This window comes from Sorangium sp. So ce296 (assembly GCF_051529605.1).
GTDB classification, from domain to species: domain Bacteria; phylum Myxococcota_A; class Polyangia; order Polyangiales; family Polyangiaceae; genus Sorangium; species Sorangium cellulosum_D.
The window spans coordinates 172,347-287,689 of the sequence record NZ_CP150325.1; the positions used below are offsets into that span (position 1 = coordinate 172,347).

The 115,343-nt window shown below is 72.3% G+C and carries 87 protein-coding genes, 2 pseudogenes and 1 CRISPR repeat array (2 of these 90 cut by a window edge); of the genes and pseudogenes, 41 read left to right on the forward strand and 48 right to left on the reverse strand.

Features of this window, described 5'->3' with window-relative positions:
- On the reverse strand, positions 1-341 hold the start of the coding sequence (locus WME98_RS00700; protein WP_437949435.1) for a hypothetical protein. The gene continues 955 nt to the left of window position 1, outside the view; only the first 341 of its 1,296 coding nucleotides appear in the window; its start codon is at positions 339-341; the stop codon falls past the left edge of the window.
- Between the two features lie 728 nt (positions 342-1,069).
- Positions 1,070-1,546, reverse strand: a complete 477-nt coding sequence (locus tag WME98_RS00705) for a DUF333 domain-containing protein (RefSeq protein WP_437949436.1) — start codon at positions 1,544-1,546, stop codon at positions 1,070-1,072.
- Between the two features lie 338 nt (positions 1,547-1,884).
- Between WME98_RS00705 and WME98_RS00710 the strand changes: the two genes are divergently transcribed.
- From WME98_RS00710 to WME98_RS00735, 6 genes are all read left to right on the forward strand, one after another.
- The gene (locus WME98_RS00710; RefSeq protein ID WP_437949437.1) at positions 1,885-2,307 is read left to right on the forward strand and encodes a hypothetical protein; all 423 of its coding nucleotides are present in this window, start codon (positions 1,885-1,887) and stop codon (positions 2,305-2,307) included.
- A 220-nt stretch (positions 2,308-2,527) separates the two neighbouring features.
- Complete coding sequence (locus tag WME98_RS00715) at positions 2,528-3,943, forward strand: hypothetical protein (RefSeq protein ID WP_437949438.1); 1,416 nt, start codon at positions 2,528-2,530, stop codon at positions 3,941-3,943.
- A gap of 61 nt (positions 3,944-4,004) precedes the next feature.
- Positions 4,005-6,185 (forward strand): TonB-dependent receptor plug domain-containing protein, encoded by a 2,181-nt coding sequence (locus WME98_RS00720; RefSeq protein WP_437949439.1) that lies wholly within the window; start codon positions 4,005-4,007, stop codon positions 6,183-6,185.
- A 157-nt stretch (positions 6,186-6,342) separates the two neighbouring features.
- Entirely contained in the window at positions 6,343-7,317 is a 975-nt protein-coding gene (locus tag WME98_RS00725; RefSeq protein WP_437949440.1) for a YncE family protein, read from the forward strand.
- Positions 7,318-7,620: 303 nt separating this feature from the next.
- The gene (locus WME98_RS00730) at positions 7,621-8,667 is read left to right on the forward strand and encodes an AAA family ATPase (RefSeq protein WP_437949441.1); all 1,047 of its coding nucleotides are present in this window, start codon (positions 7,621-7,623) and stop codon (positions 8,665-8,667) included.
- A gap of 3 nt (positions 8,668-8,670) precedes the next feature.
- Entirely contained in the window at positions 8,671-9,177 is a 507-nt protein-coding gene (locus WME98_RS00735) for a hypothetical protein (protein ID WP_437949442.1), read from the forward strand.
- Positions 9,178-9,222: 45 nt separating this feature from the next.
- On the opposite strand, the pseudogene WME98_RS00740 reads toward WME98_RS00735, so the two are convergent.
- The 7 genes and pseudogenes from WME98_RS00740 to WME98_RS00770 all read right to left on the reverse strand — a co-directional run.
- A pseudogene (locus WME98_RS00740) lies at positions 9,223-9,336 on the reverse strand (ATP-binding protein); the annotation flags it as partial.
- 38 nt (positions 9,337-9,374) lie between these two features.
- A complete protein-coding gene (locus WME98_RS00745) occupies positions 9,375-10,964 on the reverse strand; it encodes an IS1182 family transposase (protein WP_437949443.1) in 1,590 nt (529 codons plus the stop codon).
- An 84-nt stretch (positions 10,965-11,048) separates the two neighbouring features.
- A complete protein-coding gene (locus WME98_RS00750; protein ID WP_437949444.1) occupies positions 11,049-12,491 on the reverse strand; it encodes a histidine kinase dimerization/phospho-acceptor domain-containing protein in 1,443 nt (480 codons plus the stop codon).
- Positions 12,492-12,525: 34 nt separating this feature from the next.
- Positions 12,526-13,218 carry a response regulator gene (locus WME98_RS00755; protein ID WP_061625230.1) on the reverse strand — a complete coding sequence of 231 codons (693 nt, stop codon included), beginning with the start codon at positions 13,216-13,218 and terminating at the stop codon, positions 12,526-12,528.
- Positions 13,215-13,913 carry a hypothetical protein gene (locus WME98_RS00760; protein WP_437949445.1) on the reverse strand — a complete coding sequence of 233 codons (699 nt, stop codon included), beginning with the start codon at positions 13,911-13,913 and terminating at the stop codon, positions 13,215-13,217. The genes WME98_RS00755 and WME98_RS00760 overlap by 4 nt, the downstream gene beginning before the upstream one ends.
- Positions 13,910-14,680: a hypothetical protein gene (locus WME98_RS00765; RefSeq protein ID WP_437949446.1), complete on the reverse strand. Its 771-nt coding sequence runs from the start codon at positions 14,678-14,680 to the stop codon at positions 13,910-13,912. Before WME98_RS00765 ends, WME98_RS00760 begins: the two co-directional genes overlap by 4 nt.
- Positions 14,677-15,462 carry a hypothetical protein gene (locus tag WME98_RS00770; RefSeq protein WP_437949447.1) on the reverse strand — a complete coding sequence of 262 codons (786 nt, stop codon included), beginning with the start codon at positions 15,460-15,462 and terminating at the stop codon, positions 14,677-14,679. Before WME98_RS00770 ends, WME98_RS00765 begins: the two co-directional genes overlap by 4 nt.
- Positions 15,463-15,769: 307 nt before the next feature.
- On the opposite strand from WME98_RS00770, the gene WME98_RS00775 reads away from it, so the two are divergent.
- Positions 15,770-16,357: a Uma2 family endonuclease gene (locus WME98_RS00775; protein ID WP_437949448.1), complete on the forward strand. Its 588-nt coding sequence runs from the start codon at positions 15,770-15,772 to the stop codon at positions 16,355-16,357.
- Between the two features lie 206 nt (positions 16,358-16,563).
- Here WME98_RS00775 and WME98_RS00780 read toward each other — a convergent pair.
- Positions 16,564-16,653, reverse strand: a pseudogene (locus tag WME98_RS00780) (hypothetical protein); the annotation flags it as partial.
- Between the two features lie 34 nt (positions 16,654-16,687).
- Entirely contained in the window at positions 16,688-17,173 is a 486-nt protein-coding gene (locus WME98_RS00785; RefSeq protein WP_437949449.1) for a DoxX family protein, read from the reverse strand.
- Positions 17,174-17,408: 235 nt separating this feature from the next.
- Between WME98_RS00785 and WME98_RS00790 the strand changes: the two genes are divergently transcribed.
- Positions 17,409-18,323 (forward strand): AraC family transcriptional regulator, encoded by a 915-nt coding sequence (locus WME98_RS00790; RefSeq protein ID WP_437949450.1) that lies wholly within the window; start codon positions 17,409-17,411, stop codon positions 18,321-18,323.
- Positions 18,324-18,376: 53 nt separating this feature from the next.
- On the opposite strand, the gene WME98_RS00795 is transcribed toward WME98_RS00790, so the two are convergent.
- The 3 genes from WME98_RS00795 to WME98_RS00805 all read right to left on the reverse strand — a co-directional run bounded on the left by WME98_RS00795 (position 18,377) and on the right by WME98_RS00805 (position 21,676).
- Positions 18,377-19,258 carry a VOC family protein gene (locus WME98_RS00795; RefSeq protein ID WP_437949451.1) on the reverse strand — a complete coding sequence of 294 codons (882 nt, stop codon included), beginning with the start codon at positions 19,256-19,258 and terminating at the stop codon, positions 18,377-18,379.
- A 158-nt stretch (positions 19,259-19,416) separates the two neighbouring features.
- A complete protein-coding gene (locus WME98_RS00800) occupies positions 19,417-20,631 on the reverse strand; it encodes a PcfJ domain-containing protein (protein WP_437949452.1) in 1,215 nt (404 codons plus the stop codon).
- A 436-nt stretch (positions 20,632-21,067) separates the two neighbouring features.
- Positions 21,068-21,676: a CGNR zinc finger domain-containing protein gene (locus WME98_RS00805; protein ID WP_437949453.1), complete on the reverse strand. Its 609-nt coding sequence runs from the start codon at positions 21,674-21,676 to the stop codon at positions 21,068-21,070.
- A 67-nt stretch (positions 21,677-21,743) separates the two neighbouring features.
- Here WME98_RS00805 and WME98_RS00810 point away from each other — a divergent pair, with 67 nt between their 5' ends.
- Positions 21,744-22,916 carry an alpha/beta fold hydrolase gene (locus tag WME98_RS00810; RefSeq protein ID WP_437949454.1) on the forward strand — a complete coding sequence of 391 codons (1,173 nt, stop codon included), beginning with the start codon at positions 21,744-21,746 and terminating at the stop codon, positions 22,914-22,916.
- Between the two features lie 53 nt (positions 22,917-22,969).
- Here WME98_RS00810 and WME98_RS00815 read toward each other — a convergent pair whose 3' ends face one another.
- Both WME98_RS00815 and WME98_RS00820 read right to left on the reverse strand, forming a co-directional pair.
- Positions 22,970-24,607, reverse strand: coding sequence for an IgGFc-binding protein (locus WME98_RS00815; protein WP_437949456.1), 1,638 nt, complete (start codon positions 24,605-24,607; stop codon positions 22,970-22,972).
- A gap of 210 nt (positions 24,608-24,817) precedes the next feature.
- The gene (locus tag WME98_RS00820) at positions 24,818-25,519 is read right to left on the reverse strand and encodes a hypothetical protein (protein WP_437949457.1); all 702 of its coding nucleotides are present in this window, start codon (positions 25,517-25,519) and stop codon (positions 24,818-24,820) included.
- Positions 25,520-25,719: 200 nt separating this feature from the next.
- Between WME98_RS00820 and WME98_RS00825 the strand changes: the two genes are divergently transcribed.
- Positions 25,720-27,330 carry an alpha/beta hydrolase family protein gene (locus WME98_RS00825; protein ID WP_437949458.1) on the forward strand — a complete coding sequence of 537 codons (1,611 nt, stop codon included), beginning with the start codon at positions 25,720-25,722 and terminating at the stop codon, positions 27,328-27,330.
- 12 nt (positions 27,331-27,342) lie between these two features.
- On the opposite strand, the gene WME98_RS00830 is transcribed toward WME98_RS00825, so the two are convergent.
- Entirely contained in the window at positions 27,343-28,182 is an 840-nt protein-coding gene (locus WME98_RS00830) for an SGNH/GDSL hydrolase family protein (RefSeq protein ID WP_437949460.1), read from the reverse strand.
- A 105-nt stretch (positions 28,183-28,287) separates the two neighbouring features.
- On the reverse strand, positions 28,288-28,854 hold the full coding sequence (locus WME98_RS00835; protein WP_437949462.1) for a hypothetical protein: 567 nt from the start codon (positions 28,852-28,854) through the stop codon (positions 28,288-28,290).
- Between the two features lie 461 nt (positions 28,855-29,315).
- Between WME98_RS00835 and leuA the strand changes: the two genes are divergently transcribed.
- A complete protein-coding gene (gene leuA, locus WME98_RS00840) occupies positions 29,316-31,007 on the forward strand; it encodes a 2-isopropylmalate synthase (RefSeq protein WP_437949464.1) in 1,692 nt (563 codons plus the stop codon).
- A gap of 112 nt (positions 31,008-31,119) precedes the next feature.
- Here the strand turns inward: leuA and WME98_RS00845 are convergent, their stop codons facing one another.
- The gene (locus WME98_RS00845) at positions 31,120-32,136 is read right to left on the reverse strand and encodes a LamG-like jellyroll fold domain-containing protein (protein WP_437949465.1); all 1,017 of its coding nucleotides are present in this window, start codon (positions 32,134-32,136) and stop codon (positions 31,120-31,122) included.
- Between the two features lie 112 nt (positions 32,137-32,248).
- On the opposite strand from WME98_RS00845, the gene WME98_RS00850 reads away from it, so the two are divergent.
- Positions 32,249-33,796 carry an ATP-binding protein gene (locus tag WME98_RS00850; RefSeq protein ID WP_437949466.1) on the forward strand — a complete coding sequence of 516 codons (1,548 nt, stop codon included), beginning with the start codon at positions 32,249-32,251 and terminating at the stop codon, positions 33,794-33,796.
- A gap of 61 nt (positions 33,797-33,857) precedes the next feature.
- On the opposite strand, the gene WME98_RS00855 is transcribed toward WME98_RS00850, so the two are convergent.
- The 4 genes from WME98_RS00855 to WME98_RS00870 form a co-directional block, all read right to left on the reverse strand.
- The gene (locus WME98_RS00855) at positions 33,858-35,693 is read right to left on the reverse strand and encodes an ATP-binding protein (protein ID WP_437949468.1); all 1,836 of its coding nucleotides are present in this window, start codon (positions 35,691-35,693) and stop codon (positions 33,858-33,860) included.
- A 236-nt stretch (positions 35,694-35,929) separates the two neighbouring features.
- Positions 35,930-36,061: a hypothetical protein gene (locus tag WME98_RS00860; protein ID WP_437949469.1), complete on the reverse strand. Its 132-nt coding sequence runs from the start codon at positions 36,059-36,061 to the stop codon at positions 35,930-35,932.
- A complete protein-coding gene (locus tag WME98_RS00865; RefSeq protein WP_437949471.1) occupies positions 36,058-37,143 on the reverse strand; it encodes a hypothetical protein in 1,086 nt (361 codons plus the stop codon). Before WME98_RS00865 ends, WME98_RS00860 begins: the two co-directional genes overlap by 4 nt.
- Positions 37,144-37,299: 156 nt before the next feature.
- On the reverse strand, positions 37,300-38,073 hold the full coding sequence (locus WME98_RS00870; protein WP_437949472.1) for an SDR family oxidoreductase: 774 nt from the start codon (positions 38,071-38,073) through the stop codon (positions 37,300-37,302).
- A 172-nt stretch (positions 38,074-38,245) separates the two neighbouring features.
- On the opposite strand from WME98_RS00870, the gene WME98_RS00875 reads away from it, so the two are divergent.
- From WME98_RS00875 to WME98_RS00885, 3 genes are all read left to right on the forward strand, one after another.
- Positions 38,246-39,187, forward strand: a complete 942-nt coding sequence (locus tag WME98_RS00875; RefSeq protein ID WP_437949473.1) for an AraC family transcriptional regulator N-terminal domain-containing protein — start codon at positions 38,246-38,248, stop codon at positions 39,185-39,187.
- Between the two features lie 168 nt (positions 39,188-39,355).
- Positions 39,356-39,796: a hypothetical protein gene (locus WME98_RS00880; RefSeq protein ID WP_437949474.1), complete on the forward strand. Its 441-nt coding sequence runs from the start codon at positions 39,356-39,358 to the stop codon at positions 39,794-39,796.
- A gap of 157 nt (positions 39,797-39,953) precedes the next feature.
- A complete protein-coding gene (locus WME98_RS00885; RefSeq protein WP_437949476.1) occupies positions 39,954-40,793 on the forward strand; it encodes a GNAT family N-acetyltransferase in 840 nt (279 codons plus the stop codon).
- 170 nt (positions 40,794-40,963) lie between these two features.
- Here the strand turns inward: WME98_RS00885 and WME98_RS00890 are convergent, their stop codons facing one another.
- The 4 genes from WME98_RS00890 to WME98_RS00905 form a co-directional block, all read right to left on the reverse strand.
- On the reverse strand, positions 40,964-42,439 hold the full coding sequence (locus WME98_RS00890; protein WP_437949478.1) for a cytochrome P450: 1,476 nt from the start codon (positions 42,437-42,439) through the stop codon (positions 40,964-40,966).
- An 85-nt stretch (positions 42,440-42,524) separates the two neighbouring features.
- Positions 42,525-44,123, reverse strand: coding sequence for an SDR family oxidoreductase (locus tag WME98_RS00895; RefSeq protein WP_437949479.1), 1,599 nt, complete (start codon positions 44,121-44,123; stop codon positions 42,525-42,527).
- A gap of 30 nt (positions 44,124-44,153) precedes the next feature.
- Positions 44,154-44,888, reverse strand: a complete 735-nt coding sequence (locus tag WME98_RS00900) for a 4'-phosphopantetheinyl transferase family protein (RefSeq protein WP_437949480.1) — start codon at positions 44,886-44,888, stop codon at positions 44,154-44,156.
- Positions 44,885-51,730 (reverse strand): SDR family NAD(P)-dependent oxidoreductase, encoded by a 6,846-nt coding sequence (locus WME98_RS00905; protein WP_437949481.1) that lies wholly within the window; start codon positions 51,728-51,730, stop codon positions 44,885-44,887. Before WME98_RS00905 ends, WME98_RS00900 begins: the two co-directional genes overlap by 4 nt.
- 401 nt (positions 51,731-52,131) lie before the next feature.
- Here WME98_RS00905 and WME98_RS00910 point away from each other — a divergent pair, with 401 nt between their 5' ends.
- Positions 52,132-52,692 (forward strand): MarR family winged helix-turn-helix transcriptional regulator, encoded by a 561-nt coding sequence (locus WME98_RS00910; protein ID WP_437949482.1) that lies wholly within the window; start codon positions 52,132-52,134, stop codon positions 52,690-52,692.
- Between the two features lie 39 nt (positions 52,693-52,731).
- On the opposite strand, the gene WME98_RS00915 is transcribed toward WME98_RS00910, so the two are convergent.
- Positions 52,732-54,567 (reverse strand): sialidase family protein, encoded by a 1,836-nt coding sequence (locus tag WME98_RS00915; RefSeq protein WP_437949483.1) that lies wholly within the window; start codon positions 54,565-54,567, stop codon positions 52,732-52,734.
- A gap of 453 nt (positions 54,568-55,020) precedes the next feature.
- On the opposite strand from WME98_RS00915, the gene WME98_RS00920 reads away from it, so the two are divergent.
- Entirely contained in the window at positions 55,021-55,608 is a 588-nt protein-coding gene (locus WME98_RS00920; protein ID WP_061621828.1) for a superoxide dismutase, read from the forward strand.
- Between the two features lie 51 nt (positions 55,609-55,659).
- Here WME98_RS00920 and WME98_RS00925 read toward each other — a convergent pair whose 3' ends face one another.
- Together WME98_RS00925 and WME98_RS00930 are read right to left on the reverse strand one after the other, a co-directional pair.
- Positions 55,660-57,615 carry an ATP-binding protein gene (locus WME98_RS00925; RefSeq protein ID WP_437949485.1) on the reverse strand — a complete coding sequence of 652 codons (1,956 nt, stop codon included), beginning with the start codon at positions 57,613-57,615 and terminating at the stop codon, positions 55,660-55,662.
- 9 nt (positions 57,616-57,624) lie between these two features.
- Positions 57,625-58,152, reverse strand: coding sequence for a methanogen output domain 1-containing protein (locus WME98_RS00930; protein WP_437949487.1), 528 nt, complete (start codon positions 58,150-58,152; stop codon positions 57,625-57,627).
- A gap of 569 nt (positions 58,153-58,721) precedes the next feature.
- On the opposite strand from WME98_RS00930, the gene WME98_RS00935 reads away from it, so the two are divergent.
- The 4 genes from WME98_RS00935 to WME98_RS00950 all read left to right on the forward strand — a co-directional run bounded on the left by WME98_RS00935 (position 58,722) and on the right by WME98_RS00950 (position 63,670).
- On the forward strand, positions 58,722-60,293 hold the full coding sequence (locus WME98_RS00935; protein ID WP_437949489.1) for a PAS domain-containing protein: 1,572 nt from the start codon (positions 58,722-58,724) through the stop codon (positions 60,291-60,293).
- A gap of 212 nt (positions 60,294-60,505) precedes the next feature.
- The gene (locus WME98_RS00940; protein WP_437949491.1) at positions 60,506-61,480 is read left to right on the forward strand and encodes a GAF domain-containing protein; all 975 of its coding nucleotides are present in this window, start codon (positions 60,506-60,508) and stop codon (positions 61,478-61,480) included.
- Positions 61,477-61,674, forward strand: coding sequence for a hypothetical protein (locus WME98_RS00945; RefSeq protein WP_437331716.1), 198 nt, complete (start codon positions 61,477-61,479; stop codon positions 61,672-61,674). The genes WME98_RS00940 and WME98_RS00945 overlap by 4 nt, the downstream gene beginning before the upstream one ends.
- 394 nt (positions 61,675-62,068) lie before the next feature.
- Positions 62,069-63,670, forward strand: coding sequence for a glycoside hydrolase family 5 protein (locus WME98_RS00950; RefSeq protein WP_437949492.1), 1,602 nt, complete (start codon positions 62,069-62,071; stop codon positions 63,668-63,670).
- Between the two features lie 154 nt (positions 63,671-63,824).
- Here WME98_RS00950 and WME98_RS00955 read toward each other — a convergent pair whose 3' ends face one another.
- The 4 genes from WME98_RS00955 to WME98_RS00970 form a co-directional block, all read right to left on the reverse strand.
- On the reverse strand, positions 63,825-64,259 hold the full coding sequence (locus WME98_RS00955) for a YciI family protein (protein ID WP_437949493.1): 435 nt from the start codon (positions 64,257-64,259) through the stop codon (positions 63,825-63,827).
- A gap of 362 nt (positions 64,260-64,621) precedes the next feature.
- Positions 64,622-65,374: an SDR family oxidoreductase gene (locus tag WME98_RS00960; protein WP_437949494.1), complete on the reverse strand. Its 753-nt coding sequence runs from the start codon at positions 65,372-65,374 to the stop codon at positions 64,622-64,624.
- An 8-nt stretch (positions 65,375-65,382) separates the two neighbouring features.
- Complete coding sequence (locus tag WME98_RS00965; RefSeq protein ID WP_437949495.1) at positions 65,383-66,099, reverse strand: SDR family oxidoreductase; 717 nt, start codon at positions 66,097-66,099, stop codon at positions 65,383-65,385.
- Positions 66,096-67,022: a zinc-binding dehydrogenase gene (locus WME98_RS00970; protein WP_437949497.1), complete on the reverse strand. Its 927-nt coding sequence runs from the start codon at positions 67,020-67,022 to the stop codon at positions 66,096-66,098. The genes WME98_RS00965 and WME98_RS00970 overlap by 4 nt, the downstream gene beginning before the upstream one ends.
- Before the next feature lie 69 nt (positions 67,023-67,091).
- Here WME98_RS00970 and WME98_RS00975 point away from each other — a divergent pair, with 69 nt between their 5' ends.
- Together WME98_RS00975 and WME98_RS00980 are read left to right on the forward strand one after the other, a co-directional pair.
- The gene (locus WME98_RS00975; RefSeq protein WP_437949498.1) at positions 67,092-68,081 is read left to right on the forward strand and encodes an AraC family transcriptional regulator; all 990 of its coding nucleotides are present in this window, start codon (positions 67,092-67,094) and stop codon (positions 68,079-68,081) included.
- A 59-nt stretch (positions 68,082-68,140) separates the two neighbouring features.
- Positions 68,141-69,004, forward strand: coding sequence for an N-acyl homoserine lactonase family protein (locus WME98_RS00980; protein WP_437949499.1), 864 nt, complete (start codon positions 68,141-68,143; stop codon positions 69,002-69,004).
- Positions 69,005-69,089: 85 nt separating this feature from the next.
- Here the strand turns inward: WME98_RS00980 and WME98_RS00985 are convergent, their stop codons facing one another.
- Positions 69,090-70,289 (reverse strand): acyl-CoA dehydrogenase family protein, encoded by a 1,200-nt coding sequence (locus WME98_RS00985; protein ID WP_437949500.1) that lies wholly within the window; start codon positions 70,287-70,289, stop codon positions 69,090-69,092.
- A 49-nt stretch (positions 70,290-70,338) separates the two neighbouring features.
- On the opposite strand from WME98_RS00985, the gene WME98_RS00990 reads away from it, so the two are divergent.
- From WME98_RS00990 to WME98_RS01010, 5 genes are all read left to right on the forward strand, one after another.
- Positions 70,339-71,421, forward strand: coding sequence for a phosphotransferase (locus tag WME98_RS00990; protein ID WP_437949501.1), 1,083 nt, complete (start codon positions 70,339-70,341; stop codon positions 71,419-71,421).
- 257 nt (positions 71,422-71,678) lie between these two features.
- On the forward strand, positions 71,679-72,863 hold the full coding sequence (locus WME98_RS00995; protein ID WP_437949502.1) for a serine hydrolase domain-containing protein: 1,185 nt from the start codon (positions 71,679-71,681) through the stop codon (positions 72,861-72,863).
- A gap of 260 nt (positions 72,864-73,123) precedes the next feature.
- Positions 73,124-73,468, forward strand: a complete 345-nt coding sequence (locus tag WME98_RS01000; protein ID WP_437949503.1) for a hypothetical protein — start codon at positions 73,124-73,126, stop codon at positions 73,466-73,468.
- Positions 73,469-73,592: 124 nt separating this feature from the next.
- Positions 73,593-74,147 carry a hypothetical protein gene (locus WME98_RS01005; protein WP_437949505.1) on the forward strand — a complete coding sequence of 185 codons (555 nt, stop codon included), beginning with the start codon at positions 73,593-73,595 and terminating at the stop codon, positions 74,145-74,147.
- Entirely contained in the window at positions 74,144-75,133 is a 990-nt protein-coding gene (locus WME98_RS01010) for a hypothetical protein (protein ID WP_437949506.1), read from the forward strand. Before WME98_RS01005 ends, WME98_RS01010 begins: the two co-directional genes overlap by 4 nt.
- Before the next feature lie 9 nt (positions 75,134-75,142).
- Here WME98_RS01010 and WME98_RS01015 read toward each other — a convergent pair whose 3' ends face one another.
- Positions 75,143-77,437 carry a 5'-nucleotidase C-terminal domain-containing protein gene (locus tag WME98_RS01015; protein ID WP_437949508.1) on the reverse strand — a complete coding sequence of 765 codons (2,295 nt, stop codon included), beginning with the start codon at positions 77,435-77,437 and terminating at the stop codon, positions 75,143-75,145.
- A 263-nt stretch (positions 77,438-77,700) separates the two neighbouring features.
- On the opposite strand from WME98_RS01015, the gene WME98_RS01020 reads away from it, so the two are divergent.
- Both WME98_RS01020 and WME98_RS01025 read left to right on the forward strand, forming a co-directional pair.
- The gene (locus WME98_RS01020) at positions 77,701-78,519 is read left to right on the forward strand and encodes an aminoglycoside N(3)-acetyltransferase (protein ID WP_437949510.1); all 819 of its coding nucleotides are present in this window, start codon (positions 77,701-77,703) and stop codon (positions 78,517-78,519) included.
- Positions 78,520-78,606: 87 nt separating this feature from the next.
- Complete coding sequence (locus WME98_RS01025; protein ID WP_437949511.1) at positions 78,607-79,446, forward strand: inositol oxygenase family protein; 840 nt, start codon at positions 78,607-78,609, stop codon at positions 79,444-79,446.
- An 87-nt stretch (positions 79,447-79,533) separates the two neighbouring features.
- Here the strand turns inward: WME98_RS01025 and WME98_RS01030 are convergent, their stop codons facing one another.
- The gene (locus WME98_RS01030) at positions 79,534-80,214 is read right to left on the reverse strand and encodes a TetR/AcrR family transcriptional regulator (protein WP_061629290.1); all 681 of its coding nucleotides are present in this window, start codon (positions 80,212-80,214) and stop codon (positions 79,534-79,536) included.
- Between the two features lie 88 nt (positions 80,215-80,302).
- Here WME98_RS01030 and WME98_RS01035 point away from each other — a divergent pair, with 88 nt between their 5' ends.
- Positions 80,303-80,767, forward strand: a complete 465-nt coding sequence (locus WME98_RS01035; RefSeq protein ID WP_437949512.1) for a cupin domain-containing protein — start codon at positions 80,303-80,305, stop codon at positions 80,765-80,767.
- A gap of 150 nt (positions 80,768-80,917) precedes the next feature.
- Here WME98_RS01035 and WME98_RS01040 read toward each other — a convergent pair whose 3' ends face one another.
- Together WME98_RS01040 and WME98_RS01045 are read right to left on the reverse strand one after the other, a co-directional pair.
- On the reverse strand, positions 80,918-81,481 hold the full coding sequence (locus tag WME98_RS01040) for an antibiotic biosynthesis monooxygenase family protein (protein ID WP_437949513.1): 564 nt from the start codon (positions 81,479-81,481) through the stop codon (positions 80,918-80,920).
- Between the two features lie 97 nt (positions 81,482-81,578).
- Positions 81,579-82,277 carry a TetR/AcrR family transcriptional regulator gene (locus tag WME98_RS01045; protein WP_437949514.1) on the reverse strand — a complete coding sequence of 233 codons (699 nt, stop codon included), beginning with the start codon at positions 82,275-82,277 and terminating at the stop codon, positions 81,579-81,581.
- Positions 82,278-82,741: 464 nt separating this feature from the next.
- Here WME98_RS01045 and WME98_RS01050 point away from each other — a divergent pair, with 464 nt between their 5' ends.
- From WME98_RS01050 to WME98_RS01065, 4 genes are read left to right on the forward strand one after another with little or no spacing between them, the layout of a single operon-like run.
- Positions 82,742-83,590 carry an urea amidolyase associated protein UAAP1 gene (locus tag WME98_RS01050; RefSeq protein ID WP_437949516.1) on the forward strand — a complete coding sequence of 283 codons (849 nt, stop codon included), beginning with the start codon at positions 82,742-82,744 and terminating at the stop codon, positions 83,588-83,590.
- A 32-nt stretch (positions 83,591-83,622) separates the two neighbouring features.
- Positions 83,623-84,258 carry an urea amidolyase associated protein UAAP2 gene (locus WME98_RS01055; RefSeq protein ID WP_437954155.1) on the forward strand — a complete coding sequence of 212 codons (636 nt, stop codon included), beginning with the start codon at positions 83,623-83,625 and terminating at the stop codon, positions 84,256-84,258.
- Positions 84,255-88,001 (forward strand): urea carboxylase, encoded by a 3,747-nt coding sequence (gene uca / locus WME98_RS01060; protein WP_437949517.1) that lies wholly within the window; start codon positions 84,255-84,257, stop codon positions 87,999-88,001. Before WME98_RS01055 ends, uca begins: the two co-directional genes overlap by 4 nt.
- On the forward strand, positions 87,994-89,634 hold the full coding sequence (locus WME98_RS01065) for an amino acid permease (RefSeq protein WP_437949518.1): 1,641 nt from the start codon (positions 87,994-87,996) through the stop codon (positions 89,632-89,634). Before uca ends, WME98_RS01065 begins: the two co-directional genes overlap by 8 nt.
- Positions 89,635-89,657: 23 nt before the next feature.
- On the opposite strand, the gene WME98_RS01070 is transcribed toward WME98_RS01065, so the two are convergent.
- The gene (locus WME98_RS01070; RefSeq protein WP_437949519.1) at positions 89,658-91,379 is read right to left on the reverse strand and encodes an ATP-binding protein; all 1,722 of its coding nucleotides are present in this window, start codon (positions 91,377-91,379) and stop codon (positions 89,658-89,660) included.
- Between the two features lie 110 nt (positions 91,380-91,489).
- Positions 91,490-97,276 (reverse strand): AAA family ATPase, encoded by a 5,787-nt coding sequence (locus WME98_RS01075; RefSeq protein ID WP_437949521.1) that lies wholly within the window; start codon positions 97,274-97,276, stop codon positions 91,490-91,492.
- Between the two features lie 1,262 nt (positions 97,277-98,538).
- On the opposite strand from WME98_RS01075, the gene WME98_RS01080 reads away from it, so the two are divergent.
- Positions 98,539-99,189: a response regulator transcription factor gene (locus WME98_RS01080; RefSeq protein ID WP_020737829.1), complete on the forward strand. Its 651-nt coding sequence runs from the start codon at positions 98,539-98,541 to the stop codon at positions 99,187-99,189.
- A gap of 27 nt (positions 99,190-99,216) precedes the next feature.
- On the opposite strand, the gene WME98_RS01085 is transcribed toward WME98_RS01080, so the two are convergent.
- The gene (locus WME98_RS01085; protein WP_437949523.1) at positions 99,217-100,158 is read right to left on the reverse strand and encodes a hypothetical protein; all 942 of its coding nucleotides are present in this window, start codon (positions 100,156-100,158) and stop codon (positions 99,217-99,219) included.
- A gap of 94 nt (positions 100,159-100,252) precedes the next feature.
- On the opposite strand from WME98_RS01085, the gene WME98_RS01090 reads away from it, so the two are divergent.
- Entirely contained in the window at positions 100,253-101,521 is a 1,269-nt protein-coding gene (locus WME98_RS01090) for a hypothetical protein (RefSeq protein WP_437949524.1), read from the forward strand.
- Positions 101,522-102,232: 711 nt separating this feature from the next.
- A CRISPR array of direct repeats spans positions 102,233-102,708; the repeat unit is 36 nt; unit sequence CTCTCCGCCGCTGAAAAGCGGCGGCCCCATTGAAGC.
- A 295-nt stretch (positions 102,709-103,003) separates the two neighbouring features.
- Here the strand turns inward: WME98_RS01090 and WME98_RS01095 are convergent.
- From WME98_RS01095 to WME98_RS01105, 3 genes are read right to left on the reverse strand one after another with little or no spacing between them, the layout of a single operon-like run.
- Positions 103,004-104,545, reverse strand: a complete 1,542-nt coding sequence (locus WME98_RS01095; protein ID WP_437949526.1) for a hypothetical protein — start codon at positions 104,543-104,545, stop codon at positions 103,004-103,006.
- Between the two features lie 38 nt (positions 104,546-104,583).
- Positions 104,584-106,212: a hypothetical protein gene (locus WME98_RS01100; protein WP_437949527.1), complete on the reverse strand. Its 1,629-nt coding sequence runs from the start codon at positions 106,210-106,212 to the stop codon at positions 104,584-104,586.
- A gap of 15 nt (positions 106,213-106,227) precedes the next feature.
- Positions 106,228-107,268, reverse strand: a complete 1,041-nt coding sequence (locus WME98_RS01105) for a PEGA domain-containing protein (protein ID WP_437949528.1) — start codon at positions 107,266-107,268, stop codon at positions 106,228-106,230.
- 297 nt (positions 107,269-107,565) lie between these two features.
- On the opposite strand from WME98_RS01105, the gene WME98_RS01110 reads away from it, so the two are divergent.
- Together WME98_RS01110 and WME98_RS01115 are read left to right on the forward strand one after the other, a co-directional pair.
- The gene (locus WME98_RS01110; RefSeq protein WP_437949529.1) at positions 107,566-108,843 is read left to right on the forward strand and encodes a DUF6688 family protein; all 1,278 of its coding nucleotides are present in this window, start codon (positions 107,566-107,568) and stop codon (positions 108,841-108,843) included.
- A 192-nt stretch (positions 108,844-109,035) separates the two neighbouring features.
- Positions 109,036-109,377 (forward strand): hypothetical protein, encoded by a 342-nt coding sequence (locus WME98_RS01115; protein ID WP_437949531.1) that lies wholly within the window; start codon positions 109,036-109,038, stop codon positions 109,375-109,377.
- A 95-nt stretch (positions 109,378-109,472) separates the two neighbouring features.
- Here the strand turns inward: WME98_RS01115 and WME98_RS01120 are convergent, their stop codons facing one another.
- Positions 109,473-110,621, reverse strand: a complete 1,149-nt coding sequence (locus WME98_RS01120) for a hypothetical protein (RefSeq protein ID WP_437949532.1) — start codon at positions 110,619-110,621, stop codon at positions 109,473-109,475.
- A 466-nt stretch (positions 110,622-111,087) separates the two neighbouring features.
- Between WME98_RS01120 and WME98_RS01125 the strand changes: the two genes are divergently transcribed.
- A complete protein-coding gene (locus WME98_RS01125; protein WP_437949534.1) occupies positions 111,088-111,693 on the forward strand; it encodes a DUF1842 domain-containing protein in 606 nt (201 codons plus the stop codon).
- Between the two features lie 70 nt (positions 111,694-111,763).
- Complete coding sequence (locus WME98_RS01130; protein ID WP_437949536.1) at positions 111,764-113,239, forward strand: GDL motif peptide-associated radical SAM/SPASM maturase; 1,476 nt, start codon at positions 111,764-111,766, stop codon at positions 113,237-113,239.
- A gap of 72 nt (positions 113,240-113,311) precedes the next feature.
- On the opposite strand, the gene WME98_RS01135 is transcribed toward WME98_RS01130, so the two are convergent.
- Positions 113,312-114,760: a phospholipase D-like domain-containing protein gene (locus tag WME98_RS01135; protein WP_437949537.1), complete on the reverse strand. Its 1,449-nt coding sequence runs from the start codon at positions 114,758-114,760 to the stop codon at positions 113,312-113,314.
- A 211-nt stretch (positions 114,761-114,971) separates the two neighbouring features.
- A protein-coding gene (locus WME98_RS01140) for a Gfo/Idh/MocA family protein (protein WP_437949539.1) crosses the window boundary here: on the reverse strand, positions 114,972-115,343 show its final stretch. 729 nt of this gene lie beyond the right edge of the window; only the last 372 of its 1,101 coding nucleotides appear in the window; its start codon lies beyond the right edge, outside the window; the stop codon is at positions 114,972-114,974.

Here is a 115,343-nt window from a genome sequence, read left to right on the forward strand (position 1 = left end):
CGCCGCGTCGCGAATTGGTCGTCGCCTTCCCTCGGGTGGGCGAGGCCGATCGCCAGGTTGTCCGACACGACCTCGTACATCTGCTGAACGTTGATGCTGGCCGCGTAGCCTGCGAGGCGCTCCCATTCATTGCCGCGAACGATGCCGTCGAGCAAGCCCACGGTCAGCCGGATCAACCCGTTGACACCGGCGAGCTGGAGCCACCCGTCGCGGAGCGAGTCGTCCGCGTCCAGGATCCACGAACAATACTCGCGGTACGTGCAGTGTGGCATCGTTTGCAGGCTGCGCTTCGCGCAGTCGATAGTGGCATCGAGTATCAAACGAAACGCCGTCGTTTCCATCCATACCTCCATGTTTCGCGGGGGCGCGCCGTCGGGCGCGCCTCCCGGGTAGCGTTCGACCAACTCGCGCCGGCTTGCGCGAGCGATGAACTGTCAAGCCGGGATGGTCGTCCAAGCCGCGGGCCACACAACCGCGCGTCTGGGGTGACGGACGCGGACGATAGCTTGGGCGAGCCAAGAGCTTGGCGAAGCCAAGGCAGGTGATGGCGCCGGCCGGACCGCCCAGACGCCAACCTTCCGATTGCGAAGCGCGCTCAGCGAATTGGTCGTGGCGCCACCCCGGACTATCCGGAGCCGTGGCCGAGGACGTACCCGAACTGGAAGCCGGCGAGCTTGGCTCTGATGGCAGCTCGTGCGGGTTGGTCGTCCTTGCCACGAATGCATGATTTTTGCGGCGGCCCACCCGAGAACGACGAGGACGCGCTCGCCCTGACTATCGGTCGAGTGGTCAACCGGAGCGGCCCGATCAGGTCTGTTTAGCTCGTCGCCTTTTGTGTCCTGCCCCACGAACAATCTCACGGATCGGCTCTGCGCCGCAAGGCCCAAATGCTGTCCAGCGCCATAGGGTCGATCCGTCTGACTCCGGCGGCAGTCGCCACGTTTCCGGGGGTCGGGGGCGCGTGGAGGGGGCGCGGCGGACGCGCCGCCGGAGGCGTCGCGCTCGCCGCCTCGTGAGGCGCGGCGTAGCCGCGGCGGCCAAGGCCAACGGCGGCTTCGCGGAGGCGATTTCAGCGACCGCGGGAGAGCACCGCGGCGAGCACCGGGTAACGGCCCCTTCCGCCGAACAACGTCCAGGCGCCGATGGCGGTTCTGTCGTCGAACGAGCACATCGCCACCGACACGCTGGGGGATCCGACGCTGGACCACGTCTGCGCCTGCCCGCCAGAGGCAGCACATCGCTGCTCAGCCCAGGTGGCATGAGCCCCCGGGAGCGGCGCGGCCGTGGATTTCACGAATTCGCGCAGGGCCTTGCCCCCCTCGCGCGATCGCACGGCGCGATAGAGCGTCCACTCCTCGACGATGGAACCATCGGAGAAACGACAGATGCCGACGTCTCCACCAGGCTCGCGGACGATGATCAATCGCCCGCCGACCTCCTCGCAGAAGACCGACGCCGGGTTCGGTATGGCCAGGGACGGTCCGGCTTCGGTCATGCCGGCGACCAGGACCATCAACCCCAACCCAGGAGCGATCGGAAATTTCATGAGCTCTCCTCCGGACCCGGTGTCCACGCCATGGTCTCTCATGGAGCTACACGTGCAGGATCACCAGGGTGCCCCTCACGGCGGGGAGGGCGCGCAACCCGCGCGGGAGCGAGGAAGCGTGCGCCAGCGTGCCCATCGGCGGCGGCGCGCCCGTGAGCGCGTGGAGCGGGGCGTCGGCCCGACCGACCACGCGCGGCGGCGGCGTCGCTCGTCAGGCGCTCGCGCGTCGCTGCGTCGAACGCCTCCCGTTCCCGCGGATGGAGCTCCATGACAAGCGAGTGCCCGCGCGATTCTCCCGCATCGCCGGCGAAGACGAGCGCGCGCGCGATGGAGGCAGCATGAATACGATCCGGATTCGCCTGGGGACCTCTGCGCTCCTTGCCGTGGCTTCCTTCTCGCTCGTGATCGCGGGCTTCGCCGACACGATGGAAGTCGCGGAGGACGAGCGGGAGGTGGATTGGCAGGCCTGTCAGCGGTGGCATGCCCACGCATCCAGCCAGGTGGAGCGCGTCCGGGCCGCTCACCGGGCATGCGCCACCGACAACGATTGCGTCATGGTCGATACGAGCACCGACTGCGGCGGCACCTGTGGCGAGGTGATCCACCGGGCAGGCGTCCAGCAGATGAGGCGCGTCATCTCCCACCTCAACGCGACCGTATGCCGCGAGCACCGGCGGATGGGCTGCCCCTACGGCACGCCTGCGTGCCTGGCGTCCAGGGCCGTCTGCGCCGGCGGGGCGTGCACGTTCACCCCTCTGTAGGCGGCGTCGCGCGAGCCTGCGGAGGGCTCGCCGCCCAGCGCGTGGGACGGAAACCGCTTGCCGCGCGCCCATGAACTGTGTATGTGCACAGATCGGGTCCTTAGGGGGACATTGGGGGGGGAACAGCGACCGCTGGACGGCGGTGCGCCGGGTCACCACCCCCAGGTTTGGCGGCATCCCGACGACGCTCCGTAGCAGCGTCACGCGCTGAAGAGACACCATGCGGAACCTGTTGATCCTCATGATCGCCGCCGCGCTGGTAGGATGCTCGGGCGAGGAGCCCGGGGCGAAGAACGTCCTCCAGCTCGGGGGGATCGTCGACCGGACCGGCGACATCGCCAACCCGAACTGGTACTCGGCCATCGCGATGGCGCAGGACCAGATGAACGTCGCGCTCCAGCGCGCGGGCTACGAGGACCTGGCCTTCGACTTCGCGCTGCGGGACTCCAAGAACACGAGATCGCTGGCCATCTCGCTGGCGCAGGAGCTCGTTTCGGGCGGGGCGAAGGCGCTCGTGCTCGACTCAAGCCCGAACACCGAGGGCGTGGCGAGCCTGATCTACGACCCCGATCCTGCGCGGCGGATCGGCGTCCCCACCGTGTCGATGGCGGCCTCGTCGCCCTTCCTGAACAACCCGGACGACCGGAGCGAGGACCCGCTCGTGCGGGCGGCGCGCCGCGACGAGGAGGGGTGGGTGTTCCGCACCTCCATGAGCGCCTTGCCCCAGACGCGGGTGGTCATGAACATCCTCCTGAGGAAGGGCATCGCCGACAAGGACCACCTCAAGATCTCCGTCCTCGGAACGAAGAACGCCTTCGGCGTCGGCTACGTGTCTGCCCTCGCCACCGCCGCCGAGGCCGTGCGCCCTCGCGACGCGCCCGCGCCGGTCATCGAGGGCATCTTCTACGTGCCGAGCGGCACCGGGGGCGTGCCCACGGACTACAACTTCGCGGACGAGCTCAAGCGCCTCGTCGACGACGTCACGGAGCTGACCGACGAGGAAGGCAACACGATCGGCGAGGCCGCGCGCCGGAGCCCCCCGGACGTCATCATCGACGCGTCCAACTCCGGTCACAACATCAACGTGACGAAGAACTACAGCGCCCCCATTCCGCTGCTGCACCATGACACGTTTCGGCGCGCGCAGGTGATCGAGGGGCTCGGGGGCGCCGCCGACGGGCAGGAGGGGACGTCGCCGGTCCTGTTCGAGCCGGGGCCGTCCGGCGAGGCGTTCGTCCACGCGCTGGGGGTGGCCGGCGCGGTCGAGGTCGGGGCGTTCGACGCGGTCGCTTACGACGCTGCGGCCGTGCTCATGCTGGCGTCGCTGGTCGCGTCCGCGAGGCTCGATGACCCGACCGACGTGGCCCCGGCGCAGATCCGCGACGCGCTGAGCGAGATCAACGCGCCCGCCGGGGCCGTCGTCCGCCCCGGCGAGGCTGGGTTCGCGGAGGCGATCGCGCGGGTCGCGCGGGGCGAGCCCATCAACTACGAGGGCGCCTCCGGCAGCTGTGATTTCGATCCCCAGGGCGATGTGCTCATGAAGGTCGCGCACTGGACGATCGAGCAGCGGTCGTTCCGGGATATCGCCATCTTCGATTGCGTGCAGCCCAGGTGTCCGCTCATCCGGAACCGGTGACCCGAGCTCGTGGGGTGGGATCATGAGGCGTCGCGCGGTTCCGGTTCGAGTCGCGGTGGGCGTGGCGGCGCTCGTGGGCGGCGCGGCGAGCGGCGCGGGCGCGCAGCCGGCCGGCGGTCCGCCTTCGCGGGCGGCGGCGACCTCGATCCAGGGGACGGACGCCCTGGCGCAGATGTCGCTGGAGGAGCTGCTCAACGTCCAGGTGGTCACCGCGAGCGGCGGTGAGGCGGAGGATCGCTCGATCGCCGCCGCGAACCTGGTGGTCATCGGCAAGGAAGAGATCAGGACGCGCGGGTGGCGCTCGCTCGCCGAGGTGCTCGCGAACACCCCGGGGCTCTACGTGATCGACGACCTGGTGCTCCCCTCCGTCGGCGTGCGGGGCGTGACCGGCGGGCTCCGCGCGGGCTCGCGGATCGTCAAGGTGATGATCAACGGGCACTCCGTGATCTTCCAGCCCGATCTGACGGCGCTCCTCGGGCCGGAGTACATTCCGATCGAGTGCGTCGAGCGCGTCGAGATCGCCAAGGGGCCTTTATCAGCGCTGTACGGGGCCAACGCGTTCCTCGCCACGGTGAACGTCATCACGCGAGACGCCCGCGGCGGCGCCTCGGGGGCGGAGCTGTCGGCGCGAGGCAACTGGATCTCGGAGCAACCTGGCTACGGCGGGACCCTCCTGGCGCAGCAGGCGGCGGGCGGCTTCGGCGTCCTCGCCGCGTACGGCTTCGACCGCACGGATCGCTCGGGGCTCCGGATCGAGCGTACGTTCCCCGGGCAGCGCCCGGAGCTCCCGGCGTACGCGCCGTTCTTCGCCGAGGAGAGCCGGGACGACATCGCCGCGCCTTCGAGCTTTTACGCCCAGCTGAGCGTCGAGGCCGGCGCCCTGGGCAGCCTGAAGGTCCAGGGGGGCGTCCAGCGGCTCGACTCCATGGGGGAGTTCCAGCTCAACTCCGCGCTCACCCACGCCTCCCGGCATTCGCTCCAGAACGCGTGGGCGAGCGTCCATCACGACAAGGCGTGGACGCCGCGCCTCGCGACGCAGCTCTCGGCGGGCGTCTCGCGCGGCGCGCCGACCCGGGAGGAGGAGCTGTTCCTCACGGGCGTCCGCGCGACCTCGTTCCGCCGCAATTTCGCGTCGACCACGTTCCAGATGGGGGCGCGCGTCGACGCGTCGCTGTCCGAGGCGATCACCGTGAGCGGCGGGGCGGACTCCATCGTCGATCTCGCCGACGTGCTGTATTACACGGAGATCTACCGGGCCGAGGTCGGCGGCCACGCGAGCGGCGACGAGGTCGACCTGGTCTCCGGCGCGGATCTGCGCGCCGCGATGCTCTCGACGAGCGGGGCCTTCGCGCAGATCCAGGTGAGCCGGCCTCCGGGGCTGGAGGGGCTCCACCTCTCGGCGAACGTCCGGCTCGACAAGCCCAACCACTGGGACGCGCAGGCGTCCTGGCGGGCCTCCGCGGCGTACCGCTGGCACGACAGCCTGGTGACCAAGCTGATCGTGGGGCGGTCCTACCAGGCGCCGTCGGCCGTTCTCCTCTACGGCTTGACCGGCTTCGGGCGGAGCAACAACGTGATCGGCAGCGAGACGCTGCCGTCCGCGCCGCCGCTCCGGCCGCAGGCGGTTCGATCCGCCGAGGTCGTGGTGAGCGGCGGGCTCTCGATGTTCCTGTTCGAGGCCGCCGCCTACGTGCAGGAGATCAAGGATCGTATCGAGTTCACGTCGCACGGCGCGAACTTCGTGGGGCGCAACCAGGGCGACGAGGTGCACGCCGGCGCCGAGCTGAGCCTGCGGCTGGCCCACGAGCGGATCGCGCCTTACGTGAGCGTCGCGGCGAACGGCCGCGTCGCCCGCGCCGAGCAGGGTGAGGAGCTTGTCTACGAGATGGATACGGAGCTCCCGCTGGTTCCGTTCGTCTTCGCGCTGGGCGGCCTGGACGTCCGGATCCCGGAGGCCCACGTCAACATCAATGTTCACGCGAAGCTCGTGAGCGCGCGAGGCGCAGCCCAGGGCAACGTCCTGCTCAACGACAGCGAGCCGTACGCGTTGCCGGGCTATGCCACGTTCGACGCCACGATCTCGAGCGTGCGCGCGGATCTGCTCGGCGATGGCTCGGAGACGGGTGCGAGCGTATCGGTCAAGAACCTCCTCGACCAGCGGCGCTCGGAGCCGGGATTCGGGGGCTTCGACGTTCCCGTCGTGGGGCGGAGCGTGGCCGTGAACGTGACGCACGCGTTTTAGGTGGCGGATCGCGACTCGGAACCGAGGGCTGTTCAGCGCGCGTGAACGCCGAGCAAGAAATCCGCGCCGGTTTCCGCCGGTGCGCGGCGCGATTCACGTTGGCCTCCTCCCCGTCGCATCCTAGATTTCATCGCTCGCTGCTGGAGTTGATGAATCCATGAACCATCGACGACCGCGATGGCCGCTCTTGCTGAGCGCGCTCATGACCTTCGAGCGCCGGGCGCGGCTCCTCTGGCTGAGCACCCTGGTGCTGGCCTTCTTCGCCGGAAGGGCGTCGTCGACGTGCGGCGTCGCGGAGCATGCCGACGTGGCCCCGACCCGGGCCCTGCCGGACGGCGGGGTCGCGAGCGACTCCCCGCATGCCGGGCGGCCAGGCGTCGCCGACGGCGGGTCCCGCGCCGAGGCGATCCCGCTCGACGCGGGGTGGCCGGGCCATGACGGCAGCCTCCGCGCCGTCTACCGCATCGTACCGCGCCGGAACGTCGCCCCCGCGATGGGCAACTCGGTGGGCGTCACCCACGACGGGCGCAGGCTCTGGCTGCTCTCGAGCAACGAGGTCCGGCACGTGCTCTACGAGCTCGACGAGGCGACGAGCACGCCGCTCCGCGCCCACCCGCTGCCGGCGCTGATCGGCGCGCAGGGCACGTCCGCGCACGGCATCGCCTGGGTCGACGGCGCGATCTGGATCGCGATCGCCGGCACCACGAACGAGCTCGTGCAGGTCAACCCGGACACCGGCCGCATCCTCCGCAGGCTCTCGGCGCCCACCGAGCTCGGCCCCACCGGGCTGTCCTTCGATGGCGAGCACCTGTGGCTGTCGAGCACCACCGGGCACGTCTATCGGATGTCGACGCAGAACGGCGGCATCGAGCAGCGGTTCCTCGCCGGGAGCCCCGAGGTGCGCAGCCAGGGCGTCGCGCACCGCGCCGGGGAGATCTGGGTCGCCGGGCTCTTCGAGCAGATGGTCGTCTACTCGTCGCGCGACGGCGCGCTGCTCGGCGCCGTGACGACCGCAGGAGGCGTGCACCTCCCCCGGGAAGACCTCGGGCAGCTGTGCTTCGTGGGGGACGAGCTCGTGGTCCTGAGCCAGCGCGGGCTGACGTACTACCGTCCCGAGCGCGTGGCGGAGTAGCCGCTTCGAGGGCCGGGAGCTCCGGCCGCACGGCGACCACAGCGACGTTCGAGGCTCACATGGGTGCGCGTGGCCGCCGGCCAGCCTCCAGCGTCACGCCTCGAGGTTGCTGTTCAGGGGGCGGTTCGCGCTGTCCAGCGCCGCGCCCCGGTGGTCGGCCCTTGTTGGGCGAGGCTGGTCCGGCTACGGTGCGTCGCCGCGCGGCATGGTCGCTTCGATCGGAAGGGGAAACACGTTGAAGCTCGAAGGCGTCACGAACGGCGCGGAAACGAAGGACCAGCTCGAGCTCTTCGAAGGCAAGACATGATCAAGTCGCTTCATGTCAAGAATTTCACCGTCTTCAGCGAGGCGGATCTCGACTTCGGGCAGCATCTGAACGTGTTCGTTGGGGAGAACGGCACGGGAAAGACGCACGCGCTGAAGCTCGCCTACTCCATCCTCGCCACAAGCTGGGAGGAGGGGCGCAAGCCGCACGCCGCACCCCCGACCAAGGCGGCTCTGCAGACCCGCCTCGCGGACAAGCTCGTCAGCGTGTTCCGCCCGGAGGCCCTGGGACGCCTCGCCCGGCGGAAGCAAGGTCGTGAGCGCTGTGACGTGCGGATGACCTGCACCAACGAGGCCTGGGATATCTCGTTCGGCTTCTCGACGCAGAGCAAGTCGGACGTATCGATCGACGCGCTCCCCACCGACTGGGTCGACGCGGCGCCGGCTTACCTGCCCACACGGGAGCTCCTCACCATCTATCCAGGCTTCGTGTCCGTGTACGAGAACCACTATCTCGAGTTCGAGGAGACATGGCGCGATACCTGCGTGCTCCTCGGCGCGCCGCTCAAGAGGGGCGCCAAGGAAAAGCGCGTCCGGGAGCTCCTTGACCCTCTGGAGGAGGCGATGGGGGGGGCGATCGAGCTCGACAAGAACGGTCGGTTTTACTTTCGCAGCGCGACCGGCCGCATGGAGATGCCGCTCGTCGCGGAAGGCCTCCGCAAGCTCGGCATGCTCGCCCGCCTCATCGCGACAGGGGCCTTGCTCGACAAAGGGTGCCTGTTTTGGGACGAGCCGGAGGCGAACCTCAACCCCCGCATCATCAAGAAGGTCGCCGGCAGCATCGTCGATCTGAGCCTCGGCGGCATCCAGGTGTTCATCGCGACGCACAGCCTGTTCTTGCTGCGCGAGATCGAGATGCTGCTCGCACAGAAAGAGGGAGAGGTCGACGCGCGCTTCTTCGGGCTGCACCTGTCGGACGCCGGTGTCTCGGTCCAGCAAGGGCCCTCCGTGGACGACATGGGGACCATCGCAGCGCTCGACGAGGAGCTCGAGCAGTCGGACCGCTTCCTGAGCGCGGGAGACTGAGTCATGCCGACCGTCGCCGTCGATGGCCTGAATTTCGAGTTCCCGAGCACCTGGGGGACAACCAAGTACGACGAATGGACGTTCTACCGTAAGCAGTTCTCGGTGGTGCGCGACGGGCTCAAGGCGCTCGACCTGCTCGCCGTCGATCCAGAGGGGACCGCGTGGCTCATCGAGGTCAAGGACTACCGGGTCCACGCGCGCACGAAGCCGTCCGCGCTGGACGACGAGGTTGCAGGCAAGGTCCTGGACACGCTCGCTGCCATGCTCCCGGCGAAGGTCAACGCCAACGACGCCGAGGAGGCGGAGATGGCCACGGCCGTGCTCGGCGCGAAGAAGCTGCGGGTCGTGCTCCATCTGGAGCAACCCAAGAAGCACTCGACGCTGCGGCCGCGTGCCATCAATCCCGCGGATGTCCAGCAGGCGCTGCGGCGCCGGCTCAAACCCATCGACGCCCACCCCTTCGTGGCGGAGACGAGCCGCATGGGCTCCCTCGCCTGGAGGGTGACATGACCCGCACAAAGCCCTGACGCGCTCGCTCAGCCTCCTCTCCCCGCCCTACTGCCTCACCGGCAGCTCCACCACGAACGTCGCCCCCTCCCCCGGCGCGCTCTCCACGCTCACCGCCCCGCCGTGCGCCTCGACAACGCTCTTCACGATGGCGAGCCCTAGAACGCCGAACGGGTTGAAAATCATCTAATTCCAATTAGTTACGCAGCCTCCTGGATCAGCCGCTGAGCCGCCTCGAGATTCTGGATCGCTGCGGCGCGCCGGAGGTCGAACAGGTTTCTCCTGGCGCCGATGTAGCGCGCGCTGTGTCCTTTGCGTGCCGCGATGTGGGCAAGCGCATGCTCCACAGCTGTCCGCTGCCGGAGCACGGCGCGTCCTGGCCCGGTCTGCTGCAACTTCCGGAACTTGCCCTGCAGAGCTTCGTCCTCGGCGATGGACACGGTCCGCCCTCGCCCCGAGGCAGCTTGCGTGCACTTGGCTCGAAGGGGGCACGCGCCGCACTCCTCGGGATCGAACTCGACCGTGTCGCCCGGCTCGAACACCTCGACCTGTCCCGCTGGACACGTGATTGTCTTGGCGCGCGGGTCGATCTTGAAATCGCGCTTGCTGAACAAATCGGGGCTTCGAGCCCGCTGGCCCCAAGGCTTCGAGAACACCTGGCCACCCGCGCGGATCACGTCGTCAACGACGGGACTGTTTACGTAGGCGCGATCAATGTGGAGCTCGACGAGGCGCAGCCGCTGACGCTGGACGTCCTCGGCGATCGGTGCGGCACCCTCTTCTTCGGGCCGATTTGCAGGCGTGACCGCGCAGGCGACGATGACGGGAAGGTCAAGATCGCGTGCGATGTGTTCCTTGTAGCCGTCGAACCGCTTCGAGCGACTCTTGCGGCCGTGGCGCATCTCGGCGTCCTCGATCGAGACACGGCGGTCGGGCGCAACCCCTTGCCGGATGCGAACGGTCCCGTCCTCGGCGGTTTCCAGGTCCTGGTCTCCCACCTGTGTGAGCGCATCCAGATACATGCGCAGCGGCTGCTCGACGACGTCGTCCAGATGGCGGTCGACCCATTGCTGCAGTGACGAGACCTGCCGCTCCAGGATCTGAATCGCCGCTGCCTTCTGTTTCGGGTCGCTCCAGTCGAGATCGAGCCCGGCCTTGATGCTGGGAGCCAGAAGCAGCGGGATGCCCGCCTTGCGGCAGATCTCCTCACGCGGACGCTCCGTGATCTTTGACACGACGCGGACGATGCTGCGTGCAGCATGGCCGAGCAGGTTGATCGTGTCTTCAACCCGACCGGCCCCCGCTAAAGGGCGGCTATCGATGGCTACCCGCAGCGCTTTGGATACCGCGCGCCTCTCGCCCTCCGTCATCGCGCCGGACCGAACGAGCGCCACGGTCCGCTCCAGCAGCACCCGGTCCATCTCGTGCGCGACCATCCGCTCTCGGAACGCCTGTAGCGCGCCCTGCGAGAACGGCGGCGTGGCCGCACCCAGGCAGCCGAGCACCATCTGCCAGCGCAGGTCAACTACGGCCAGCTCCACCGCCTCGGCATCCGATGCGCCGACGTAGCCTTGGAGCAGCGTAACCATGCACATCAGCGCCGGCGGATGCGGCGGCTCACCTGCCCCCGTCGTCCGGTACATGCCCTCCAGCTGCTCCTGGAAGGTCTCATCGAACAGCTCGTGCCGGTGCAGCCTGAGAAAGCCGAACAGTGCTCTCACGCGTGTCAGCCGTTTCATCAGCGCCTGCTCCTGCCGCGACAGCTCCACCGGCGGCGACCATCGTTCCATCCGTGAACCTCCGGACGCGGACGAGATCATGGCCCGGGCGAGACGGTCGAGCCTTCCATCGAAGAGCGCAGAATTATCACAAAATCAACCTGATCGGTCCTCTAGCCCCGTCCCGTTCCGGCTCTCGTCGGTCGTGAAGAACCGATCGAAGATCCGCGCCCGATGCTGCGCCGGCACTCCGGGCCCCCGGTCGCGCACCGAGATCCTCGCCGTCCTCCCGCCCTCCCCGCCCTCCACGGTCACCACCACCGCCTCCCCCGGCGGCGAGAACCTCACCGCATTGTCCAAGAGGTTCAGCAGCGCCGTCTCCAGGTCCGTCTGCCGCGCCCGCAGCAGCCGCTTCTGCATCTCGTACCGCAGCACCACCGGCTTCTCGGGGGCCCTGCACCGCTCCACCACCCGCGCCACGAGCGCCTCCAGGTCGAGCACCGTCATCGCCTCGCTCGAGGCCTCGATGCGGCTCAGCTCCAGGAGCCGCGACACGAGCCGATCGAGCCGCGCCACGTCGAGCTCGATGTTCCGCAAGAAGCGCCGCCGCGCCTCGGGATCGTCCGCCGCCCCCTCGTCGAGCAGCTCGGCCGCCCCACGGATCGACGTAAGCGGCGACTTGAACTCGTGCGCCACGTCGGCCGCGAAATCCGAGATGTACCGCAGGCGCGCCCCCAGCCGCTCGTTCATCGCCGCGAACGACGCGCCGAGCTCGCGGATCTCGCCGCTCCCCGAGACCGGCACCTCGATGTCGCGCTCGCCCGCCGCGATGCGCTTGGCCGCGCGCGAGAGCCTGCCGAGCGGCCTCGAGATCGACCACGCGAGCGCCAGCGTCACGAGGCCGGTGAACAGGCTCGCGCTCAAGAGGACCTGGATCAGGCCCGACCGGATCCGGTGCAGCTCCACGAGCACCGGCTGCGTCGATCGCACCACGTAGACGGCGCCCAGCACCTCGCCGCCCCAGCGGATCGGCTCGGCCAGGAACAGGAAGACCGCCGGCTGCCGCTCCCGGACCCGCGTCCTCGCGCCGCGGCGCCCCGAGAGCGCGTCGCGCACCTCCGGGCGGTCCGCGACCTCGGGCCAGCGCTCGCGCGCGTCCCTGCCGAAAGGCCGCACCCCGCCTTCGAGATCGCCGAGGCCGACGCCTGAACCGCCCCGGGAGCGCGCCGGGAGCAGCGCGGGCGCCGCCGGCTCCGGCCCCTCGGGCGGGCCGTTCTCGTGCGAGTCGACGACCACCGCGCCCGCCGCGTCGAGGATCCGCACGCGCGTGCGCGTGCGCCGCGCGGCCTGGGTCAGCACGTCGCCGTGCTCCGGCGCGTCGAGCTCGAGCCCCCGGTCGAGACCCGACGCGAGCATCGCCGCCACCAGGGCCGCCTGGTTCGCCATGTCGCGCTCCAGCGAGCCGAGCAGCTGCCGCTCGTAGATCCGCGCGAACTCGAGCCCCGCCGCCGGCACGAGCAACACCACCAGGTTGACGACGAGCAGCCGGACGCGGATCCGGCCGAGCTCCCGGCGGAGGCGCTCGATCATCGGGCGCATCGCGCGCATCGGTCGGCCCGGCATCGCGGCCCGGCTACGCGCCCTGCACCTTGTAGCCGACGCCGTGGACGGTCGCGATCGGATCGCCGCCAACGGCGCGGAACTTGGCGCGAATCCGGCGAACATGGGTGTCGATGGTGCGCTCGGTGATGAGGTTGTCGTAGCGGTAGGCGCGCTGCATGAGCTGACCGCGCGAGAGCACGACGCCCGGCCGCTCGAGCAGCGCGCCGAGCACGCCGAGCTCGGTCGCGGTGAGCGACACGGCCTGCCCGAGGTAGCGGGCCTCGTGGCGGTCGGTGTCGACCTCGATCGGGCCGTGGCGGAGGACCGCGGCGCGCGCCTCGGCCGGCGCGGGGGGCGGCGCCTCGGCCCGCCGGAGCAGCGCGCGCACCCGCGCCACGAGCTCGCGCGGCGAGAAGGGCTTGGCGAGGTAATCGTCGCCGCCGAGCTCGAGGCCGACGATCCGGTCGACCTCGTCGCCGCGCGCCGACAGAAAGAGGATCGGCGTCCTGCTCCCGGCGCGCAGCCGCCGGCACACCTCCAGGCCGTCGAGCTCGGGGAGCATCACGTCGAGCACCACGAGGTCCACGCTCCCCGCCCCCGCCGCCTCGATCGCCGCGCGGCCGTCGGCGACCGCCGTGACGGTGTAGCCCTCCTTCTGCAGGGCGTAGAGCAGGACCTCGCGGATGCGCGCCTCATCGTCGACGACCAGGATGTGCTTGCTCACGTCGCGATCGGTCCCTCTGATCCGGCGCCGCCGTGCGCGTCGATCGCCGCGCCGAGGCCCTCCACGCGCGCCCAGACCTCGGACACGATACCACCGACGCCCTCGACCGAGGATCCGGCGAAGCGCGCCAGGACGAGCTGCGTGCGCAGCGCCTGGACGAGATCCGCGAGCTCCTCGAGGGCGCGGGCGTCGCGATCGCGCATCGCCCGGAGGCGCCGGATGTTCTCGAGGTGGAGGTGCGCCGTCGCCAGCGCGCGCCCCCCCGCGCCGCCGCGCTCGATCTCGGCGACGCGCGCCGCGGCGGCGGCCTCGTCGAAGCCGCCCTGGCGGAGCAGCGCGTCGAGCTCGGCGTGGCGGGCGGCGGCGCGCGCCACCTCGGCCTCGATGCGCGCGGCGGCGTCGCGCGACAGGAGCGCCTCGAACGACGTGCCGGCGCAGGCGCTGACCCCCTCGCGCAGCGCGCCCTGGACGCGCGCGGCGGCGGTGCCGGCGTCGCCGTCCGGCCGCCCGCCGCCGTCCCCGCGGCCGGCGGTGAGCGCGACGGGGGCCCAGATGGGCCAGAGCGGCACGCAGAGCGCCGCGGAGAGGGCGGCGCGGCGGCGCGCGTCGCCGCGATCGCGCGAGGCGCGGTACACCGCGACGGCGCACGCGAGGCCCGCGAGCAGGTACAGGACCGAGAGGTCGCGGAGGCTCATCGCGCCGCCTCCGTCGGGCCGACGCTCGCGGCGTCGTCGTCGACCGGGATGGGGCCGTCCAGCGACGCGGGGGTGCGCTCGGGGAGCCGCTCGAGCGAGCGCGGATCCTCGTCGTAGATCCCGAGCGCGGAGCGGCAGCTCCTGACGAGCGCGTCGGAGAAGCTCCCCTCGCGGGCGCGCACGAACGGGATCTCCTTCTGGCTGGGCCGGCCGAGGTACGGCCGGAGCATCCACGCGGCCTGCCCGCCGACGGCGAAGAACACGGCCATGAAGGCGACCGCGGTGAGGCCGCGGCCCTGGCCGGCGCCGATGCCGCGCACGAGCACGCCGAGCGCGGCGAGGCCCGCGGCGGCGTAGGCGAGCCAGGCGGCGACCGAGGAGGCGTGGTAGCCGAGCCCCAGGTCGATGAGCAGCCAGAGCACCGGCGCGAACGCGAGCAGCACGAGCGAGGAGCGGCCCGCCGACGCGAGGACGAGGGCGATGATCGACCGCATCGGCCAGGGGCGGCCGAGGACCGCCGCGAGCGCGTGGAACGCCGGGGCGCAGAGCGCGAGCGTGATCAGCATCGCGAGCGGCACCTTCACGGCCGCGTAGAGGATCTGCTCCTTGCCGCGGAAGCTCCCGATCACGCCGCCGAACACGGCGGAGCCGAGGGCGATGGCGCCGAGCGACGCGAGCGCGATGGCGCGGATGTCCCTGTCTTCACGGCAGCTGGCGGCGACCTCGGCGGGCGCCCGGAGCAGGCGGCTCACGACGGCGGCGCTCACAGGACACCTCCTTTCAGGATGGGGAGCGTCCCCCACCAGACGCGCAGGGCGAGCGCGACCGCGAACCCGGCGAACCCGAGGAGCGCCGCGGTGGTGCCGGACCAGGTGAGCGGGCCCCGATCGGGCCGGAGCACGGCGCCGAGATCGTGCAGCAGGACGCGCACGCCGATGACGCCGGCGACCGCGAGGCCGATGAGCCCCATGATCGCCGCCGTCTCGTGCGCCCCGCTCGTGACGACGAAGAGCGCGGCGGCGGGCGCGAGGCCGCCGAGCACGAGCCCGGTCGCCGCGGCGGCGCGCGCCGTGGCCGACAGGGCGCGCGCGGGGTCGAGCGGCGCGTCGAAGAGGGTGAGGACGATCGTCAGCGCGGGGACGCCGAGGCAGGCGACGGCGACCATGGCCGCGGGGACGCCGGCGGCGTGCTGGACGAGCGACACGCCGCCCTGGCGCGCGCCGAGCGCGAGCCCGTACAGCGCGGCGAGGCCGACGCCGACGCCGAACCTGGCGAGGTCCCGGCGGAGATCCGCGGCCTGCCGCTCGGCGAGGAGAGAGGCCGTCCAGCCGGGGTGTGCGGCGCGCGCTGCGGGCCCGGCGGCGGCCGCGCTGGCGGCTGCGCTGGTCGCGCGCTCGGCGGCTGCGCTGGCCGCGGGCTCGGCGGCTGCGCCGGCCGTGGGCGGCGCTGGTGTGTCGACCCGGGACGCCGCGGGCTCGGAAGCGCCGGCGTCCGTGCCGGGCTCCGTCGAGGATGGGGGGATGAGGAGACAGGGAGCTTGCGCCTGCACAGGACCTCCGTGGGGGTGAGCGCTGCGCGGCACGCTCGACCGAGCCTCCTCTGGCGATCGTCGGAGCGCGATCGCTCCCGGGAAGCTCGGCTTGGTCGGTGCCGCCGCACGCCTCGCTGGGAGTACCCCCCGCGCGAGGCGCGCCCGCGCCCGCGACGAGGAACGAACGCGGAGAGGTTGTGGCGAAGTTGTGGCAGCCCGCCCGCTGCGGCCAGAGCCCCCGCGCGCAGGGGCCTCGCCGGTCCTCTGCCAGACGCCTGCCGCAGCCGGCCTGCAAGCCGGCGGCGTCGCGCGGTATGCTGGCGGGATGTCGGTCGCCGTCCAGCGCGGGCCCCGGGCCAGCCTCGCCGATCTGCTGGCCATCCCGGAGGAGCAGCGCTTTCACGAGATCGTCGACGGCGAGCTCGTGCGCAAGGCCATGCCGAGCGGCCCGCACGGGAGGGCGCAGCGCGTCCTCGGAGGCCGCATCGGCGATCCGTACGACCGTCGGCCGGGCGGGCGGCTCCCGGGCGGGTGGTGGATAACGACCGAGACCGAGGTGCAGTTCGCCGAGGATCAGGTCTATCGCCCCGATGTGGTCGGATGGCTGCGCGAGAGATTGCCCGAGCTGCCCAGGACGACGCCGATCTCCGTGCGGCCCGACTGGATATGCGAGGTGCTGTCGCCCTCCACCGCGCGCCTCGATCGGGTGAAGAAGATGCGCGTCTATCAGCGATGCGGGGTACCGCACTACTGGATGGTGGATCCGGAGGACCAGACGCTGACCGTCTACCGGTGGACGTCCGAGGGTTACTTGCTGATCCTCACCGCCGAGCGCGGAGAGCGGGTCAGGGCAGAGCCGTTCGGGGAAGTGGAGCTGGAGATGGACGCGCTCTTCGGGGACGAGGCAACCTAGAGCGGTCTTCGCGTAGCCTTCATGTAGACGTCTTCTGACTTCCGTGCTCGTCCTTCGTCTTCCGTGCTCGTCCTTCGTCTTCCGTGCTCGTCCTTCGTCTTCCGTGCTCGTCCTTCGTCTTCCGTGCTCGTCCTTCGTCTTCCGTGCTCGTCCTTCGTGCGCGTGCGCGTGCGCGCTGACTCCAGGGAATCGCGCACGCACACGCGCACGCGAGAGGGAAGACGGAAGACGGAAGACGGAAGGCGGAAGACGGAAGACGGAAGACGGAAGACGGAAGACGGAAGACGAAAGACGGAGGGGTCCTCGCTGTGTGCGTCGAGGAGCTCTTCTTCAGAGCGCGCTCCGGCGCCGTGCCAAGCGCGTGTCGAGGGACCAGCGCCCCGCGCCGACGAGGACGAGGAAGAGCGCGCCCAGCAGCATCGCCCAGTCCGTCCTCGCCTCGTGGGCCATGCTCCAGAAGCCGTATTGCGGCAGCTTGCGCACGTGGAAGCCGAGGATGTCTCGGCCGAGCAGGATCGGGAGCTTTGTCGAGACCAGCGCCACGACCATGTCGATGACGAGCAGAGCGGCGGCGAACCGGGTCAGGAGCCCCGCGAGCACGAGCGCTCCGCAGACGATCTCGACCACCCCGACGAAAGGTCCCATGACTTCCGGCCAGGGAATGCCGATCTTGGCGAACCGTCCGGCGCCGAGCTCCGCTGGAACCATGAACTTCTGGATCCCTTCGGACAAGAAGACGGCCCCGACCGAGAGGCGAATGAGGAGCGTTGCCGCGGGCGCCTCGGAATCGAGCATCTTGCGCAAGTGTTTCATCATTTCGTCCCGCCCTTCGTTGAGAACCTATCGAAGCGCGTAGACGGTCCTCGCAATCTCGTCAAGCTCGGCCCCCTGCCGTAGAGCACGACCGGCGAGCCGACAATCCTGAAGCGTGCCTTGATGGTCCCCCGGCCGCCGATGCCCCGGCCGCCGATGCCCCAGCCGCCGACGGTCGACCCGACGTGTGCGCCGAAGCCGAGCGACAGACCGACGCCGGCGACCGCCACGCAGCGATGTGGCCGGCGACGAGATCGTCGGCCACAATGTCCTCGTGTTGTATGTCCGCCACGTGCCGGGTCCGCCGCTCTCGGCGCACGTCGCCGAGCTCTGGTACCTTTCGGCTGCGCCGCCCCACGCGGCCGAGCGCATCCTGCCCTCCGGTACCCTCCAGCTGGTCGTCAACCTCGACGAGGACGAGCTTCGCATCTACGACGGCCCCACCCTTCGCCGCCACGCCGGTGCCGCCGTGTCGGGCGCGTACCAGGCCTCCTTCGGCGTCGACACACGCGAGCACGCGTCGATGGTCGGGGTCCAGTTCCGCCCCGGCGGCGCGTGGCCGTTCCTCGGCGCGCCGCCCGGCGCGCTGACCGACACGCACGCCGACCTCGCGGACCTGTGGGGGCGACGAGCGGCGGAGCTCCGCGAGCGCCTGTGCGCGGCGCCGGATCCGCGCGCTCGCTTCGCGCTGCTCGAGCGCGCGTTGCTCGACCGCCTTTCGGCTGCGCGCCCCGGTCATCCCCTGGTGCCGCACGCGATCGCGGCGCTCGAGGGAGGCGAAAGGCGCGTCGCCGACGTCGCGGCCACGCTCGGCATCAGCCACCGGCGGCTCATCGACGTGTTCACCGCAGAGACCGGCCTCGCCCCGAAGGCCTTCGCTCGGATCACGCGCTTTCGGCGGGCGCTTTCGCGGGCCGAGAGGGAGCGCGATCCGGACTGGGCCCGGCTCGCTGCCGAGTCAGGGTTCTGCGATCAGTCGCACCTGATCCGCGAGTTCGTGGCCCTCTCCGGCAATTCGCCGACCGCGCTCATCGCCCAGTCCTCCGGCGAGCACGTCAAGCTGCACCACATCGCCATCGCCGCGTTGGCCACGCCGGATGAGGCGCGCGGAAGGGACCGGCAACGCGCGCGGCCTCGAGGTAAAGTGGCTTGATCCGGTGACTGCGAAGGATGCGACCACAATAAGAATTTCTGCCCGGTGCGCTGCTAACCCGCCGATGCCTCGTGGAGCTCGACCGGGTTGCCGTCCGGATCTTCGATCTGAATCTGCGCGCCCCCCACGCCGCGCTCGATGTCGTTCCGGAAGGGTGTCTCGGCCGCACGGAGTCGATCGATGAGCGCGGCGAGGTCGTCGACGTAGAGGACGACCCGGTTCCAACCGCCGGCGGCCTGAGCGCGGCCGTCGGGCATCGGGCGCGCGCCGGAGCTGCCGGGTCCGCTCAGGAGCAAGCGCAGGTCGCCGCGCGAGACCGCCGCGAACTCCGTGCCGGACTGCATGTCGAGCGCGAAGCCGAGCCGCTCGGTGTAGAAGAGAACGGCGCGATCGACGTCCGTGACCTGATAGCGGACGACTGCCGAGGTGGCATTGGGACCTCCCGCGGTCGAGGCCGATTCCGCCGATGCCTCGTGGAGCTCGACCGGGTTGCCGTCGGGATCTTCGATCTGGATCTGCGCGCCCCCCACGCCGCGTTCGATGTCGTTTCGGAAGGGTGTCCCTGCCGCACGGAGTCGATCGATGAGCGCGGCGAAGTCGCCGACATAGAGGACGACCCGGTTCCAACCGCCGGCGATCTGAGCGCGGCCGTCGGGCATCGGACGCGCGCCGGAGCTGCCGGGTCCGCTCAGGAGCAAGCGCAGGTCGCCGCGCGAGACCGCCGCGAACTCCGTGCCGGACTGCATGTCGAGCGCGAAGCCGAGCCGCTCGGTGTAGAAGAGAACGGCGCGATCGACGTCCGTGACTTGGTAGCGGACGACGGCCAAGGTGGCATTGGGGCCCCCCGTGTCCGGGGTCGGTTCCGTGGTTTGGGACATGCAGCCTCCGAGGGAGAAAATGACCAGGATGAGGATGATCTTGCGGATGATCTTCATGCGCCGATCCTGTCGTCCGCGCGCGCCGCCGTATTGGACAAATTGGAAACCGTGAGTGGACCTTCGGCAACCCTCGCGAGAACAGCCATGGGAGCGTGAGCGGCGGCGGCACCTGGGTCCGCGACGACCGACGCGCGGCGAGCGCCCCGCCGCGCGCCTCAGGCGTGGCTGGCCACGGTGAGGCGCTCGCGCTCCGCCCACATGCCGATGATCCGCCGCGGATGCCCGTCGGCGCGGCGGTTCGCGAACCCTCGTATCTGAACGATGGCCCGCGCGCGCGGATCGACCTCGATCGTGAAGCGCCGCGCCGGCGCCCCCTCCCCGGCCTGACGGCGCAACGACCAGATGCTCGAGACGCCGCGCACGCAGCGATCCTCGTAGCTCGCGACGCAGTGCCGGAGCGCGCGCCCCTCGGCCACGAGCTCGCCGCTGCTCAGGAGCTCCGCGATCCACCACTCGGTCGGCCCCTCCTCGGCCTCCGGCCTCGGCGGCTCGGCGTAGCGGAAGCCTTGTAGCGTGGACGCCGGCCAGGTCCGGCCGGTGCCGCGGCGAACCGCGAGCTCGGCGTGCCAGGCGTCGACGATGCGCAGGAGCGACTGAGGGGTCCGCCCGGCCAGCGAGAACTCGGGATCCGGGGGCCCCTTGATCGAGAGCCCCGCGTCGGTCGCGATCTCGGTCGGGCGGACGCACCGCGCGTAGAGGAAGTCGATGATGGTCGTGACGCGGATCGGGCCGAGGGTGTCCCAGTACCGAGCAAAGAAGCGCAAGGCCTGGCGCCACAGGTCCCCGTGGCCGAGATCGGCGGCGAGGTCCGTCGTCAGGATGGTGTCGACGAGCTCCGGCGGCCCTTCGAGGGCGAGGATCTCCGCGCGCCGCATCGCCGCCTGCAGCGAGAGGTGCGGCGGCGAGGTCAGGAGGATATGCTCCATGCGGCGGGTCATCCGCACCGGCAGCCCGGCGATCTCGCGGAACGGCCGGCCGTTCGCGTGCTCGATGAACCAGCGCTGCGGCTCCGGATCGTCGGCGAGCCACACGGAGACGAAGCCGCGCGGGACGGCGTAGCGGCCGACGACGTGCTGCGCGAGCGCGTGGATCAGCTCGTTCACGCCGGCGTCGCCGCCCGCCCAGGTGGCCGCCGAGGCGACGTGCGCCGCGTGGTGGCGCGCGAGGTTCTTGAGCGCCCGGACGGCCGCGGCGCGCGACGCAGCGTCGCGGCCGGCGCTCAGCAGCGTCGAGCGCTCGCGGGCGTGGCCGAGCAAAGAGGCGAAGGCGGAGCGCGCCTCGAGGTCGCCCGCGAGCTCCGAAAAGGCGCCACGGACGGCCCGATCGAGCTCGCGCCGGGCATGGCGATGGAAGCTGATGGTGTTCGACACAAGCCGTTCTCCTCGCGTGGACCGAGACGTCGGCCACGCCGTGCGGATGGGGAGGCGCCGAACGACGAGGGCTCTTCAGTGGGCCGCTCGCCGCACACCGGCGCCCGTTCAGCACGCACACGCACGCCGCGCGAGGCCGCGCTCGCCCGGGGGCGAGGGGCAGCTCACACGGCGTGTCGCTCAGGAGAAACGGAAGAAGCGCACACGGGCACTATGCTGGACGCACGCGCGAGGGTCAAGCTGGCTCCGCCGCCAGGGCGACTCCACGCGTTCGAGCGCCGTTCACAAGAACGCTTCGAGCGCCGTTCACAAGAACGCTTCGAAACATGCTCCACGGCGGGCCGCCGTGCGGCGTGCGCGCGTCGTTTCCTCGTGCCGAGTCGCCTCGGGCTGCCGTGGTCGGCGTGCTTGCCAGCGCCCCGAGGTCGACACGCCGTTAACCGCCCCGATGCCGGTGGTAGTGAGCGGCCACCTTCATCCGGTTGCCGCACAGCTCCATGCTGCACCAGCGCCGGGCGTGGTTCCTCGACGTGTCGTGGAAATAGAGGACGCAATCCGGGTTCCCGCAGCGCTTCACGAGCTCCGGATCGACATCGCACAGGAGCCCCGCGGCCGCCTCGGCGATGGGGCCGAGGAGCTGCGCCGGCGCGTCGATCCGCGCATGGCCCCGGCGCGCGAACCCGGCGCGCGCCCGCACGACCTCCGTGTACCCCGCGTCGAGGCGCAGGGCCTGGTTGAGCACGTCGAGCGCGCCCGCTGCCGCCGCTCCGCGCTCGCGCGGCCGCTCGATCAGCGCGCGCAGCGCCGCCCGGAGCCGATGCGCCTGCCCGACGGCGCTCGCCCCCTCGCTCGACCCCTCCCAGCGATCGAGGATGCCCGCCGCGGTCGCGCCATCGAGGAAGCCCGCCTCCCTGGACCAGTCGACGAGGCCGCGCAGGTCGGGGAGCAGCTCCACCCGGCCGCCGCGCTGCACCGGCTCGGTGTTGAGGAAGTCGAGCGCCCGATGATGGCCGACCCAGAGGAAACGCGACGCGCCGCTAACCATCGATCACCCACTTGACTGGTTAGCACACCGGCCGCATAACCGTCAAAAGTTCGATACGGAGGTTAGCATGAGCCGCGAGGAGAACGTGGATGGGGAGCCTGGGCGATCGGCGGCGCGAGCTCGGGAGGTCGAGCCGGCGAGATCCGTGGACATGCCCGCCGCGAACGGCGCGGCCGGTCCCACGGAGGCCGCGGCTGGGCGGCGCTCCGGGCTCGCGCGGCTCGGCCGGGCCGTGGGCGGGCTGGCCTCCGCTGCCCTCGTCGCCGCGCTCGTGGGCTGCGCCGGGCCGTCGCTCGCGCCGAGCCGCCACGCCGCCGCCCCGGCCGAAGACCGGACCTCAGCGGCAGCGCCCGAGGCGGTCTGGCCGGAGAAGACGTTTTACCGAACGGTCGAGGTGCGAGGCCGCAAGATCTTCTACCGCGAAGCCGGGCGCCCCGACCGCCCCGCGCTGCTCCTGCTCCACGGCTTCCCGTCGTCGTCCCACGAATACCGAGAGCTGCTCTCCCTTCTCTCGGGCCGATACCGCGTCGTGGCGCCGGACTACCTGGGATCGGGCTACAGCGAACGCCCCTCCCCCTCCGAGGTCACGTACACGTTCGACCTCCTCGCGGAGCACATCACCGGCTTCACCGAGGCGCTCGGGCTCACGCGGTACGTGATCTACATGCACGACTTCGGCGGGCCGGTCGGGCTCCGTGTCGCGCTCGCCCACCCCGAGCGGCTGCGCGGGCTCATCGTGCAGAACGCCAACGCGTACGTCGAAGGCCTGTCCGAGGCGCTGCGGGTGGGCATTCGGCACGCCCACGAGGACCGGTCCCCGGCGAGCGCCGCCGCGGTCGCCCAGCTCGTCAGCGCCGAGGGGGTCGAGCAGGAGCAATACCTCCGGCATGTACCGGTGGCGCACCGCGATCGCGTGAGCCCCGACGCCTGGACCCACGACCTCGCGTTCCTGGCCACCCCGGAGGAGCGCGCGATCCAGGTCCAGCTCATCCAGGACTACCAGACGAACGTCGATCGCTATCCGTCCTGGCAGGCGTTCCTGCGCGCCCGGAAGCCGCCGACCCTCATCGTGTGGGGGCGCAACGACGCGGACTTCATCAGCGCCGGCGCGAAGGCGTATCTCCGGGATCTCCCCGACGCGGAGCTCCACTGGCTCGACGCAGGGCACTTCGCCGTGGAGGAGCGGCCGGTCGAGATCGCCCAGCACATCACGCGCTTCATGGAGCGGCTCCCCCGCTGAGCCCGAGCGGCATCGGGCCGCCCGCTCCGGGAATGAATCCAGGCAACGCGGAGCTACCGCGGGACCGGCGGGGCCACGACGTCGTTGATGCTCTCGACGTTGCCGCCGGCGGGATAGCCGTACGAGGCGTAGAAGTCCGTTCCCCAGACGGTGACGCCGAAGGCGCCCGCGCTGCGCGCCTCGTGCAAGCTCGTCTCGCACGCGGGGCTCGCGCCCACGAAGCCGCGGCTCAGATCGACGTGCGCCACCTCGAACGCGCCCGCGGCCCCGACCCGGCGCCACCCGGTCACCGGACCTAGACAGCTCAGCTCCACGTCCGCGAAGCCGTTCGGGCCCTTGACGCGGGTGATCACCAGGCTCGTCGTGGCGTAGGTCGGATCGGTGAAGAACACGTACCGCTCGAGGAACTGCTCCGGCGGCAGCTGGATGACCCACTCCTCGTCCCCGAGCATGCACGGGGAGCCGGCGATCGGGATCTCCGCCACGCAGCCGGGGCGCGTCCAGGCGGGGGCGCCGGGCATGTATTGCGTGAGCATGAAGGGGTGATCGCCGTCCTGCGACCGCACCGAGAACAGCGAGGTCGCCTCGAACTCGGCGACCTCGCCCGCCGCCAGGGCGGCCGGCGCGCCCGGAGGCGCCGCCGGATCCCACGAGAACGCCGTGCCGTCGGCCACGCCGAGCAGGCGGTAGACGACGCTCTCCGGCTCCTGCGAGGCCAGCCGCGAGACCACGCCGGCGCCGACGTACTCGCTGCCGAGGGCGCTGACCGGCGCGATCTGCTGGTGGGCGGCGTCCTGACCGCCGCCGGCCGGGGAGGTGTCGGTGGCCACCTGCAGGTAGGTGTTGCCGGTCCACACGCCGATGGGCTTGCTCGACTGGAGGACGGCGCCGCTCGGGTCGGCGCCCATCCATTGCATCACGTCGCCGGCGCCGAGCGTCACCTGCGTGGCGGCGTTCGCCGGCGCGCCCGGGGCCCCGCCGCCGCCGGGGAGCCTCGACGGGGGCACGAGATCCACCGTGGTGTCGTCCTCGGCGGCGACGATCATCAACCACGACTTGCCGAGGCCGCGAGCGTGCGGCGCCAGGGCGACGTAGTTCTTGCCCCACGTGCTGCGCGGGAACAGGAGCGAGGCGCTGGGGAGGAAGCTCTTCGCCCCGCCGTACGGCAGGATGTCGTACGCCGATACGGGCGTGTCCGACGCGACCTGGAACGCGGCGCCGGTGCCGCTGTCGTGCACCGCGACGTCGGCGAGGACGGCCGGAGCCCGCGGGCACTCGAGCGACCCGAAGGAGCTCGCCGCGCCCGGCCGGTGCGAGAGGAACAGCACCGCCACCTCGCCCGGCGGGATGCCGCTTTCGGGCAAGCGCGTGTACGTGGTGCTCGGTCCGATGCCGCTCGGGAGGTAGGTGAACGCGCTCGCGTCGAGCGCCTCGCCGCCGAAGGCGACGCGGATCCTGGCGTGGCGGGGCCAGGTGTTCGCGAGGAAGACCGCATGGCACGCGCCGCTGTAAACGGAGGCGTCGAGCTCGTTCTGGAAGAACGGCGGCGACGGCGCGAGGTAATCGCACCCGATGGATCCGCCCGCCTTCTCCGCGGCCTCGCACGCGGGGACGCACTGCCCCTGGAAACACCCCAGCTCGGGCGGGCACACCGCGACGACGTTTCCCTCGGCGTCCACGACGTCTCTCATGTCCGCGGAGCATCCGATCCCGGTCCCGCCGCCGGTGACGTCGCCGAAATTCAGGTCGCCCCCGGCCCCCGAGCCGGCGTCACCCGTCCCGACCGACCACCTCGGTGGGCCGAGGGGTGGGTCCGCCGTCGGGGTGCAAGCAGCGGCGGCGAGGGACGAGGCCAATCCTGCCCAACGAAGATAAGTGGAGAAGAACCTCACCTCCCGAAGTCACCGTGTCGCCGGAGACCTGTCAAGCGCGGTCCGGCCGAGGGCGCGTGGAGCGCCCCGCAGCGACGCGAACTCCCTCGGCAAATCGTCGTCGCGCGCCCCGGCGAAGCAACAAGCCGACGGCGCGGCGAGCGGCTCGACGAGGCGGCGACCGGGAGCGCGCCGTTTTCCCTGCAAATCGACAGCATATCTGCAACGCAGGTGCGCCGTCGGCGGCTGGACGCGCCGGTCCGTCCGCGTCCCATGGCGTTCCGGGGCGCAGGCGAGCGTGCCCGGCGCGTCGGGCAGCGGACGGGCCGCCAGCGGCAGCGCGCCGGCGGCGGGTCGGGCCGCGGTTCGGATCGACGAGGTCTTCGACGGGGAGTCTCCACCTACGCATGGCCCTGCTCCGGGTGACGGGGGCGAGAGCCGCGTTGACTTCCCTCGCGCTGCCATGAGCGCTTCGAGCGCGTCAATGGCCGGAGCATCGAAGCAGCGTCCATCCCGATAGGGAGGTTCGAGACTGGGCACGATACCCCCGCACGACCGGATCAACAGCGGATAGGCCGCGAGGGCTTCAAGCTCGAAATTGTGAAGCTCGCCCACGACGAACAGATTCGATCGGAGGCGGAGCTGGATGCCCATGACGTAGACCGTCCCGTCGTCGGCCTTGAGATGATTGAAGAGCTCGTGGGGCACGCGGTGGATGCCCAGCTTGTACAACTTTCACGCTTTGGTCACCTCTGTGTCGCCGGGAGGCGACCGATACCTACTTGCCGCGCCAAACGTCGAGCACAAAAGGCTCGATGATGGGTTCGCGAATACGGAAAGCGTTGGGCCTCGGGCTCCTCGCGGCGCTTCTCGCCCTGGGCGCCCACCTCGTCGGGCGGCGCGTAGGAGCCGGAGCCAGTTCCGTAGTCACGGTGACGTATGCCTGGGTGCAGTGGCTGGGGCCTCAGGGGCCGAACGTCAGCGTCGACCTCTACGCGCCGCCGCTGGCGGGCAAGCGCGGCCCGCTGGTCGTCTTCTTGCAGGGGAACGAGCCCTCGCAGCCCGACGAGCGACTCGCCTTCGCCGCGAACGTCGGCGACGCCCTGCAGCGAAAGGGGGTCGCCGTCGCCGCCGTCTCGTTCAACATCCACACGGGCTACACGCTGCGCGCGTGCGCGGCGGACGTCGCCCGGGTCGTGCAAGAGGTGACCGGCGCGCGCAACCCGACGCGCCTGGTCCTCGTCGGTCGCGGCCTCGGCGCGTGGATGGCGTCCATCCTCGCGCTCGATCGGCGGCTCCTCGAGGGGGCCGGCATGGATCCCGAACGCGTCGATGGTGTCATCGTCTTGCGTGGCACCTACGACCTCGGCGGGGCGGTGCTCGAGGGGGACCCCGACGCGGCGTTCTTCGCGGGCTCGGTCGAAGATCTCAGGGAGTCCTCGCCCATCACGTACGCGCGGTCCGACGCGCCACCGTTCTTGATGCTGTTCGGCGAGGAGGACGACGTCGGCTGGGCGCGTAAGGCTCGCCCCTTCGCGCACGCGCTCCTGAACGCGGGCGCGCGCGACGTCGACTACTTCATCGTGCCCATGCGCGACGCGCACAGCATCCTGGACTGGGGCGGGAGCGGAAACCCGGTTGGCGATCTGGTGCTCACCTTCATCACCTCGAGCCTCGACGAGCTCTCCATCGACGACCCCTTCGGCGTGCTCCACCGCTGGGGTGCACGGCCGCCGCTCGACGCGTCGGAGTTCCGCAAGGATCCTCGGGCCATCACCACCTACCCGGTCGACGACGCGCTGCGGGAGACGATGATGGTTCTCCTCGGCGAGGCGGGCCTCGAGCGCTCCCCCTTGCCCGGCAAGACCTATCAGGCCATCGATCTGCTCGGCTACCTGGCCCAGCGGCCGAGGTCCGAGGTCGGCGAAGGGGACTGGCTGGTGGTCTCGAACCTCCGGGGCGAGCAACTGTACTTCCCGCGCGAGGTGCTGGAGAGGACTCAGCCGGTCATCGTGGTCGGGCTCGACGACGAGGACAATCTCTACCGCCTCGTCGACTTCTACCGGATGAAGCGCGCCTACTCGTGGATCAAGAGCGACGAGCGATTGCCGATGATGATCCGGCCGCTCGGCGCGTTCCTGCACTTCCGGATGCCGCTGCCGGCCGACCTGCGGAGCGGGACGCTCGCGGCATTCGGGCTCGACGCGGCGAGCTTTCACTGGGTAAGAGACGATCCGCTCGCGCCGTTGCGCTCGCTCACCGGCGGACTGCGCGAGGCGCTGCTCGGCGAACAAGGGTGCATCACGTGCCACGAACTCCGTGGCGTCGGCGCACGGTCGCACCACGCGCTGGCGCTCAACGGCGAGCCGCACGGAGCGTTTGCGCTGCCGTTCGAGGACTATCCGAGCGACGTGCTGCGGCGCTTCTTGTTCGAGCAGGACGCGGTGGCAGAGAGCTTCGGGGTCATGCCGCTCCGGGTGGATAAGGCCGTCGCCGTGCAGCTCCTCGACCTGGTGAACCGCGAGAAGAACGGGAAGCGGTAGCGGCCCGCGACCTCAGGGCTCCACGTGTTCGTAGAGCGCCGCCGCCCACTCGGCGTGCGCGCGCGCCGAGGGGTGCAGGCCGTCGCTGGCGAGCATGTTCGCCTCCGCCTGCTTGTGCATGAGCGGATACAGGTCGACGTAACGCGCGCCGGCGGCCCGCGCCTCGTCGCGCAGGATGGTGTTGAAGGCGACGATGTCCGCGCCGATCTGCCGCGGATCTCCGAACGAAGCGGCGACCGGAGAGAGCGACCAGTCCGGCTGCGGGAGCGCCACGATCCGACTCGGAGCGACGCCAGCATCCATGATCGCTCGGAAGAGCACCCGCAGCTGCGACCGGTACACGTCCGCGCTCCAGCCATGCAGGTAGTCGTTGGCGCCCACCGCGAGCGTCACCAACGTGGGCCGAAATGGCGCCACCTCCGGGAGCTCCTGCTCTTTCACGTCTTCGGTGGTGTAGCCGTTGACCGCCACGTTCTTGAGCGTCACCCGGCGGCCGTCCGCGCGCCAAAGCGAGGCGAGACGCGAGGGGAACGCGTCGTCCGGCTGGTTCCCGGTCCCTGCCGTGAATGAGTCGCCGAGCGCCAGATAGCGGATCTCCTCGCCCCCGCGCGTCTGTGCGGCATCCTCGCTGGCACCGGCGGGAGCGCTCCGTTGACAGCCACCGAGCAGAGGCAAGACGAGCAGGAGAAGCCCGCCGAGCAGGAGCGAGACGAGCAGGAGAAATGAGCGGATCGAGCGCATCACGAAGGATAGCATTCGATCGCCGAGCTGGGTCTCCTTCGAGTCGCTCCTCGCGGGCTGACCATGGGCTCCGCCGAGAGTCATGATGACGTGGACGACTCGTCGATTCACGACGCGCCATCGATCCGAACCTGGCTGCGACGTCACCCGCGGTTTCACGCGCACGTTGCCTCGGCTTACTCGTCCTGGTCAAACCTGGTCGACGGACCGGGCGGCTCAGAAGCGACCGACGAGCCCGAGGCCGGCGCTGCTCGGACCGAACGCCATGGGCGCCGGGAGCACGATGGGCTTGCTGACGTCGTCGCGGACCAGCACCGTTTTCGGCACGAAGAGGCCAGGCAAGAGCAAGGCGGCGCCCGTGATCTGGACGAGCCCGTCGAGGACGAGGGCCATGGTCTCGAGGTCGTCCTGCTGGGTCGTGGCCAGGGTGAGGAACGGGCCCGCGCACGGCACGAACAGCGCCGCATAACCCGAGGATCCGCGGTAAACCGCGTCGCCGCCGCCGATCGCGGTGAACAGGTAGACGGTCCCGAAGACGATCGCGCCGCTGATCACGAGCCCCTTGCGGACGCGCGTCTCCGGGTGATAGCCGGGCGGCACCGGCTCACCATCCCTCCACGGGAGCACCTTCGGGCCCGCTGCCGGAGCAGCGTAACCGCCGTAGAAGCCGGGAGGCGGAGGCGCCTGCGGCGCAGGCGGGGGTTGCTCCTGGAGAGGGGGCGGAGCCGGCGGGGCCCCGTCGTCGGCCCGTGCCCGGCCGGCGCCGGAGACAGCGATGGCCATCCCGGTCGCGACAGCCAGCGACCATCGTTCAAGCGACCGTTGATTCGAACCTTTCGCCCGTCCTCGCTCGCGCTCTTTCATGCTCCACCCCTCACGCCTGGAGTGCCCGATCTGCGATCGTACACGAGGAGCGGTGGGCCGCGGCGTCGACCTTCGCGCGGGATCCGCGTCGGGCGGGGCACACCGCAGCGCAGGTGTGCGCGCCCGCGTACACGCGCTCGCCATCGCCCCGCGCCGCGACGCTGGACAAGCAGGAGAACGTTCGCTAGATTGCTCCGCGATGTCTGTCCTGCCCGCGCGCGCCCTTCGCCCCTGCCTAGGCCTACGGCCTCGGGGGCTCTGCGCGCGCTGCTGACGACGTCCATCTTCGCAGCTCGGCCCCCGTCGGTTCCTTGTCCCGGTGGGGGTCCTCGCATCGTCGTCGCGACGACTCCCATCTTCAGCTTTCAGGGAGTCCTGTCATGTCCACGATGCCCGTCCACAAGTACAAGCCGTTTCAGCCCATCCACCTGCCCGATCGGCGCTGGCCCAGCCGCGTGATCGAGGGCGCGCCGCGCTGGTGCAGCGTGGACCTGCGCGACGGCAACCAGGCCCTCGTCGAGCCCATGGGCCACGAGCGCAAGCTCCGCATGTGGCACGAGCTCCTGCGGATGGGGTTCAAGGAGATCGAGGTCGGCTTCCCCAGCGCGTCGCAGCCCGACTTCGACTTCGTGCGCCGGATCATCGACGAGCGGCTGATCCCGGACGACGTGACCATCCAGGTGCTGACGCAGGCGCGCGCCGAGCTGATCGAGCGGACCTTCGAGGCGATCCGCGGGGCCCGGCGCGCCGTCGTGCACCTCTACAACTCCACGTCGACGCTCCAGCGACGCGTGGTGTTCGGCCTGGACCGCACGGGCATCGTCGACATCGCCGTGCGCGGGGCGAGGCTCGTGAAGGAGCTCGCGGTGCGCATGCCCGAGACCGAGGTCGTGCTCGAGTACTCGCCCGAGAGCTTCACGGGCACAGAGCTCGACTTCGCCAAGGAGATCTGCGAGGCCGTGATGGACGTGTGGCAGCCCAGCCCGTCACGGAAGATCATCCTGAACCTGCCGGCCACCGTGGAGATGGCCACGCCCAACGTCTACGCGGATCAGATCGAGTGGATGCACCGGAACCTGAAGCAGCGCGACGCTATCGTGCTGAGCGTGCACCCGCACAACGACCGCGGCACCGCGGTGGCCGCGGCGGAGCTCGCCGTCATGGCGGGCGCCGACCGCGTCGAGGGCACGCTGTTCGGGAACGGCGAGCGCACCGGGAACGTGGATCTCATCACGCTGGCGCTCAACCTGTTCTCCCAGGGGGTCGATCCGGAGCTCGAGATCCACGACGTCCAGGCGATCAAGGAGACGGCAGAGCACTGCAACCGGCTGCCGGTGCACCCGCGCCACCCCTACGTCGGAGAGCTCGTGTACACCGCCTTCTCGGGCTCGCACCAGGACGCGATTAAGAAGGGGTTCAAGGCGCTGCGCGAGGGCGGGGGCGCGACGTGGGAGGTGCCGTATCTCCCCATCGATCCGCAAGACGTGGGGCGCAGCTACGAGGCGGTGATCCGCGTGAACAGCCAGTCGGGCAAGAGCGGCGTGGCCTACCTGCTCGAGCGCGAGTACGGCTATGCGGTGCCGAAGGATCTCGCGATCGAGCTGAGCCAGGCGGTGCAGCGCAGGGCGGAGCGGACCGAGGGCGAGGTGCAAAAGGCCGAGATCCTCGCGATCTTCGAGCGCGAGTACGTGAACCGCGGCGGGCCGCTCCGGGTCGTCGGGCACAGGACGAGCGGCCAGGGCGCGGGGGAACGACACGAGTTCCAGGTGCAGATACGCGGGGTCCCCCACGCGATGAGCGCCGCCGGCCAGAGCCCCGCCCACGCCTTCGCGAGCGCGCTCTCGCGTCACGCGGGGGTCGCGATCGCGGTGGAGGAGCACGCGGAGCACGCGATCGCGCGGGGCGCAGGCGCCGAGTCCGCGGCGTACGTGGCCCTCTCGATCGGGCGCAAGCGCAGCTTCGGGGCGGGGACGCACCCGGACGCCGTCATGGCGTCGCTCGCGGCGGTCGCCTCCGCGTGGAACCGGGCGCGGCCGGCGGAGCCGGCGCGGTTCGCGCTCTCGGCCGAGTGAGCGGGCGCGGTCGGCGCCTCTTCGTGAGGCGGAGCGCGCCGGGCCTGCGCGCTCCGCCGACCGAGCGGGCGAGGTCCCCTGCCGGACACGAGGCGAGCCGCCCCATCGCCGGTCATGGCGCCGGGCGGTCGTCGCTGTGGAGCAGCGCGGCGGCGTGGCGCTCGATCTCCGCCGCCGTCAGCGCCCTGGCGTAGAGCGCCGCGTAATACAGGGCGCCCGAGAAGGTGCGCCCGCCGAGCTCGCGGTTGCCGAGGACGAGGTGGCGCCCGTCGGGGAAATCGAGCGTCGCGCCCAGCGGGGGGACGCTCACGTGCATCCCGCAATAGCCGCCGACCGAATTGCGCCGCCGGGCCGGTACCCCGTTGATGTAGAGCCGGACCCGATCCGCCGCGGGCTCCTGGACGGTCGAATCGAACACGCCGTGCATCACCGCGCGCTCCGGGAGCTCTGCCTCCCAGGCGCCGCCGCAAAAGTCGCCGTTCCACCAGAGCACGATCTGGCCGGGCGTCTCCGATCGGAGCGTGAGGCGGCCGCCCTCCGCGTCCACGCCGATATGCACGATGCGCGAGCCCCCCTCGACCACCTCCGCGATGCGGAGCACGGCCTCGATCGTGCCGGCGGTGGTCCCTTGCAGCGCGCTCTGGATCTTGGTGCCGTCGATCAGCGCGGAAGCACGGCCGTCGCCGCCGGCCGCCGTCCAGGAGAGCCCGCGGTGCGCCGCGCCGTCGGCGGAGAAGCTCATCTCCGGCCCGTACGTCAGCGCGAGCGGCATCGGCGCCGCTGCGGCGTCCTCGACCTGCGCGGGCGCGCTCCCGGTCGCCGCCTCGTCGAGGAAATACCGCACGACGAGGCCGTCGTCGGCGAGGCAGGACGCGTCGAGCGCGCAATCGAGCCCTCCGGCACCTCCGCCGGCCGAGCCGCCCTCCCCGCCGCCAGCCGCCGCGCCGGCGCCGGCGGCTCCCCCGCCCGCCGCGCCGCCCCCGCCCGAGCCGGCGCGAGCGCCGCCGCCGTCTGCGCTGCTCCCGCCGCCGCCGGCGCCCGAGGCCGAGCCGGGGAGTTCGCCGAGCCGCAGCTCGGGGGCGCACGCTACGATGAACGGGAGCAAGGCAATCCGAAGGCGCGCCCTCATGTGCGCCGCATCCTAACGCCACGCGCACACCAGGAGGAAGGCGGCGCCCCGGGAACGGCCACGGCCCCGGCCTGGCTTGACCGCCGGCGCCCTCCGGCCGAAAGCTTCGCCCGTGACGCGCTCCTTCAACACGGCCGGCCCCAACGATCCCGCCGACCACTACACCCTGCCCGTGATGGCTCGCCTGCCGGACGTGCGGAGGCTGATCCAGAAGAAGCGCTATTTCGTCCTGCACGCGCCGCGGCAGGTCGGCAAGACGACGACCCTGCTCAGCCTGGGGCGTGAGCTGACGGCCGAGGGCCGGTACGTGTCGGTCCTGCTCCCGATGGAGCAGGGCGCCCCCTTCCCCGACGATCTCGGCGCCGCGGAGCTGGCCATCCTCGAGTCGTGGCGCGGGTGGACGGCCGCATGGCTCCCGCCGGAGCTCCAGCCGCCGCCATGGCCGGACGCGCCCGCCGGCAGCCGCCTCAGCGCAGCGTTGCGCGCCTGGGCCGAGACGGCGCCCCGGCCGCTCGTCGTCTTCCTCGACGAGATCGACGCCCTCCAGGACAACGCGCTCATCTCGGCCCTGCGGCAGATCCGCGCCGGGTACCCCACGCGCCCGGGGCATTTCCCCTGGTCGCTGGCGCTCATCGGCCTGCGCGACGTGCGCGACTACAAGGTCGCGTCCGGCAGCGCCGGGCGCCTGGGCACGGCGAGCCCGTTCAACATCAAGGCCGAGTCGCTCACGATGCGCGACTTCACGAGGGGCGAGGTGGCGGAGCTCTACGGCCAGCACACCCGCGAGACAGGCCAGGTGTTCCTCCCCGAGGCGGTGGACCGCGCCTTCTACCTGACGCAGGGCCAGCCCTGGCTCGTCAACGCGCTGGCCCAGCAGCTCACCGAGGTGCTGGTACAGGATCCGACGCAGCCGATCACGGCCGATCACGTCGAGCAGGCCAAGGAGATCCTGATTCGACGGCAGGATACGCATCTCGACAGCCTCATGGACCGGCTGCAGGAGCCCCGGGTACGCGCGATCGTCGAGCCGATGCTCGCCGGCGGCACGCCCGGCCACGTGCCGGAGGACGACCGCCGTTTCGTCGTGGATCTCGGCCTGTTGCGCCGCTCCGAGCTCGGGGGGCTCACCGTGGCAAACCCGATCTACCGGGAGATCATCGTGCGGGCCCTCGCCGGCGGGACGCGCGACGCCTTGCCGCAGATACCGGCCACATGGCTCACGCCCGACGGTCGCCTCGACAGAGAGGCTCTCCTGCGCGCGTTCCTCGATTTCTGGCGGCAGCACGGGGAACCCCTGCTCGCAACGGCGCCGTATCACGAGATCGCACCGCACCTCGTCCTCATGGCCTTCCTGCACCGGGTCGTGAACGGGGGCTCCATCGAGCGCGAATACGCCGTCGGGCGCGGGCGGATGGACCTCTGTGTGCGGTATCGGGGCGAGACGCTGGCGATCGAGATCAAGGTGTGGCGACCGGCGGAGCCGGACCCCCTCAAGGAGGGCCTGGTCCAGATCGACGGCTACCTGGCCGGCCTCGGTCTCACCGCCGGCTGGCTCGTGATCTTCGATCGAAGACCGGACGCGCCGCCGCTCGCGCAGCGCCTCTCGGCCGCGCCGGCGATGACGCCGGGAGGGCGGCAGATCACCATCGTCCGAGCCTGAGGCCCAGAACACGCGCGCGCCGGCGCTCCGGGCCACCGCGCCTCGCCGGCAGCGCGCCCGCTCACGCCGACTCGGGCAGAGGCGCGAGCTCGGCGAGGAGCCGCTCCAGCATGGCCTGGGCCACCGGCTTCGTCAGGTGCGCGTCGAATCCCGCCGCGCGGGCGAGCTTCCGGTCGTCGTCCTGGCCATAGCCGGTGAGCGCGACCAGGAGCGTCCTTCTCATGGCGCTCTCGGCGCGCAGGAGCCGCGCCACGCCATAGCCGTTCATCGCCCCAGGGAGGCCGATATCGCAGAGGATCACGTCCGGCGGCGCCATGCGCGCGGCGGCCACGCCGTCGTCGCCGCTGTGCGCCACGGAGACGGCGTGGCCGCGGCGCTCGAGCAGCATGCGCAGGCTGTCGGCCGCATCGACGTTGTCCTCGATGATCAGGATGCGCCGCGCGCTCGCGCTCGCCGCCGCGCGCTGCGCGTCCGCTGCGCGCCGCGCGTCCGCCGCACGCGCGGCCGCCGCGCCCAGCGGCAGCGTGATCGTGATCGCCGCGCCACGGCCGAGGCCAGCGCTCGCGGCGCGCACGCTGCCGCCGTGCAGCTCGACCACGCCCTTGACCAGCGCGAGCCCGAGCCCGAGGCCCCCGCGGCTGCGGGCGAGGCTCTGGTCGGCCTGGGCGAACGGCTCGAAGATCCGCTCCAGGACAGCCGGTTCCATGCCGATGCCGGTGTCCGCGACCTCGACGGAGACGACCCCGCGCGCGGGATGGGACGGCGCGATAGAGAGCCGGACGGAGCCGCCGTCGTCCGTGAACTTGTTCGCGTTCTGGAGCAGGTTGCCGATCGCCTGGGCGAGCCGGGTCGGGTCGGCCTGCAGCCATACCGGCGCGGGCGGCAGCGCGAGCTCGAAGCGCACGCCGCGCGCGTCGAGCAGCGATCGATAATCGAGCGCCGTGGCGCGGGCGAGCTCGACAAGATCGACGCGCTCGATGGACAGCGTGATCTTGCCCCGAGAGATGCGCGAGATGTCGAGCAGATCGTCGACCAGCCGGGACATGTGCCCGATCTGACGATCCATGATGGTGCGCGCGCGCTCGACGATCGGCGTCGGCGGGCCCGCCGCCTTGATCAGCTCGACGGCGTTCAAGAGGGGCGCGAGCGGGTTGCGCAGCTCGTGGGCGAGCATCGCCAGGAAATCGTCCTTGCGCCGATCCGCCTCCCGGAGCGCCTCCTGGGTCTGCCGGAGCTCGGCCACGAGGGCCGTGAGCTCCCGCTCGCGCGCGCGCAGCGCCTCCTCGGACGCCCGGCGGTGCGCGATCTCCTGCTCGGCGACCTCGTGCCAGCGCACCCGCTCGACCGCGAGCGCGCATTGCTGGGCAATGGAGAGGACAAATGCGTAATCGTCGTCGTCGAACGCGCGCGCGGCCGGAAAGCAGAACCCGAGCGAGCCGACCGTCCTCGACTCGAGGACGAGCGGGAACGCGGCCACGGCGCCCCCGTGCTCCACGCCATGGACGCGGGCGAGGACCGGATAGCGCGCGTTCCGCTCCTCGCGCGTGGGCACGATGATGGGCGCGCCCGTGCGCGCCGCCTCGGCGACCGGCACGGGAGAATCGACCGGATACTCGGCCCAGGCCTCCTCGGTGTCGACAGGGACGCCCTTGAAGCCGAGGTTGCGGAGCGAGGCGCCGTCGGCGGACAGGATCGCGACGACGCCCACCTCGGCGTCGAGCGCGGGCATGCCTTGATCGATGATGGTGCTCGCGATCTCGGTCAGGGTGCGGGCCCCCGCGAGCGCCGCGGTGATGCGCTGCAAGCGCAGGAGCCGCTCCACCACTCGCTCGTGGCGGCGCGAGGCGGACTCGGAGACGGACCCTGCGGAGGTGGGCTGCCCATCGAAGGATTGCATGGAGGCTCCGGGCGCCGACGAGCGTAGCGCAGGCCGGACCGCAAGCACGCCGCTCCGATCGGCGCCGCGCATGAAAAAGGATCCGCGGCGCGCCGCCCCCGGCGACGCAGGCGGCGCGGTCCGCCTGGCACGCCGGCGTCGCCCGGCAGCGCGCGATTCGACGATGCGAAATCCGCGCGCGAGGATTTCTCCGCCGCACGAACGGCAAGGCGGACGCCCGCGACGCGCCGGGCTCGCTAGAGCGAGAGCAAATAGGACGCCACCACCGCCGCCCGCTCGCTGCTTCGCTCGTCGAGGAACGCGCCGACCTCCTCGGCGAGGCCGGCGCGCTGCCCGTGCTCGCCGAGCGCCCGGAGGCGGGCCTTCACCCCCTCGCCAGCGAGAGCGTCGGCCACGCGCGCGTCGGCCACGCGCTGCTGGGCCTCCGCCGCGCGGACCGAATCCATCCACGCGCGCAAAATCGCGCGCGCCGCCTCCGGCCCGCCGCCGGGCCGCCGGACGCGTGCAGGGCGACCACGCGCTCGAAGGCGGGCTGGAGGAGGCGCCACCGCGCTGCGGCCGGCCCGCCGGGCGGGACCGGCGCGAGGGCCTGCGCCTCGAGCCATGCGCGCAGGTCCGCGTGGCGGTCGAGCCAGCCGAGGTTCCGGTCGAGCGCGCGCGCGGCCTCCGCCGCGACGGACGCCGCGTCGATGGGCGTCGCGAGCGCGGGGTGCGGCTCGTCGCCGCGCGTGTCGGGCGGGCCGATCTGCGCGGGCGTCGCGGAGAGCAGCCGGAGCAGGAGCCTCACCCGCCGCGCCTCGTCCACGCCGTCGAGGCGGAGCGCCACACGCATCCGGCAGAGGGCCTCGGTGCTCAGGCGTACGCGCTCGCCGTCGAAGACGGGGGCGACGAGCGCGTCGAAGCGCCGGGACGCCTCGTCCGGCGGGAGCCACAGCCCGAGCTCCTCGAGCACGCTCATGAGCCACGGCGCGGGGAGGCTCGCCAGGGCGAGTGACCTGACGAGCGATCGCGGCGGCGCCGGCTCCTCCGGGCCGAGCTGGTACGTGGTGATGCTCTCCTCGCGGCGCGTGACGAGCGGCAGGAGGGCGCCGGGGTCGCGCGCGGTGCGGAGGCGGGCGACGAGGAGGCGCGAGAACACGAGGGGCTCGCCGCGGAGCGCGGCCGCGCTCTCGTCGGCGAGCTCGTCGCTGCAGCGGGGCGCGCGGGCGAGGCCGCTCATGTCCGGGAAGAGCCCGGGGATGGCCTCGAGGATGCGGGCGCGGACCAGCGGAGAGGGGGCCCGCTCGGCACGGTCCCGCTCGCGCCGCATCAGCGCGAGCATCTCGTCCGCCGCCGGCCGCCCCACCCTCGGCGCGGGGCCGGTGAGGCAGCGGGGCGCGCCGGCGGTCGAGCTCGCCGCGCACGAGCACAGCGACAGGGCGAGGGCGGCGAGCGGGGCGAGGCGTCTCACGACGACGGTTGTACCAGCGGCGAGGCTGCCCTGCGCCCTGCGGCGCAACCCGGGTCGGGCCGCGCAGCGTCACGGCGACGCGACCGGCCGCGGTCCGCCGCGACCCGACCCAGGTCGTTCACCGCACCTCGAACCGACGGCCCGCGTGGACCCGACCTACGAGGGCTGGCCGGTCGGCATGATCGTGACCTGCTGGAGGTTGACGCGCTTCGGCAAGCTCACGGTGAACGCGATGGCCTCGGCCACGTCCTCGGGGGTGAGCCACTCCATCTGCGACTTCGACCCCTCGAGCCAATCGCGCGCGCCGTGGAAGTCGACGTGGCTCTGCAGCTCCGTGCCGACGATGCCTGGCTCGATGGACGTCACGCGCACCCCCTTGGAGCCCAGCTCCGCGCGGAGGTGGATCGACAGGTGGGTCACGAACGCCTTCGTCCCGCTGTACACCGCGAAGGCCGGGAAGATGTTCTTGGCGGCGATCGACGAGATGTTCACGAGATCCGCCGGCCCCGGGCCGGAGCCAGCCTGCACGAGCGCCGACGTGAACGCGCCGATGACGTTCATGAGGCCCGTGATGTTGAGATCGATCTGCTGCTGCCACTGCTCGACACGCCTGGCCTCGATCGGGTTCGGCAGCATGACGCCGGCGTTGTTCACGACGATGTCCACGCGCCCGTACCTCTCGATGACCTCGGAGGCCACGCGCTCGACCGCGCTCCGATCGGTCACGTCGACCTGCCATGCGGCGGACTCACCACCGCCCTTCCGGATGGCGTCGACGAGCGCATCGAGCCTCTCCTTCCGGCGAGCGAGCAACGCCACGCGCGCGCCGCGGGCGGCGAGCGCCTTCGCCGCCGCTTCCCCGATCCCGCTCGATGCGCCTGTGATGACGGCGACCCGTCCCGCGAGCGCGCCCTGGCCCTGCTGAACCATGTCTCACTCCTCTCGTTGGGGCCGCGCTCACCTGCGCGGCCCGTCGACGCGACACTAGATAGCCGCGACGGCCGGAAACGGAAGACACGGAACTATCAAAGGCATGCTCGATCCTATGAGCGAGGCGACGAAGCTCCTGGCGCCCTCTCGGCCAGGTGGGTAGGATGAGGGGATGTCGAGAGCCGCTCGATCGGGCAACTCGTTGGCTGCTGGAATCGCCGCGCTGGCGCGCCACGAGGGCTGCAACGGCACGCGCTATCCAGGCGTCGTCGTCTACCGCGTGACGGTCGCAGAGCCGCCCACGCCCACCCTCTACCCGTCCAGCTTGATCCTCGTGGGTGCGGGAGAGAAACAGGCAATTCTGGGCGACAAGGCGTTCGCGTACAACGCCGGCCACTACCTCGTGGTCACCTCACCGCTGCCGATGCTCTGCAGGACCGTCGCGTCGGCCGCCGAGCCCGTGCTCACCGTGGTTGTCGAGATCGAGCTCGCCCTCCTGCGCGAGCTGCTCCTCGAGGAGGACGCGCCGCCCGCGCCCCAGCCGGCGCGCCCCTCGCGCGGCGTGTTTCGCGCGCCGCTCCGGCGCGACCTCGAGGACGCCGGCGCCCGCTTGCTGGCTTGCTTGACCGATGAGCGGCGTACGCGAGCGCTCGCGCGGCAGACCATCCGCGAGATGCTCTTTCTCGTGCTCGACGGGCCGTATGGCGATTCGCTCCGGGCGCTCGCGGAGGGCCCGGTGAGCCAGCTCGCCCACGTCCTCCGCCATATGAATGCGCGATTCGCAGAGCGGATGAGGATCGGCGACCTCGCGCAGCTGGCGCACATGAGCGTCCCGACGTTCCATCAACACTTCAAGGCGATGACCGGTTGCTCGCCGCTGCAGTACATGAAGGCGCTCCGGTTGACGCGCGCACGCCAGATGCTCCATGCCGGGGGCATGGTGAAGACCGTCGCGCACGACGTGGGTTACGAGAGCGAGTCACAGTTCAGCCGGGAGTACCGCCGGTTCTTCGGCTGGCCGCCGTCTGCGGACTCGCACGCAGCGCCGCGCGCACGTCGCGCCCTGCGAGAGGCGGACGGGGCGGGAGGAAAGCTCGTCCTGGATCCGTCGTGAGCCCTGCGCTGGTCCGGCGCCAGGGCCGGCGCGGCGCGCTGGCGCCCGGGGTGGCACACCCGCGACCGCGGTGTCGCGACGCGCCGGCCGCCGCAGCGCGAGATCGCTGCTGCGCTCGCTGGAACGCGCTTTGCGTCGGTCGCCGGCCGGAGGGACGAGATGCGGAACATGATGATGGGAGCCGGCATGCTCTTGGCGGTCGGATGCGGGGCGGACCTGCCCGAGGGCTGGGAGGACGCGGAGGCGATCGAGGGGCTCACCCAGAGCGAGTGCACGGCGAGCGCGTACGACACGACGGTGAAGGAGACGCTCGCGGCGACGGCCGAGCGCGGGGCCGTTCACGTCGATTACGGCGCCGCGCATTTCCGCTGCGCGCAGGAGGTCGAAGGCTTCGTCCGGATCGCTGGAGGCAAGGTCGACGTGCTCGTACAGCCGGCCGACATGGACCCGAGCGGCGTCGCCGGGTGCGACTGCCGGTACGACATCGGCATGACGATCAAGGGCCTGGGCAAGGGAGCCGTCGCGGTCGAGCTCTACCGCCGCTGGGACAACCTCAACGAGCCGAACGATCCCGTGAAGATCGGCTCCGCAGAGGTCGAGATCCCCTGAGGGGCGCGCGGAACGCTCCGCGGCGTACGGTCAACGGGACCGGAGCTTGGGCGGGCGCTCCCGTCGTGCCCATGCGCTTCACCCAGGACCAGCGCCGCGGCGCCGCGAGAACGACAGGGAGCGTCCGCGCCGCCGTCCCTCGCGCTACGCTTCCCGCGTGACACCCCGGCCAGTCTTCGTCGATCGCGCCCTGTCCGCCCGCATCGAGGCCGCCGAGGCCGCGAAGGTCGAGGCCGCCGCGCTCGAGGTCGCCGCGCGGCTCCCGGCGCGGCGCGCCGCCGTCGCCGTCATCGCGGGCGGCCGCGCCGCGTTCATCGCCCCGCACATCCGGCTCTCGCGCGCCGCCGGCCTCGGCATGAGCGGCCCGGTCGAGGCGCGCGACGTCGAGGCCCTCGAGGACTTCTATGCCTCGCGCGGCACGGCGGCGCGCATCCTGGTCTCGCCGTTTGCCCACCCTTCGCTGCTCGCGCGGCTCGGGGAGCGCGGCTTCCGCCTGGGCTCGCTCGACGCGGTGCTCGTGCGCACCCTCGCCCCGGACGCCGAGGTCCAGGGGCCGGAGCCGGCCGCGCGCGGCGGCGTGGTCGTGCGGCGCGCGGCGCGCGACGAAGGCGCGGCGTGGGTCGCGGCCTCGCTCTCCGCGTTCGCCGCGCCGGGCGGGCCGCCGGCCGATCGAGGCGACATCTTCGACGCGTGCTTCCACGACCCCGGGTCGACGTACTTCTTCGCGTCGTCGACCGACGGCGCGGTCGCCGGCGTCGGCGCGGTCTACGTGCACGAGCGCGTCGCGCTCCTGTTCGCGGGCGGCACGCTCGAGGCCCACCGCGGCCGGGGTGTGCAGCGCGCCCTGATCGACGCCCGCCTCGCGTACGCCCGCGACGCCGGGTGCGATCTCGCCTACTCGGTGGCGCAGGCGGGGAGCACCTCGCAGCGCAACCTGGAGCGCGCGGGCCTCGTGGCCGTGTACTCGCAGGCGGAGCTCAGCAAGTCCTTCCCGTGAGCCCTGCCCCCGGGGAAGAGGGGGCTCGGGAGCGCCTCATCGATGCGCCCGTCGGTAGTGCTCAAATTCGCCCGGAGAGAGTTCACATGAAGGCGGGAAGGCAGGAAGAACATTGATCTTTTCTTCCCGCCCTCCCGCCTTCATGTTCAATTTTGAGCACTGCCCGCCCGTCAGGCCCGGGCGGCGAAGGGGCAGCCGCCGGCCCGCATCGCGGCCGCGAGGGGCTCGGCCGCCGCCGGTTCCGCTGCTTCCGCCCGCCCCGCCGGCGCCGGGCGCGCCGTCCTCACCGGCTCCCGGCGCTTCAGGATCATGCGCATCCCGTTCACCGGCTGCAGCGAGATGAAGCCGCGGCAACGCGGGTCGAAGCCCGGCACCAGCCGGAGCCGATACCGCTGGAGCGCCATCGCCACCATGATCTTGCCCTCGAGCTGCCCCATGAACTCGCCCAGGCAGATCCGCTGTCCGGCGCCGAACGGGATGTAGGCGAGCTTGTCGTCCGCGCTCCGCCGGTGGTTCGCGAAGCGCTCGGGCTTGAACTCCAGCGGATCGCTCCAGAACTCCGGGTGCCGGTGGGTGACCCACGGGACGATGGCCACCGTCGACCCCGCGGCGACGCGGTAGCCGCCGAGGACGTCGTCCTCCAGCGGGCTGCGCAGGATGAACGGCACGGAGGGCAGGAGCCGGAGGCACTCGTTGAAGACCATCGCGAGGTACGGCATCGACTCGAAGTCCTTGGCCGTCGGGGCCCTGCCGCCGAGGACGCGGTCGATCTCGTCGGTGAGCCGGGCGCACACCTCCGGGCGCCGCGCGATCTGGTAGAGCGCCCAGGAGGCGGTGACGCTCGAGGTCTCGTGCCCGACCATCAGGATGGTCTTGATCTCGTCCCGCAGCTGCGCGCGATCCATCTTGGCGCCGGTCTCGGGGTCGACCGAGTTCATGAGGCGCACGAGCACGTTGTCCGCGTCGCCCGCGCCGCGCTGGTAGCCGTCGATGATGTCGTCGATCACGGTGTGCACGCGGCGCATGGCCCGTTGAAAGCGCACGTGGCTGGGGAGAGGCCATGACAGGGGCGGGTTGACCAGCGAGTACATCCGCTTGAGCGCGATCGACAGCGCGTACTTGAACGCCTCGCGGACGGTGTCCGTGTGGGCCTGCAGCGCGGCGCCGAAGAACGCCTCGCCCGCGATACCGAACGTCACGTCCATCATGTCGTCGTTGATGTCGCGCTCGAACTCCCCCGGATGGGCGTCCCAGCGCCGCAGCACCGCTTCCATGTGGTCGACGATGATGGGCACGAACTTGAGCGTGTTCGCGTGGTTGAACTGCGGCTGCACGTGCCGGCGCTGGCGCCGCCAGAGCTCGCCCTCGCTGTTCACGAGGCCCCAGCCGAGCACGTGGGCGAGCTCGTGATACCGCTTGCCCTTGGGGTAGTTCCGGATGTTCGCGCGAAGGACATGCGCGATGTCGTTCGGGTGAAACGCCATGATGAAGTCCTCGGCTCCGGGCGCCCGCAGGCGCACGACGTCGCCGTACCTCGCGAAGAGGTCCTCGTAATGGCGCATGTCGCCGGTCCTGAAATTCGCCAGGTACCGCAGGCTGGCGAGCGGGCCGGGGCCCGGGGGCCGCCGATCGAGATTGGCACTCATGAGTCCTCCTTCTCCACGAGCTGAAAGGAAGCCGAAGCGAGCCGGCGCGCGCCGACGCGGGCCGAGCGCAGCCCGGCGCTGGCCGTCAGATGCACAGCGAGCCCCCGCCGTCGACCGTGAGCGTCGCGCCGTTGATCATCCGCGCCCCGTCCGACAGGAGCAGCAGCACGGCGTTGGCGACGTCCTCCTCGGTGCAGAGCCGTCCGCCCGGCGTGCGCGACTCCCAGTACGGGAGGATCCGCTCGTGATCCGGGTAGTTGCTCGTCACGTGGCCGTAGATCGGCCCGGCGGAGACGCAGTTGACCTGCACGTTGCGCGGGGCGAGCTCGACGGCGAGCGCGCGCGTGAGCGACTCCACCGCGGCCTTCACCGCGCCCATGGCGCCGAAGTGCTCGAGGTACCGCGACGATCCGTTCGACGACAGCGCGACGATGCGCCCGCCGCCGTGGCGCTCCATCAGGCGCGCCGCGCGCAGGGCGCACTGGTGGTAGCCGATGACGTTCGTGCGGAACGCGAGCTCCCAGTGCTCCGGGGTCGTCTGCTCGAGGGGGCCGAACCGGCCGTTCGACGCGTTGCTGACGAAGTGGTGCAGCTCGCCGACGTCGCGCGCGATCGCCTCGAAGAGCTTGTCGACGTGCGCGGGGTTGGCGACCGAGCCCCAGACGTGCACCGCGTCGCCGCCGGCGCCGCGGATCTCGTCGGCGACCGCGTCGCCGTCGTCGCGCGAGTGGAAGCTGTTGACGACGACCCGCGCGCCGGCGCGCCCGAGCTTCGTCGCGATGGCGCGCCCGAGCCCGCGGCTCGATCCGGTCACGAGGATCGTCTTGCCCGCGAGCGCGGCCCCGGGCGCCGGGGTCGCGCGCCGCGCGGCGGGCGCCGCCGGCGCGCGCGCCGAGGCGGCCTGGGCGGGCGGCGGCGCGCCGAGGAGGCGCGCGAGGTCGCCGACCGTGCGGGCCTCGTCGAGGGCCCCCGCGAGGCCGTCCGGCAGGGCGCCGCGCTGCCGGAGGAGCGTGCGGACCTCGTCGCGGCGGCGGCGGTCGATCCCGAGGTCCTCCTCGAGCCGCGCGTCGGGGACGAGCAGCTCGGCCGGGTGGCGCGTCGCGTCCGAGAGCGCCTGGACCACGGCGCGGAGCGCCTCGCCCGCAGCGACGGCGCTCGCCGCGCCGTTGCTCGCGGTGGATCCGCTGGCCGGCTCCGCGTGGCGGTTGGCCCGCCCGGCGGGCTCCGCGAGGCCCCCGACCTGTCCGGCGGGCTCCGCGTGGCCGTTGGCCCGCCCGGCGGGCTCCGCGAGGCCCCCGACCTGTCCGGCGGGCTCCGCGTGGCCGTTGGCCCGCCCGGCGGGCTCCACGTGCCCGCCGATCTGTCCGGCGGGCTCGACATGGCCGTTCGCGTGCCATCCGCCCCCCGCGACGTCAGCCCACGGCGCGACGTCGGAGCGCGCCGTGAGCGTGCGCGAGAGGAGGTCGCTCACGCGGGCGACCGTGCGCAGCTCGTCGGGCGTCGCCTTGAGCGCGTCCGAGAGGCCGAAATCCGCGCGCAGCGTCGCGAGGATCTCTCCGCGCTTCACGGAGTCGATGCCGAGGTCCTGCTCCAGGTCGGCGTCGGGAACGACGACCTCGTCCGGGTAGCGCGTCATGCGCACGAAGACGGAGCGAACGTGTTCGAGGAGATCTTGAGCCTGCATCGTCGAAACCTCGTGGTTGTTGAGAGCCATTCATCCAAGAGCGGTGGCCGGAGGGACCGGCACGGTCGCGAAGAGCGCGAACGCGCCGGTCAGCACGGCCCGGCCGAAGAACTGCCCGCCCCGCGCGGTCAGCGCGAAGGCGCGGACGGAGGGCGGCGCGAGGCGCGCGCCTCCCGGCGGGAACGCGACGTCGATGTCCCGGAAGGAGAACCGGGCGGGCAGATCGAGCGCCCCCGTCTTGTAGAGCGCCTCCTTCGCGCTCCAGAGCAGCGTCTCGAGCGCGGCGCGCGGGGCGCCCGCCGCGGCGCCGCGCGCGAGCCCCTCGCGCTCGCGCGGCGTGAAGTGCTCGTCGGCGAAGGCGGCCGCGCGCGCCTCGACCCGCTCGACGTCCACGCCGACGGCGCGCGCCGTGGTGACCGCCGCCGCCGCGAGGTCGCCCGCGTGGGAGAGCGACAGCGCGAGCGCGCCGTCCTCGAAGCGCGGGGGGCCGCCGCCGGGCCCCGTGACGGCGCAGGCGAGGTAGTCCGCCCGCGGGTGCGCCTCGAGCGCGGCCGCGTCGAGCGCGACCAGCGGGGCGCGGCGGCCGGCGGCGAGCTCCAGCCGGAGCCACTTCGCCGCGACGCGCGCGCACGCGGACTGCACCCGGCGGGCGGCGGCGCGCTGACCGGCGCACGCGCGGCGCTCGCCGGCCGTCAGGTAAGGCTCGAGGCGCGCCGCCGCGGCCTCGTCGGCCCGGACGACCGCGATCGCGAGCGGCGGCGTCACGGCGCCCCCAGCGGCAGCGACGCCGGCGCGGCCGGGCGCGCGTCGGCGGCCACGCGGCCCACCGCGAGCCCCACGAGCCCCTCGAGGTCGAGGAGCACGCCGCCCGCCGGGTCGAGCGCCTGCGCCCACGCGCCGAGGACGCGGTCGCCCGCGGCGGTCGGGGCCGCGGCGACGAGCCGGACCGGGCCGCCCGCGTCGCGGATCGCGAGGTCGTTCGCGGCCGCGCCGAAGCGGATCCGGTCGACGCCGCCCGCGGCGCACACCGGGAACGCGCCCGCCTCGTCGCGGCGCAGGACGCCGAGCGTCAGGAGGGCGTCGAGCAGGAGGAACGGCGTGGCGGCCGCGCGCAGGCGCGAGAGGGCGCGGTCCTTCGGGGGGCGGAACCGGGCCGACGTGAGCGCGGCGCCGAGCACGACGGTGCCGAGGTGGTCGAACCAGCCCGCGTGCCGGAGCGGCGCGCCGGGGCTCGCGTAGGGATCGCGGAACGCCGGCCCGTCGACGCGCCCGGCGTGGCGCGGGGCGAGGACGTCGCGGCGGGCGTCGAGCGCGCCGAGTTCGACGACGCAGGTCGCGAAGGGCACGCCGGCGCGGAGGACCAGCCCCGACCGGTGGACGAAGTCGCCGCGCACCTCGACGGCGCACGCGAAGCGCCCGCCGGCGAGCCGCTCGCTCCGGGTCGTCACCGTGCGCACCTCGCGGGCCGCGTCGTCGGGCAGGCGCAGCAGCTCGAGGAAGCGCACGTCGCGCACCTCGCGGACCACCGCGCCGGCGTCGGCCGCCGCGAGCGCGTGCCGGACGGCCAGCTCGACGAGGAAGGCGCCGGCCGCGACCGCGGAAGAGCGCGCCCGGTGGTCGGAGAGCCACGGATCGACGCGCGGATCGAGCGTCCACGCGCGCTCCTCTGGGCCCCCCGGGGCGCCCGTCGCCGCGGCGCGCGGGCCGGACGCGGCGGCGCGCGGGCCGGACGCCGCGATGCGCGGGGCGAAGCGCTCGATCTCGCTGTCCGTGAGCAGCACCTGGGCCGCGCCGACGGGGCGCTCGGCCGCGAGGTCGAGGAAGATCTGCCGCCCCTCCTCCGGCTCGATGCCCCGGAGCGAGCGCGCCGCGCCGAGCGCGCTGTACTCGGACCCGGCGGTCATGCCGACGCCGTTCCAGCCGAGCCACGCGATGCTGGACCACGGGCCGGCGTCCGCCTCGGCCGCGAAGCACGCGGCGGCGCGGTTCATCGCCTCGTTGGCCGCGCCGTAGTCGGGCTGCCCGTCGTTGCCGAGCACGCTGAACGCCGACGTGACGAGGTGGACGTGCGGCCGGGCGGCGGGCAGGTGGCGCGCGAGCGCGCGCCGGAGGTGGCCGAGGCCCGCGAGCTTCGTGTCGACGATCCGCTCGAAGAGCTCCAGCGATTTCGACGTGAGCCGGCTCGACACCTGGATGCCCGCGCCGTGCACGATCAGGTCGACGCGGCCGTAGGCCGCCGCGACCGCGGCCACGGCGCGCTCGACGTCCGCGGCGTTCGTGACGTCGGCGGCGTGGTAATCGACGCTCCCGCCGCGCGCGCGCAGGTGGGTCAGGACGCGGTGCGCCTCGCGCGCCGCCCGGATGCGGCCGTAGCGCTCGCGCAGCGCGGCCATCCGCACGCCGCGGCCCTCGCGCAGCGCCTCGGCGTAGAAGTCGCGCTCGTACGCGTCGAGCTCCGCGTCGGTCATCGCGAGCGTGCGCGGGGGGGCGTCCTCCAGCCGCGATCGGCCGAGGAGCACGGCGCGGCAGCCGAAGCGATCGAGCAAGGCCTCGACGAACTGCGCCGTGATGCCCCGCGCGCCGCCCGTCACGAGCGCGACCGCGTCGGGGCCGAGCGGCGAGGCCGCGCGCGCGGGCGGCGCCGAGGAGGGGCGGGCGAGCTGCACCACGTGCCGCACGCCGCCGAGATCGACCACCTCCTCGGGGGTGGCCGGCCGGGCGCGCCGCCACTCCTCGAACAGCGCGCCGAGCGCCGCCGCGGCGTCCTGCGCGTCCGTGTGGACGACGCGCACGTCGCCGCCCGGCAGCTCGCGCGCCAGCGACTTCACGAAGCCGCCGACGGCGCCGCTCGCCGGCGCGAGCCGCCCGGCCGGGTCCACCGCGCCGACGACGACCGCGGCGAAGGCCACGTCGCCGCGCGCCACGGCGTCGTAGTAGCGGCGCGCCGCGCCGAACAGCGCGCGCAGCGCCGGCCGGTACGAGCCCGGCGCGCCGTCGACGAACGCGCGCGCGTCCTCGGCGCGGGTGAGCACGACGACCGCGTCGACGTCATCGGGCGCGAGGGCCCGGAGGGACGCGCTCAGCTGCTGCTCGTCGCTGGCGTCGATCGACGGCCCGCCGCCGCCGGCGGCCTCGGACGCCGGCGCCGCGAGCCCGCGCGCGGCGTCGAGCGCCGCGTCGCCGGCGAGCTCGAGGACGCGCGCGCGCTCCTCGGCGGAGCGGGCGGCGCGCCGCACGTCCGCGGCCAGGGCCGCGTCGGCGCAGACGTAGAGGACGCGGGACGGGACGCGCGCCGCGGGACCTGCGGCCGGCACGCGCGCGATCTCGGGGACGTAGCAGTGGATCGGCGTGCCCGTCGCGAACCCCGATGGCGCTGGCGCCGGCGCGACGCTGGGCGCCGGCGCGACGCGAGACGGCGGCGCCGCGCGCACGCCCTCGGGGGGCGCGACCTCGACCGCGCGGGCGTCCGAGGGCCATCGCACGGCGGCGGCGGCGCCGTGCGCGCCCGCGCCGCGGATCGCCTCGAGGAGCTCGACCGCGCCCTCGGCCCCGCGCAGCCGCGCGCGCCCGCGGCCCGGCCCGCTGACCACGAGCTCGCGGCCGGCGAGGCCGCCCTCCGCCGCGGCGGCGGGCGCGACGCGGAGGCGCGCGAGCACCGGAAAGGCGTGGCGCGCCGCGGTCTCCTCGGTGCACAGCGCGACGAGCAGCGCCCCCTCGCCCACCGGCCGCGGATCGCGGGTCGCCGACGCGCCGCGCGCGACGTCGTCGCTGAACGCGTTGACGGCGCCCGCCAGCACGACCTCGCAGTCCTCGTCGAGCACGAGATCGGCGGCCGCGAGCGCGTCGAGCAGCGAGGCCTCGGAGGTGTCGACGACGAAGTTCGGCCCGCGCAGGCCGAAGACGTTGGCGACGCGCCCGGAGATGACGTTGGGCATGTTGCCCGGCTGCGTGTACGGCCCCGTCGCGGGCGAGCCCGCGCGGAGCGCGTCGACCGTCGCGGAGGCCAGCGCCGGGCTCACGCCGCGCGCGCGGAGCGCCCGCGCCACGCGATCGGCGAAGATCCGCTCGTTCGCGCGCGCGCCGCGGCGCGTCTTGCCCTCGTGGCCGACGACGACGCCGATGCGCTCGCCGAGCTCGCGCGCGGGCAGCGCCGCGAGCGCCCTCTCCGCGGCCATCGCCGCGAGCAGCTGCGTCGGGTCCATCGCCTCGAGCGCGTCCGGGAGGACCGGCGCGCGGGCCGGCAGCCGCAGCGCGCGTTCGTCGAACGCGAGCGCGTCCGAGGGCGCGTCCGCGGGCGCGCCGCCCTCGCCGGGGAACACCGCCCCCAACCCGACGACGCACAGCGCGCGGGCCTCGCCGCGCGGGCGCGGGCGCGGGGCGTGGCGGCCCGGCCGGTGCTCCTCGACGACGAGGTGGGCGTTGGTGCCGCCGAAGCCGAAGCTGTCGAGCCCGGCGCGCAGCGGCGCGCCGCCGTCGGCGGTCCACGGGGCGGCCGCCGTCGGGATGGCGAACGGCGAGCGCGCGAGGTCGATGCGCCCGCTCGGCGCCCGGAACCCGTGCTGCGCGAAGATCGTGCGCTCGCGGATCGCGAGCACGACCTTGATGAGCGACGCGACCCCCGCGGTCCAGCCCGTGTGGCCGAGCAGCGACTTGACGCTGCCGAGGGCGATGCGCGGCGCGCCGTCCTCGCCGGCGAACACCTCGGCGAGCGCCGTGTGCTCGGTCGCGTCGCCGACGGGCGTCGCGGTGGCGTGCGCCTCGACGTACTGCACGGAGCGCGGCGCCACGCCGGCGGCCGCGTAGGCGCGCCGCATGGCCAGGCTCTGCCCGCGGCTCTGCGGCACGGTGACCGACGGGCTCGGGCCGTCGCTCGACACGCCGCTGCCGAGCAGCACCGCGTCGACGCGATCGCCCCGCGCGCGGGCGTCGTCGAGCCGCTCGAGCACGACCACGGCGGCGCCCTCGCCGAACACCACCCCGTCGGCCGACGCGTCGAACGGGCGGCTGCCGGTCGCGGAGAGCCCGCCGAACTGCGAGAACTGGCAGGCGTTGGTCGGGCCGGGCTGGTAGGCGCCGCCGGCGATCACGACGTCGGCGAGGCCGCGGCGCAACATCGCGGCGCCGAGGTGCACCGCGTGCATCGACGACGCGCAGGCCGCGTCGACGACCACGGTGCGCACGCCCTCGCGCACGACGTCGCGCACGACGCGCGCGAGCGGCTCGAGGTGGCCGCGGCACGCCGCGCGCCGATCCGCGTCGAGCCCGAGCTCGCCCGCCAGGGCCTCCGCGACGGCCGCGCGGTCGGCCGGGTCCGCGGCGACGCCGGCGAGCGCGCGCTCGACGCCGAGCAGCAGCGTCGCCTCGTCGTGCTCGATCGAGCCGTCCGCCGTCGACCCGAGGAGGCACGCGATCCGGAGCGGCGCGCCGTCGCGGAGCACGGCCGCCTGCGCCTTTGCCTCGGCGAGCGCGCACGCCAGCATGCGGGCCGTCTTGGGCAGCCGCTCGAGGGTGCGCGCGTCGTACCCGGTGCGCTCGGCGTACGGCCCGAGCGCGTCGACCATGCCGACCAGCAGGCTGTACGTCTTGTCTGCGGCGCGGCCGGCGCTCAGGAAGTCGGTCGCGAGCTCCGGGTGTCGCGCGCCGGTGTCGGCGATGCCGCACGTCCCCGACCGCAGCTGCGCGAGGTAGGCGTCGACGCCGCCGGACCCCGGCAGCACCGCGCCCGTGCCGACGATGGCGATCGGCGCGGCGCCCGCCGGCGCGGCGGGGTCGTCGTGGCGGCTCGCCTCGGGCGCGGCGGGGCTCGCGGGCGCGACGGCGCTCGCCGGCACCGCGGCGCTCGCCGGCGCGACGGCGCTCGCCGGCACCGCGGCGCTCGCCGGCGCGACGGCGCTCGCCGGCACCGCGGCGCTCGCCGGCGCGACGGCGCTCGCCGGCGCGGCGCCCTCGCGCGGGCGGCGGTCGTCCCGCTCTTCCCCGGGGAGCGCCGCGACCGCCGTCAGCACGTGGCCGGCGGCGCGCAGCGCCTCGACCGCGCGCCGGTGCTCGGCCACCACGTCCTCTCCGGCGCGGAACGTCGCGATCACGCGCAGGTCGGGCCCCGGCGGCGCGCTCCGTCGTACGAGGGCGGTCAGGGCGCTGCCGCCGCCGCACTCGACGAAGGTGCGGCAGCCCGCCGCGTGCAGGTCGCGCACGGCCGCTCCGAAGTCGAGCGGCGTCACGAGGTGCATGGGGAGCAGGCGCGCGGGCGCGAGCGCTCCCTCGCCGTAGTGGACGCGATCGATCGGCGAGTACGTGGCCAGCGCCGGCCGCGCCGCGCCCGCGCGCAGGGCGGCGCTCGCGAACGGGCCGACCGCCGGCGCGAGCAGGGGCGAGTGGAAGGCGTAGCGGCTCGCGAGCATGGTCGCCCGCACGCCGGCGGCCTCGAGCCGCCGCTCGAGCGCCGCGATGCCGTCCGCCGTCCCCGAGGCGACCGCCTGGTCGGCCGCGTTGATCACCGAGACGAACACATCGTCCCGGCCGAGCGCCCGCACCTCGTCGCGCAGCCGCTCGGCGCCGGTGTGCGCCGCGAGCATGCGGCCGGGCGGCGCGCCGCGCAGGGCGAGCACCCGCCGGCCCACGAGCTCCGCGGCCATCGCGAGCGAGAAGGCCCCCGCGGCGGCCAGCGCCGCGATCTCCCCGAGGCTGTGCCCCGCCACGACGTCCGGCTCGAGCCCGGCGGACCGGAGCAGCGCGACGGCGACGTAGTCCTGGACGAGGATGCCGAGCTGATCGAGGTCGGCGCACGCGTCGAGGGCGGCCCGCGCCTCCGCCTCGCCGGCGGCCACGAGCGCCGCGAGCGACGCGCCGAGCAGCGCCCGCGCCGCGGGCTCGGCCTCGGCGACGGCCGCGCGCGCGGCGTCAAAGCGCGCGTGGAGCGCGCGCAGGAGCCGGAGGTCGAACGAGCCCTGGCCGGGCAGGAGCAGGGCGACCTTCGCGGCGCCTCCGCGGCCCGCCCGCGCGGGCGCTTCCCCTGGCGCGGCCTCGTCCGCCGCGCCCGCCGCGCTCCACTGCGTGCGGTGCGGGCGCGACGCGTGCAGCGGAGCGCGCGCGACCTCGACGGCGTGCCGGAGGAGGCGCTCGGGGAAGAGCTCGCGCAGCGCGGAGCCGCCGCGCAGGGCGAGCTCGACGAAGCGCTGGTGCGGCACCTCTTCGTCGAGCGCCCCGACGTGCATCGTCACGGATCCGGGCAGCGGCGCGAGCTCGTCGCTCGTCGCCCCGACGGCGACGATCCGCTGGTAGCCGCACGCCACGGGCTCGCCGTCGAAGCGGACCGTGCGGAAGTACCCGTACGCGCTCGAGCGCGTCACGGCGCCGAGGGTCATGAAGATCGCGACGCGCTCGCCCACGCGGACCGGCGAGAGGTTCCGGCTGTAGCCCTCGGTGGTGAGCAGCCGGATCGCGGCGCGATCGTCCTCGTGCGGGAGCGAGCCGTCCGCGGCCTCGGCGAAGTAGAGCGTCTCGCGCGCGATGCACTGGAAGCGGAAGTTGGTGAGGTAGTGATGGCTCCCGTAAGCCATGCTGTCCTCGAACTTCACGCAGTACGGAACGACGAAGAACTCGCCCATGGATCCTCTCCACGCAGCCCGCTCGCGCGCGGCGTCGACGCACGCCTGGCACCGCGTGCCAGCCGATGCTCCGTGCGTCCCTCGCCGCCCAGCGGTCCGGGCTGTCGAAATAAGTGTACCTACACCTAAAATGCGCGGCGCGGGCCCACGGCCGCCGGCCGCGCACCCGAGCCGCGGGCGCGCGCCTCGGCGCCGTCGCGGCCCGGGCAGCGAATATCGAGCGATCGACCGACGGATCGGTCAGCGCGCGCCGGGGCCTCCAGGACCCGGCGACGAGCCAGCGATGGAGCGGGGAATGCCGCCCCGCATCGTAGGGATAGGTGTACTTGCACCTGTACGGATGTCAAGCAGTTCGGGACGTCCCAGATGGCGGCTCGACCCGAAACAGTGTAGATACACTTGTGATTGATTTTGCCCGTGCCTCCGAGATCATCGCGAGCCAGTGCGCCCTCGTGCGCGTGCGCCGCGCGTCGCGCGCGCTGACGCGGCTCTACGACGAGGCGCTGCGGCCCTCGGGGCTCCAGGCGACGCAGCTCACGATGCTCGTCGCGGTCGCGACGTGCGGCGACGGGGGCGTGAAGCTCGGCGCGCTCGCCGACGGCCTCGTCATGGATCGCACGACGCTCACGAGGAACCTCGCGCCGCTGGAGAGGGCGGGCCTGCTCCGCGTCGCGCGCGCGCCCGACGACGCGCGCGTCCGCCTCATCTTCCTGACGCGCCAGGGAGAGCGCGCCATCGAGGCGGCGTTCCCGCTGTGGGAGCGGACCCAGAAGCACGTCCGCGAGCGGCTAGGCCCCAGCAAGGCCGACGCGCTCCGCGAGGAGCTCGGCCGCGTCGTGGCCCTGGCCGCGCGCCCCGAGAAGGCGCCCGCGTCGGAGCGGCCGGCGAAGGCGCCAGCGCGGGAACGGCCGGCGCGGCTGGCCAAGCGCAAGGCGAAGCGACGATCGCCGGAGGCGCGATAACGACGGCGCGGCGCCGCCAGAGCGCCGTGAGAGGAGCGCTCAGCGCTCCCGGAAGGCCTGGAAGAAGACGTCGGCCTGCGAGTGCCTCTGACCCGAGATCGGGTTTTTGGGGTGGCGTGGCTCCCTGATCAGATTGCGCAGGTCGCCCCAGGCCGAATAGAGCTTTCTTCGCTCCGACGTGACGTCGAGATACTCGCCGAGGCAGTAACACGGCCGCACGACCCGATCGAAGTTCGTCGTCGGGAAGTTGTCATCGACAGGCGGGTCCAGCGGGATGTTCGTCGGCGCGAGGCGGAAGGAGGTGTCCGTGACGTGCTGCCTGTCGCCGTCGCCGAACGACGCCCCGCGCTCGAACGAGCTCGCCATCTCCACGTCGACGGACCTGTCGCGGTTCTGCGTGTAGTAAACGATGTGCACGTGGCTCGGGTCGTTGCCGACGGTCACGGCCGGGAGCACGTGATGGATGTTCTCCCCGGCCGTGGAGGTGACGGGGATCGGCCGCGTCCACGTCCGCCCGCGGTCGTCCGAGCGGAGGAGGAAGATGTTCGAGCCCGAGTCCGCCTCGCCGACGGTCTCGCTGGTGGACGCCGACCAGGCCAGGTAGACGACCCCGCCGCGCGCCGCGAGCGTCGGCTGGACGATGAGGCGCGAGGCGTGCACATACGTGGGCAAATCGTCCCGCCCCGCGCGGCGCGGCCCGTCGGTGATGGCCAGGCGGACACCGCCGTCATCGCCGCAATCGATGCGCTCGCCGGGCTGGACCACGGGCAGGAGGGTCGGGTCCGGGGCTCCCGGGAGATTGAACTCCACGAACTCGAACGTCTCGCCGGCGTCACGGGACACCAGCATCCGTATGAAATCGGCGTCCATGCCGCTGAATTGAAGGAACGGCAGGTAGAGCGTCCCGTCGTCGGGATCCACGAAGGGGTTCGTGAACTGGATCACGTCCAGCAGGGGCGCGGGCTCCGTCTCCACTTCGGGAACGAAGACGACCTTCGATGTCCAGGTCACGCCGCCGTCGGTCGAGCGCGCGAAGCGGAGCTCGCTCCGGACGGGCGCCTCCGGGGGCTGGAAGCTGGTCCAGGTCACGTACAGGTTGTCGCGTCGCCGGCGGACCGGATCGGGGCCCACGGCCAGCCAGCTCTTGTCGGCCCCGTCGTCCTGGGCCACGAACACCGCATCGGTCCACGTGCGGCCGCCGTCGGTCGATCGGTTGGCCTGCACGCCCCCCTGGCCCTCCGCGTCCTCGGTGAGCCCGACGAAATGGAATACCCCACGGCGATCCGAGCGCACGACGGGATCGCCGAGCGTCCTCGTGCTCCCGGGCAGCGGGGGGATGAAGCCGCTCTCCCAGGTCACGCCGCCGTCGTTCGAGGTCGAGAAGCCGGAGAAGAACATCCTCTGGAACACGACCGCGCCGCCCTCCACGACCGGCTCCACGCCGGCGGACGTGTTGTAGGCGACGACGATGTTGCGATCATGCGCGGCGATCGAGGTCTCGCTCTGGGTCACGTTGACGAAGGGGCGTGTTGGTGGGTCGGTCCGAAGCACGTGAATCTGGTCGAGCGCCGGGTCGTTGACCTGAACGTTCTCTCCGATCGTCCGGATCGACGGCGCAGATTCCGGCCAGTGATACCGGACCGCTCGCTCGGCGATCGTCGCGCGCCCGCGGCCGGCGAGCGTCGTGGGCGCGTTGAGGCTCGCGTCCCGAATGGACAGCGGAACGCCGTTCTTCATCACGGTGCCGAGCGCGAGATCGTGGCTCTCCGCGAGCGGCGCCTCGTCGCGCTCCGGCTCTTGCGAGCACGCCGGGAGCGCGGGCAGCGCCGCGAGGAGCGGTGCGAGATGAACGATGTTCGATCGTAAGGAACGCATGATACCTCCTTGGACTGGACGACTCCGTCGGGCACACGCTCGCGCTCGCGCTCATCGCCCGCGTCGGAGCGGCAGCAGGAGCTGCCGCTGAAGAGAGCGCTCCGCGACGACCTGCGCCCGGCGCGGCGGCTCCCTCGCCCGGCCGAGCGATCTCGAGATCGCGGAGAGTTCTTCATACTACCTGTCCACCAAGAGTGGTGCAACTCGCAGAACCCACGAACTCCACGTTTGATTCGGACGCCCTCTGGAGCGCCGCCGCACGAGATGAACCGACTCAGGAGCTCGCTCCGCGCGCTGGCGCGGGCGCGCTGGCGCGCGAGCGCCGGAGCGGGCGGACGCCTCCATCGCCGCCCGGGGCGCATCGGCGCCAGCGCGGATTGACGGGCAGCGTCGCGGGTTCGAGAGTCGAAGGGCGCTCGCCGGAGCGCGCATGAACGAGAGAAGGAGGACACCATGGACTTCGAGGTGGCACCGCTCCCCTACCCCAAGGACGCGCTGGAGCCCGCCATGAGCCGGGAGACGCTCGAGTTTCATTACGAGAAGCACCACAAGGGCTACATGTCGAAGCTCAAGAGCCTGATCGACGGCAAGCCCGAGGCGAACGCGAGCCTCGTCGATCTCGTGCGCGCGAGCTCTGGCGCGGTGTTCAACAACGCAGCTCAGGTCTGGAATCACACCTTCTTCTGGGAGGGCATGAGGCCGGACGGCGGCGGCCCACCGCCCTCGGGGGACGTGGGCGATCTCATCGCGGGGCTCGGCGGCTGGGAGAAGTTCCGCGGCGACTTCATCGCCGCCGGCGTCGCGCGCTTCGGCTCGGGGTATGCGTGGCTCGTGCTCGACGGCGGCAAGGGCAGGATCGTCGACACGCCGAACGCAGAGACCCCGCTCACGACCGGCGCGGCGCCGCTCCTCACGTGCGATGTCTGGGAGCATGCGTATTACCTCGATCACCGCAACAACCGACAGCGCTTCCTGGAGGTGTTCCTCGACAGGCTCGTGAGCTGGGACGCCGTCGCCAGGAACCTCCGCGCCGCGTCGTAGCAGGGCCCGAGCAGGCCGAGCGGCTGCCGGCGACGATGAAGAGCGATCAGGCTACCGCGCCGGGCCGCCCGTCGGCGTCACCCCCGCGAGCAGCGCCATGAGCGCCGATGGCTCGACCGGCTTCAGCAGGTGGTGATCGAACCCGGCGTCCACGGCGCGCTTTCGGTGGGCGTCCTGGCCGTAGCCGGACACCGCGATGAGCGTGCACCGATCGAGCGCCGGCTCGCGCCGCAGCCGCCGCGCGAGCTCGTATCCATCCATCCCGGGCAGGCCGATGTCCAGCACCGCGACGTCCGGTCTGTGCGCCCGCAGGAGCTCCAGCGCCTCGAGCCCGTCGTGCGCGACCACGACGTCGTGTCCCCACCGCTTCAGGGCGACGGCGAGCAGGTTGGCCGCATCGTGGTTGTCGTCCACCACGGCGATGCGCAGCCGCGCACCGCCCGCCGCCGGCTCGCGCTCGCGGGCGCCCGCCGCCACGACCTCTCCGCGCACCGCCGGGAGGCGCACGATGAACTCGGCCCCCTGCCCCACCCCCGCGCTCACGCACGAGCACGACCCGCCGTGCAGCTCGACCAGGCGCCTGACCAGCGCGAGGCCGACGCCGAGCCCGCCCCGGGAGCGGTGCAGGGACCGATCGCCTTGCACGAAGACGTCAAAGATATACGGTAGGAGCTCAGGGGCGATGCCGACCCCGTCATCGCGCACCGAGACGACCACCTCGTCGTGATCGCCGCGCGCCGACAGCCAAACGTGACCGCCCGGCGGCGTGTACTTGGCAGCGTTATTCAGCAGGTTGCAGAAGATCTGCTCAAGGCGCGTCGCGTCCCCCTGCACGGGCGGCAGGTCCCCCGCGATGGAGAGGTGGAGCTCGTGCCGGCCAACCTCGATCAGCTTGCGGCTGGTCTCGACGGATCGCTGGAGCACGCGCGAGACGTCGACGAGCTCGGTGCGGAGCGAGATCTTTCCCTGGCTGATCCGCGCCACGTCCAAGAGGTCGTCGACGAGCCGCGCCATGTGGCGGACCTGGCGCTCCACCACCTGAGCGGCGTACCCGGCCTCCGGGTCCTCTTCCGGCGTGCGCAGGAGGGTCGTGGCCGTGAGGATCGCGGCCATCGGATTGCGCAGCTCGTGCGCGAGCATGGCGAGGAACTCGTTCTTCCGGCGATCGGCCAGCACGAGCTCCGCGAGGCGCTGCTCCGCGAGCCGCTCTAGCGCACGGCGCTCGGCGATCGCACGGAAGACCAGCACGGCGCCGATGACCTCGCCGCTCGCGTCCCGGATGGGCGCCGCGCTGTCGTCGATGGGCGTCTCGCCGCCGCCCCGCGTCACGAGCAAGGTGTGGTTGGCGAGCCCCACGATGCGCCCTTCCCGCAGCACCCGCCCGGCGGGGTTCTCGATCGGCTCTCGCGTCGCCTCGTGGATGGCGTGGAACACCTCCGTCACCGGCCGGCCGGTCGCCTCGCCCTCGGTCCAGCCGGTGAGCTGCTCCGCCACGGGGTTCATGAAGACGACGCGCCCGTCAACGTCGGTCGCGATCACCGCATCTCCGATGCTGACGAGGGTCACCCGCAGCCACTCGCGCTGCCGGTCGAGCTCCCGGCTGGCGCGCCGCTGGGCCGTGATCTCCCGCCGCAGGTGCGCGAGCGTGCGGTTGAGCTCCACGAACGCCGAGAGCGCGGCCTGCTCGTGCACGAAGCGGAGCACGACGATCCCCGGCTGACCCTCCGACGAAGGGCGCACGACCGCGCCCTCGACGCGATAGCGGCGGCCCTGGTGGAGCGTGAGCGTGCCGATCGTCGGCTGGCGCACGCGCGCGCTGCGCCTCAGCAATCCCTCCACGTGCTCCCGCGCGTCGGAGCAGAGCGCGACGAGGGCCTGACCCTCGCTCGCGCCGCCGAGCGCCTTACGGGCGCTCTGGTTCGCGGCGACCACGAGCCCGTCGGTCGACACGAGCAGCACAGGCTCGGGCAGCACGTCGGCGAGCTGGCCGAAGCTGAGCATCCACATGCCGCGCGCTTATCCCTTGAAATACTCCTGACCTGCCGGCGCGTCGTCGTCAAGCGGCGGCTTCAGGTGCACGACGACGCGGCAGCCGGCGTGCCCCTGCGCGATCGACTCCTCGATGACGACGCGCGCATAGCCCAGGTTCTCCGCGGTGATGACGCCGAAGACGTTCGACGTCATCATGCACAGCGCCTGCCGGTCCTTCACCAGTTCGCCGAACGGACACGCGCGGTTGCCGAGCACGAGCTTGTCGTCGCTCTCCTCGATAACATAGAAATCCCCCTGGATCCGCCGCTTGAGGTCCACCAGCACCTGGGCGACCTGCTCGCGTGTGAGCGCCTCGGCCCGGAGCCCCGACCGGTACTGCTCATTGAGCCTGTCGCCGATCTTCTGGCCCACGATGCTCACGAACCCCGACGCTTGATCGAGGCCGACGACCTCCTGCAACGTGCCGGCGAGCTCGCGCAGGAGCTGCCGCAGAAAACGATCTCTATCGAGCTCTACAGGTAACCGCCGTACGGCCTCTGCTGCGCTGCTCATCGGGAAGCCCTCCTCATTACCGGATGCACGTCTGTGTCTACCATGCGCTGCCCCGACCCACCGAGGCGATGACCAGCGCCGAGCCCCGACCGACCATGACACAGGAAATTTGTTGCTGCACAAAAAAAAGCCAACCCGCGTCGCGTGATGCGGAGATCTGGAGCCCGGCGGCCTCGCGCTGCAGGCGCCGCCGAGACAGCGGCGCGACACCTTCGCCGGCGCACGAGGCGTGCGACGCGCAGGCGCGCATTCGGTCCCAGCGAGGCGCTCGAAGCGCAGATGCCCAGGGGCCGAGAGCAGGAATCGAGATCGGCGCAGGAGCGCTCGCTCGGTCCGGTGCGCACACCGCAGCTCGGGTCCGACGACGGCGAGCGCGCCCGCGTTACGTCAGGAACTGATCGGCGATGACGGCGAGAACGTACCTCCCCGCGTTCTCCATGGCTCTATCGAAACAGGGCCAGCTGGTATAAACAGAGACAGGCGCGTCGAGCCCAGGGGGGGCCTGCGGAGATCGATGCGCAGCTCTACAGCACAGCCCTGTGGGTGAGTCTCCCCAGCGAGCGAGGTCTATGAACACGCAAGCGACCGCGCAGCCTTCTTTCGAGTTGTTCTTCGAGGCCTGCCAGCACCCCTTCTGCGTCGTGACGGCCGAGGGCCGCCTGGTGAAGTGGAACGCGGCGTGCGCGCGGGCGCTCGGCCGGTCCGCCCCTGATCTCACCGGCAAGCCGCTCGACGAGATCGTGGTCGAGACCGATCGCGCGCAGGTGCGCTCGACGCTCGGCGGCCTCTTCCCCGGCCCCTCGACCGCGGATCTCGAGTGTCGCGTGCTCGGCAGCGACGGCTCGACGCGCCTGCTCGCCCTCCGCGCCTCGACGTACGATCGCGGCGACCTCGCGTACGGTGTCTTCGAGGACATCACCGGCAGGCCGCGCCGCGCGGCCGGGCCCCTCATCGCGGAGGAGGTGTATCAACAGATCCTCGATGCCATCGAGGACATGGTCCTCGTCAAGGGCCCGAGGTCGAGGGTGCTCTGGGCCAACAAGGCGTTCCGCGAGCTCTACGGCATGACCAACGCCGAGCTCCGCGGCCTCATCGACGCTCCGCGCAGCGAGCCGGACTTCACGCAGCAGTACGTGAGAGACGACCTGTACGTGTTCGAGACCGAGAGCCGGCTGGTCATCGACGAGGAGCCGGCCGCGCGCCACGACGGCGCGATCCGGACGCTGACCACGGTCAAATCGGCCCTGCGGGGCGAGGGAGGCCAGGTGATCGGCACGGTCGGCATCTCGCGGGACATCACGGACAGCCGGCGCGTCGAGCGGGACCGGGAGCTCTTGGCGCAGGCGATCGGCGCGGCCTCCCAGGGCATCCTCGTCGCGGCGAGCGCCGCCGAGGAGCTGCCCGTCACGTACGTGAACGCCGCCTTCGCGCGCCTGTCCGGGCGGCCGGTGGCCGAGCTCCTGGGCGCCTCGTTCCTGCGGCTCGTGGGCGGCATCGCCGACGCGGCCGCGGCCGAGCAGCTCGCGCGCGCGGTCGCCGAGCGCCGCGAGGTCTCGGTCGAGTTCCCGGCGGAGCGCGACGGCGGCGCGCGCGCCTGGATGCGCATGGCGCTCACCCCGGTGCGCGACGCGTCGGGGCAGGTGACGAGCTTCGTGGCCATCCAGGCCGACATCACGGCCGAGCGGGAGCGGCAGCGGCACGAGCTGGCGCTGAAGGAGCAGCGGCACCTCATCGAGCGCCAGCGGCGGACCATCCAGGCCCTGGTGACGCCGATCATCGAGATCTGGGACGGGGTGCTCACGATGCCGATCATCGGCGTGGTCGACAGCGTCCGCGCGGCCGAGATGATGACCGCGCTCCTCGAGGCCGTCAGCGCGAACCGGGCGCGGTTCGCCATCGTGGATCTCACCGGGGTCGACGTCGTGGACACGGCGACCGCGAACCACCTGCTCAAGCTGGTGCGGGCCGCGCGCCTGCTCGGGACCACGTGCGCGCTCTCCGGCATCTCGCCGGCGGTGAGCGGGACGCTGGTGGGCCTCGGCGTCGAGCTCGGCGAGCTGCGCACGTTCAGCACGCTGCGCGCCGCGCTCCGCCACGTGCTCGGCCAGCTCGGCGTCTCGGTCGTCCGGGCGCGCGCGTGAGCCGCGGCGCGCCCGGCGCGCGAGGCCCGGGCGACCCGGAGCTCGGCGGCGCGTCGTGCCTCCTGAAGCGCACATCGGTCGAGCTCGCCGGCCGCGGCCCCGTGGGTGCGGCCCCCGGCGCTCGGTTGCGGTAAGCTGCGCGCGACGCGCGGCTGCTTCCTGGCGGCGCTCGAGTCAGAATCTGCCCTCTCGCCCCGGCAAGAGCACTCTTCATGGCCGACTTGAACGATCCCGCGCGCCTCGCCGAGCTGCACCAGGTGCTGCTGCGCGACGACGCGGACGCCATCCTCGACACCTGCGTCCAGCGGGCGACCGAGCTCGCGCAGACGCCGATGGCGCTGGTGAGCTTGATCGTCCGCCACATCCAGCTGTTCCGCGCGCACCGCGGCTTGCCGCCGGAGCTGTGCGTGAGCTGCGCCACCTCGCGGAGCAACTCGTTCTGTCAGCTCGTGGTCCGCCACGAGGCGCCGCTCGTCGTCGAGGACGCCCTGGTGGACGAGCGCGTGCCCAAGGAGCTCGTCGAGCGGTATGGCATCCGCGCCTACGCCGGGGTGCCCATCCGGGTGCGCCAGCACGTGGTCGGCTCGTTCTGCGTGCTCGACGTCGTGCCCCGCGGGTTCGGGCCGCGCGTGGTCGAGGGCCTGAAGCAGCTCGCCGCCGAGGTCGGCGCGCGGATCGAGGCGATGGAGAGCGACGCGCCGCCGCCGAGCCGCACCTTGAAGGAGCGGCTCGCGCGGTTCGAGCAGAGCGCGCGCCTGCTGGAGCACGCGCTCGGGGCGATCGCTCCGGTGCTCGCCGAGGCGCAGAGCGCCGCGGCGACGCTGGCGGAGGCGCCGCCGGCGGCGCTGAGCCTGGACGACCTGCGCGCGGCGGTCGACTGCTATCGGGACATGTTCGCGATCGCGACGGAGCTGGCCGAGGACGTGATGCTGATTTCGCGCTCGTTCCCGGCCGAGACGGCCTCGGAGATCGCCCTGGCGACGCGCTCGCTGGCGCGGGACATGGTCGAGATCGGTCCGCTCGTCCGGCTGGCCGAGGGCGTGCTGCAGGGCACGCTCGGCGAGGGGGTCGCCGCCAGGGCGGCGCACGTCGTGCGGGACGCGTTCGCGGCGCACGAGACCGCGTCCGCCGCGGTTCGCCGGATCATCGCCACGGTCGAGCGCGCCCGCGCAACGGAGGTGTGGTGAAGGGCAGAGCGTACCAGCTGCTCCGTTCGTGTCTCGGCGACAAGGACCCTCCGAGCGCGCGCAATGCGTTCATCTATGCGCGGATCATCATGCGCGCGCGCGTGGTGCCCGAGGAGATCACGCCCGCGCTCGACGACCCCGAGGTCGAGCGGCGGCTGGAGCACGCGCTGGAGGAGATCCTCCGCCGCGCGTAGGGGCGCGGGCGCTCGCGCCGCGCGGGGCCGGGCAGGGCGCGGGGACCGAGCGTGGGAGGCGTGTGCGGCCCTGTGCGGCCTGTGCGACCTGTGCGGCCTGTGCGACCTGTGCGACCTGTGCGACCTGTGCGACCTGTGCGACCGAGTCGACGAATCTCCTACTTTCGCCTTCACCCTTCGGGGCGGTCCTGCTATGCAGCGAAGCCATTCTTCGTCGCTGATGCGCCTGCTTGATGCCCATGGCTCGATGCCGGACGCATCGGTCGAGATGCCTTCCTTGGAGAGGACCATGAGCCACGACGTGACGACTGGGTTGTTTGCTGGGCCGAGGTGGACGCGCGGCTTTCTGCATCTTGCGTTACCGGCGATGATGCTGCTCGGCTGTGATGGCTCGTTGGGAGACTTGGCCTCAGGGGGCGGCAACTCAACGGCATCGACGTCCTCGGGGGGCGGCGACGACGCGCCGACGTCGACCTCGGCGTCCACGTCGGCCTCCTCGGGGAACGGCATGGGCGGCATGGGCGGCGACGGCGGCACGGGCGGCGACGGCGGCACGGGCGGCGCTGGTGGCACGGGCGGCGACGGTGGCCTGGGCGGCGCTGGTGGCACGGGCGGCGCTGGCGGCATGGGCGGCGCTGGCGGCACGGGCGGCACGGGCGGCGACACGTCCGCGTCGGCCTCCTCGGGTGGCGGCTCCGGCGGCGCCGGCGGCATGGGCGGCGGCTCCGGCGGCGACGCTTCCACCGCCGCGTCCACGTCGGCCTCGTCGGGTGGAGGCTCCGGCGGCGCGGGCGGCGGCGACGCTTCCACCGCAGCGTCCACGTCGGCCTCCTCGGGCAGCGGCGATTCGTCGACGTCCGCCGTGACCTCCGCATCGGCCTCCTCGGGCGGCGGCGCCGGCGGCATGGGCGGCATGGGCGGCGCCGGCGGCATGGGCGGCGGCGATTCGTCGACGTCCGCCGTGACCTCCGCGTCGGCCTCCTCGGGCGGCGGCGCCGGCGGCATGGGCGGCGGCGACGCGTCCACCTCGAGCGTGACGTCCACCTCGAGCGCCGTGACCTCGACGACGTCGACCGGGACGGGACCCGCCACGGGAACGCCGGTCGAACGGCACGGCCGCCTGAAGGTGATGGGCAACCGCGTCGTCGACGAGTACGGGGCAGGGCTCCAGCTCAAGGGCATGAGCATGTTCTGGAGCATCTGGCAGGGAGAGAAGTTCTACAGCGCTTCCGCCGTCAACACGCTCGTGGACGACTGGGATGTGACCGTCGTCCGCGCCGCGATGGCCGCCAGCGCGGAGGGGCTCGGCTACGTCCACAACCCGGAGGCCGAGAAGAACAAGGTCCGAGCGATCGTGAACGCCGCGATCGCTAAAGGGATTTACGTGATCATCGACTGGCACGATCACGAAGCGATCCGGAACAAGGACGCAGCCAAGCGCTTCTTCGGGGAGATGGCCGCGGAGTACGGCGACGAGCCCGCGGTGATCTTCGAGATCTTCAACGAGCCGGACTACGAGAGCTGGGCAGAGGTGAAGTCCTATGCGGAGGAGGTGATCGGCGTGATCCGCACCGCTGGCTCCGACAACCTCGTGATCGTGGGGACGCCGACCTGGTCGCAGGACGTGGACGTGGCCGCCAGGAACCGGATCACGAGCGACGACAACGTCGCTTACACGCTGCACTTCTATGCCACGTCGCACCGAGATGCGCTGCGCACCAAGGCGTCGAACGCGCTGGCCGCGGGCCTGCCGCTGTTCGTGACCGAGTGGGGCACCTGCGAAAACACAGGCAGTGGCTCGCTCGATTTCGGCGAGGCGCAGCGGTGGCTCGACTTCCTGGACAGCCACCAGATCAGCTGGCTCAACTGGTCCATCGTCGACAAGAACGAGTCCTGCGCCGCGCTGAGGCCCGGGGCGAGCGCGGGCGGCCCGTGGTCGGATGGGCAGCTCACCGAGTCGGGGCGGTGGGTCAAGGAGAAGCTCCGGGCGCCTTGACCCGGGTGGCGGAGCGGAGCGTCGCTCCGAGGAGAGCGCTCCGCCGATGGCCGTGCTGATGCGGATCGCGCGGCGGCCGATGGCCGGCGGGCGCTGGAGCTCCCGGGGCGCGCTCGCGTCGACGTCCGCGTGAGCGAGGATGCGGCCGCTGAGCCTACCGCGCCCTCGAGAACGATGCGCTCCAGGTCGGCGCCACGTCGGCGATGATCTCCCTGAACCGCGGGGGGATGTCCGAGAGCTCGGTCATTTGCTGGATCGTGAGCACCTCGTCGCTCCCGAACCCGACAGGGCAGCGCAAGGCCCATGCGATCGCCTCCTCCTTGGAGCTCACCTCGATCAGGTAGAAGCCGCCGACCAGCTCCTTCGTCTCGACGAAGGGACCGTCGAGGACGGTGCGCTTCCCCCCGGAGATCCCGACGCGGGCGCGGGCTCCGCCGGGGTTGAGCCCCTCGGAGGCGATCAGCACGCCGGCCTTCATCATTTCCTCGTTGTATTTCATGTACGCGGCGAAGAGCTCCTCGTCCGGAGGGCCATCCGCGTCCGCCTTGGTTTCGTTGGTGCCCGGTGCTGCGGTGATGATGAATCGCATCGTCGTGTCTCCTTCCGATGGGACGCGGGCGCCCGGGCGATCTCGACCGGCTGAGCCGTGCCACTGCCGTCACGACGAACCAGAAGACGCGCGATCGACAGGGCGGGCGAGGTTTTGTTCGGCGTCGACAGAATATCGTAGCGAAAGAATTTTACAACAACACTGCTAGCAGCTCAGGTCACCTCAACCTGGGTCGGCCACCTAACAGGTCACCTCAACCTGGGTCGGGTCACGGCCACCTCAACCTGGGTCGGGTCCGGCCGGCCACCTCAACCTGGGTCGGCACCTCAACCTGGGTCGGCCACCTCAACCCGGGTCGGGTCCGGCCACCTCAACCCGGGTCGGCCCCGGTCGTCGGCTCGCTACAACCCATCCACAAGCGTCTCGCCCCCCGTGATGTCCAAAACCGAGCCGGTCACCTGCGGGTTCGTCATCAAGAACACCGCCGCGTGCCCGACGTCCTCCACCGTCCCCATGCGCCGGACAGGCATGGCCGCCCGCACCCGCTCCCGGAGCTGCTCGCGCGCCGCATCGTCGAGAAAGCTCCACATCTCGCTGTCGGTGTACCCCGGACGGATCACGTTGACGCGCAGCGGGCCAAGCTCGATCGCCAGCCCGCGCGCCAACGTCTCGAGCGCCGCAAACGTCGCCGACACCATCGACGCCCCCGCGCGGGGTCGAACCGCCGCGCCGCCCGTCAGGAACGTGATCGAACCGCCGGCGCGCATCCTCGGCGCCGCGTAACGGGCGCACGCCCAGCTCCCGAAGAACTTCGCGTTCATGTACCGCTGCGCCCCCGCGACGTCCTGCTCGAGGAACGCCCCCCACGAGCCAGGCTCCGGCGCGGCGCTGATCAAGAGATGATCGAGCGCTCCAATCCGCTCGAACATCGCCTTCACCGAGCCCTCGTCCGTCACATCCACCGTCTCGTGCCCGACGCGCGCGTCCCCCGGCGCCCCCGCCGCGCGCTCCGCCCTCGGCCGCCGCCCCGCCGCGATCACCTCCGCTCCCGCCCGCGCCGAAGCCCTCGCCGCGCCGAGCCCCATCCCGCTCGTGCCGCCGACGATCACGACACGTCGGCCCTCGAGCGAGCCCTCATGTCCTTTCGCTTCCATGATCCCCCTCAGATCGCCACGAAGCCACCGTCGACGGTGAGCGTGTGGCCCGTCATGTACGGGTTGGTCATCAAGAACTCGATGGCATGCGCGATGTCCTCCGGCTGACCGAAGCGCCGGACCAAGAGGTCCTTCTCCGCCCACGCCTTCATCTGCTCGCGCCGCCCGGCGTGGATCGCCGTGTCGACCACCCCCGACATCAGCACGTTGACGCGGATCGGCGCGAGCTCCAGCGAAAGCGCCTTTCCGAAGCTCAGGATCGCCCCGCTCGCCGCCGCCAGCACCGAGAACCCCTCGCGCGGCGGCTTCACCGCCGACGCCCCTGCCATGAGCGTGACCGAGCCGCCCTCGCGGAGGCGCGGCGCCGCAGCCCGCAGGACGTTCACGAACCCGCGCAGCTTGTCGAAGCTGCGCTCGACCTGCTCGCCGGTCATCGCCCCTATCGGCGCTCGGCTCGCGAGCTCGTCCGCAACCGCCGTGAGCACGAGGTGATCCACGGCCTCGATCGACCCGATCACGCGATCGACCGCGCCAGGATCCAGCATATCCATGGCGATGGCGCGCCTCGTCCCGATGACGCTCTCCGCCGCCTCGTCGAGCCTCGACCGCGATCGGCTGAGCATGACCACGCTGGCGCCCCGCGCCGCCGCCGCGCGCGCCGCCGCGAGCCCGATCCCCGAGCTCGCGCCCACGACCATCACCGTCTGATTCGACAGCTCGCTCATCGTCCTTCCCTCCGGATCTCCAGCACCGCCTTGCCCGCGACCCGCCGATCGAGCAGCGCCGCCGCCGCCTCCGGCGCGCGCTCCCAGCCGCCGCGAAACCCGATCTGCGGATCCAGCGCTCCACGCTCGAGCAGCGAGGCGAGGTACGCGATGTCGGGCCCGAAGCCGGCGCCCACGACGAAGACCTCGACGCGCCTGTCCCCCGCGCGCCGCCGCTCCTGCTCGAAATCGATGGTGCTCGGCTCGCGCGACGCCATGCCGATGCTCTGCACCGAGCCGCCGCGCTCGACGAGGCTCAGCGCCTTGGCGAGCTGCGCGCCGCCGACGTTCTCGAGCACGCCGAAGACAGGCTCCCTCACCTCCGCCAGGTCGACCACGATCTCGTCGGCGCCGAGCGCGCGCAGCCCCTCGGCGCGCGCGGCGCTCCCCACCGCGGCCACGACGTGCGCGCCGGCGCGGCGCGCGAGCTGGACGGCGTAGCGGCCCACGCCCCCCGACGCGCCCGTGACGAGCACGCGCCGCCCCACGACCGGCCCGAGGGCGCGCAGCGCGCGCAGCGCCGTGACGCCCGCCACCGGCACCGTGCTGGCCGAGCCGAGGTCGACCGCGTCCGGCACCACGCCGAGCTCGGACGTGTCGACCGCGCGGAGCTCGGCCCACGCCCCGCTCCGACCGAACGACGCGACCCGCGTCCCCTCCTTCGGCCCAGAGCCGTCCGCCGCGGCGCGGACGACCACGCCCGCGGCGTCCCACCCCGGCACCTCGCCGGGCTCGCGCATCTCGCCGAGGAACGCCACCTCCCCGAAGTTCAGCGATACCGCGTGGACCTCGACGAGCGCCTGCGAGGGCGCCGGCTCCGGCGGCGGCACGTCCGCGAAGCGAAGGCCACGTGGCTGGCTGGGGTCATAGACAAGTGCACGCATCGTGTTTCATGCCTCCTGCCCCGCAGCGTGGAGCCGCCGCCGCGGCCGTTCCATGCTACTTTGTCGCCGATGCATGACCGTTCGTCCGGCGAAGAGGCGCTCTCCCCCGACGCGCTGAGCGAGGTCCTCCAAGACCTCCGGCTCTCGGACGGCACCTACGGCCGCTGCGAGCTGACGCGCCCCTGGGGCATCGATCTCCCGCCGGTGGCGCAGGCGCGGTTCCACTTCGTGGTCTCCGGCGACTGCTGGCTGCGCGCGCCGAAGCGCGGCTGGATCCTGCTCCACGCCGGCGACGTCGCCCTCCTGCCGCACGGGACCCGCCACGCGCTCGCGGACAGGGCGCGCGGGCGCGTGACGCCGCTCGACGAGATGCCGCTCGAGGAGATCGGCGACCGGGCCTACGCGATGCGCGCGGGCGGCGCCGGCGCGCGGACGATCCTCGTGTGCTGCAGCGTGACCTTCGCCCAGCCCGCCGTGCACCCGCTCCTCCAGCTGATGCCCCCGATGCTCCTCGTGCGGGGCGGCGGCGCGGAAGACGGGGTGTTGCCCGTGCTCCTCGACGCCATGGCCGACGAGGTGCTCAGGCGCCGCGTCGGCGCCGCCACGGTGATGACGCGCCTCGCCGACGTGGTGATCACGAGGGTCGTCCGCGCGTGGGTCGAGTCCCGCAAAGAGGACGCGGACGGCTGGCTCGCCGCGATACGAGATCCCCAGATCGGCCGCGCGCTCGCCGCGATCCACCAGCGCCCCGGCGACCCGTGGTCGGTCGAGTCGCTCGCGGACGTCGCGAAGATGTCGCGCTCCATCTTCTCGGAGCGGTTCGCGGCGCTGGTCGGCGCGCCGCCCGCGCGCTACCTCGCACGCTTTCGCATGCACGTCGCGAGCGGCTGGCTGCGCGACGACCGCGTGACCGTCGCCGAGGCGGCCGTGCGGCTCGGCTACGACTCCGAGGCGGCCTTCAGCCGCGCCTTCAAGCGATTCGCGGGCGTGCCGCCGAGCTCGCTGCGCCGGCAGGGCCGCGACGAGGGCTCCCGGGCGTCGCGCGCCAGGGCTCCCTGAAAAAGCAGGCACGAACGACACGACAGCCCGCGCTGGCAGCGGGCGTGAGGAGAATCAGGATGTCTCTTGAAAGATGGTTGATCGCGCTGTTCCTCGTGCTCCTCCCCTCGTGCGCCACGGGCGCCAAGGCGCCCCCGCCGCCGCAGGCGGGGCCGGAGCCCCCCGAGGACGTGCGGCTCTACGCGCTCGACTGCGGTCGCGCCGAGATCGCGGACATGAGCGCCTTCGGGGACGAGCCCCGGGCCAGGGAGCTCGTCGCGTCGTGCTACGTCATCCGGCACCCGCGCGGCACCTTGGTGTGGGACACCGGGATCAACGACACGATCGCCCAGACGAAGGGCGGCGTCGTGCACGAGCGCACGGGGATCCGGTTCCGCGTCGACACGCCGCTGCGCGAGCACCTGAGAGCGCTGAACCTCTCGCCCGCCGACGTGGACTACGTGGCCTTCTCGCACCTGCACGTCGATCACGCGGGCAACGCCAACCTGTTCCCCTCGTCGACGTGGATCCTGAACCGCCGAGAGCTCGAGTGGGCGACGGCGACCCCGCCGCCGCCGACCGTCGAGCCGGAGCTCTTCTCGGCCTACCGCACCGCGAAGCTGAAGCTCCTCGACGGCGAGGCGGACATCTTCGGCGACGGCGCCGTGAGGATCGTGCCGACGCCCGGGCACACGCCGGGCCACCAGAGCCTCGTGCTCCGGCTCAAGCGCGCGGGGACGCTCGTCATCTCGGGGGATGTCTGCCATACCCACGCCAACTGGCAGCATCGCCGGGTGCCTCCCTTCAACACCGATCGCGAGGAGTCCGTCCGCTCGATGGAGCGCCTCGACGCGCTGATCGGCGCCGCCCATGCCCGCTTCGTGGTGCAGCACGAGCCCGACGACCTCGCGGCCCTGCCTCGGTTCCCCGCCTTCCTCGATTGACCACCGCGCGTCCGCCAGAGCGCGGCGCGCCGGCGGAGGCGCCTCTCCTGTCCGCCCCGGCGTAGAACGGCCCTCGGGGTCCCTCTCAGATCAGCGTCGTCAACGCGCCTCGCAGGAAGTCGCGCGCGACGACGACATCGTGGACCTCGTCCGGGCCGTCGGCGATGCGCGCGGACCGGGCGAAGCGGTACCAGAGCGAGAACGGCATATCCTCGCTGTATCCGAGCGAGCCGTGCATCTGGATCGCGTCGTCGAGCACCTGGCAGAGGAGGCGCGCGACGTGGTTCTTCGCCATCGAGGCGTAGGGGCGCGCCTCCTTCTCCTTGCCTTGCTCGAGCAACGCCGCGCAGTGCAGCGTCATCAGGTTGCCGGCGTGGATGCCGGACGCCGCGTCGGCGAACTTCTTCTGGATCATCTGGTGGTGAGCCAGCGTCTTGCCGAAGCTCTCCCGCGTGAGGACGTAGTCGCGGCACATCGCGAGCGCGCGGTCGGCCCAGCCGAGCCAGCGCATGCAGTGCGTGAGGCGCGCCGGCACGAGGCGCCGCTGCGCGAGGAGGAAGCCCTCGCCGACGCCGCCGAGGACCGCGTCGTCGCCGACGCGCACGGCGTGGAAGCGGAGCTCGGCCTCGCGGTGCGCGAGCATCGGCGGGCTCATCACGGGGATGTCGCGCACGTGCTCGACGCCCTCGGCGCCGCGATCGACGACGAACATCGTCGCGCCCGTGCGCGGATCGTCCGACGTCCGCGCCATCACGATGAGGAACGCCGCGTCGCCGCCGCCGGTCGTGTACCACTTGTGGCCGTCGATCTTCCACCCGCCGTCGATCCGGGTCGCCGTCGTGCGCAGGTTCGACGGATCGGCGCCGGCGCCGGGGGCGGGCTCCGTCATCGAGAACGCGCTCGTGATCTCGGCCCGCGCGAGCGGCGCGAGGTACTTGGCGCGGATCGCGGGCGAGGCCGCCTTGAGCAGGAGATCCATGTTGCCCTGATCCGGCGCGTCGCAGTTGAAGCAGGCCGCGCCGAGCGGCGAGCGGCCCATCTCGCGAAAGAGCGCGCACATGCCCATGACGCCGAGCCCGAGCCCGCCGTGCTCCACGGGCAGGTGCGGCACGAAGAGCCCCTCGGCGCGCGCGCGCTCGCGGAGCGCCGTCAGCGTGTCCTTCCGCCCTGCGCGGTCCTCCTCGAGGATCGCGCGCTCGTTCGGGATGACGTGCGCGTCGACGAACGCGCGCACGCGGCCGCGGAGCTCGGACAGCTCGGGGGGCAGATCGAAGGAGATCGTCACGGCGGCAGTATAGGAAGCCGCAGGGCCGCGTGATAGGGTCGGACGCGCGATGGCCCTCACGCCGCCGACCAACACCCGCGCGCCCCGCGAGGCGCACCGGCTCGACGAAGCGGCCCTCGCTCGCTGGCTCGCCGAGCACGTCGAAGGCTGCGCGGGAGGCGCGGTGACGGTCGCCCAGTTCAAAGGCGGCCAGTCGAACCCGACGTACTGGGTGGGCGTCGCCGGCGGGGACGGCGGAGATCTCGAGCTCGTCGTGCGAAAGAAGCCGCCGGGCCAGCTCCTCCCCTCGGCGCACGCCGTCGAGCGCGAGTACCGGGTCATGCGCGCGCTCCGCGACACGGAGGTGCCCGTTCCGGACGCGCTCGCCCTCTGCGAGGACGCCTCGGTGATCGGCACGCCGTTCTTCGTCATGCGGTACGCCGCCGGGCGGATCTTCTGGGACCCGACGTTGCCCGAGGTCGCGACCGCCGGGGAGCGCCGCGCGATCTATGCAGACTACATCCGTGTCCTCGCGGCCCTCCACCGCGTCGACTACGCCGCCGTGGGGCTCGCGGATTACGGCAAGGTGGGCGGCTTCGTCGCGCGGCAGGTCGACCGCTGGTCGAAGCAGTACCAGGCTTCGCGCACGGGCGAGGTCCCGGCGATGGAGGCGCTCATGCGCTGGCTGGCCGCCAACGTCCCGTCGGACGACGAGACGACGCTCGTCCATGGCGACTACCGGATCGACAACATGGTCTTTTCGCCCGGTCCTCCGCACGAGGCGATCGCGACGCTCGACTGGGAGCTCTCGACGCTCGGACATCCGGTGAGCGACCTCGCGTATGCCTGCATGGGTTACCGCATCAACCTCCCCGGCCGCGGCGGGCTCGCCGGGGTCGATGTCGCCTCGCTCGGGATCCCGACCGAGGACGAGATGGTCGCCTCCTACTGCGCGCTCTCGGGTCGAGACGGCATCGCGTCGTGGCCGTACTTCATGGCGTTCGGCGTCTTCCGCCTCGCCGCCATCGCGCAGGGCGTCTACAGGCGGAGCCTCCAGGGCAACGCCAGCTCCGAGGACGCCGGCAGGTACGGCGCGGCCGTGACGGTGCTCTCCGAGCTCGCCTGCGGGATCGCGGGGATCGCTCCGCGCTAGGGCCGAGTGGTCTGAGGACGCCGAGCTCGCGGCTGTCCACGCCGAGGGGCTCGTCGGCGCCCGGGCGCGGCCCGGCGTCGCCTCGAAGCGCCCGCGTCGGTGCGTGGATTCACAATGCATGTGAAAATCGGTTGACATTCAAGGTGCTCTTCCGTCTTTTGCCGCCGCCCGACGCGCGAAGCGTCCGTGCCTGTCCGGGTCACGCCTCCTCGGTGTCCCGTGTCCAACGTCCGCGGGGGGATCTGGAGATCTGGACGATGCGTCGTATCCGTTACCCGCTTACCTGGATCGCTTGTTCGATCATCCCGTCGCTCGCTGGTTGTGCGGCCGGCCCCTCCGGCTCCACGGTGGCCCTCGCCGGCGTCGACGGCGACCACAGCGGCGGAGTCGGAGGCGCACCGGGCTCGGGGAGCGGCGCGGCGGACTGCGACGGGCTCGCCGTCAGGCTTCAGGCGGCGCTCGACGCGGCGATCGGCGCGCAAAGGCTCCCCGGCGCCGCCGCGGCCGTGGACGTCGGAGGATGCTCCTTTCGCGGCGCGGCGGGCATGGCGGACGTCGCGACGGGGACGCCGATGAAGCCAGGGGATCTCTTTCGCGTCGGGAGCATCACCAAGACGTTCGTCTCGACGCTGGTCTTGATGCTCCGCGCCGACGGCGACCTGTCGCTCGATGATGACGTATCGAGGTACGTGCCGGGTGTCCCCGGCGGCGATCGGATCACGATACGTCAGATCCTGAACCACACCAGCGGTCTGTTCGATTACACGGAAACCCACGGCTTCCTGAGCGCCGTCGAGGCCGACCCGACCCGCGTGTGGGCCCCCGAGGAGCTCATCGTCTTCTCGGCCAGAGAGCCGCCGTGCTTCGAGCCGGGGCGGGGTTTCGAGTACTCCAACACGAACTACATCGTCGCTGGCCTCCTCCTCGAGGCGGTATCCGGGAAGCCCGTCGTCGAGCTGCTGCACACCCGCATCCTCGAGCCCGCGGGCCTCGCCAACACCTACCTCGACGGCGCGGAGCCCGCCGTGCCGGGGCTCGTGCGCGGCTACGGGTCGTATGACGGCGAGCTCGTCGATACGACGTCCGCCGTGGATCCGTCGTCCGCGTGGACGTCCGGTGGCCTCGTGTCGAACACGGACGACCTCACCGCGTTCTTCGTCCAGCTCCTCGACGGCGGGCTGCTCGGCCCGGCCGAGCTCGCGGAGATGACCACCGGGGTCGACGCCCTGTCGTCTGACCTGCTGGAATACGGCCTCGGGCTGGCCCAGCGCTCGTCGCCGGCCGGCGCGACCCACGGGCATGGCGGCAGCATGTGGGGCTTCGTGTCTGCATCGTACCACGCGGTCGAGCGCGATGCTGCCATCACCGTGCTGGTCAACCACGAAGACGGCGACGCAGAGAAGATCGTCGACGATCTATCCCGTATCCTGACGATGCCGTGAGCCGATCGGCACTCCACGACGACGCCGTCGTTCACCAGGAGTTCCGCGCGCCCCTCTCCCGCCAGATTCCCCTCGCTGTCCACGCGGGGGGGCAATCGCTGGTCGAACAGGACGCCTTGTCGCGGGGTCAGCGGCCTCGGGGTCAACCTGATGCCGACAGCGCCGCTGTCACCCAATGTTCCGACCAAACCGGCGTACCGCTTGCATCGCCAGGCTCGGTGGCCCCCCCTGTCGGGCGCGCCATGTAGAAGGAGCCGACGATGAAGCACATAGAACTGATCGCCATCCTCGCGGCAGCCGCGGCGGTGCTCGGCAGCGCGCAGCTCGCCGCGGCGGACACCACCACGCCTGTCGAGGATCTCGCGCTGGTCGAGGAGGTGCCCGTCCAGGTCCCCGCCGAGGGAGTGAACGGACGCCAATGGTACCACGGCCATCATCACCATGGCCATCATCACCATGGCCATCATCACCACGGCCACCATCATCACGGCCATCATCATCACGGCCACCATCACCATGGCGACCATCACGGGCGTTCGGTGTCCGGAGCGGCTCCGTACGGAGCAGTGCAGGCTCCCGTCGTGATCCTCGCGGACAATCGCTGACCGATCGTTCACGGGCCGGCGGCTCGGGACGCGGGCCCCGGGTTCCCGGTCGTCCTCCGGCCGCCGCGCCCGAGCTCGCCGGAGGGTGTGTGCGGCGACCGGAACCGGGTGTGAGGGAGAAGCCATGGAAACAGAGACGATCGGCCGGGGACGCGCTCTCGTCCTCCTGGCCGCGGCCGCGGGGCACCTCGGCCTCGTGATCATCGTCGGAGCGTTGCAAGTCGACCTCCGGGACCGAGGCCCTCTGGCGGCCGCCGTCGCCGCCTACGGGACGCTCTCCGGCGCCGACAGCGGGTATGCCTTCTTCGCTCCCGGCGTCGGCTCGCCCCCCACGGCCACGTTCGAGGTCATGGACGCGACGGGGGCGGTGACCATCGACCGCCTCATGTCTGGGGCAAACGCAGAAGCGAGGCTACGGGCCGGTAACATCGTCGATAGATTCTGGCTGGAGGAGGATCAGGCGTTGAAGCGCCTCATGGCCGCCTCCTGGGCGGGCAAGATGTTCGCCAGGCACCCTGCGGCCGCCAGCGTCGTCGTGCGCGTGGAGGAGTGCGAGGTCGCTCCGCTGCTAGAGTATCGCCATCGGGACGAGCTCACGTGTGATCTGCACTATCGAGCGAAGCTCGTCCCCCAGGCCAAGCTCCGCGCCGCCCGGTCGGCGGACCAGGAGGCGCCGTGAACGGCCGCGCGGGTCCTCGGCGCGCCGCCCAGGCGACGCTCGCGCGCGCGTGGCTTTGGCTCGATCGCTTCGCCCTGGCCCCTGCCTCCGCCGTGCCCCTCGCGGTGCTGCGGATCGGGCTCGCGTCGGTGCTCCTCGTCCAGGCCGCGATGGTCGGCCCCGCGCTCCTCGAGCTGTACGGGCGGTCTGGCATCCTCCAGGGGCCGCTCAACGACCTCCTCGCCAGGACCGACCTCGTCCGCATCGGCTCGCTCATCGACCGCCTCGCCCCGCTGGGCGTCGGCGAGGCGGCCATCGTCACGGGCACCGGCGCGCTCTACACGCTCGCCCTCGTCGCGCTCCTCCTCGGGTGGCGGGCGAGGGCGGCGGCGGCGCTGGCCTGGCTCGCCCACCTGATGCTGATGATGACGGCGGACAGCACGAACTACGGGGCGGACAACTACGCCAACATCTTTCTCTTCTACCTCATCTGGATGCCCTCGGGGGCGGCGCTCTCGCTGGACCGTCGGCTCGCCCGCGTGCCCATAGGCCCGCCGGCGACCACGCGGCTCTCGCTGCGCGTCGTCCAGCTGCACCTCTGTATCTCCTATCTCGCGAGCGGGCTCTGGAAGGCCTCCGGCGAGCAATGGTGGAACGGCGAGGCGATCTGGCGGTCGGTCATGCTGCCCGCCTATCGCCAGGTCGATTTCTCCTGGCTCGCAGACCACCCCTGGATCGCCGTGATCGCCGGCTGGCTCGTGGTCCTGGTCGAGGCCGGCTACGCGTTCTTGATCTGGCCGCGGCGCAGCCGCCGGATCTGGGTGGCGGCCACGCTGGCGCTCCACCTCGGCATCGCCGTCTTCATGGGGCTCGTGGTGTTCGGCGCCCTCATGGCGGTGCTCACGGTCGCGGCCTTCGGGGTGAGCGCGGACCGCGCAGCCCCGGCGACGTGCCCGCGCGAGCATCCCGCGCTGGAGCGCGCGTGTGCTCATCCGAACGCGGGGTGAATGCGATCGTCACCGGCTCAGGTCGATCGCGTACACCGACAGCATCTTCCCGCTGCCGTCGTCCTGCTCCACGAGCGAGATGTTGTCTAGCCCGGCGGCCTCCGCCTTCGGCAGCGCGTTCTGGGCCGAGGTGAAGGTCACGAGGCCCATAGTCGAGACCCTGGCGAAGCGCCAGCTGCGGTCCGAGCCGTGCGTGGCGCGCGTGAGATCCTCGATCTCCTTGATGTAGGCGATGAGCACGTCGCGGTTCGTGTCCGGCGCGGCGTAGATCGTCTTCGAGCCGTCGAGGCCGGGGAACCCGCCGCCGCCGCTCGCGCGGTAGTTGTTCGTCGCCACGATGAACTCCGCGGCCGGATCCATCGGCTCCCCGCTCCACGTCAGGTTCTTGATGCGGCCGCTGGCCTTCACCCCCGCCGGCGGGAGCGGCTGCGTGACGTCGATCTCGTACGAGATCCGCTCGTCCGTGAACATATCGAAGTTGTACCCGGGCATCGAGGTGTTGATGAGCGGCTGCGGGGCCGTCTCGCTCGGGTCGATCTGGTTGAAGCGCGTCGCCGCCCGCTCCAGCCAGTCGAGGATGTCCGCGCCGGTCACCTTCACCGCCTGGATCGTGTTCGCGTAGAGGTAGAGATCGGCCGCGTTGTTGATCGCGACGCCCCCCGCCGGCACATCGGTGTAATCGTTGCCTCCCTGGAAGCCGGACTTGAACGGCGCGCTCACCGAGAGCACCGGGAGCGGCGCGAGCTCCGGCAGGTTCTCCTCGATGTAACGGGCGACGTAGTCCGCCTGGGCCTGGTTGACGATCTGGATGGCGCTGACATCCCCCACGTCGGCGAACATCGACGACATCTCGAAATCGGTGGTCCCGATCGGCGTCTGGACATAGGCGATCGTCGCCTGGTGCTCGGCGTCGAGGAGCGACGCGATCTCGGGATCGGCCTCGACGACGATCTTCGTCGCGTCCGGCTGCGCGTCGCAGCGGGTCGCGAACGCGCAGGGCGCCCCCGTGCGCCAGCGCTCCATCGCGTCGCACGCGGCGGGGAGCCCGCCCTGGCAGGTCGTGGAGATCGGCCGAGCCTCGACGACCGTCTTCGCCGTGTCGACCGTCCAGCGCGCGCCGTCGTGGGTGAGCCCCATCTTGATGACGCCGAGGTGCTGGCCCCAGAAGCCCGGCATGACCGCGGGGACGCCCGCGACCGTGCCCGCGTCCTTGTCGACCTCCGGCAGGTCGAACTGGGGCACGGTGCTGCTCGCGTTCGGGAAGATCTGGTGCGAGTGGCCCATGAGCATGGCGTCGACGCCGGGCACGTGGGCGACGTGCCACGCCTGGTTCTCGAGGGTGGGCGCATAAGGCGCGTCGTCGAGGCCGCCGTGGACGATGGCGACGACGATCTCGGCCCCCCGCGCGCGGAGATCGTCGATCAGCGGGGCCGCGACCTCCTGCACGCCCTTGGCGAAGACCTTGCCGTCGAGCCATTTCTTGTCCCAGCTCATGATCGTCGGCGGCGTGATGTCGATGAAGCCGACGTGGAGCGTGCTCTCGATGGTGCCGCCGTCCGGCGCCGTCGCCGTGATGGTCTTCGCGATGAGCACGGACGGCGGGAAGATCGTCTCGTTCGTCTCGAGGCTGAAGACGTTGGAGTTCACCTGCGGGAAGTCGGGGCCCGCGCAGGCCGCGGAGCCTGCGAGATCGAGCCCCTCGACGTCGAACGGGGTGTGGGTCACCTGCGAGAGGAACGGGAGACCGTAGTTGAACTCGTGATTGCCGATCCCGGCGACGTCGAACCGCAGGTGGTTCATGGCCTTGTAGATGGCCAGCGTCTCGCCGCACGCGATCGGATCCACCAGCGCCTGGTAGTCGGCGAGCACGGTGCCCTGGATGGTGTCGCCGTTGTCGATCAGGAGGTGGTTCGGGATCTCGGCCCGCGCCTGGTGGATGAGCGTCGCGGTGCGCTCGAAGCCGATGGATGGCTCCGCGACCAGCTTGAAGTAGTCGAAGCTGAGGACGTTGCTGTGGAGATCGGTGGTCTCCAGCAGCGCGAGCTCGGCCGTGGCCCCGCTCGGGGTCTCGGGCGCTCCCCCCGCGCCGCCCGAACCCGAGGCGCTGGTCGCCGGCGCTCCCCCCGCGCCGCCCGACCCCGAGGCGCTGGTCGCCGGCGCTCCCCCCGCGCCGCCCGACCCCGAGGCGCTGGAGGAGGGCGAGCTCGGGCCGCCCTCGTCATCCCCGCACGCGAAGGCGAAGAGCGCGCTCATGGCCAGGATCACCGAGGAAATCGCCGCATGCCGTCCGAATCGACCTTTCATCGTGAGCTCCTCGTCGAGCGCTGCTGCGGCGGATGCCCCTTCGCGCGGTTACAGTTGCATTGGATGTGAGTAGCAACGTTGTCGCATCGCTGCGCGCTCGGATCAAGGGCTCGATGCGCCCCGCGGGTCCCACCAGCGAGCTCGCCTGGACCGGCTCGGCGCGCCCGTGATACCACCTCTGGGATGACCCATGCGCCGCACCCCCGCTCGGTCCTTGCGGTATGGGACGGAATCGCGGGCGTGGGTGCGGCCGAGATCGCAGCATGAGCGAACATCAGGTCTTGAAGACGCACCCGGACACCCTCGTCACCGTTCCATCGCTTGTCGCGGAGCTCACGGCCCTCGGCGTTCGGCCCGGCATGACCTTGCTGGTCCACTCGTCGCTGAGCAAGCTCGGCTGGGTCTGCGGCGGGCCGGTCGCGGTGATCCTGGCCCTGGAAGAGGTCTTGACGCCGGAGGGCACGCTGGTGATGCCGACGCAGTCGGAAGGCCTGTCCGATCCGGCGCTCTGGCAGGATCCGCCCGTGCCCGAGGCGTGGTGGGAGACGATCCGGGAGACCATGCCGGCCTACGATCCGGATCTGACGCCGACGCGGCAGATGGGCGCCATCCCCGAGGCGTTCCGCAAGCAGCGCGGCGTCCGGCGGAGCGCCCACCCGCTCGTGTCGTTCGCCGCCTGGGGCCGGCACGCCGAGGCGGTCACGGCGAACCACGGCCTCTCGTACGACCTCGGCGAGGGCTCGCCGCTGGCCCGCATCTACGATCTCGACGGCTGGGTGCTGCTGCTCGGCGTCGGCCACGGCAACAACACCTCGATCCACCTCGCCGAGTACCGCACCGACTTCCCGGGCAAACGGATTGAGGTGCGCCACGCGCCCATCCTCGTCGACGGCGCGCGAAGGCGGGTCAGCTTCGACGACGTCGCGACCGACAGCGGCGATTTCGACCGCCTCGGCGCCGATTTCGAGCGGGACACCGGCCTCGTGCGCCGCGGCCGCGCGGGCGCCGCCACCGCCCTGCTGATGCCGCAGCGGCCGCTCGTGGATTACGCGGTCGGGTGGCTGCCGCGGAATCGCGGGTAGGCGAGCTCATGCATGGGCCAGCGCGCTGCGCGGCCCTGGTGATGAGGCCGCTGGCGCTGGGCGGGGTGGTACGCTATGGCCGGAGCGATGGGCGAGCAGCGTGACCAGGCGTCGGGCGTGGAGGGGAGCGCCGCGCGCGGACCAGCGGGAGAGCAGGGGGCGTCGGCGTTCCGCGATTACCGCGCCGAGGTGCGGCCGAGCGTGAAGGAGCTTTACCGGCTGAACCACGAGGGGCAGACCCTCGCCTTCGTGCAGGAAAAACAGCGGCAGTACCTCGGCCTGGATCGGCGCCGGATGGGCATGTGGGAGGCGCTCGAGCTGCTCGATCGGCTGGTCGACGACAGCGATCCGGACACGCAGCTGTCGCAGATCGCGCATGCGCTCCAGTCCGCGGAGGCGGCGCGGCGGGACGGGCAGCCGCGGTGGTTCGTGCTGACCGCGCTGATCCACGACGCCGGGAAGATCCTGTGCACGTGGGGCGAGCCTCAGTGGGCCGTGGTGGGCGACACCTTCCCGGTGGGCTGCGCGTACTCGGACCGGGTCGTCTTCCCCGAGCTGTTCGCGCGGAACCCGGACATGGCGAGCCCGGCGTACCAGGCGCCGTGCGGGATTTACGAGGAGGGCGCGGGGCTCTCCCGGGTGCACATGTCGTGGGGGCACGACGAGTATCTGTATCATGTGGTGAAGGACCACCTGCCGCTCGAGGCGCTCTATATTATCCGCTATCACTCGTTCTACGCGGCGCACCGCGAGGGCGCGTACGGGCACGTGATGAACGAGCAAGATCGGCGGATGATGGAGTGGGTGCGGCGGTTCAACCCGTACGATCTCTACTCGAAGGCCGACGCCCCGCCAGACGTGGAGCGGCTGAAGCCGTTCTACAAGGACCTGATCGCGGAGTTCTTGCCGGCCGAGCTCCGCTGGTAAGGGGGCGGTCGAGGTCCCCCACCGCCGCGCCCCCAACCTGGGTCGGATCGCGCGCGGCTCCGACCTGGGCCGCGCCCGTCAGCCGGGTCAGACAGGCCGTGTCGACCTGGGTCGCGTCGCCGCCAGGGCGCCCGACCTCCGACGCGGTGCGCGGGGCCCGAAGAGGTAGGCGAGCGCCAGGGTCGTGGCCTCGGCCTCGAGCTGCGCCGTGCCGATCAGATGAGGTTCCTCGATGATCACGCGGTGCCCGAGCGCCTCGAGAGCGGTCTCCACCACGAACGCAGCGATCCGCACGTCGGGCACCGCGAGGCGCGCGCGGTGGGGCGCCAGGTGGCGTTCGAGCAACACCGCGAGCCTGCGGCTCGTCTCCGCCGCCTCGGCGAGCCGGCCGACGCGCGGCACCTGCTCGATCAGGATCTTGTGCAGCGCCGGTGAGATCCGCTGTGCATCGAGCCCGGCGCGCACGAAGGCGCGCACGGCCGCCTCCGGGTCCGCCGGATCCGCCTCGGCCAGCGCGCCCTCGACGCGCGCCACGATCGCGGCGGCGTGCCGCTCGACGAGCGTCGCGACCAGCGCCTCCTTGTTCGGGAAGTACTGATAGAGCGACCCGACGCTGACGCCGGCGCGCGCCGCCACCGCGATCGTCGTCGTCCCGTCGTACCCACGGGCGAGCAGAACGCGAATCGTCGCCTCGACGATCGCGTCGACGGTCGCCCGCGACCGCGTCTGACGCGGTGTCTTACGCGGGTTTGTCTCGTGTGTGCCCATCGCAGAGCGCGCCTCCATCAACGCGAATAGCGAACACGAATCAACATTCGTAGACTGACTCAACCCCACGCAGGAGGCAACGTTCATCATGAAGACCACGACTCTCGAGACCCACGGCCCCGCCGCGCCGGTCACCGGCGCTCACGCCGGCGGCGGCGCGCGGACGCGCGGCGTGATCGCCTTCGAGCTCGCCGGCGCCATCGACCCTCCGACGCATCCAGGCGCGCCGCGCATCCTCGGGTCGTACGCGGCCAGCGGCCCCTGCATGGTCGGTGTCGTGACGAAGGCGGCGGGCAGCACCGACGGCTCCTGGGAGCGACACGACGGCGGCGACGAGCTCCTCGTGATCCTCCGCGGGCGCGCGACGTTCACGGTCAACCTGCCTGACGGCACGACGGAGGTGACCGAGGTCGGTCCGGGTCAAGCGCTGCTGATCCCGCGCGGCGCGGCGCACTCGGGGCACATCGCCGACGATGTGTGCGTGCTCTTCGTGACGCCGAGCGACGGCAACGCCGTCTGGAGCGACGTGGAGGCAGGCGCCCGCCGACGTTGAGCGATTCGCTGGCCGGCACATCGGATGGCAGGCGCCGCTACGGCTACGGGCGGCACGGGAGCCACGGCGCCGAGCTCTTCGCCCACGGCGACGCCGTGGAGAATCGATCGTCGCTCCTCCGCCCCGCCCCACCGTCGTGTCCGGGGCCGCTCACTTCGGGCAGTCGAGGTCGATCACCGGGAGATCGTAGTTCACCACGGTCTGCTCGGGGTCGATGAGGAACTCGGCGTCGCGCGGGAGGTGGCGCGTCTTGCGGATGTCGTCGCCGGCATAGGCGCGGATGTCGTCTCGCGACCTCCAGTAGCTGATCACCATGAAGTGCGTCTCCGCGCCCACGGTCTCGCGCATCAGCTGATAGCCGAGGTTCCCCGGGATGGTGCGGAATTTGGGGAGCGCGCTCGAGATATAGGCCGTATATGCCTCGGCCTTGTCGCTCGGCGTGCGGCCGTGCCACACGCGGGCGACGCGCGCCGCGCACGGCGCCGGCGTGGCGGCGGACGCCGCGGGGCCGGCGGGCGGCGCGGGGCCTGCGGGCGGCGCCGCGGGGGCTGCGGCGGGCTGCGCCGGGGCGGCCGCTACGGCGGGATCCGGGGAGGCTGGCGGCGTCTGCTCCATGGGGGACGCGCAGCCGAGCACGGCGCATGCGGCGAGCAGCGCGGCCAGCGCGAGAGGGGCGCGGCCCGAGGCGTATTGCGGTCGAGCGGGGGCGGTCATGGGGCCGAGTATGCACGAGACCGTCGCGACCGGGCGATCTCCGATGGGCACGCAGCGCCCGGGGTGGTGGCCGTGTTCTGGAAGGAGGGCTATCCCGCTACCCCTCCCCGTCGGCCGCGACCGCCGTCTGCCGCAGCGCCGCGAGCCGCGACGGCCGCGCCAGGAGCCCCCCGACCGTCTGGTCCGCGACCAGCTCCGCGATCTGCTCCGGCCGGTACCCGAGCGCGGCAGGGTCGCCGGCGACGAGCGGGTGGATACGCCCGGCCCCCCCGGGGCGGTACCAGTTCTGCACGCTCTCGTCCTGCGCCAGCACCGTCAGCGCGCACAGGTAGGCGTCGACCTCGCGGAACGTCCCCTCCCCCACCCCGCGCCCGATCATCGCCGCCACGGCCTCGGTCAGCGCGCGCCGCTCGGCCCAGTAGGTCGCGAACGCCTCCGGATCCCGCTCGCTGAAGCGGTGGATCTCCGTGATCTCCAGCGGGAAGCCGCACACCGTCTCCACGTCGAACCGCACGAAGCGCCAGAGCTGCACGTCGGCGGCGCCGCCGCTCGCCTCGAGCCTGCGCGCGTACGAGAGCGGCAGGCGGTTCACCTGCTGCAAGATCTCGGCGACGATCAGCTCCTTGCGCCGGAACCAGTAGTACAGCGACGACTGCCGGAGCCCCGCCGCCTGCGCGATCTCGAGCATCGACACGTCGACGACCCCGCGCTCGGCGAAGAGCCGGCCCGCCACCTCCAGGATCTGCTCGCGCGGCGCGAGCTCGCTGCGCTGCGGCGCCTTGCGCGGCCGGCCCATGCGGCGCGGGCTCCCTTCGGCCTTCTGACTGCCTTCGGCGCTCTGCCTTCCTTCGGCGCTCTGAGCAGGGGGAATCTCCGTCTTCATCGTCTCCCGGGGTGGCCGTCGCGCTGATCTATCCGCGCTCGCGTCCCTGCGCCAGCCGCTCTCCCGCCGCGCACCCAGGTTGAGGTCGCGCAGGTTGAGGCCGCGCGCACCCAGGTTGAGGCCGCGCACCCAGGTTGAGGCCGCGCGCACCCAGGTTGAGGCCGCGCGCACCCAGGTTGAGGCCGCGCGCACCCAGGTTGAGGCCGCGCGCACCCAGGTTGATGCCGCGCACCCAGGTTGGGGCCGCGGGGTCCCCCGCGCCGCCACCGGGAAAAATCGCCCGCACCCTGCATTTTACCCCCGCGAAACAGGCCGGAAACCCCGCCCCCGGATAGTCGACCCGTAGTTTCGATTCTCTATCGAAAGTGAGGCGGGCGATGTCTGAAACGGCCACAACGTATGCCGCGCGCGCGCACGCGCGCGCCCAGGAAGGCAGCGTCGTCGAGACGCAACCCACCGTGCCGAGCACGTCGATCGGCGACCCGCCCCCGGGCGTCGAAGCGCGCGACGTCCTCTGGGACGAGACCCTCGGCGCCGGCGGCTACGCGGCGCGCACGCTCCCCGTCGGCAGCCGGCTCCGGATCGTCGACGTCGAAGGCGACACCTGCGTCGCCCTCATGCTCCACCGCGCGGACCGCCCCATCGAGCGGCTCTGCCTCGCCGACACCGTGAAGCTCCAGTGGCAGGCCTATCCAGGCCCCGGCTACCTGCTCCTCTCCGACATGGGGCGCGCCCTCGCCTCCCTCCTCGAGGACACCGCCGGCCGCCACGACACCTTCTGCGGCACCTCGCTCCCGGGCGAGATCGCCTCCCGCTACGGCAGCGACGCCCACGGCGGCGCCCTCCGCTCCGGCCGCGAGCGGCTCCTCCTCGCCCTCGCCAAGCACGGCCTCGCCGAGCGCGACCTCCCCACGCCCATCAACCTCTTCAAGGGCGTCCGCATCGAGGCCGACGGCGCCATCACCTTCCTCCCCGACGCGTCCCGGCCGGGCGCCCACGTGCTCCTCCGCGCCGAGCAGGACGTCCTCGTCAGCGTCGCCGCCGTCCCGCACCGCCTCGACCCGCGCCCGGCCTACCGCGCCGGCAAGGTCCGCCTCACCGCCTGGCGCGGCCGCCCCGCCCCGGACGACGACCCCGTGCGCAACGCCACCCCCGAGGCGCGCCGCGCCTTCGAGAACACCGCCGAGGAGCTCGCGGTCGCCCTCCGGGCAGGAGCCGCGCGATGAGCCCCGCCGCCCCCGGAAAGCCGGTCGCCGCCATGCGCGACCCCGCCCTCGCCGGCCTGCCCGGCGCCCTCCTCTCCGACGAGATCGTCCCGGCCCGCGCGCCGTGGGCGAAGATCGTCCGCGCCGGCGAGATCCTCCGCGTCATCGACCTCGAGGGCAACCAGGCCGTCGACTTCCTCGCCTACGTCCTCGCCGACACCGCCGAGCGCTACAGCGCCGCCGACACCATCGTCGCCCAGCGCAACATCTTCCTCACCACCGGCGCGAAGCTCCGCTCGAACCGCGGCCGCGTGATGATGACCATCACCGACGACAGCTGCGGCCGGCACGACACTTCCGGCGGCGCCTGCTCGTGCGAGTCGAACACCGTCCGCTACGGCCACCACACGAAGCACCAGCACGCCTGCGTCGAGAACTTCCTCATGGCCGCCGCGCCGTACGGCCTCGGCAAGCGCGACCTCGTCGGCAACGTCAACTGGTTCATGAACGTGCCCGTCGAGGCCGACGGCACCCTCGGCATCGTCGACGGCCTGTCCGCGCCCGGCAAGCACGTCGACCTCCGCGCCGAGCTCGACCTGCTGCTCCTCGTCTCGAACTGCCCGCAGATCAACAACCCCTGCAACGGCTTCAACCCGACCCCGATCCGCATGGCGGTGGTGCGGCCGTGAGCGCCCCCCCGCCCTTCCGCCGCGTCCTCGTCGCCAACCGCGGCGAGATCGCGTGCCGCATCCTCCGCACCCTCCGGCGCCTCGGGATCGCATCGGTCGCCGTCTTCTCCGACGCCGACCGCGCCGCGCTCCACGTGCGCCTCGCCGACCACGCCGTCCGCCTCGGCGGCCAGACGCCCGCCGAGAGCTACCTGCGCATCGACGCCGTCGTCGACGCCGCCCGCCGCGCGGGCGCCGACGCGATCCACCCGGGCTACGGATTCCTCAGCGAATCCGAGGACTTCGCCCGCGCGGTGGAGGCCGCGGGCATCGTCTTCATCGGGCCGACGCCGGCCCAGATGGAGGCGTTCGGGAGCAAGCACCGGGCGCGGGAGCTCGCGATCGAGGCGGGCGTGCCGCTCTTGCCGGGCACCGGCGTGCTCCGGGACGCGGACCACGCCGCCGCCGAGGCCGCGGCCATCGGCTACCCCGTGCTGCTCAAGGCGAGCGCGGGCGGCGGCGGCATCGGGATGGCCCGGTGCGACGCGCCGGCGGAGCTCCCCGCCGCGTTCGAGCGGGTCCAGCGCCTCGCCCGCGCGAACTTCGGCTCGGGCGACGTGTTCCTCGAGCGCTTCCTGACGGCGCCCCGGCACGTGGAGGTCCAGATCGCCGGCGACGGCCGCGGCAACGTCCTCGTCCTCGGCGACCGCGACTGCTCGGTGCAGCGCCGCAACCAGAAGGTCCTCGAGGAGGCGCCCGCACCCGACCTGCCGCCCCGGCTGCGCTCGGCGCTCGCGGAGTCGGCCCGCGCGCTCGCCGCGAAGGTCGCCTACCGGAACGTGGGCACCGTCGAGTTCCTCGTCGATCCCGCCCGCGCGGAGCACTATTTCCTCGAGGTCAACACGCGCCTCCAGGTCGAGCACGGCGTGACCGAGCTCTGCACCGGCATCGATCTCGTGGCGTGGATGCTCCGCATCGCCGCCGGCGACACGGCGTTCTTCGAGGGCGGCGATCCGCCGCTCTCGGGCCACGCGATCGAGGCCCGGCTCTACGCCGAGGACCCGGCGCGGGGGTTCTTGCCGAGCGCGGGGCTGCTCACCGAGGTGAGCTACCCCGAGGGCGCCGGCGTGCGGGTCGACGGGTGGGTCGAGACGGGCACCGAGGTCTCGGCGCTCTACGATCCGCTCCTGGCCAAGCTGCTCGTGCGCGGCGAGGACCGGGCCGCGGCGGTCGCGGCGCTGCGCGCCGCCGTCGGGGAGACCCGGCTCGGCGGGATCGAGACGAACCGCGAGTGGGTCGCGGCCGCGCTCGATCACCCCGACTTCCGCGGGGTCCGGCACCACACCGGCACGTTCGCGTCGCTGCCGTTCCGCCCCGAGGCGGTCGAGGTGACCGCGGCGCCGGGCGCGGTGACCGTGCAGGACTGGCCCGGGCGGCTCGGCCTGTGGTCGGTCGGCGTGCCGCCGAGCGGGCCGATGGACGACCTGTCGTTCCGCCTCGGCAACCGCGTCGTGGGCAACCCGGCCGGCGCCGCGGGGCTCGAGTGCGAGGTGCACGGGCCCACGCTGGTGTTCCACCGGCGCGCGGTCCTGTGCGTCGCGGGCGCCGCGATGCGCGTGCTCGTCGACGGGGCCGAGGTGGCGCCGTGGACGCCGGTCGAGGTCGCGCCGGGCGCCACCGTGGCGTGCGGGCCGGTGCGGGGGCCGGGCGCGCGCGCCTACCTGCTCATCCGCGGCGGCATCGACGTGCCGGCGCACCTCGGCAGCCGCGCCACGTTCACCCTCGGCGGCTTCGGCGGCCACGCGGGCAGGCCGCTCCGCCCGGGCGACGTGCTGCGCCTCGGCGAGGAGGTCGACCCGGCGCTCGCCCCCGGCGCGCTGCCGGCCGAGGCCCGGCCGGAGATCGACAGGTCCTGGGAGCTCGCCGTGCTCGACGGGCCGCACGGGGCGCCGGACTTCCTCACGGACGAGGGGATCGAGCAGCTCTACTCGGCCGAGTGGGAGGTGCACTACCACTCGGCCCGCACCGGCGTCCGCCTCGTCGGGCCCGCGCCGGCGTGGGCGCGCACCGACGGCGGCGAGGCGGGGCTGCACCCCTCGAACCTGCACGACAACGCGTACGCGATCGGCGCGGTCGACCTCACCGGCGACATGCCCGTCATCCTCGGGCCCGACGGCCCGAGCCTGGGCGGGTTCGTGTGTCCGCTCGCCGTCGCCGCGGCCGAGCGGTGGAAGCTCGGCCAGCTGAGCGCCGGGGACAAGGTGCGGTTCCGGTCGATCCTGCCCGCGGAGGCCGACGCGCTGGCGCGGCGGAGCGACGAGCTCGTGACGCGGCGCGGGCTCGCGACGAACGGCGCCGCGGCGCACGCGGCCAACGGCACGACGAACGGCGCGGCGGCGCGCGCGGCCGACGGCACGACGAACGGCGCGGCGGCGCACGCGGCCGACGGCGCGGCCGCCGCGGGATCGGGCAGCGCACGGCGCAGGCGCGGCGAGCCGGTGCTCGGCCGCGTCCCGGCGCGCGACGGCCGGCCCGCGGTCGTCTTCCGCCAGAGCGGCGACCGGTACGTGCTCGTCGAGTTCGGGCCGCCGGTGCTCGACATCGACCTGCGCGTGCGCGCGCACCTGCTCATGACGCGGCTCGAGGAGATGCGCGTGCCCGGCGTGGTCGACCTGACCCCCGGGATCCGCTCGCTCCAGGTGCACGTCGACGGCGCGCGGCTCACCGTGGCCAAGGCCCTCGACCTGCTCCGCGAGGCCGAGGCCGACCTGCCCGCCCCGGAGGAGGTCCGGATCCCGAGCCGCGTCGTCCACATGCCGCTCAGCTGGGACGACCCGGCGACGCGCGAGGCGATCGAGCGCTACATGCGCACGGTCCGCGACGACGCGCCGTGGTGCCCGAGCAACCTGGAGTTCATCCGCCGGGTCAACGGGCTGCCGGACATCGCGGCGGTCCAGGAGCTCTTCCTCGCGGCGAGCTACCTCGTGCTCGGCCTCGGCGACGTGTACCTCGGCGCGCCGGTCGCGACGCCGATCGACCCGCGGCACCGGATGGTCACGACCAAGTACAACCCGGCGCGCACGTGGACGCCCGAGAACGCGGTCGGCATCGGCGGCGCGTACCTGTGCATCTACGGCATGGAGGGGCCGGGCGGGTACCAGTTCCTCGGCCGCACGGTGCCGGTCTGGAGCCGCCACCGGCCGTTCCGGCAGACGACGCGCGAGCGGCCGTGGCTCCTGCGGTTCTTCGACCAGCTCCGCTTCCACCTCGTGTCGCCGGAGGAGCTGCTCGAGCTCCGCGCCGACATGGTGGCCGGGCGCGGCGAGGTGCGCATCGAGGAGGCGACGTTCGACCTGGGCGAGCACCACCGCTTCCTCGACGACAACGCCGACAGCATCCGCGCGGCCCGGGCGCGGCAGCGGGCGGCGTTCGACGCCGAGCGCGGCCGCTGGGAGGCGGACGGCGAGTTCGACCGCGTGCGCCGCGCGGGCGCCCGGCTCGAGGGCGCCTCGTCGGCGGACGAGGACGCGCTGCCGGCCGGGATGCTGCCGGTGACGGCGCCGCTCACCGCGTGCGTGTGGAAGGTGGACGTGGCGCCGGGGCAGCGCGTCGAGGCGGGCCAGCGCGTGGCCGTGCTCGAGGCGATGAAGATGGAGTTCGCCGTGGTGGCCGACGTGGCCGGCGCGGTCGACTGGATCGGCTGCCGCCCGGGCCAGATGGTCAGCGCGGGCCAGCCGCTCGTGGGGGTGTCGGCCCATGCGTGATCCGATCTCGACAGGGACGCCGGACCACCGCGGCGCGGCCGGCGCGGGCACCGCGGCGCAAGGCGCGCTCGGCGCGGGCTCGGCAGCGTACGGCGCCCTCGGCGCGGGCAATCCGGCGCAAGGCGGCAGCGACGCCGACGACCTCGCGCGCCTGGGCTACCGCCAGGAGCTGCGGCGCGACCTGGGGAGCCTGTCGGCCTTCGCGGCGGGCTTCTCGTACGTCTCGATCCTCACGACCGTCTTCCAGCTCTTCGTGATCGGCTACGCCTTCGGCGGGACGCGGTTCTTCTGGACGTGGCCGGTGGTCTTCCTCGGGCAGCTCGCGGTCGCGCTCAACCTCGCCGAGGTGGGCTCGCACTACCCGGTGGCCGGCTCGGCCTACCAGTGGGGGCGCCGCGTGTCGCCCGGCGCTCCGGGGTGGCTCGCGGGCTGGCTGAAGCTCGTCGGCGACGTCGTGAGCGTCGCCGCGGCGGCCATCGCGCTGCAGGCGATCTTGCCGAGCGTCTGGGGCGGGTTCCAGCTCCTCGGCGGCGACCCGTCGCTCACGTCGCGCGACGGCGCGGCGAACGCCGTGCTGCTCGGCGCGGGGCTCGTCGCGCTGACGACGGCGATCAACATGGCCGGGGTGCGGGCGATGGCCTGGGTCAACGACGTCGGCGTGATGGCGGAGCTCGGCGGCGTCGTGCTGCTGATCGGGGCGCTGTTCCTGCACGCGGTGCGGGGTCCGGCGGTGGTGCTCGAGCCGATCTACGGGCCGTCGCCGCCGCTCGGCACGGGGGCGGCGGGCCTGCTCGCGGCAGCGCTCATGCCGGCGTACGTGCTCTACGGCTTCGATTCGGCCGGGTCGCTGGCCGAGGAGACGCAGAGCCCGCGGCGGATCATCCCGCGGGCGATCCTGAAGGCCGTCGTGGCCTCCGGGGTGGGCGGCGCGCTGCTCCTGCTCGCGGCGCTGATGGCGGCGCCGAGCCTGACCGACGGCCGCCTCGCGACCGAGGGCCTGGCCTACGTGGTCGTGAGCGCCCTCGGCCCGACGCTGGGCAAGGTGTTCCTTGTCGACGTGGCGCTGGCGGTGTGCGTCTGCACGCTGGCCATCCAGACCGGCGCCTCGCGCCTCGCGTTCTCGATGGCGCGGGACGGGGCGCTGCCGTGCGCGCCGGCGCTCGCGCGCGTGTCGCCGCGCACGAAGACGCCCGTCGCTCCGGCGATCGCGGTCGGCGCGCTCGCGTGCGGCATGCTCGTCGTGAACTACGGCGAGGCGCAGCTGTTCGTGCTCATCACGGAGACGGCCGTGCTGCTCGTGAACCTCTCGTACCTGCTCGTGACGGCGGGGATGCTCCTCCGCCGGCTGCGCGGGTGGCCGGGCAGCTCCGGGGCCCCGGCGGGGGTGTTCTCCCTCGGGCGCGCCGGGCTCGCGCTGAACGTCGCGGCCGTCGCGTGGGGGGTCGCGCTCATCGCGAACATCGCGTGGCCGCGGCGGGACGGCGAGTCGACGTGGATGGAGTACTTCCCGGTGATCGGGGTCGCCGGCACGATCGCGGTGGGGCTCGCGGTGTTCGCGGCGACGCAGAGGCCGAGCGGAGAGCGGGTCGCCGTCAGCCCGCCGCGGGAGAGCTCGGCGTCGCTGATCTCCTGAGGCGGGCTGGCACGTCACCCGCGCTAGACCGAGCGCGCTTCCCCTGCATCGGTCGAACGCGGAGCAGCGGTCTCCTCGACCACCGGCATCAGAGGCAAGTCGACGATGAACACCGCGCCCCGACCCTCTCCGGCGCTTTCGGCGCGAACCTCTCCGCCGTGCATCATCACCAAATCCCGCACGATTGAGAGCCCGAGGCCAAGCCCGCGGCGCCAGCGCGTGGTCGAGCTGTTTGCCTGGCGAAACTTCTCGAACACATGGGGAAGAAAATCTGCGCTTATCCCCTCGCCCGTATCGCTGATGCGGAGTTGAGACGTCGCTCCCACCTCCTCTAGCGACACATCCACGCGCCCGCCAGAGGGCGTGAATTTGATGGCGTTGCTCAGTAAATTATTCACGACCTGCTCCAGGCGGCCGCGATCACCCCAGACCCTGCTGGTCTTTGAGCTGAGCGACAGCGAAATGCAGACGCCCTTCGCTTCCGCGGCTGGAGTTACAGTGTCGAGGACCGCCTGGATGACCTCGGCCAGGCTGACCGGCTGCGGCTTCAGGTCCACCTTGCCGCAGAGGATAGCGGAGACGTCGAGTAGAGCCTCGACGAGCCCCAGCTCGGCCATGCCGTTGCGCTCGATGACCCTGAGGCCGCGCTCCACCGTGGCTGCGTCCGACTTGGCCGTACGGAGGAGAATATGCGCCCAGCCGAGGATGGACGTCAATGGCGTTCGCAGCTCATGGCTGAGCGTGCAGAGGAACTCGTCCTTCAGTCGGTCGGCGGTCTCGGCCTTGGAACGCGCCGCCTGCTCGCTGGCCAACAGCCTCTCCCGCTCTTCCTCCGCCCGCTTGCGTTCGGTGATGTCCGTGGAGATAGCGCACACAGCATAGGGCATGCCTTCCGCGTCGAACAGGGGACACTTGACCGAGATATAGGTGTGCATCCCGTCGTCCTGCGGCACCACCTCCTCGGCCTCCAGGGGCTGCTGGGCCTCCAGCACCCGCCTGTCGAACGAGCGGAAGCTCTCGGCCTGCTCTGGGGGGAAGAGCTCGTGGTCGGTCCTGCCGACGATCGACTCCACGGTCGCGTGGCACAGCTGCCTGAAACGGCGGTTGCTCAGCAGGTATCGGCCCTGCAGGTCCTTGACGTAGACCATGGCCGTCGAATTATCGATGATAGCCCGCAGCAGGCCTTGGCTTTCGCGCAAGGTCTCCTCGGCCCGCTTACGCTCGCCGATCTCTTGTTTCAGGAGATCATTGGCCGCGGCGAGCTCGGACGTGCGCTCCGCCACTCTCCGCTCCAGCATATCGTGGGCGCATCGCAGCTCGGCCTCCAATCGCTTGCGCTTCTCGATTTCCTGCCGCAACTGCACGTTCTGCGCCTCGAGCTCCGCGCGCATCGCAGACAAGGCCAGGTGTGCCTTGATTCGCGCCAAAACCTCGTCGATCTCCAACGGCTTGACAACGTAATCGACGCCGCCGGCCTCAAACCCGGCCACCTTTTGGGCCGTCTCTCCCAGAGCGGTCATGAAGACCACCGGGATGCCTTTGGTGCTTTCAGACGCTTTCAGACGCCGGCACGTCTCGAAGCCGCCCATTCCCGGCATCAATACATCGAGCAGGATCAGATCGGGGGAAATGAGCTCGGCCCGCTCCAACGCATCTTCGCCATCTTGAGCGATCGCCACCCGAAAGCCTCGTTCTTCAAGTTGAGCGACTGTCGCGGCCATGCTTTCCGGCACATCGTCGACCATCAGGATGGTATACGACGGGACACCAGGGTCTGAGGTTCTGTTCATCGGAGACGATGGCAAAGCGGCGCCAGCGTGCACCGGTCGCGACAACCTTTTCACACATTCACCCACTAGGTTTCGCCTCGACGCGCTCGCCGTTGCTGTTGGTCGGGCTGCACGATCAGGGGAGCTGCCGTGATGTATCGGAGCTGCGCCTGGAGCAGACCGCGGAGCCGCTTGATCTGGAAGCTCCGCGCCACCGCGCGCACCTGCCCGATCCACGCCCCGAGCTGCGGGTCGGCCTCCTCGAGCCGATCGAGCTCGTTCAGCACCTGGGAGACGAACCCTCTGTCGGCCAGCTCGACGAGCCGCGCCAGCTCGTGGGCCGGTGGGAGGGTGAGCGTGCAGAGCTCCGCATCGGCCATGAGGGGCATGGTCACGGCCGCGCCCTGCCCCGCTCGGCGCTGCCACTCGAGCTGGAGCGTGCCTCGGAGCAGCTCCAGAAGGGCGCCGGCCTGCACCGGCTTGGGCAGAAAGTCGTCGCATCCCGCGCTGAGGCTCTTGTGCCGATCGGCCTCCGAGATGCTGGCGGACGAGGCGATGATCGCGGTTCTGGCGAGCTCGGGCCTTTGCCGCAAGCGCCGTGTCGCCTCGTACCCGTCCATGCCCGGCATGGCCAGGTCCATCAAGATGACGTCCGGCGTTCGGTCGAGGGCCAGCGCAAGCGCCCGCTCGCCGCTGTCGGCCTCCAGCAGCTCGAAGCCAAGCGGCTGGAGCAAGTCGCGCAGCAGCGCGCGGTTCTCGGCGTTGTCGTCCACCACGAGGATCGTGCGGCGCTCGCCCTCGTACCCGATGATCGCCTCCCACGACAGCCCCGCGCTCCTCTGGGACGTGGTCGCCTCGAGCAGCCGGAGCGTCGCCGTGAAGACCGTGCCTTGGCCGAGCTGGCTATCGACCTCGATGCTGCCGCCCAGCCGCTCGATGAGGTTCTTCGTGATCGTCAGCCCGAGCCCGGTGCCCTCGGCGTGCCGCTTCTCGTCGCCGACCTGCTCGAAGGCATCAAAGATGCGCCCAAGGTGCTCGGGGGCGATGCCGGGGCCGGTGTCCTTGATCTGGAAGCGCACCGTGCGCCATTGGTCCTCCGGCGGCTCCAGCACCTCGACGCGCAACGTCACCCCGCCGTGCTCGGTGAACTTGATAGCATTGCCCAGCAGGTTGAGCAGCACCTGCATCAGCCGCTTCTCGTCGGCGCGCACCCCCAGCCGCTCGGGGCCGACACGCTCGTAAGCGAACGAGAGACCCTTCTCCTCGGCGCGCACCCGGCAGAGATTGGTCACGGTCCGGAGGAGCGTGGGCAGGTCGGCCGCGGTCGGGTGGAGGTCCAGCTTGCCGGCCTCGATCTTGGCCAGATCGAGCACGTCATTGATGAGGCTGAGCAGGTGCGTGCCGGCGGTGTGGATGATGCGGGCAGCGTCGGCGGCTTTGGCGGGCAGGTCGGGCAGCCGGCCGAGCAGCTGCGCATAGCCGAGGACGCTGTTGAGCGGCGTGCGCAGCTCGTGGCTCATGCTCGACAGGAACTCGCTCTTGGCGCGGCTGGCGCGGTCGGCCGCCTCCTTCGCGGCTTCCAGCTCGGCGGTGCGCTGCTCCACCTCGCGCGCCAGCCGCTCGCTGTAGGCCGAGAGCTCGGTATAGAACGTGGCGTTCTCCACCGCCGTCGCCGCCAGCGCGCCGAGGAGCGTCACCAGCTCGACGCGGGCTTGGGGAAAGGCGTCCTCCACGCTCGGGTGCTCCAGGTACATCACCCCGGAGAGGCGCCCCTGGTGCACCAGCGGCACGGCCAGCACCGAGCCGGGCCGGTGGGCGAGCAGGTAGGGGTCCTCGTCGAAGCGGCTGTCGCACGCCGCCTGCCCGAGCACCACCGGCTCCTTGCCGCGCGCGACGTACTGCACGAGCGTCGCCGGCAGCCGCGTCGAGCCGGCGACGGGCTCGTCGAGCGCCAGCTCGACCTGCTGGGGATTGACGGTGAGCAGCGCGGCGATGACGAGCTCGCCACCCTGCACGAGGGCGAGCACGGCGCGCTCGGCGCCGGAGTGCTCGGCGAGCAGGCGGAGCATGTGGCCGACGAGCGAGCCGAGGTTGCGCTCGCCGGAGAGCGCCTGCGCGGCGCGCAGCGCGGAGGCGATGTCCAGGTACGCGTGGAGCGCGCGGTCGGTGATGGTCGTGCTCGTCGGCACGGGCGCTCCACCCGGCGGCTCGTCCGCCGCGAGCGCCGGGCGGCCCGAGGCCGCGATGCTGTCCGGGTACCGCTGGGCGAGCCGCGCGGCGGCCGCGCGTGCCCCCCAGCGCAGGTAGGCGTCGTGCGCGGCCGAGAGATAGGCGCGGGCCAGGGCTCGGTGCCCGCGGGCGAGGCGGTGCTCGCCGGCCAAGCGCAAGCCGAGCGCCTCCGTGTTGACCAGATCATGGTCGCGGGCCTGCTCGATGGCCTGGTCGTACAGCCGCCCGGCCTCCTCGTGCTCTTCCCGGGCGCGAGCGCGGCCCGCCTCCATCAGCAGGCGCACGGCCTCGAAGCTCTCGGGGCAGCCCTGGGCCCAGAGGGCGAGGCGCGCGCCGTGAAAGGCCAGCCGAGCCTCGAGCAGCGCGCGCCGCTCGGCGGTGGCGGTGGGGAGGGCATGCGCTCCGGCGACACAGAGCGCGAACGTCAGGGCGATGAGCATGGGAGTGCCCCACGAGACCTGCCACTCCGACTCGACGGCGAGGACCGCCTCGACCGCCCACGCGTCAGCGCCGAAATGGACCCCGGTCCACCCCGCCATGGCCATCGTGGCGGTCAGGAGCGCCATCGCTGTCGCGTCTCGCGCGGGTCGCGCGATCTCCGCGAGCGTCTGCTCGACGGCGTGCGCGGTCGGAGCCTGCGAGAGCGCGGCGACCGAGCGGGCAATGACGTTCCGGAAGTCCACGGCCATCGGGTCGCGGTAGGCCATGCGGTCGAGGTCGCGCGTGACCCGATCGAGGTCATCTCCGGCGATCAGCTGGAACATCGCCCCGTGGATCTCGCTGAACGCCTCGGCGACGAGGTCGCGCTCCTCGGCGGCGGTGCGCGCCGCGCGCGCGTACAGCTCCCTCATCTTCGGAGGCGGCGTCCAGTACATGGCGGCCACCGTGGAGTTGAAGCGCGCGGCGGCGCGCGCGACGTCGTACTGATCGACGAGCGCCAGCATGGGCTCGTTCAGCCGGCGCCCCAAGGGCAGCTTCCCCAGGAGGTATGCCAGGAGCAAGGCCGTGCACACGCAGCCCGCGAACGAGCTCTTCGTCAGCCCGTACCGCAGCGTCTCCAGCACGAGCATCGGCCAGCAGCACCGGCTCAGCGAAGGCATCCAGAAGGCGGCGCAGGGCCCCAGCACCTCCAGGATCCTGCACCGCAGCGCGTGGGCGCGGTCGGTGCTCATCGGCAGCGCCTTCCAGTCCTCGACGGTCATCTGCTGCAGGGCGGGCTCGATCTCGGTGATGAGCGCGTCGAACAGCGCCTGCTGCTCCTCCGGGGTCCTTGGCAGCGGGCGCCCGAGCCACGCCAGCGCCGAGAGGCCGAGCTCGATGCCCTGCGCGAAGCGGTCGGTGACATGAAGAAACACGATCAAGACGCTGGCCACGCGCGCGCGCGCGAGCGGGTCCCGCGCTCGCTCGAGGCAGCGCAGAAAGAGCCGCTCCGCTTCGTCGATCTGCGCCGCGAGCCAGTGCGCCTCGGCCATGACCAGGTGCACCTCGAAGGTCGTCTCCGGGGCCTCGGTCCACCCCTCCTCGCCCAGCAGCGACGCGGCCGTCCCGAGGAACGCGACGGCCTGCGCGTAAGCCGCGCTGGCGTTGGCCCGCTGCCCGGCGCGCAGGTTCTGCTCCAAAAGATCGCGCTTTTCCGCGGCCTCGGTCAGCCGCTCCGTGGCCCGGTTGCGGTGGTAGAGCGTCGCGAAGAGCTCCCCGTCGGCGCACGCGACGCCGTAGCGGGCCCGCAGCGCTCGGCCGATCCCGAGGTGCAGCGACAGCCGCTCCTCGGCCGTGAGCGCCTCGTACGCGGCCTGCTGCACCCGGTCGTGCACGAAGGCGTACCCCTCCTCCACCTGCTCGCCCTCGCGCACCAAGAGGCCCTCGCGCACCGCCTCCGCCAAGAGGGCGCTGGTCGTCTCTGCCTGCTGCCCGAGCAGGTGCGCCAAGAGCTCCGCGTCGAACCGGTCGCCGACGCACGCCGCCGTCTGCAGCGCGCGTTGCAGCTCGGGCGACAGCCGCTGCAGCCTTCGGGTCAGCAGCGCGACGACGTTGTCGGTGATCCCCGCCCGCTCGATCGCCTCTCGCTGCCATTGCCACCGCCCCGTCTCCGCGTCGCGCACAAGCAGCTTCCGCTCGTGCAAGAGCTGCAGGAACTGCCCGACGAAGAACGGGCTGCCGTCGGTCTTCTCCTTGATCAGCCGCGACAGCTCCTCCACCTCGGCCTTGGGCCGATCGAGCATGTCCGCCACCATCGCCGCGACCGCTTCCGCGCCCAGCGGCGAAAGCGCGATCCGTCCGGTCACGGCGCCCGGGGCCGTGGAGCTCGAAAGCAGCGCGTTCAACGGGTGCTCTGGGCTCACCGCCTCGTCCCGGTAGGCGCCCACCACCAGCAGGTGCTGGCCCGCAGGCTCCTTCAGCAACTCGCCCAGGAGCGCCAGCGACGCCGCATCCGCCCACTGCAGATCATCGATGAACAGCAAAAGCGGGTGCTCGGCCGTGGCCAGCGTCCGCACGAAGCGCAGCACCGTCGTCTGGAAGCGGCGCTTGGCCTCCATCGGCCCCAGCTCGACCAGCGGCTTCGGATCGCCCAGGACGTGCGCAAGCTCGGGCATGAGCTCGACGAGGATCTGCCCGTTCGGCCCCGCGGCCTCCTGAAAGGCCTGCCTCCATCGGTCCAGCACCTCGGCCGGATCCGCCAGCCGCCGCCGCACCACCGATCGCAGCGCCTGCGCCAGCGCTGCGTACGGTGTGCTGCGCTGCAGCTGGTCGAACTTGCCGGCGGCGAAGATCCCCCGCTGCGCGCGCACCTGGCCCTGCAGCGCCTGCACCAGCGCCGACTTGCCCACGCCCGACGGCCCCGTCACCAGCGCCAGCACCGTCGCGCCGCCGCACGCCTGGTCGAACAGCGCCGCGAGCGCGGCGCTGTCGCGCTCCCGACCGAACAGGCCTGAGGGCGCTCGGACCCGATCGTCCCAGTCGCGCTTCGCCAGCGGAAACGGCGCCACCGTTCCGGTCTCGACCCAGGCCCGCGCCGCCCGCTCCAGATCCCAGGCCGCGCCGCTCGCCGTCTGGTAGCGATCCTCGGGGCTCTTGGCCAGCAGCTTGAGCACGATCGCGCTCGCGGCCTCGGGGATGTCTCGCTCGGGCGCGCGCTCGTGGGGGGGCACGGGCGTCTGGGCGATGTGCGCGTGGATCAGCTCCAGCGTGTCGGTCGCGTCGAAGGGCAGCGCGCCGGTCAGCATCTGGTACAGCGTGGCGCCCAGCGCATACAGGTCTGCCCGGGCGTCCGGCGCTCGGTTCATCCGGCCCGTCTGCTCGGGCGCCATGTACGCCAGCGTCCCGGAGACCGCCTCCAGCGGCATCTGCGCGGCGAGCTTGGGCGTCCACCTGGTCGCGAGCCCGAAGTCGAGCAGGCAGGTGCGCGTCCGCTCGGCGTCGACCAGCACGTTGTGCGGCTTGATATCGCGGTGCAGCAGGCCGCGCCGATGCACCTCGCCCAGGCTGCGCGCAAGCGCGGCGCCCAGGCGCAGCGCGACCTCGACCGGCAGCGGGCCCTGGTCGAGCACACACGCCAGCGAGGTGTCGCCCCAGGGCTCCGGCACGAGGACCGGCTTCGCGAGCGCGCGCGGGATCGCCGGCTCGCCGCAGGGAACTTTCAGCATCACAGGCGCGCTGCTCTTGGCATCACAGGCGCGTTGCTCTTGGCCTCGGCCGCTCGCGAGATGCACATGTCCACCCTCCCGTGTAGAGGCCCCATGTGCAGGACCTCCCCCTAACGTACTCGGTGTTTGATTCTCGACGATGGGATGGCGCTTGTCACGCGTTATCGTGAATGAGGTCGATCGCACGCGCCCTATTCCTTTCCGCGTCCATCCCCTCGCTTTCAATTCATGTGGAAAGCCCTGCGAGTCCAATGATTTCGCCAGATTGCGCGATCGTCGGCAGGTTCCCGGACAGATCCCCCCTCCCCGGCTCCCTCGCTCGGGCCGAGGAGGCATGCGGGCAAGGGCGGGCAGGGCTCGCCTACGTCGCCTTGGACGCTCTCCGCTTCGCGGATAGCGCTGGGTGATGCTGTTCATTTGTCCACAGAGGTCCCCCATGAAGATGGGAGGATCATTGATATTTTCTTCCCGCCTTCATGCTCAAATGACAGCATCCCCCGCTCCGTCTACGATTCGAAGAGCCCCACGCTGCGCGAAGCGCAGATCGCCCGCCTCGAGGAGCCCGCCCTGACCGGGCGCAAGGCGCCCTTGCGTGACGAGCTGGGCGATCGTCTCCTCCCAGTGCACGTGCTCCTGGAACGCGGGGGCTCCACGCTTCAGCATCCAGGACGCGAGCCGACGCCGCGTGCAGCCCGCATCGCCGCGGGCGCGGCGCGAAGAGTTGCGCGAGCAGAATCGGAGGGCTCCATCACGTGCCCGGTAGACGCTGCCAGCCGTTCTGGCCGTCGTGCTGCCGCTGCCACACGCCGAGGTTCTGTTCAGGGAACGGCTGCGCCGCAGGAGGGTCGACCAGACGGCGAATCCACCTGGGGCTGGACGGGCGGCGCGGGCGCAGCGCCGCCCATGGTGGTCCCAACGCGGCACCGGCGGAACGCGGCAACGCATCGAGGTCGCGTCCGCCCGGAGACCGCCCCATGAAGGCGGTAACCCATCAGATTTGTTCATTTTTTCCTACCCTTCCCGCCCCTCGCGCGCCGGCTCGACGCACGTCCCAGCGTGGCGCGCCGGCGGCCAACGGGCCCCGGAGCGCCGTGCGTCTCGGGAAAATTCGGACCGGAACCTCAGGCCTCCGGCGAGCCCGTGCTAGGGTCGGGCTCCGTGGTCACCGACACCGACGCGGCCCCTCACGCCTCCGACGAGCCGCCTCGGAGGCTCGAGCGACTGGAGGACCGGCCACCCCCGATCTTGATGGAGAGAGCGGCATGACGAAGCTCGGCGTCTTCGTGGTCGACGATCACCCGATCGTGCGCGACGGGCTGAAGGCGTTGATCAACGCGCAACCTGACATGACGGTCGTCGGCGAGGCGGCGGACGGGCTCAGCGCCGTCGAGGCCGTCACGGAGCTCGGGCCGGACATCGTCCTGATGGACGTCACCATGCCCAAGCTCGGCGGCGCGCAGGCGACCGAGCGCATCAAGCAGGCGCGCCCGGAGGTCCAGGTGGTGGCCCTGACGGGCTACGAGGACAAGGCCAACGTCCAGCCGCTCCTGAAGGCGGGGGCGTCGGGGTACGTGCTCAAGGGCGCGCGCGGCGCGGAGCTGGTCCGGGCCATCCACGCCGTCGCCGCCGGGGGCGTGTACCTCGACCCGTCGATGACGGCCCACGTCGTGTCGAGCGTCGTCGGCCGCACCTTCGGCGACCACGGCTCGGCCTCGGAGCTGAGCGAGCGCGAGGCCGAGGTGATCCGGCTCATCGCCGAGGGGCACGCCATCAAGGAGATCGCGGCCCGCCTCGACCTGAGCGCGCGCACGGTCGAGACCTACAAGGTCCGGGCGATGGAGAAGCTCGGCCTCACGAGCCGCGCGGACACCGTGCGCTACGCCCTCCAGCAGGGCTGGCTCAAGAGCGAGTAGCGCCCGCGCGCCGCGCCCGGCGGGGGTTCACGATGGGCGCATGGGCTCCGCGAGCCAGCGGACCAGCGCCTCGCCCTCGAGATCGAGCAAGGCATCCTCGACCTCGCCCGGACCGATCGCGCGGGCTCGCTCGACGATCGAGCGCTCTTCCTCGTCCGTCGGCCGTCGCCCGATCCGCCGCGCGAAGAGACGACCGAGCAGCGCGACGATCGCCTTCTCCTCCCCTCGTTGCTCTCCTCGTTGCTCGGCTCGTCGCTCGGCCTCGATGATCATCTCCCCGATGATCGGCGTGCGCCGGAGCAGCCCTTCTTCCTTGTCCTCCACCATGGCGATGAGCTCCTTCAGCAGAGTATGCCCCCAGGGATCGATGGTCGCCATCACCAGGAGCGCCGTGTACAGCTCGGCCCGCTCCTCGGCGCCCTTCGCCCCCGCGTGGATCTCCGCGACCACCTCCCGCAGCGCCGCCGCGGTCGCGTTACGTGCAAGCGGCGCAAATACCAGCCAGAGCACGCTGCCGCGCGCTCGCAGCTCGGAGACCGTGCGCTGGTAGACGGCGTCGATGCGGAAGCGCGCGCCGCTGAACGGCCGCCCGGGCCAGGCGATGCGGCGCTTCCCGGCGTTCGGCAAGCGCCGCCTGCGCCCCGAGAGGACCACGGCGACGCTCTCGATCGGCGGCACCGGCTCGCCGGGGGCGTCGAGGCGGAGCGCGGCGAAGAGGAAGCCGAGGTATTCGAAGATGCGATCCGGAACGTCGTCGCGGAGCGAGAAGCAGAACTCGACGTGCAGCACCCGCGGCTCACCGCCGATCCGAAGGCGCAAAGCCTTGTCGAGGCGGCGCTCGATGTTCGTGACCTGGCTGTCGACCCAACCGAGGACCTCGACGGGACGGCTCTCGGCGACGAACGGGCGCACCAGGTCCTCGGGGCGCCGTCGGGCGAGGTGGCGCAACGTGATGTCGGCATCTCCCATGCGCAGCGCCCATGGCAGATCGCGTACCAGGGATTCAGGCGGCTGAATGCGAGGGATTCCGGAGGAGGTGTGCGGTCGGGCGGGTGGCGGCGCCATGGCGGTGACCGCTTCGCGCCTCGCAGGCAGCGCGTCGAGGAGCCAGGCAGCTGGCGACGGCGCCCCCTCCTCATCCCTGCGCGCTGCGCCCCACGACCGGGACGGCGGCGCCCCGCCTGGCGAACCGGCCGGGAGGCCTGATAGACGTGGAGCAGGAGGCTCTCCGTGCGAGCCGCCCCTCGCCGAGCAGGACCGCGCGCGGGCCCACCAGAACCCCTTCCGCGAGCACCGGGAGATCGCTGTCGGCGAGCACGCCTCGATCGCCGCCGCGAAGGGAGACATCGCGAGCGCCGCGGGCGGACCCGGCATCTTCGCCGTCCACGAGAAGCTCGGCGTCGTCGGCCCCCTGAAGCTGCCCGCGGCCCGCGCGCTCAACCTGGGTCGGCCTCGCCGGGTCGGCCTCGCCGCCGGCACCGCCGGCCCGCAGGACGACGCCCTCTACGCGGCCACGCCGGACGGCGCGCTCCACCGCGCCGCCGGGGTCCACGACGCGCTGCGGCCCGACGGCTTCGCGCCGCGGAGCGGCGTCGCCGGGGCGACCGCGTGGGACGCCGCCGGCGGCCTCGTCGCCGCCGCGGCGGGCGAGCGCGTCAGCGTCTCCGCCGACGAAGGCCGGAGCTTCACCGCGGCCGTCGTCGCGCCCGGCAAGCGGGTGCGCGCGGTGCTCGTGCGCCCCCACGGCGTGCTCGCGGCCGTGGTCGAGGCGCCGTCACGCGGGCAGCGCCCGGGGCCGCCGGACACGTTCCTCTCGCTGGATTGTGGGCAGACCTGGAAGCGATCCGCGTTCCAGCCGCGCTCGATCGCCGCCGGCGAGCGCGCAGGGACGCGAGCCGCTGCTGGCGCTCGTGCGCAGCCCGCTGCCGCTCGGCGCGGCGCAGGCGTGGCGGCGCATCGCGGCGCCGGACGGGGTCGCGGCGCTGCCGGCGCCCGGCGGGGCGCGCTGCTCGCGATCTCGCCGGCGGCCTCGGCGGGTGGGCGCCTGGAGCTGGCGCTGGAACGCCCGGCTCGGCCGGTGCTCTCGCTGGTGCGCGACGTGGAGGTCGACCAGAACCTGACGCGGATGGAGGTGCGGGACGACGGGCGCGTGTGGTTCCGCGTGCTGCCGAAGCCCGCGCCGGAGGTCCCGGGGAGGCCGAGGCTCCCGCCGCCCGGGCCGCGGGACGCGCGCTGGCATGAGCTGACCCGCGGGGGTGAGCTCGTGGTGGAGGCGACCGAGACGCCGGCGGGGCCGGCCGAGGAGCGGCGGGTCGGCCCGGCGGGGCGCTGAGCCGACGAGCGGCAGGTCGGCGGGCCGGCAGATGGCGTGCTGGTGCGCCGGCGCGGCGGGCGGATCCGGTGCGCCCGAGAGAGCTCCGTGTGCGGCGGGCGGAGGACCGCGCTCGGGGAGGTCGCGCCGGGGTCCGGCGGAAGAGCGCCGGCCGTCGTGGCAAAGAGACCCCGGCTCGGGCGGCGGGTCGCCGGGGGACGGCGGCGGGATCCCCCGGGGCGGCGGGGGACGCCCCCGGCTCGGAAGGCGAGCGCCCCGCGGGGAATGAGCTGGGCGAAGCGGGGGGGTGACTCGGACGGGCCGGGGGATGAGTCCGGCGAGGTCGGGGACGACGTGGAACGAGGCGGGGACGACGTGGAGCGAGGCGGGGGACGAGCGCGGCGAGGCGGGGGCGGCAGCGCAGGAGGCGGGGCGGCGAGCGGGGGACGTGGGGAAGAGAGCGGCAAAGGGGCCGGGGAGAACGGAAGGGCTGGGCGAGACGAGGAGAGGGCGTGGTATGAAGAGGGAGGGAGCACCGGCTGCGAGCGGTGGAGTGACGCGGAAACACCGGGGGGCGCTCGCAAGGCTGGCAGGTGTTTGAAAAGACGATGGATTTCGGGATGTCCGGGGGCGCGCGGGGCGCCCCCGGACGGCCGGAGCGAGGGGGGCGGCGGGGACCTCTCGCAAACCGTGGTATAACTACGCGAAACGTCAGGTAGGCTTGGGAGGCCTCTCTCCGCCGCTGAAAAGCGGCGGCCCCATTGAAGCGAGCATCCCGGGTTCCCGATCCTGAACTCCGCCGGTGCCTCTCCGCCGCTGAAAAGCGGCGGCCCCATTGAAGCAAATTCGCATCGGTCAGCAGCGCCTGATACCCCTCGACGCTCTCCGCCGCTGAAAAGCGGCGGCCCCATTGAAGCGTCAGCGTGAACCGCTGGGAGCGCGGTCACGCGCAGCTCTCCGCCGCTGAAAAGCGTCGGCCCCATTGAAGCCGGCCGGTGCAAGCGCCGCTCAAGGAGGCTGAGCGACTCTCCGCCGCTGAAAAGCGGCGGCCCCATTGAAGCCGATCCATATGAACGCCCAGCACATCCTCTGCATAGACTCTCCGCCGCTGAAAGGCGGCGGCCCCATTGAAGCCCGCCGGGCACGCTCCACGCGCCGCCGCCGTACGAACCCTCTCCACCGCTGAAAGGTGTCGCCCCCATTGCAGCTAGATCTCGGCGGTGAACGCCAGTGGCGGTCTAACTGACAGCCGGCGGCCCCCCCCGAAGCTCGCACCGCGGGACGCGCTGCCGACGTCCGGCCCCGAGCTCGCCCATGCTCACGTGCACACCGGCGCGGCCGACGAGCTCACGCCGCAGCGCCTCGACGCCGGCTCGCCCGAAGACCTCGACGGCCCCGAGCTCTCCCACATGGTCAGCGTTTCGTCCACGAGTCGCGCCGCTGCCTAGTATCTCGGACGTCGCCCCTGCTGCCCTGTCCAGCCCGCTCGCCGCTCCTATTCTCCTATTCAGGGAAACGCAGCGTCTCGACCTTGTCGCCGTCCTGCCCCGTCACCATCTCTTCAAACCACTCCCAGCTCGTGCCGCCCTTGCCCGGTGGTCCCAGCTCGTACGTGACCCCCTCGATCTCGAGCTGGTCCTCGTCCAGGTAGGCGATCCCGATCGAGTCCCCGCCGCGCCCGGGACCCCCGTAGCCGCCGGGGCCACCGGTGCCGCCGTTGGCCCCGTCGCAGGACCACATGCTGCCGTCGCCGAAGGAGCCGCCCGGCGCGCCTCGGCCGCCGTCGCCGCCGTCCTCGGGCGGCCCGCCGTCGCCGCCGGGGCCTGCGTCAAGGGTGATGATATGGGTATCGCGCACCGTCACCTTGGCATGAAGCGCGACGATGCCGATGGTCGGGTGACCGTTTCCGCCCCCTCGGCCGCCCCTGCCGCCGCAGCCGCCAGCGCCTCCGGAGCCGCCGCCGGCGCCTCCCTTGGTGGCCACGCCGCACAGCGCGAATCCGCCTCGCTGACCGCCCCCTCCGCCGCCGCCCTGGCCCGGCGTGCCCCTTTCGCCGTCGCCGGCCTTGCCCCCTTCCCAGCCTCTCTCGGTGATTCGCCCGATGCCCTCGCCGATCGCGCCCACCGCCCCCGGGTTCCCATCGCTCCCGTGGTCCCCCTGCTCACAGCCGAAGTTTTCCCGCTCCGCACGTCCACCGCGTCCTGTGCTCGTCGGGTTCGACGCCGCGGGCGAGCCGGTGCCCCCGTCCTCCGCGCCGTCGGGCATCCCGTCGCCGCCTTTGCCGCCGAAGCTCGGCATTCCTCCTTCGCACCGGTTCTCCGCCGCCGCTCCACCAGGGACCGTGGCCGCCGAGCACGCGTGTCCCCCGTACTGCCCGTCAGGCCCATCCGCCGCCTGATTCGGCCAGGGCCATTTCTCCCCGTCGCGGCCTCCCCATCCGTAGGAGGTGCGGATCTCGCTTCGGAGGATCTCCACCACGGTGTTGGACTGAACGAGCACCGAGATCGACCCCTCCGACCGCGCGAGGATGTTGGCGATCGTCGATACCCCGTCGGCCGCGCCCGTGTCGCTCGCGCTCGCCGGCTCGACGGTCACGATGGGGTCGGAGCCCCTTATCTCCTGCAGGGTGGACAGCGGATCAGCATCGGCGCGCCCCCAACGCCAGCAGTTGAAGCCCCCGAGGAGGTCCACGCCGGAGGGGAGCCTCACGTTGCCCAAGAACCCGTCGCTGCAGAGGAACACGCGGCCTCGCCCGCGACGCGCGAGATCGATGGCGTATTGAACGGAGAAGACCGGCTTGGCCTTCGTACCAGGGTTGGCATCGTCGCCGCCCGCCGCGATCCCGGCGACGAACACACCGCAGCCATCGTCGAGGATATCGGCGGCCACGTGCTCGCGGCAGACCGACTCCGGCGGCGCCTCGTCCTGGCAGGATGAGGCGGAGCACGGTGTCCCGCCATCCTCGGCTACGTTCGTCGTCGTGCCGCAACCGATGGCCCATGACGATAGGATGATGACGAAGATGGTGGCGGCCGTATTGCACATGGTAGTCTCCTGCCGTGAATCGCCTGCACGAGAGCGGTTCATCGAGGTGGCGCCGGGGCGGGAGCATCGAACCGATACCAAAAGTAGGCGAGGCCCGGAGCGCCCTCGCCCTCGTCCTGGTCCAGAGCTGCGTTCCCTGCGGGACCACCTCTTCCGCCGTCTTCGTGGTGAACGCTCGCACTTTGGGCAAGGGTGACCGTTGCGCCCACCGAGGCAACGCCGAGCGAATGCCCACCGGAGCCGCCGCCGGCATCGCCCCCGCGGCCGCCGTCGCCACCCCTGCCACCAGGACAGGCGGGCCACAGATTGGTAAACGGATGCAGCCCGCCGTAGCCACCTACAGCACCTCGGCCTCCCGGTTGGCCCGTTCCGCCAACGCCACCGCGGCCGCCGGCGCCGGCGAACACGTCGCTGGCCTCGACCGTCAGCTCGGCGCCCTCCAGCGCGATGATGCCGATGCTCGCCCCGCCATAGCCGCCGCCCTTGCCTCCCAGGCCGCCGCAACCGCCGCTGCCTCCCGAGCCGCCCGCCGCACCCCCTTGGGGTCGATCTTGGCACGAGTTCATCTCGCCCCGCCCCTTGCTGCCGCCGCCGCCGCCCCCGCCATGGCCAACGCCGCCGTTCTTCCCGTCTTCACCTCGCACGCCGACCCATCCGTCGATGTCCAGGAACCCAGGACCCAACGCGCCGGCCGCACGACCGGCGGGAGCACCGTCGGCGCCCGCGCTCCCGGCCGCGCATCTCATGGTGTCCGCGCCGGAGCCTCCGCGACCCGTAGCCTCTTGATTCTCCTCGGACATCGGCTGTCCCGAAGCGCCATCGCCGCCGACGTCGAGCCCACCGTCGCCGCCGTATCCGCCGACGGACTCGGTGCCATCGTCGCACCTCGTCACGACCGGGCGAGCGCCCGTCACGACGTCCGCTGTACACGCGTCCGCGCCGTGGTTACCCAGCACGCCGTACGTCGCCCGTTCGGTGGGCGCGTCCTCTCCCGGCTCCCCATCGCCGCCGTCGCCCGCGGCGATCACGCTGTCCCGCACGATCGCCCGCGCTCCCCGGCTCAAGATCATCGCGATCGACGACTTGCCATCGGGCGCCGAGGCGTCCGCCGCCACGGCGCGCACGCCGAAGATCACGGACGTCGCCTCGTTCCCCGCGACGACCGCCTCGCCCCCGCCGAGGACCCGCACCGGGATCCCGTCGGGCGGCGCGATGACGGTCGACGCGTTCGGCCCGGCGAACGACCCCCCATACGACCAATCATCGCCGCCATCACAGCGACGGCTGCCCCAGAGGTCGACCCCGGAAGGCAGCGTGATCTCCTCCGCGAACGCCCCACCGCAAGCATACACCCGCCGGGTCGGCGCCTCGCCGTCGCCTCGGCCGCTCGCGGCGAGCCCGATCGCGTGTTGCATCGTCCTCACCGGCGCGCTCTTTGTGCCCGGGCTCTCGTCGTCGCCCTGCTCGCTGACGAACACCCCGCACTCGTCCAGCGCCGGCGCCGTCGCTGGGTCACCATCACAGGGAGACTTCGGAAGTGAGAGGCAGACGCGTTCGTCGTAGCAGCTATCGTCGTAACCGCACCCGGAGAGGCCCCCCGCGCCGCCCGTGGAGAGGGTCCCCACGGCGAGCAGCAGCCGCATTCGTCGCAATTCGGGAAGAGGCATGTGCTTGCTCCCTGATCACCACGCGCCGTATGCCACGAGGCCAAGCCGTGCCGGCGTCACCGTCGGCGTCAACGCGAGCCGAGCTTTCGTGGGCTCAGTCCGCAGAAAAGCGAAATCCGTCAAGAACGAAGCCAGCGTCGCCGCGCCGACGAGGCCGCTCGTCACCACCATCGCCGTGCCCAGCCCGGCGAAGAGGTCGCGCTCTCGTCGGAGGCGCGTCAGCTCGGAGCACGTCGCGGGCTTGGGCGGTTCCCGACACACCCCCGGCGAGACCCCCGCCGCGTCGAGCCTCTCGTTCCGCTCGTCGAGGTCTCCATCCGTCGTGCTCGCGCGGACCATGAAAGCTGCGCCGAGCGATCCTGCTGCCACGGTCAAGCCGATGCCGGCGATGCGCAGCGTTCCCGGCCAAGATGCCCACGGGCTCGAGGCCTGCGGGCGCGCAGCGGGCGAAGCGCTCGCGGACTCCGGCGCCGCCGGCGCTTCGTTGGCGCTGCTCACCGGAAGGCGCGGCAGCTGCATCGCGATCTCGATCTCCGAGCCCGCGCTGGCGCTGACGACATGCAGCGCATCCTCACGGCCAGGCGCCCGGGCCCGCACCATGTGTCGTCCGGGATCGAGGAACAGCTTGTAAGTCCGTGCGGCCCGACCGATGGATTGGCCGTTGATGAACACCTCGGCGTCCGGCGGATCGACGGACAGCAGGACTCGAAGGAGGTAAAACGCTGCCTTCGCCCGTCCGACTTCGAATCGTATCCGGACCTCGTCCGTGAGCGCATGGCCCTGCTCAAGGCTCCAGGTCAGGTGCTCCGCCGCCTCACGGTACTTGCGGAGCGCGAGCGCACAGAGGCCCAGCTCGCCGGCGAGCTCCGCGCGCTCTCCGATCGCGCTCGGCCCCGCCTCTGCGGCGTCGAAGGCCGCTTTGTAGGCGTCGTAGGCCTCGTTCCACTTCCCTAGCTTCCACGCCTTCCGACCACGGCCAACGAGGTCTTTCACCGCCGAACCAGCGGCTGGTGCCGGGGTCGAATGCTGTCCCGCCGCGTCGGCCGCGCTGGCCAAGCCCGTTGAGGCGCCAAGCGCTAGAAGAATGAAGAGCAGCGGCCTACCGCAACGCATCCAGGGACGCTAGTTGCGCCTGGCGCACGACGTCAACCGAGATCCAATCGCTGGAGAGCAGCGCTTTGTGCGAGAATTTCGTGGAGAATGGCGGAAAGGAACGGTTCTCCCTGGTTGCCGGTCAGCTTGTAGCCGGCAGGGTGGCTGGAGTCACATTCTACTACATCGTCACACTGAGGTCTCGGCGCCGCCGATCGCGACCGCTCCCTGTTCCTCCGCCGCCGTTACCATGGCCTACGCATGCCGCAGCCGCAGCCCCCGCCGCCCGAACCGCAGCCGCAGCCCCCGTCCCCGCCCAAGCAGCCGTTCTCCCTCGCGGACGGCGCCATCGCCGCCCTCGTGGCCACCGGCTACGGCGTGCCCCCGCTCGCGGCGCTGCTCTTCGGCGCGACCGTGCTGGGACGACTCGGCGGCGCCCTCGTCCTCGCCGTCGCGCTCGGCATCGCGGGGTGGCTCGCCCTCACGGTGTGGACCTACCGCGCCATCCGCCGCCGCGGCCGCCGCCCCTTCCAGATCGCCTCCGAGGTGCTCGCGCTCGTCCTCCTGCCCGCGTGGGGCTTGGCCTACAGCCACGACGCGAACCACGCGTGCGAAGTCCAGGCGTGCGACGCCGGCACCACCGCGTTCCGGCCCCTCGCCGAGCCCGAGGTCTACGGCCTCCTCGCCCTGCACGCCCTCACCGCCCTCGCTTACGCCGTCTCGCGGCGCCGGCCCGCAGCGCTCCCCGGCCCCGCGGAGCTCGCCATCCATGCGGCCCTGCTCCTCGGCCTCGCCCTGCACGCCCTCCTCGCCGTGCACTTCGGCCCCTGGGTCCTCGCCGGCCTGCTCGTGCCGCCGCTCTTCCTCCCCTGCGTCGCTCCGGTCATCACCATCGCCCTCTACGCCGTCGAGCTCCGCGCCCGCCTCGTGCGGCGCGGCGTCGAGGCCAGCGCCCCCGCCCCGCTCGCCGGCGCGGACGCCGCCTACCGCGCCGGACCGCCCCAGGTCCCGCTCCCGCCGCCGCCCGCCATCCACCGGCCGACCCTCTGGCGCGCCCTCGCCGCCTCCCCGGTCCTCCTCGGGATCCACGCCGTCGTCCACGCCGCCTGGCTGGGACATCCCTCGGCCGCGCTCCAGGTCTTCACCCGCACCTGCGGATACACCCTCTCGCAGCTCCCGATCGTCGAGCTCCCCGGCGACTGCCATTACCTGTGCACCGTCGCGGCGCGCGGCCACGCCTGGCTGGTGCGCCCGATCCGGCTCGGGCGGCGGGGCGGCACGCCGATCCTCGTCAATCGCCAGCTCGCGATCGCCAACGCCTTCGAGGATCTCCTGCACGAGCGCTGGCCGCGCTTCGGACGCGCGGCGCGCCGGCTCTACGACCGGCTGGGGCTGCCCGTGAGCCGGTACATCCGCGCCGCCTGGGCCGCCGATCTCGTCTACCTCGCGATGAAGCCCCTGGAATGGGCGTTCTACCTGGCGCTCCTGCTGCTCGACAAGCGCGCCCCCGAGGCGAGGATCGACCGCATGTACCGCTGATCGCCGGGCCGCCGCTGCCGCCGCCGGGCGGCGCTTCGCGCACGGGTGCAGCGGCGAGCTCGACGACGTCGGCATCGTGCTCCCCTCGAGCATCGCCGGCACGCCGCGAGACGACTTCGGTTATCTAACGGCGCCGGGTGCGCCGCGACCGACGCCGACTGGCTCTGCCTCTTCGACGTGTTCGAGGGGCAGGTGCCGCTCGGGGGAGAGTGCACCGTCGAGCACGATTGCGAGAACTGGCACTGCGTCAAGCCGGACTCCGATGCTGAGGTGGGCACCTGCGCGCCGTGGTCGCCCGACGGCGCGGCGTGCGAGACGTTCGTCGAATGCGACAGCGGCCGGTGCGACATCTTCGGGACCGAGACGTGCGGGCCGCGGCTCCCGGAAGGGAGCGACTGCGTCCTGGGCCCGGACTGCGAGACGTACAACTGCCTCGAGGACACGGGGACGTGCGGGCCGCCCCTCGACGACAACGGCTGTCCCGTCGACGGGCTGTTGCTCGACAACAAGACGCCGGCGGGCAGCTGGTACTGATCGCGTCGCCCGCGACGCGCGGGTCATGACGCGGATAGCAGCGCTTCGCCGCGCGGCGACGACCGCCGCGCGGCGCGCTGGAATCCGGCGTCAGCTCACCAGCCGGGGTCCAGCGGCGGCTCGACGGGCGCGAAGCCGCTCACGTCCTCGAGATCGAGATTGCCCGCACCGCCATGCCGAAAGCAGGCGGTCGAGCCGTCGACGCGCACGGCACACACCAGGTTATAGCCGCCTTCTGCGAACACGTACCGCGCGGGAGGAACTGGCATGTCCCGACCGTCGTACCGTTTGCAGACGAGGGCATCCTGCTCGTCGATGGCACAGACGACGCCGACCGTCGCGGTGATCGATCGATAGCGCCCCGATGGAAACGCGGGCAGGTCCGGCCCCGCGTCCAAGTTGCCAACTCTGTCGGCGGGTGGCCTGTGACACGAGATGGTGCCGTCCGTCCGGAGGCCGCAGAAGATGCCAATGCTCAGCGCGAGCTCCGCGAAGCCGTCGCCGGGCGGCGCCGTGGCGAAATTCGACAGGACGGTGCCGTCCGCTCGAACGGCGGCGTACATACCTTCCCACGCGCAGTACACGCGCGAAAATGGCCCGCCTTCCACGGAGTGGGTGCGCGTGGAGGGGCCGTCCGGCTCGCGCGGATTGTAGAGGAACATCTCGAACACGCCGTCGGACCGGAGCGAGCAGACCCCGACGTCGCCCCCCATGTTCGTCTGACGAAAGGCGACGACCTGCGAAGGGCTCTCCGGAATCGTGAACTCGGCCGCACGCAAGCGGCCGTCCTCGGTGAGCCCGATGAGCCCGTACCGCGTGAGCTGGACGCGCCGGTAGATCTCGTCGGGCAGCGGCGGGGCATCGACCGCGTCGCTCGACGCCGACGATCCCCAGCAGCGATACGCGCCGTCCGCCTTGGTGACGCAATAGCTTCCGATGTCGTCATCCACGGCCACCGTTCGTGCGCACACGAAGTCCGTCTCGATCCAGGCGCCATCCTCCGCGCACGTTTCGCGGCGGAAGCGCCCGTTACAGCGCGCTTCACCGGCCGAGCACGCGCCGGAGGAGGCGTTCGGCCCGCCACCATGACCGCCCGAGCCCGCCTGCGTCCCCGAGCTCGCCGAATCGTCAGGCCCGGTCTCCGCCGAGCCATCGTGCTCCAGGATCGTCGTTCCCCCGCATCCCCAGGTCGCGAGGAGCAGTGCGCTCGCCCAGAGCCCCGCCGTCCTCCGCAAGCTCGCCATGGCCGAAGAATATCCGAGGCGTATCCCGGCGGCGCCATAAAAACGCGCTGTGCCAGGGGCGCGGTCGCGCTGCTCGAACCCGTGTCCAAGACGTGATTCGCGCTCCGTTTGATTATTTCGACGCAAGGGGATCGAGCGCCGAGGTCCAGGTGTCGCGGCCCCGATCGGGCAACGATTTGCTGTGGCGCGCTCCGCCGAGCAAAACCTTGCCGGCAATGTGTTGCCGAGGTCGCGACGCTCGGGGCCGACGCTCTCCTTCGGAGCTCGTCGCCGCCGCCCGTCGCGGACGACGATCGCGCGCTCTCCTTCCGCAGGGCCCCGCCCCGATCGGCTCGCCATCGCCCCCGAGGAGCGGCATCGCCGAGCGGCTCGCTCCAGCGCATGGCACAGGGGCTGCTGAGCGTGCTCGCGCGGTCGCGGTCGCGCGAATCGCAGTCACCCCATCGAGCTCTCCAGGAGGTCCGCCATGACCAACACGCCCTCACGCACAGGCCTGTTCCTCGTCAACTATGACATCGGCACCCTCGCCATCGGATCGCCGAACCTCACCCTCTCGCTCACCGTCAATACCGTCCACAAGCTCGTGAACGGCTTCGGGCAGATCACGCAGGCGGTGAGCCCGCCGCTCGACCTCCACACCCGGGTCGACGGGAGCTTCACGTACATGACGGTGATGCCCGACGTCACGCACATCCTCGTCGTCGCGACGGGCTACCCGCCGGTCCAGTGGCCTCCGGGCGGCGGCATCGGCCCGGTGCTGCAGCCGAATTTCGAGCTCCGCATGGTCCTCGACAAGGGCTGGCAGGGCGGGACCGCGAGCTACAGCTTCGTCGAGGCGTCGGGGCGCCGGGTCGAGATCGAGAAGGCGGTGGTGACCAGCGCCGGCCAGAGGGGCGGCCCGATCCACACGCTCTACGGGCCCGCGATGCAGGAAGCCGCCGCGAGCGGCGATCTCGCGCGCATGAAGCAGCTCGCCGCGCAGGCCGAGCAGCACCTCTCGCAGAGCGCCGAGATCCAGTCGGCGCTCGCCGCGCTCAAGGCGGAGATCGGCCGGAGCGAGCGCGCGCGCTGAGACGCGCGCAGGCGCGCCTCCGCCCGGTTCGCCGGGCGGAGGCGCGGTCCGCCCGCACCTGGAGGGAGCCATGAGCCGAGCCGTTCGCGATCGAGAGACAGACGACTTCCGGAGGAACGTCCCGGTCCACGCGGTCTGGGAGATCACCCTCGCCTGCGATCTCAAGTGCCGCCACTGCGGCTCCCGCGCAGGCGCGCGGCGAGATCGCGAGCTCGACACCGCGGAGTGCCTCGAGGTCGTCGCGGCGCTCGCCCGGCTCGGCACGCGCGAGCTCTCGCTGATCGGCGGCGAGGCGTACCTGCGCGGCGACTGGATCGAGATCATCCGCGCGGCGCGCGCCGCGGGGATGCGCTGCGCCGTACAGACCGGCGGCCGCAACCTCACCGAGGCGCGCCTCGCCGCGGCGGTGGGGGCGGGCCTCCAGGCGGTGGGCGTCTCCCTCGACGGCCTCGCCCCGCTCCACGACGAGCTGCGGGGCGTGCCGGGCTCGTTCTCCCGGGCGATCGACGCCGTGCGGCGGGCGCGGGCGCACGGGATCGCCGCCAGCGTGAACACGCAGATCGGCGCCCGCACCATGGACGACCTGCCGGCGCTCCTCGACGCGATCGCCGCCGCGGGCGCGACGCACTGGCAGATCCAGCTCACGGTCGCGATGGGCAACGCCGTCGACAACGACGCCGTCCTGCTCCAGCCCTACCAGCTCCTCGAGCTGATGCCGCTGCTCGACCGCCTCTACCGCGAGGGGCTCGACCGCGGCCTGCTCATGGTGGTCGGCAACAACATCGGTTACTTCGGCCCCTTCGAGCATCGCCTGCGCGGCGTCGGCGACGATTCGGTGCACTGGACGGGCTGCGCGGCAGGGCAGAACGTGATCGGCCTCGAGGCCGACGGCACGGTGAAGGGGTGTCCGTCGCTCCGCACCTCCGGTTACGCCGGCGGCAACGTGCGCGATCTCCGGCTCGAGGACATCTGGAATCACGCCGAGGAGATCCACTTCGGCCGGCTGGCGACGGTGGACGCCCTCTGGGGCTTCTGCCGCACCTGCTATTACGCCGACGTCTGTCGGGGCGGCTGCACCTGGACCGCGGACTCGCTGTTCGGGCGCCCGGGGAACAACCCGTACTGTCACCACCGCGCCCTCGAGCTGGACCGGCGCAACCTCCGCGAGCGGGTCGTCAAGAAGCGGGAGGCGCCCGGCGCGCCGTTCGCCATCGGCGAGTTCGAGCTGATCGTCGAGCCCGTGCCCGGCCGCGAGGGCGCATCGCCCGCGCCGCCCGTGACCTCGGCCACGGGCGGCCTCATCCAGCTCCGGCGCCGCCGCGATGGCGCCGCCGCGCCGCGCGACGGCCGCGTGCCGCCGCAGCTCGCCCCGTGCCGCGCCTGCGACCGGTACATCTACCCGCGCGAGGCGACGTGTCCGCATTGCGGCGCCGACGTCGCCCGCGCCGCGGCGGCGCACGCGGAGGTCGTGCAGCGCCGCCGCGCCCTGATCGAGCGGCTCGAGCGCGCGCTGTCCGGGGCCGCCGCGGCGGCGTCGCGCTGGTAGGCCGCGAGGGTCGCGGCGGGGGTCAGCGCCAGTTCAGCCGCGTGTTCCGCGAAGAAGGCCGGCGCGCTCGCGTCACGGCGCGCGCGGCGATGACTCCGGAGCCTCGCCCCTGCGGGCGAGGGTGACGTACCGGAGGAGCAGGCTGATCGCGGACCAGAGCGCGAGCACGGCGAGCGGCCAGGCGAGCAGGCGCGGAAAGTACAGGGCGACCGCGGCGCCGCCGAGGAGCAGGAGCGCCCCGCCGAGCAGGATCGAGCCCTCGGCCGCGCCGAGGACACGGCGGTTCGTCATCGCCGCGCCCACGGTGTTGGCGAGGCGCAGGGCGCCCGCGGCGGAGCGCCCGGTCCCGGCCCCCTGCGGGCGGCGCCGCCTGTCGTGGACCGCGCGGCGCCGCGCGTGGAGGACGATCTCGGTCGCGCCGCGGAGATCTTCCTCGTACTGCGCCTGCATGCGCCCGGCGAACTCCTCGTCCTCGATCGCCACGTCGATCTCGCAGTTTTCGAGCCAACTCGCGATATTGAGGTTGCTCGACCCCACGCGCGCCCAGCGGCCGTCGGCCACCGCGGTCTTCGCGTGGAGCATCGAGCCGTTCCACTCGTAGACGCGCACGCCGGCCTCGAGCAGCGGGCGATAGCCGGCCCGCGACAGCCTGCCGATGGCCGGAACGTCGCTCGTGCCCGGGACGAGCAGGCGCACGTCCACGCCGTCGCGCGCCGCTGCGGTCAGCGCCTGGACGTACGGCGCGATGCCGACGAAGTACGCGTCCGTCAGCCAGAGCGTCCTCTGCGCCAGCGCGGCGACCATCTGATCGAGCCGGTAGAGGCCGGTGGTGCTCGGCAGCTTCGCCACCACGCGCAGGTCCACGGGGCCGACGGCCGGCGGAACCTCGGTGAGGACGGGCAGGTCGGCGGGGAGGCCTCCGCCGAGGGTCGCCCAGTTGTCGGCGAACGCCTCGGCGAGCGCGCGCACCGCCGGCCCCCGCACGGCGATGCCGGTGTCGCGCCACGGCGGTACGCCGCGCGCCGCGTCGCCGAGCCATCTGCCGCTGACGCAGACGCCGGAGACGAAGCCGACCTCGGCGTCGACGACGAGCAGCTTGCGATGATCGCGCGCCACCCAGCCGAACGGGCTGGTGAAGCTGAAAGGGTTGTAGGTGCGGACCTCCCCGCCCGCCGCGCGCAGCGGGCTCCAGAAGTGGTCCGTCGACGCGCACAGGCACCCGAACCAGTCGCGGATCACGCTGACGTGGACGCCCGCCGCGGCGCGCTCGGCGAGCGCGTCGCGGAACTCGCGCGCCAGCGCGTCGTCGTCGAAGATGTAGTTCTCGAACAGGATCGAGGCGCGCGCGGCCCGTATCGCGGCGAGCCATGCGTCGAAGTTCGCTCGCCCGTCGATGAGCAGATCGACCCTGTTGCCGCCGATGAGCGGCGCGCCAGCGACCCGACTGAAGGTTTGCCGTGCGACGGCGCGCAGCGGCGCGTTCGACGGGGGGATGCGCGCAGGGACGCGAGCGGGGGTCATGGCATACGTTCAATGCCAGAGTTTTCGTGCCCCGTCGCGCGCCGCGTCGACGGCGGTCCCGGGGGTTGCCTGACGAGCGCGTCCCGAACGACTGGCGAGGCGTCTCGACGGCGGCCGAGGTGACGGTCGCGCCGCCGTACACCTGGCGCCCTTGAGGCCGCGGGCCGCCGTCGACCGCCGCTCCGGCGCGGCGTGGCGCGGCGCGGCGCGCTCAGCCCTTCCAGGCGATGCGCTTCCCCGCGGCGGAGGCCTCGGCGATCGTGTCGACGAGCCGGTGGAGCTTCAGCGCGTCGCGGAACGTCGGCGCGACCGAGGTGCCCTCCGCGAGGTCCTTGGCGAAGGCCGCATACAGCTGCGCGATCTGGTGTGCGTCGTCGGACAGGCCGGCTCGGGGGATCCAGGACAGGCGCTCGGGCGTCGGGATCGGCTGGAGCGGCTGCCCCTCGCCGCGGGCGCCCGAGAGGCTCAGATCGTGGGACAGGGCGAGATCGCCCTCGGTGCCCGTGAAGGTGCAGTTCAGGGTGGGACCATTGCGCTTCGCGGTCTCGAAATGGCCGGACACGACCGCTCCGCCCACGAGCGT

What these genes read in the sequence shown, in the direction of transcription:
- WME98_RS00705 (WP_437949436.1), bottom strand. Translation starts at nt 1,546, where the DNA reads ATGAAATTTCCGATCGCTCCTGGGTTGGGGTTGATGGTCCTGGTCGCC.
- WME98_RS00710 (WP_437949437.1), top strand. Translation starts at nt 1,885, where the DNA reads ATGAATACGATCCGGATTCGCCTGGGGACCTCTGCGCTCCTTGCCGTG.
- WME98_RS00715 (WP_437949438.1), top strand. Translation starts at nt 2,528, where the DNA reads ATGCGGAACCTGTTGATCCTCATGATCGCCGCCGCGCTGGTAGGATGC.
- WME98_RS00725 (WP_437949440.1), top strand. Translation starts at nt 6,343, where the DNA reads ATGAACCATCGACGACCGCGATGGCCGCTCTTGCTGAGCGCGCTCATG.
- WME98_RS00730 (WP_437949441.1), top strand. Translation starts at nt 7,621, where the DNA reads ATGATCAAGTCGCTTCATGTCAAGAATTTCACCGTCTTCAGCGAGGCG.
- WME98_RS00735 (WP_437949442.1), top strand. Translation starts at nt 8,671, where the DNA reads ATGCCGACCGTCGCCGTCGATGGCCTGAATTTCGAGTTCCCGAGCACC.
- WME98_RS00745 (WP_437949443.1), bottom strand. Translation starts at nt 10,964, where the DNA reads ATGGAACGATGGTCGCCGCCGGTGGAGCTGTCGCGGCAGGAGCAGGCG.
- WME98_RS00750 (WP_437949444.1), bottom strand. Translation starts at nt 12,491, where the DNA reads ATGCGCCCGATGATCGAGCGCCTCCGCCGGGAGCTCGGCCGGATCCGC.
- WME98_RS00760 (WP_437949445.1), bottom strand. Translation starts at nt 13,913, where the DNA reads ATGAGCCTCCGCGACCTCTCGGTCCTGTACCTGCTCGCGGGCCTCGCG.
- WME98_RS00775 (WP_437949448.1), top strand. Translation starts at nt 15,770, where the DNA reads ATGTCGGTCGCCGTCCAGCGCGGGCCCCGGGCCAGCCTCGCCGATCTG.
- WME98_RS00785 (WP_437949449.1), bottom strand. Translation starts at nt 17,173, where the DNA reads ATGATGAAACACTTGCGCAAGATGCTCGATTCCGAGGCGCCCGCGGCA.
- WME98_RS00795 (WP_437949451.1), bottom strand. Translation starts at nt 19,258, where the DNA reads ATGAAGATCATCCGCAAGATCATCCTCATCCTGGTCATTTTCTCCCTC.
- WME98_RS00805 (WP_437949453.1), bottom strand. Translation starts at nt 21,676, where the DNA reads ATGGTTAGCGGCGCGTCGCGTTTCCTCTGGGTCGGCCATCATCGGGCG.
- WME98_RS00810 (WP_437949454.1), top strand. Translation starts at nt 21,744, where the DNA reads ATGAGCCGCGAGGAGAACGTGGATGGGGAGCCTGGGCGATCGGCGGCG.
- WME98_RS00815 (WP_437949456.1), bottom strand. Translation starts at nt 24,607, where the DNA reads ATGAGAGACGTCGTGGACGCCGAGGGAAACGTCGTCGCGGTGTGCCCG.
- WME98_RS00835 (WP_437949462.1), bottom strand. Translation starts at nt 28,854, where the DNA reads ATGGCCATCGCTGTCTCCGGCGCCGGCCGGGCACGGGCCGACGACGGG.
- leuA (WP_437949464.1), top strand. Translation starts at nt 29,316, where the DNA reads ATGTCCACGATGCCCGTCCACAAGTACAAGCCGTTTCAGCCCATCCAC.
- WME98_RS00845 (WP_437949465.1), bottom strand. Translation starts at nt 32,136, where the DNA reads ATGAGGGCGCGCCTTCGGATTGCCTTGCTCCCGTTCATCGTAGCGTGC.
- WME98_RS00855 (WP_437949468.1), bottom strand. Translation starts at nt 35,693, where the DNA reads ATGCAATCCTTCGATGGGCAGCCCACCTCCGCAGGGTCCGTCTCCGAG.
- WME98_RS00870 (WP_437949472.1), bottom strand. Translation starts at nt 38,073, where the DNA reads ATGGTTCAGCAGGGCCAGGGCGCGCTCGCGGGACGGGTCGCCGTCATC.
- WME98_RS00875 (WP_437949473.1), top strand. Translation starts at nt 38,246, where the DNA reads ATGTCGAGAGCCGCTCGATCGGGCAACTCGTTGGCTGCTGGAATCGCC.
- WME98_RS00880 (WP_437949474.1), top strand. Translation starts at nt 39,356, where the DNA reads ATGATGATGGGAGCCGGCATGCTCTTGGCGGTCGGATGCGGGGCGGAC.
- WME98_RS00890 (WP_437949478.1), bottom strand. Translation starts at nt 42,439, where the DNA reads ATGAGTGCCAATCTCGATCGGCGGCCCCCGGGCCCCGGCCCGCTCGCC.
- WME98_RS00895 (WP_437949479.1), bottom strand. Translation starts at nt 44,123, where the DNA reads ATGCAGGCTCAAGATCTCCTCGAACACGTTCGCTCCGTCTTCGTGCGC.
- WME98_RS00905 (WP_437949481.1), bottom strand. Translation starts at nt 51,730, where the DNA reads ATGGGCGAGTTCTTCGTCGTTCCGTACTGCGTGAAGTTCGAGGACAGC.
- WME98_RS00915 (WP_437949483.1), bottom strand. Translation starts at nt 54,567, where the DNA reads ATGCGTTCCTTACGATCGAACATCGTTCATCTCGCACCGCTCCTCGCG.
- WME98_RS00920 (WP_061621828.1), top strand. Translation starts at nt 55,021, where the DNA reads ATGGACTTCGAGGTGGCACCGCTCCCCTACCCCAAGGACGCGCTGGAG.
- WME98_RS00925 (WP_437949485.1), bottom strand. Translation starts at nt 57,615, where the DNA reads ATGTGGATGCTCAGCTTCGGCCAGCTCGCCGACGTGCTGCCCGAGCCT.
- WME98_RS00930 (WP_437949487.1), bottom strand. Translation starts at nt 58,152, where the DNA reads ATGAGCAGCGCAGCAGAGGCCGTACGGCGGTTACCTGTAGAGCTCGAT.
- WME98_RS00935 (WP_437949489.1), top strand. Translation starts at nt 58,722, where the DNA reads ATGAACACGCAAGCGACCGCGCAGCCTTCTTTCGAGTTGTTCTTCGAG.
- WME98_RS00940 (WP_437949491.1), top strand. Translation starts at nt 60,506, where the DNA reads ATGGCCGACTTGAACGATCCCGCGCGCCTCGCCGAGCTGCACCAGGTG.
- WME98_RS00955 (WP_437949493.1), bottom strand. Translation starts at nt 64,259, where the DNA reads ATGCGATTCATCATCACCGCAGCACCGGGCACCAACGAAACCAAGGCG.
- WME98_RS00960 (WP_437949494.1), bottom strand. Translation starts at nt 65,374, where the DNA reads ATGGAAGCGAAAGGACATGAGGGCTCGCTCGAGGGCCGACGTGTCGTG.
- WME98_RS00965 (WP_437949495.1), bottom strand. Translation starts at nt 66,099, where the DNA reads ATGAGCGAGCTGTCGAATCAGACGGTGATGGTCGTGGGCGCGAGCTCG.
- WME98_RS00970 (WP_437949497.1), bottom strand. Translation starts at nt 67,022, where the DNA reads ATGCGTGCACTTGTCTATGACCCCAGCCAGCCACGTGGCCTTCGCTTC.
- WME98_RS00975 (WP_437949498.1), top strand. Translation starts at nt 67,092, where the DNA reads ATGCATGACCGTTCGTCCGGCGAAGAGGCGCTCTCCCCCGACGCGCTG.
- WME98_RS00980 (WP_437949499.1), top strand. Translation starts at nt 68,141, where the DNA reads ATGTCTCTTGAAAGATGGTTGATCGCGCTGTTCCTCGTGCTCCTCCCC.
- WME98_RS00990 (WP_437949501.1), top strand. Translation starts at nt 70,339, where the DNA reads ATGGCCCTCACGCCGCCGACCAACACCCGCGCGCCCCGCGAGGCGCAC.
- WME98_RS00995 (WP_437949502.1), top strand. Translation starts at nt 71,679, where the DNA reads ATGCGTCGTATCCGTTACCCGCTTACCTGGATCGCTTGTTCGATCATC.
- WME98_RS01000 (WP_437949503.1), top strand. Translation starts at nt 73,124, where the DNA reads ATGAAGCACATAGAACTGATCGCCATCCTCGCGGCAGCCGCGGCGGTG.
- WME98_RS01005 (WP_437949505.1), top strand. Translation starts at nt 73,593, where the DNA reads ATGGAAACAGAGACGATCGGCCGGGGACGCGCTCTCGTCCTCCTGGCC.
- WME98_RS01015 (WP_437949508.1), bottom strand. Translation starts at nt 77,437, where the DNA reads ATGAAAGGTCGATTCGGACGGCATGCGGCGATTTCCTCGGTGATCCTG.
- WME98_RS01020 (WP_437949510.1), top strand. Translation starts at nt 77,701, where the DNA reads ATGAGCGAACATCAGGTCTTGAAGACGCACCCGGACACCCTCGTCACC.
- WME98_RS01025 (WP_437949511.1), top strand. Translation starts at nt 78,607, where the DNA reads ATGGGCGAGCAGCGTGACCAGGCGTCGGGCGTGGAGGGGAGCGCCGCG.
- WME98_RS01030 (WP_061629290.1), bottom strand. Translation starts at nt 80,214, where the DNA reads ATGGGCACACACGAGACAAACCCGCGTAAGACACCGCGTCAGACGCGG.
- WME98_RS01035 (WP_437949512.1), top strand. Translation starts at nt 80,303, where the DNA reads ATGAAGACCACGACTCTCGAGACCCACGGCCCCGCCGCGCCGGTCACC.
- WME98_RS01040 (WP_437949513.1), bottom strand. Translation starts at nt 81,481, where the DNA reads ATGACCGCCCCCGCTCGACCGCAATACGCCTCGGGCCGCGCCCCTCTC.
- WME98_RS01045 (WP_437949514.1), bottom strand. Translation starts at nt 82,277, where the DNA reads ATGGGCCGGCCGCGCAAGGCGCCGCAGCGCAGCGAGCTCGCGCCGCGC.
- WME98_RS01050 (WP_437949516.1), top strand. Translation starts at nt 82,742, where the DNA reads ATGTCTGAAACGGCCACAACGTATGCCGCGCGCGCGCACGCGCGCGCC.
- WME98_RS01055 (WP_437954155.1), top strand. Translation starts at nt 83,623, where the DNA reads ATGCGCGACCCCGCCCTCGCCGGCCTGCCCGGCGCCCTCCTCTCCGAC.
- WME98_RS01065 (WP_437949518.1), top strand. Translation starts at nt 87,994, where the DNA reads ATGCGTGATCCGATCTCGACAGGGACGCCGGACCACCGCGGCGCGGCC.
- WME98_RS01070 (WP_437949519.1), bottom strand. Translation starts at nt 91,379, where the DNA reads ATGGTCGACGATGTGCCGGAAAGCATGGCCGCGACAGTCGCTCAACTT.
- WME98_RS01075 (WP_437949521.1), bottom strand. Translation starts at nt 97,276, where the DNA reads ATGCTGAAAGTTCCCTGCGGCGAGCCGGCGATCCCGCGCGCGCTCGCG.
- WME98_RS01080 (WP_020737829.1), top strand. Translation starts at nt 98,539, where the DNA reads ATGACGAAGCTCGGCGTCTTCGTGGTCGACGATCACCCGATCGTGCGC.
- WME98_RS01085 (WP_437949523.1), bottom strand. Translation starts at nt 100,158, where the DNA reads ATGGGAGATGCCGACATCACGTTGCGCCACCTCGCCCGACGGCGCCCC.
- WME98_RS01090 (WP_437949524.1), top strand. Translation starts at nt 100,253, where the DNA reads ATGGCGGTGACCGCTTCGCGCCTCGCAGGCAGCGCGTCGAGGAGCCAG.
- WME98_RS01095 (WP_437949526.1), bottom strand. Translation starts at nt 104,545, where the DNA reads ATGTGCAATACGGCCGCCACCATCTTCGTCATCATCCTATCGTCATGG.
- WME98_RS01100 (WP_437949527.1), bottom strand. Translation starts at nt 106,212, where the DNA reads ATGCCTCTTCCCGAATTGCGACGAATGCGGCTGCTGCTCGCCGTGGGG.
- WME98_RS01110 (WP_437949529.1), top strand. Translation starts at nt 107,566, where the DNA reads ATGCCGCAGCCGCAGCCCCCGCCGCCCGAACCGCAGCCGCAGCCCCCG.
- WME98_RS01120 (WP_437949532.1), bottom strand. Translation starts at nt 110,621, where the DNA reads ATGGCGAGCTTGCGGAGGACGGCGGGGCTCTGGGCGAGCGCACTGCTC.
- WME98_RS01125 (WP_437949534.1), top strand. Translation starts at nt 111,088, where the DNA reads ATGACCAACACGCCCTCACGCACAGGCCTGTTCCTCGTCAACTATGAC.
- WME98_RS01130 (WP_437949536.1), top strand. Translation starts at nt 111,764, where the DNA reads ATGAGCCGAGCCGTTCGCGATCGAGAGACAGACGACTTCCGGAGGAAC.
- WME98_RS01135 (WP_437949537.1), bottom strand. Translation starts at nt 114,760, where the DNA reads ATGACCCCCGCTCGCGTCCCTGCGCGCATCCCCCCGTCGAACGCGCCG.